The organism is Ralstonia sp. ASV6 (assembly GCF_016429285.1).
Lineage (GTDB): Bacteria > Pseudomonadota > Gammaproteobacteria > Burkholderiales > Burkholderiaceae > Ralstonia > Ralstonia flaminis.
The window spans coordinates 1-97,180 of sequence record NZ_JAELUI010000001.1; the positions used below are offsets into that span (position 1 = coordinate 1).

Annotated in this window: 74 protein-coding genes and 2 pseudogenes; 27 read left to right on the forward strand and 49 right to left on the reverse strand. The window is 60.9% G+C overall.

All coding sequences use genetic code 11. The features are described from left to right. Positions 1 to 94 precede the first annotated feature (94 nt). Together JHD73_RS00005 and JHD73_RS00010 are read left to right on the forward strand one after the other, a co-directional pair. Positions 95 to 778 carry an amino acid ABC transporter permease gene (locus JHD73_RS00005; protein WP_199026562.1) on the forward strand — a complete coding sequence of 228 codons (684 nt, stop codon included), beginning with the start codon at positions 95 to 97 and terminating at the stop codon, positions 776 to 778. Continuing rightward, positions 765 to 1,619: an amino acid ABC transporter ATP-binding protein gene (locus JHD73_RS00010; RefSeq protein ID WP_199026563.1), complete on the forward strand. Its 855-nt coding sequence runs from the start codon at positions 765 to 767 to the stop codon at positions 1,617 to 1,619. Before JHD73_RS00005 ends, JHD73_RS00010 begins: the two co-directional genes overlap by 14 nt. A gap of 11 nt (positions 1,620 to 1,630) precedes the next feature. Here the strand turns inward: JHD73_RS00010 and metC are convergent, their stop codons facing one another. Together metC and JHD73_RS00020 are read right to left on the reverse strand one after the other, a co-directional pair. After that, on the reverse strand, positions 1,631 to 2,854 hold the full coding sequence (metC, locus tag JHD73_RS00015; protein WP_199026564.1) for a cystathionine beta-lyase: 1,224 nt from the start codon (positions 2,852 to 2,854) through the stop codon (positions 1,631 to 1,633). Then, positions 2,851 to 4,470, reverse strand: a complete 1,620-nt coding sequence (locus JHD73_RS00020; protein WP_199026565.1) for a rhodanese-like domain-containing protein — start codon at positions 4,468 to 4,470, stop codon at positions 2,851 to 2,853. Before JHD73_RS00020 ends, metC begins: the two co-directional genes overlap by 4 nt. 164 nt (positions 4,471 to 4,634) lie before the next feature. On the opposite strand from JHD73_RS00020, the gene JHD73_RS00025 reads away from it, so the two are divergent. Next, positions 4,635 to 5,240 carry a cysteine dioxygenase family protein gene (locus tag JHD73_RS00025; RefSeq protein WP_199026566.1) on the forward strand — a complete coding sequence of 202 codons (606 nt, stop codon included), beginning with the start codon at positions 4,635 to 4,637 and terminating at the stop codon, positions 5,238 to 5,240. 7 nt (positions 5,241 to 5,247) lie between these two features. Here JHD73_RS00025 and JHD73_RS00030 read toward each other — a convergent pair whose 3' ends face one another. After that, a complete protein-coding gene (locus JHD73_RS00030; protein WP_199026567.1) occupies positions 5,248 to 6,201 on the reverse strand; it encodes a LysR family transcriptional regulator in 954 nt (317 codons plus the stop codon). Between the two features lie 98 nt (positions 6,202 to 6,299). On the opposite strand from JHD73_RS00030, the gene pcaD reads away from it, so the two are divergent. Next, positions 6,300 to 7,115: a 3-oxoadipate enol-lactonase gene (gene pcaD, locus JHD73_RS00035; RefSeq protein WP_199026568.1), complete on the forward strand. Its 816-nt coding sequence runs from the start codon at positions 6,300 to 6,302 to the stop codon at positions 7,113 to 7,115. Between the two features lie 70 nt (positions 7,116 to 7,185). Continuing rightward, the gene (locus tag JHD73_RS00040) at positions 7,186 to 7,806 is read left to right on the forward strand and encodes a TetR/AcrR family transcriptional regulator (protein ID WP_199026569.1); all 621 of its coding nucleotides are present in this window, start codon (positions 7,186 to 7,188) and stop codon (positions 7,804 to 7,806) included. 3 nt (positions 7,807 to 7,809) lie between these two features. On the opposite strand, the gene paaE is transcribed toward JHD73_RS00040, so the two are convergent. The 9 genes from paaE to JHD73_RS00085 form a co-directional block, all read right to left on the reverse strand. Next, positions 7,810 to 8,910: a 1,2-phenylacetyl-CoA epoxidase subunit PaaE gene (paaE, locus tag JHD73_RS00045; RefSeq protein WP_199026570.1), complete on the reverse strand. Its 1,101-nt coding sequence runs from the start codon at positions 8,908 to 8,910 to the stop codon at positions 7,810 to 7,812. A gap of 14 nt (positions 8,911 to 8,924) precedes the next feature. Next, the gene (gene paaD, locus JHD73_RS00050; RefSeq protein ID WP_199026571.1) at positions 8,925 to 9,464 is read right to left on the reverse strand and encodes a 1,2-phenylacetyl-CoA epoxidase subunit PaaD; all 540 of its coding nucleotides are present in this window, start codon (positions 9,462 to 9,464) and stop codon (positions 8,925 to 8,927) included. Next, positions 9,458 to 10,258, reverse strand: coding sequence for a 1,2-phenylacetyl-CoA epoxidase subunit PaaC (gene paaC, locus JHD73_RS00055; protein WP_199026572.1), 801 nt, complete (start codon positions 10,256 to 10,258; stop codon positions 9,458 to 9,460). Before paaC ends, paaD begins: the two co-directional genes overlap by 7 nt. A 9-nt stretch (positions 10,259 to 10,267) precedes the next feature. Beyond that, on the reverse strand, positions 10,268 to 10,567 hold the full coding sequence (gene paaB / locus JHD73_RS00060; RefSeq protein ID WP_199026573.1) for a 1,2-phenylacetyl-CoA epoxidase subunit PaaB: 300 nt from the start codon (positions 10,565 to 10,567) through the stop codon (positions 10,268 to 10,270). An 11-nt stretch (positions 10,568 to 10,578) separates the two neighbouring features. Continuing rightward, positions 10,579 to 11,610 (reverse strand): 1,2-phenylacetyl-CoA epoxidase subunit PaaA, encoded by a 1,032-nt coding sequence (paaA, locus tag JHD73_RS00065; RefSeq protein WP_199026574.1) that lies wholly within the window; start codon positions 11,608 to 11,610, stop codon positions 10,579 to 10,581. A 144-nt stretch (positions 11,611 to 11,754) separates the two neighbouring features. Next, positions 11,755 to 13,203 (reverse strand): DHA2 family efflux MFS transporter permease subunit, encoded by a 1,449-nt coding sequence (locus JHD73_RS00070; protein ID WP_199026575.1) that lies wholly within the window; start codon positions 13,201 to 13,203, stop codon positions 11,755 to 11,757. 32 nt (positions 13,204 to 13,235) lie between these two features. Next, positions 13,236 to 13,763 (reverse strand): SRPBCC family protein, encoded by a 528-nt coding sequence (locus JHD73_RS00075; protein ID WP_199026576.1) that lies wholly within the window; start codon positions 13,761 to 13,763, stop codon positions 13,236 to 13,238. 232 nt (positions 13,764 to 13,995) lie between these two features. After that, positions 13,996 to 14,427 (reverse strand): VOC family protein, encoded by a 432-nt coding sequence (locus JHD73_RS00080; RefSeq protein ID WP_199026577.1) that lies wholly within the window; start codon positions 14,425 to 14,427, stop codon positions 13,996 to 13,998. 79 nt (positions 14,428 to 14,506) lie between these two features. Continuing rightward, positions 14,507 to 14,938 carry an SgcJ/EcaC family oxidoreductase gene (locus tag JHD73_RS00085; protein WP_199026578.1) on the reverse strand — a complete coding sequence of 144 codons (432 nt, stop codon included), beginning with the start codon at positions 14,936 to 14,938 and terminating at the stop codon, positions 14,507 to 14,509. Between the two features lie 130 nt (positions 14,939 to 15,068). Here JHD73_RS00085 and JHD73_RS00090 point away from each other — a divergent pair, with 130 nt between their 5' ends. From JHD73_RS00090 to JHD73_RS00105, 4 genes are all read left to right on the forward strand, one after another. Beyond that, entirely contained in the window at positions 15,069 to 15,713 is a 645-nt protein-coding gene (locus JHD73_RS00090) for a TetR/AcrR family transcriptional regulator (protein ID WP_199026579.1), read from the forward strand. A 173-nt stretch (positions 15,714 to 15,886) separates the two neighbouring features. Beyond that, positions 15,887 to 16,717 (forward strand): hypothetical protein, encoded by an 831-nt coding sequence (locus JHD73_RS00095; RefSeq protein ID WP_199026580.1) that lies wholly within the window; start codon positions 15,887 to 15,889, stop codon positions 16,715 to 16,717. Positions 16,718 to 16,722: 5 nt separating this feature from the next. Beyond that, positions 16,723 to 18,120 (forward strand): LLM class flavin-dependent oxidoreductase, encoded by a 1,398-nt coding sequence (locus JHD73_RS00100; RefSeq protein WP_199026581.1) that lies wholly within the window; start codon positions 16,723 to 16,725, stop codon positions 18,118 to 18,120. Between the two features lie 144 nt (positions 18,121 to 18,264). Beyond that, positions 18,265 to 18,783, forward strand: a complete 519-nt coding sequence (locus JHD73_RS00105) for a hypothetical protein (RefSeq protein WP_199026582.1) — start codon at positions 18,265 to 18,267, stop codon at positions 18,781 to 18,783. A 59-nt stretch (positions 18,784 to 18,842) separates the two neighbouring features. On the opposite strand, the gene JHD73_RS00110 is transcribed toward JHD73_RS00105, so the two are convergent. Both JHD73_RS00110 and JHD73_RS00115 read right to left on the reverse strand, forming a co-directional pair. Beyond that, on the reverse strand, positions 18,843 to 19,787 hold the full coding sequence (locus JHD73_RS00110; RefSeq protein WP_199026583.1) for a chemotaxis protein: 945 nt from the start codon (positions 19,785 to 19,787) through the stop codon (positions 18,843 to 18,845). 114 nt (positions 19,788 to 19,901) lie between these two features. Beyond that, positions 19,902 to 20,807, reverse strand: coding sequence for a LysR family transcriptional regulator (locus tag JHD73_RS00115; RefSeq protein WP_199026584.1), 906 nt, complete (start codon positions 20,805 to 20,807; stop codon positions 19,902 to 19,904). Positions 20,808 to 20,919: 112 nt separating this feature from the next. Here JHD73_RS00115 and JHD73_RS00120 point away from each other — a divergent pair, with 112 nt between their 5' ends. Both JHD73_RS00120 and JHD73_RS00125 read left to right on the forward strand, forming a co-directional pair. Beyond that, a complete protein-coding gene (locus tag JHD73_RS00120; RefSeq protein ID WP_199026585.1) occupies positions 20,920 to 22,101 on the forward strand; it encodes an MFS transporter in 1,182 nt (393 codons plus the stop codon). Positions 22,102 to 22,128: 27 nt separating this feature from the next. After that, positions 22,129 to 23,190 (forward strand): SDR family oxidoreductase, encoded by a 1,062-nt coding sequence (locus JHD73_RS00125; protein ID WP_199026586.1) that lies wholly within the window; start codon positions 22,129 to 22,131, stop codon positions 23,188 to 23,190. 381 nt (positions 23,191 to 23,571) lie between these two features. Here JHD73_RS00125 and JHD73_RS29010 read toward each other — a convergent pair whose 3' ends face one another. The 4 genes and pseudogenes from JHD73_RS29010 to JHD73_RS00140 all read right to left on the reverse strand — a co-directional run bounded on the left by JHD73_RS29010 (position 23,572) and on the right by JHD73_RS00140 (position 28,616). Beyond that, positions 23,572 to 24,300 carry a hypothetical protein gene (locus JHD73_RS29010; RefSeq protein ID WP_233176719.1) on the reverse strand — a complete coding sequence of 243 codons (729 nt, stop codon included), beginning with the start codon at positions 24,298 to 24,300 and terminating at the stop codon, positions 23,572 to 23,574. A gap of 123 nt (positions 24,301 to 24,423) precedes the next feature. Continuing rightward, positions 24,424 to 24,867: pseudogene (locus tag JHD73_RS29015) on the reverse strand (TniQ family protein); the annotation flags it as partial. Beyond that, complete coding sequence (locus JHD73_RS00135) at positions 24,864 to 25,904, reverse strand: AAA family ATPase (RefSeq protein WP_199026588.1); 1,041 nt, start codon at positions 25,902 to 25,904, stop codon at positions 24,864 to 24,866. The pseudogene JHD73_RS29015 and the gene JHD73_RS00135, both read right to left, overlap by 4 nt. A 9-nt stretch (positions 25,905 to 25,913) precedes the next feature. Next, on the reverse strand, positions 25,914 to 28,616 hold the full coding sequence (locus JHD73_RS00140; RefSeq protein WP_199026589.1) for a DDE-type integrase/transposase/recombinase: 2,703 nt from the start codon (positions 28,614 to 28,616) through the stop codon (positions 25,914 to 25,916). A 146-nt stretch (positions 28,617 to 28,762) separates the two neighbouring features. On the opposite strand from JHD73_RS00140, the gene JHD73_RS00145 reads away from it, so the two are divergent. The 5 genes from JHD73_RS00145 (at position 28,763) to JHD73_RS00165 (ending at position 34,621) form a co-directional block, all read left to right on the forward strand. Continuing rightward, entirely contained in the window at positions 28,763 to 29,059 is a 297-nt protein-coding gene (locus tag JHD73_RS00145; RefSeq protein WP_199026590.1) for a DUF6471 domain-containing protein, read from the forward strand. A gap of 1,204 nt (positions 29,060 to 30,263) precedes the next feature. Beyond that, on the forward strand, positions 30,264 to 31,286 hold the full coding sequence (locus tag JHD73_RS00150) for a CBASS cGAMP-activated phospholipase (RefSeq protein WP_199026591.1): 1,023 nt from the start codon (positions 30,264 to 30,266) through the stop codon (positions 31,284 to 31,286). Continuing rightward, the gene (locus JHD73_RS00155) at positions 31,286 to 32,458 is read left to right on the forward strand and encodes a cyclic GMP-AMP synthase DncV-like nucleotidyltransferase (protein ID WP_199026592.1); all 1,173 of its coding nucleotides are present in this window, start codon (positions 31,286 to 31,288) and stop codon (positions 32,456 to 32,458) included. Before JHD73_RS00150 ends, JHD73_RS00155 begins: the two co-directional genes overlap by 1 nt. Positions 32,459 to 32,462: 4 nt before the next feature. Continuing rightward, positions 32,463 to 34,142, forward strand: a complete 1,680-nt coding sequence (locus tag JHD73_RS00160; protein ID WP_199026593.1) for a ThiF family adenylyltransferase — start codon at positions 32,463 to 32,465, stop codon at positions 34,140 to 34,142. Continuing rightward, entirely contained in the window at positions 34,127 to 34,621 is a 495-nt protein-coding gene (locus JHD73_RS00165) for a Mov34/MPN/PAD-1 family protein (RefSeq protein WP_199026594.1), read from the forward strand. Before JHD73_RS00160 ends, JHD73_RS00165 begins: the two co-directional genes overlap by 16 nt. Positions 34,622 to 35,172: 551 nt before the next feature. Here JHD73_RS00165 and JHD73_RS00170 read toward each other — a convergent pair. From JHD73_RS00170 to JHD73_RS00195, 6 genes are all read right to left on the reverse strand, one after another. Continuing rightward, a complete protein-coding gene (locus JHD73_RS00170; protein WP_199026595.1) occupies positions 35,173 to 36,132 on the reverse strand; it encodes a hypothetical protein in 960 nt (319 codons plus the stop codon). Between the two features lie 85 nt (positions 36,133 to 36,217). After that, positions 36,218 to 37,912: a ShlB/FhaC/HecB family hemolysin secretion/activation protein gene (locus JHD73_RS00175; protein WP_199026596.1), complete on the reverse strand. Its 1,695-nt coding sequence runs from the start codon at positions 37,910 to 37,912 to the stop codon at positions 36,218 to 36,220. Between the two features lie 26 nt (positions 37,913 to 37,938). Then, positions 37,939 to 38,433 (reverse strand): hypothetical protein, encoded by a 495-nt coding sequence (locus JHD73_RS00180; RefSeq protein WP_368735486.1) that lies wholly within the window; start codon positions 38,431 to 38,433, stop codon positions 37,939 to 37,941. 319 nt (positions 38,434 to 38,752) lie between these two features. Further along, a complete protein-coding gene (locus JHD73_RS00185; RefSeq protein WP_199026597.1) occupies positions 38,753 to 39,082 on the reverse strand; it encodes a hypothetical protein in 330 nt (109 codons plus the stop codon). Between the two features lie 356 nt (positions 39,083 to 39,438). Then, on the reverse strand, positions 39,439 to 49,599 hold the full coding sequence (locus JHD73_RS00190) for a hemagglutinin repeat-containing protein (protein ID WP_233176710.1): 10,161 nt from the start codon (positions 49,597 to 49,599) through the stop codon (positions 39,439 to 39,441). 778 nt (positions 49,600 to 50,377) lie between these two features. Next, positions 50,378 to 50,698, reverse strand: a complete 321-nt coding sequence (locus JHD73_RS00195) for a hypothetical protein (protein ID WP_199026598.1) — start codon at positions 50,696 to 50,698, stop codon at positions 50,378 to 50,380. A 24-nt stretch (positions 50,699 to 50,722) separates the two neighbouring features. Between JHD73_RS00195 and JHD73_RS00200 the strand changes: the two genes are divergently transcribed. The 5 genes from JHD73_RS00200 to JHD73_RS00220 all read left to right on the forward strand — a co-directional run bounded on the left by JHD73_RS00200 (position 50,723) and on the right by JHD73_RS00220 (position 55,585). Further along, positions 50,723 to 51,925, forward strand: a complete 1,203-nt coding sequence (locus JHD73_RS00200) for a peptidoglycan-binding protein (protein ID WP_199026599.1) — start codon at positions 50,723 to 50,725, stop codon at positions 51,923 to 51,925. 57 nt (positions 51,926 to 51,982) lie between these two features. Next, the gene (locus tag JHD73_RS00205) at positions 51,983 to 52,585 is read left to right on the forward strand and encodes a YkgJ family cysteine cluster protein (RefSeq protein WP_199026600.1); all 603 of its coding nucleotides are present in this window, start codon (positions 51,983 to 51,985) and stop codon (positions 52,583 to 52,585) included. A gap of 194 nt (positions 52,586 to 52,779) precedes the next feature. Then, positions 52,780 to 53,196, forward strand: coding sequence for a hypothetical protein (locus tag JHD73_RS00210; protein ID WP_199026601.1), 417 nt, complete (start codon positions 52,780 to 52,782; stop codon positions 53,194 to 53,196). A gap of 113 nt (positions 53,197 to 53,309) precedes the next feature. Continuing rightward, complete coding sequence (locus JHD73_RS00215; protein WP_199026602.1) at positions 53,310 to 54,704, forward strand: J domain-containing protein; 1,395 nt, start codon at positions 53,310 to 53,312, stop codon at positions 54,702 to 54,704. Then, a complete protein-coding gene (locus JHD73_RS00220; protein ID WP_199026603.1) occupies positions 54,701 to 55,585 on the forward strand; it encodes a hypothetical protein in 885 nt (294 codons plus the stop codon). The genes JHD73_RS00215 and JHD73_RS00220 overlap by 4 nt, the downstream gene beginning before the upstream one ends. Positions 55,586 to 55,613: 28 nt before the next feature. On the opposite strand, the gene JHD73_RS00225 is transcribed toward JHD73_RS00220, so the two are convergent. The 8 genes and pseudogenes from JHD73_RS00225 to JHD73_RS00255 form a co-directional block, all read right to left on the reverse strand. Further along, positions 55,614 to 57,545 carry a helix-hairpin-helix domain-containing protein gene (locus JHD73_RS00225; protein ID WP_199026604.1) on the reverse strand — a complete coding sequence of 644 codons (1,932 nt, stop codon included), beginning with the start codon at positions 57,543 to 57,545 and terminating at the stop codon, positions 55,614 to 55,616. After that, positions 57,545 to 58,393 (reverse strand): PP2C family serine/threonine-protein phosphatase, encoded by an 849-nt coding sequence (locus JHD73_RS00230; protein WP_233176711.1) that lies wholly within the window; start codon positions 58,391 to 58,393, stop codon positions 57,545 to 57,547. The genes JHD73_RS00225 and JHD73_RS00230 overlap by 1 nt, the downstream gene beginning before the upstream one ends. After that, on the reverse strand, positions 58,303 to 58,977 hold the full coding sequence (locus JHD73_RS00235) for a VWA domain-containing protein (RefSeq protein ID WP_199026606.1): 675 nt from the start codon (positions 58,975 to 58,977) through the stop codon (positions 58,303 to 58,305). Before JHD73_RS00235 ends, JHD73_RS00230 begins: the two co-directional genes overlap by 91 nt. Before the next feature lie 283 nt (positions 58,978 to 59,260). Beyond that, positions 59,261 to 60,316: a GNAT family N-acetyltransferase gene (locus JHD73_RS00240; RefSeq protein ID WP_199026607.1), complete on the reverse strand. Its 1,056-nt coding sequence runs from the start codon at positions 60,314 to 60,316 to the stop codon at positions 59,261 to 59,263. Positions 60,317 to 60,369: 53 nt separating this feature from the next. Beyond that, the gene (locus JHD73_RS00245) at positions 60,370 to 60,609 is read right to left on the reverse strand and encodes a hypothetical protein (RefSeq protein ID WP_199026608.1); all 240 of its coding nucleotides are present in this window, start codon (positions 60,607 to 60,609) and stop codon (positions 60,370 to 60,372) included. A 525-nt stretch (positions 60,610 to 61,134) separates the two neighbouring features. After that, a complete protein-coding gene (locus tag JHD73_RS00250) occupies positions 61,135 to 61,971 on the reverse strand; it encodes a hypothetical protein (protein ID WP_233176712.1) in 837 nt (278 codons plus the stop codon). A gap of 120 nt (positions 61,972 to 62,091) precedes the next feature. Next, a pseudogene (locus tag JHD73_RS29695) lies at positions 62,092 to 62,238 on the reverse strand (DUF4236 domain-containing protein); the annotation flags it as partial. A 135-nt stretch (positions 62,239 to 62,373) separates the two neighbouring features. Next, positions 62,374 to 63,891 (reverse strand): sensor domain-containing diguanylate cyclase, encoded by a 1,518-nt coding sequence (locus JHD73_RS00255; protein WP_199026610.1) that lies wholly within the window; start codon positions 63,889 to 63,891, stop codon positions 62,374 to 62,376. A gap of 252 nt (positions 63,892 to 64,143) precedes the next feature. Between JHD73_RS00255 and JHD73_RS00260 the strand changes: the two genes are divergently transcribed. Then, the gene (locus tag JHD73_RS00260; protein ID WP_199026611.1) at positions 64,144 to 64,431 is read left to right on the forward strand and encodes an H-NS family nucleoid-associated regulatory protein; all 288 of its coding nucleotides are present in this window, start codon (positions 64,144 to 64,146) and stop codon (positions 64,429 to 64,431) included. A gap of 345 nt (positions 64,432 to 64,776) precedes the next feature. After that, positions 64,777 to 65,145: a hypothetical protein gene (locus tag JHD73_RS00265; RefSeq protein ID WP_199026612.1), complete on the forward strand. Its 369-nt coding sequence runs from the start codon at positions 64,777 to 64,779 to the stop codon at positions 65,143 to 65,145. Between the two features lie 370 nt (positions 65,146 to 65,515). Here JHD73_RS00265 and JHD73_RS00270 read toward each other — a convergent pair whose 3' ends face one another. The 7 genes from JHD73_RS00270 to JHD73_RS00300 all read right to left on the reverse strand — a co-directional run bounded on the left by JHD73_RS00270 (position 65,516) and on the right by JHD73_RS00300 (position 80,813). Then, the gene (locus JHD73_RS00270) at positions 65,516 to 66,019 is read right to left on the reverse strand and encodes a dual specificity protein phosphatase family protein (protein ID WP_199026613.1); all 504 of its coding nucleotides are present in this window, start codon (positions 66,017 to 66,019) and stop codon (positions 65,516 to 65,518) included. Between the two features lie 429 nt (positions 66,020 to 66,448). After that, positions 66,449 to 68,143, reverse strand: a complete 1,695-nt coding sequence (locus JHD73_RS00275) for a ShlB/FhaC/HecB family hemolysin secretion/activation protein (RefSeq protein ID WP_199026614.1) — start codon at positions 68,141 to 68,143, stop codon at positions 66,449 to 66,451. A gap of 27 nt (positions 68,144 to 68,170) precedes the next feature. Further along, a complete protein-coding gene (locus tag JHD73_RS00280) occupies positions 68,171 to 68,665 on the reverse strand; it encodes a hypothetical protein (RefSeq protein WP_199026615.1) in 495 nt (164 codons plus the stop codon). A 319-nt stretch (positions 68,666 to 68,984) separates the two neighbouring features. Continuing rightward, positions 68,985 to 69,281 carry a hypothetical protein gene (locus JHD73_RS00285; protein WP_199026616.1) on the reverse strand — a complete coding sequence of 99 codons (297 nt, stop codon included), beginning with the start codon at positions 69,279 to 69,281 and terminating at the stop codon, positions 68,985 to 68,987. 291 nt (positions 69,282 to 69,572) lie between these two features. Further along, positions 69,573 to 69,731 carry a hypothetical protein gene (locus tag JHD73_RS00290; RefSeq protein WP_199026617.1) on the reverse strand — a complete coding sequence of 53 codons (159 nt, stop codon included), beginning with the start codon at positions 69,729 to 69,731 and terminating at the stop codon, positions 69,573 to 69,575. Between the two features lie 227 nt (positions 69,732 to 69,958). Then, the gene (locus tag JHD73_RS00295) at positions 69,959 to 70,591 is read right to left on the reverse strand and encodes a hypothetical protein (protein WP_199026618.1); all 633 of its coding nucleotides are present in this window, start codon (positions 70,589 to 70,591) and stop codon (positions 69,959 to 69,961) included. A gap of 1 nt (position 70,592) precedes the next feature. Then, positions 70,593 to 80,813 (reverse strand): hemagglutinin repeat-containing protein, encoded by a 10,221-nt coding sequence (locus tag JHD73_RS00300; protein WP_199026619.1) that lies wholly within the window; start codon positions 80,811 to 80,813, stop codon positions 70,593 to 70,595. 372 nt (positions 80,814 to 81,185) lie between these two features. Here JHD73_RS00300 and JHD73_RS00305 point away from each other — a divergent pair, with 372 nt between their 5' ends. Beyond that, positions 81,186 to 82,922, forward strand: coding sequence for a DUF4236 domain-containing protein (locus JHD73_RS00305; protein WP_233176713.1), 1,737 nt, complete (start codon positions 81,186 to 81,188; stop codon positions 82,920 to 82,922). 326 nt (positions 82,923 to 83,248) lie between these two features. After that, a complete protein-coding gene (locus JHD73_RS00310) occupies positions 83,249 to 84,595 on the forward strand; it encodes a diguanylate cyclase (protein WP_199026620.1) in 1,347 nt (448 codons plus the stop codon). A 59-nt stretch (positions 84,596 to 84,654) separates the two neighbouring features. On the opposite strand, the gene JHD73_RS00315 is transcribed toward JHD73_RS00310, so the two are convergent. Genes JHD73_RS00315 through JHD73_RS00330 form a run of 4 tightly spaced genes read right to left on the reverse strand, consistent with a single transcriptional unit; the run spans position 84,655 to position 89,039 of the window. Further along, positions 84,655 to 85,266, reverse strand: coding sequence for a DUF2894 domain-containing protein (locus tag JHD73_RS00315; protein WP_199026633.1), 612 nt, complete (start codon positions 85,264 to 85,266; stop codon positions 84,655 to 84,657). Between the two features lie 16 nt (positions 85,267 to 85,282). Next, positions 85,283 to 85,933: an OmpA family protein gene (locus JHD73_RS00320; protein WP_199026621.1), complete on the reverse strand. Its 651-nt coding sequence runs from the start codon at positions 85,931 to 85,933 to the stop codon at positions 85,283 to 85,285. Continuing rightward, complete coding sequence (locus tag JHD73_RS00325; protein WP_199026622.1) at positions 85,930 to 88,272, reverse strand: DUF802 domain-containing protein; 2,343 nt, start codon at positions 88,270 to 88,272, stop codon at positions 85,930 to 85,932. Before JHD73_RS00325 ends, JHD73_RS00320 begins: the two co-directional genes overlap by 4 nt. A 17-nt stretch (positions 88,273 to 88,289) precedes the next feature. Then, a complete protein-coding gene (locus JHD73_RS00330) occupies positions 88,290 to 89,039 on the reverse strand; it encodes a DUF3348 domain-containing protein (protein ID WP_199026623.1) in 750 nt (249 codons plus the stop codon). A gap of 196 nt (positions 89,040 to 89,235) precedes the next feature. Between JHD73_RS00330 and JHD73_RS00335 the strand changes: the two genes are divergently transcribed. Next, on the forward strand, positions 89,236 to 90,369 hold the full coding sequence (locus JHD73_RS00335) for a class I SAM-dependent methyltransferase (protein WP_199026624.1): 1,134 nt from the start codon (positions 89,236 to 89,238) through the stop codon (positions 90,367 to 90,369). A gap of 1 nt (position 90,370) precedes the next feature. Here JHD73_RS00335 and JHD73_RS00340 read toward each other — a convergent pair whose 3' ends face one another. Beyond that, positions 90,371 to 91,645 carry a TIGR03862 family flavoprotein gene (locus JHD73_RS00340; protein WP_199026625.1) on the reverse strand — a complete coding sequence of 425 codons (1,275 nt, stop codon included), beginning with the start codon at positions 91,643 to 91,645 and terminating at the stop codon, positions 90,371 to 90,373. A 217-nt stretch (positions 91,646 to 91,862) separates the two neighbouring features. On the opposite strand from JHD73_RS00340, the gene JHD73_RS00345 reads away from it, so the two are divergent. Beyond that, positions 91,863 to 92,699 (forward strand): SAM-dependent methyltransferase, encoded by an 837-nt coding sequence (locus JHD73_RS00345; protein WP_199026626.1) that lies wholly within the window; start codon positions 91,863 to 91,865, stop codon positions 92,697 to 92,699. Positions 92,700 to 92,801: 102 nt separating this feature from the next. On the opposite strand, the gene JHD73_RS29595 is transcribed toward JHD73_RS00345, so the two are convergent. From JHD73_RS29595 to JHD73_RS00370, 5 genes are all read right to left on the reverse strand, one after another. Further along, positions 92,802 to 93,770, reverse strand: coding sequence for a fimbrial protein (locus JHD73_RS29595; protein ID WP_199026627.1), 969 nt, complete (start codon positions 93,768 to 93,770; stop codon positions 92,802 to 92,804). Between the two features lie 35 nt (positions 93,771 to 93,805). After that, positions 93,806 to 94,276 carry a fimbrial protein gene (locus JHD73_RS00355; RefSeq protein WP_199026628.1) on the reverse strand — a complete coding sequence of 157 codons (471 nt, stop codon included), beginning with the start codon at positions 94,274 to 94,276 and terminating at the stop codon, positions 93,806 to 93,808. A gap of 598 nt (positions 94,277 to 94,874) precedes the next feature. Then, positions 94,875 to 95,426, reverse strand: coding sequence for a fimbrial protein (locus tag JHD73_RS00360; RefSeq protein ID WP_199026629.1), 552 nt, complete (start codon positions 95,424 to 95,426; stop codon positions 94,875 to 94,877). A gap of 85 nt (positions 95,427 to 95,511) precedes the next feature. Continuing rightward, positions 95,512 to 96,261, reverse strand: coding sequence for a molecular chaperone (locus JHD73_RS00365; RefSeq protein ID WP_199026630.1), 750 nt, complete (start codon positions 96,259 to 96,261; stop codon positions 95,512 to 95,514). Between the two features lie 325 nt (positions 96,262 to 96,586). Then, positions 96,587 to 96,862, reverse strand: coding sequence for a hypothetical protein (locus JHD73_RS00370; RefSeq protein WP_199026631.1), 276 nt, complete (start codon positions 96,860 to 96,862; stop codon positions 96,587 to 96,589). Positions 96,863 to 97,180: the final 318 nt, after the last annotated feature.

The following is a 97,180-nucleotide window of genomic DNA, read 5'->3' on the forward strand; positions in this document are numbered from 1 at the left end:
TATGCCGTGCACGCAGCCGGCGTGTGGATCGAACGTCGGCTGCGCATGCCGGGCTATGGGGCCACGAGCCCTGCTATTGCAGGAGGGCCCGCCCATGCCTGAAACCCTTCTTGCGACGCTGTTGCACTGGTCGCCGGCGCTGCTGCGGGGGTTGGCCATCAATATCGGCATCAGCCTGCTTGCCGTTGGGCTGGGCACGCTGATTGGGCTGGCCGTCGGTGCGTTGCATCTATCACCGGCACGCTGGGTGCAACGGCTTGCCGGCAGCTACGTCGTCGCCTTCCGCAATGCGCCTTGGCTTGTGCTCGTATACGGCATTGCTTACGCCGTGCCGTTCGAGATTGTCGTGCGCGGCCATGTGTTTCCGTTTCCTGATTGGTTCAAGGTCACGCTGGCGCTGGCACTGCCGGCAAGTGCACACGTGGCGGAGATCTTCCGAGGGGCGGTGCTGTCGATTCCCTCCACGCAGTGGGAAGCAGCGGCATCGCTCGCCTTCACGCGCCGCGACATCCTTTGGCGCATTGTTCTGCCGCAGTGCCTGCGCCGCATGCTGCCCTCGTGGATGAACCTGTACGCGGTCATCACCATGGGCACCGCGATGGCCTCGCTGGTGGGCGTGCATGACCTGCTCGACACCGCGCAGATCGCCAGCAACACCGTCAACCGCACGCCGTTCACGGTGCTCACCTACTTCACCGTGCTGGCCCTGTTCTTCGTCTATTGCTACCCGATTTCGCGCCTGACCCGGCGCCTGGAGCGCGCCCATGTCCTCGCCTGATCTGCTGCCCCTTGATGAGCCTGCCGCCAGTGCCGCACTCGTTGCGTTGCGCGATGTGCATCTGACCTTTGGCACCACACCTGTATTGCGCGGCATCGACCTCGACGTGCATCGTGGCCAGGCCGTGTCGATCATCGGGCCTTCCGGCTCAGGCAAGTCGACGCTCCTGCGTTGCATCAGCGGGCTGCTGCAGCCGCAACGCGGCAGTGTGACGGTGGACGGCATCCGCGTCGACCAGCTCGCCACCGAGGCCGACACCATCGCCCTGCGCAAGCGCATCGGCTTCGTGTTCCAGCAGTACAACCTGTTTCCGCACCTGAGCGTGCTGGACAACCTGACGGCTGCCCCCGTGCGCGTGCTCGGCCGAACCAAACAAGAGGCCGAAGCCGATGCACATGCCCTGCTCAAGAAGGTGGGCCTGGCCGACAAGGCACACGCCTATCCGGGCCAACTCTCGGGTGGCCAGCAGCAACGCGTGGCGATTGCCCGGGCGCTGGCAATGCGGCCCGAGCTGATCCTGTTTGACGAGGTGACCTCTGCACTGGACCCGGAAACCGTGGGCGAGGTGCTCAACGTGATCGGAGAACTGGTCGACGATGGGCTGACCTGCGTACTGGTAACGCACGAAATGGCCTTCGCACGCGCCATCAGCGATGCAGTGGTGTTTACCGAGCACGGCGTGGTGGTGGAACGCGGCCCTGCAGAGCAAGTGTTCTCGTCACCGGTGAGCGCGCGCACGCGGGCATTTCTGTCACGCGCGTTGTCGGGGCACACCGGAACGCGGCCACCGGCATATGCACCGTGGCACGCCGCCTTTGCAAGCGCGGCGTTCGCCGTCTGATCCCTTCCCGCTTATCCGCCAATGGCGTGCAGCTCTGCCACTCGGGCATGCTGCAGCGCCTGCTCCAGATCGGCAATCAGGTCATCGGCATCCTCCAGGCCAACGTGCAGGCGCAACACGGCGCCGCCGCGGTTCCATTGCGCATGGTCTGACAGACGCTCGGGCGCAACCACCGTGACAAGGCTTTCATAGCCACCCCACGAGGCGCCAATGGCGAAGAGCCGCAACGCGTCAGCAACGCGCTCCGCTGCGTACTGATCCGCATCCTTCAGCACGAAGGAAACCAGCCCGTTGGCGCCCGAGAAATCGCGTTTCCACAGCGCGTGACCGGGGTCGTCCGGCAATGCCGGATAGAACACCTGGCCAACGCCTGGCTGCGCTTGCAGCCATTGCGCGACACGTGTTGCGTTGCGCTGGTGCTGTGCCATCCGCACAGGTAGCGTGCGCACGCCGCGCAAGGCCAGGTAGGCATCATCCGCGCCAATGGTCAGGCCCAGCACGTCGTGAGCGGCGGCAATGCGGGTGGCCACGGCCTCAGTGCGCGCAATCACGGCACCCAGCATCACATCGGAATGCCCAGCCACGTACTTGGTGGCGGCCAGCACCGAAACATCGGCACCCGCCTCAAGCGGACGGAACAGAATGCCGGAGGCCCACGTGTTGTCCGTCGCCAGCACGATGTCGTGCCGCCGCGCTACACGGGCAATGGCCTCCAGATCGTAGATCTCGTACAGCAGCGACCCGGGCGACTCAGTAAAGATCAACCGCGTATGCGGTCGAATGGCCGCTTCGAGCCGCCCATCATTGGGCTCGACATACGACACCTCAATCCCCAATCGCTGCAGCAGCAGGGCATCCAGCCGGCGCACGGGCGCATAGATGCTGTCGGTCACGATCACGTGATCACCGGGCGAGAGCAACGCCAGAAACGTCAACGAGATGGCCGACAAGCCCGACGGCACAAGAAACGCCCGCACACCGCCCTCCAACGCCAGCAGCGCATCTTCCAGCGCGCGGTGCGTCTGCGAGCCATGGCGGCCGTAGCTGGCGATGTTCTCGCCTGCCTTGCGGCGGGCATGCACAGCGTGCAGAGCCGCCGTACTGGCATGACGCACGGTGCTGGTGCGTTCAACAGGCACATTGACGGGCGCGGTTCCGTCAACAAACGGCGGACTGCCCGCGTGGATGATGCGCGTGGCAAGCGCTTCAGGCACGTTGTGGGATGCTCGCGTCATTCGGCCACCACCTCCGCCGTTTCGCTGACGAGCGCGCTCGGGCTGACGAGCGCGAACAGCGCGCGCTCTTGCGCATCGAGTTGCGCCACCAGTCCGATCTCCCAGGCGAGATAGCCGCGCGCGGCGTCAAGGTTGCCGTCATGCCGGTCGTGCACGAAGAAGAGGTAGTCGATGCGCTCGGCGTCTGCCGGCAGTTCCGGCGTTGCTTCAAGCGGATACCCAACGGCATGCCACGCGACAACACCACCTTCGAGACGCCGTACGGAAGCCACACCCTGCTCCAACAGGTCCACCGCCGCAAGCGCGCTGACTGAAGCGTCATCGTCAACCAGCACAACCTGTGCGCCTCGCACGTCGTGTAACTGTCGCCGCGTGGCCCAGCGTGCGCCAGGAATATGCGCCGTGCGATAGGCCGCGCTGCTGCGCAGGTCGAACAACACGACCTCGCCATGCGCGAATGCGTTACGTAGCGTGCCCGCGTCGATACCCGCAGGTGGAGCGGGCTGCCACGGCGTGTCGCGTGTCGCCAGCAAGGCGACATTCGCTTCGCTCACACCGCCTTCCAGCACTGCGGCATCGTGCCCCAGCTGGTGCAACCAACTGGCGATCACGGGGGCGCGGATGCCGTCATCGTCGAAGACGATCAACCACGCGCCGCGCACGCCGACATACTGGTCAGTCGCCTGCAGCAACTGGCCGCCCGGCGCATGCACGGCACCGGGCAGGCTGCCGCGCGCAAAGGCGTCAGCGGTGCGCACATCGAGCAGGAAGACCGTACGCACTCCACGCTGGCGCTCGGCTTGGACCGCCGCCGCGGTGACTGTCGACACGGCAAAGCGGTGAGACAGACCCTCCACGGCATCCTTCGCGCGCCGGCGTGCCGGCACGTCGATCGTGTCTGGGTAGCAGCGGTCGGCGCCATGCTCCAACGTCAGGCCGTGCAACTGCCAGCCTTGCGTACCGTTTTCCAGCGCGTAGATCGGATTGGGCAGGCCCAGATTGCGCAGCGTCTGCGCACCGATGATGCTGCGTGTACGCCCCGCGCAATTGACGACAACCGGTGTGTCGTCATTCGGCACAAGCGCATGCACGCGCAGTGCCAGCTCACCGTTCGGGCAAGCAATGGCGCCGGGAATGGTCATGCGGCGGTACTCGCTGACGGTGCGCCCATCGAGCAGCACGTGGCGCTTGTGTTCGCGCTGCCAGGCGGCCAGTTCACCCGCCGTGATATGCGGTGTTTGATAAGCCAACTCGGCCAGTTCACCAAACGTCTTGGATGGCACGTTGATGCCTTTGAACAGCGCGAACCCGGCGGCCTGCCAGGCGGCATTGCCGCCTTCCAGCACATGCACGCGCTCGTAGCCGAGATCGAGCAGGCGCCGGCCAGCCAGCGCGGAAAGCGCTCCACCATCGGCATCCGTCACCACCAGCCTGACATTGCGCCGGGGCACAAGACGCACGGCATCGATCTCCAGCCGGCTGTACGGCGCGGGGGTTGCCAGAAAGAGATGCCCCTCGCCAAATTCACCGGCCTCGCGCACGTCTAGCAGTGCGATCTCTGCACCGTCGTGGAGCCACGCCTTCAACGTGACGGCATCAATGGAAGGAACAGACATGCGGGCCTCGCGCGTTAACGGAAAGGCCCATGGTAGGCACGCCGGCCCACGCCCGCGAACGAACCGATGCGTCTATACATATGCGGGATGCTGCGTTGGTGGTGCGTGCCCGGCGCCCTACACTGGGGCGTCTCTCCTCTGCCATTCATTGTTCCCAACGCGCCATGAGCCTCCCCCAGCAACGGGACCACGCGGTCCGTCAAACCCTCATCGCTATTCGTGCCATTGCTGCGCAGGATGGCATCACCTACGCGTCACTCGCCCGCATTGCTGATCGGCTGCAGGAACTGGCCGCGCAAGAGGCGCTGTTTCCCTTCGACGCCTTCCCGCCGCCCCCGGCAGACGACGCCGATGCCTCCAGCCGCTACCTGCTGCATGAAGAGGCCGACAAGACCTTCGCGCTGTACTTGAATTCGATCAACCCCGGCAAGATCACGCCGCCCCACAACCACACCACGTGGGCAGTCATCGTTGCACTGGAAGGCGAAGAGTTGAACCGCGTGTACCTCCGCACGGATGATGGCCGCGACCCGGAGCGGGCCACGCTCGCCCTGTCGCGCGAGGTGGTCGTGCAACCCGGCACGCCCATCACGTTTCTTGCGGATGACATCCACAGCATCCACGTGGTCGGCAACAAGCCCACGCGCCACTTCCACCTGTACGGCCGCGCGCTGGAAACGCTCACTGGCCGCGTCGGCTTTGACCTCGCCACGGGGCGCGTGCTGAACTACAATCGCAACTACATGAGCGCGACCAGGCAGGCCGCCTGACCGCGCGCTACGTCGTCTTGCGCGCAGCGCCTGCCGCGGCCTGGCGCGGCATCCGGCCCAGCACCGGCTTCAGTACCGGCGCCTGCAGGGCCAGAAAATCCCACAGCCGATTGGCGACGGGCCCGTGCGGCCGATCACGCCGGCGCGCCACCGCCAAGTCCTGGATCATGCCGGGGAAGTGCTTGCCGGCAATCGACAGCAGACGCCCCTCGCGCAATTCCGCCTCGATCATGAAGCGCGGCAGATGCCCCCACGCCATGCCGTGCACGATCAGTTCTTTCTTCATCAGCTGATCCGGCACGAAACACTGCGGGGCCCCCTCCACCACGTAGTGGGCCTGCGACGACGGCTGACGCGCCGAGTCATTGATCACGCATTGCATGAAGCGCTGCATCTGCTGCGGCGTGATGCCGGACGTTGGCTGAAAAGGCAAGAAGCCAGGCGCGACCACCGGCACCATTGCGATCTTGCCCAGGTCGATCCACTCCATGCGCACATCGCCTTTCGGCACACGGTGCACGATCAGATCGGCCTCGTCTTCCAGCAAGCGCTCCCAAGGGCCGGTCACGGCTTCGAACTGCAACTGCAGGCGCGTTTGCGGGCATTGGCCGAAGAACTGGCTGAGCAACGCCAACACCGGCTGCAACGGGCACAGATCGCCCAGCACTACGCGCAACTCGGCTTCCTCCCCCATGGCCAGTTGCCGGGCATGGGTGCGCAGTTCTTCGCTCTCCCGCAGCAACGACTGGACCTTGCGATGGAAGGACTGGCCCGCTTCCGTCAATCGCACCCGATAGCCACTGCGGTCCAGCAGGCTCAAGCCCAGTTGCTCCTCCAACTTGGCCACCGCGGCAAACACCGAGGGGTGCGAGCGGTGCAACCGGTCAGCCGCAGCCTGGAAGCTGCCCCCTGCCACAACCGCATCGAAGCACTGCAACTCGTGGAGCGTGAAGCTCGCCATTGTCGATTTAACCTACAAAGTTCTTTCAAACTTGATAGTATCCATGAAATAGTCCGGATTCTAGGATGACTCCACCTCAACACGTTCTGGAGCCCATCATGGAATCTCACAACACCCTCTCGTTCATCACCACCGGCGACGGCGTACGTCTGGCTTATCGCTTTGACGGTTCGACCGACAAGCCCGTCCTGTTGCTGTCCAACTCCATCGGCACCGACCTGCATATGTGGGACGTGACGGTGCCGCAGCTTGCCGAGCACTTCTACGTGCTGCGCTATGACGCGCGCGGTCACGGTGCGTCCGACGCGCCCACCGGGCTGTACTCGCTCGATCGACTTGGGCGCGATGTCGTGGAGCTGCTCGACGCGCTCGGCCTGCAGCGCGTGCACATGCTGGGGCTGTCGTTGGGGGGCATCGTTGCGCAATGGTTGGCCATCCACGTCCCGGAACGCATTGACCGCCTGGTACTGTCGAACACCGCTGCCCACATTGGCCCGACGCAGTACTTTGACAACGCCATTGCGGAGTTGCAGCGCGCCCCCGACATGCAGGAGACGGCCGAAACCTTCCTGCGCAACTGGTTCCCGGCACACATGCTGGAAGCGCATCACCCGGCGGTCGAACCGTTCCGCCGCGCTTTGCTGGCGACGCCCCGCGAGGGCATCATTGGCGGCTGGACTGCGGTGCGCGATTCTGACCTGCGCCGCACAATCGCGCTCATCCCGCATCCCACGCTGGTCATTGCGGGCCAGCACGATACGGTGACATCTGCACGCCACGGAGAGGAGATCGCCGCTGCCATTCCGGGCGCACAGCTGCGCATGCTGGACACCGTGCACCTCGCCAACGTGGAGGCGCCAGACGCGTTTATCGAACTGGTGCTGGATTTCCTGGCCGTGCACGAGCCGGCCTAACGCATCACCATGCCGCAACCCGCCCGGTTGCGGTTAACATGGCGGCCATCCAACCGATGTGCCGCCAGACATGTCCCGCGTCAAGAACGAAGACGAATTCGAACTGCGCCGCGAAAGCGTGCTCGACACCGCCGCTGAAGCCTTTGCGGCCGACAGCTACCCGAGCGTGTCGATGAACCAGCTCGCCGCCGCCTGTGGTGGCTCGAAGTCGCGCCTGTATCACTACTATGAAGGCAAGGAAGCGATCCTCTTCGATCTGCTCGACCGCTACACCACGCGGCTGGCCGATCTGGTCGAACGCGCGGAAAGCGATGCGCTGCACGCCAAGCTGTCGGCACGCGCCACGCTGCACCTGCTGATCCGCACCTTCCTGGCGGAATACGCGACGTCGCGTACGCGGCACGTGGCGCTGCTCAACGACGTGAAGTACCTGTCGCCCGAACAGCGCGACATCGTGCTCGCGCGTGAGCGGAATGTGGTGGCGGCCGTGGGCCGGCAGCTCGGCGCAGCCTACCCGGACAAGGTGGACGAGGCCAACCGCACGCCCATCACGATGATGCTGTTCGGCATGATGAACTGGACGTTCACCTGGCTCAAACCCGATGGCCCACTATCGTATGAAGGCTATGCCGAGATGGTGATCGAGATGCTGGAGAACGGGCTCGGCGGCCCGAACGATAAGAAGGGCTGATGATCAACGTTCGTCGTAGCTGACGACAACACGCTGCGTGAGCGGCCGCGCCTGGCACGTCAGCACAAAGCCTTGCTGGATCTCCCAGTCTTCCAGCGTGAAGTTCTTCTCCATCTCCACGCGCCCTTCCAGCACCTTGGCACGACACGTGCAGCACACGCCGCCCTTGCACGCATAGGGCAAGCCCAGCCCAGCATTCAGCGCGCTGTCGAGCACCTTGGCGTCTCCCGCCATCGGCACCTCGTGCGACTTACCGTCGAGCACCACCGTCAACGCCACATCACCAGCCACAGCCGCGCGCTTGCGTGCTTTGGCCGATTCAGTCGACGCGTCGCCCACCGGCACGCCAAAGCGCTCCGCATGCACGCGCTCGCGCGGTACGCCGCACTCCAGTAGCGCAGCCTCTACCGCATCGATCATTGTGGATGGCCCACAGATGAAAGCGGCGTCGATATCGCCGGGTGGAATCAGTGCATCCAGAAAGGCATGCGTCTTCGCACCATCCAGCCGCCCGTTGAACAGCGCAATCTCCTGCGCCTGGCGCGACAGCACGTGATACAGCGCAAACCGATCGAGATAGCGGTCTTTCAGGTCTTCCAGCGCCTCGCCAAAGATGATGCTGTCGATGCTGCGATTGCCATAGACCAGCGTGAAGCGGCTGTGCGGCTCGGCCGCCAGCGTGGTCTTGATGAGCGAGAGGATGGGCGTGATGCCGCTGCCGGCGGCAAAGGCAACATAGTGGCGCGCGCTTTCCGCAGCGAGTGGAACGTAGAAGCGGCCGTCGGGTGGCAGCACGTCGAGCGCCTGCCCCACGCGAATGCGGTCGTGCAGATGGTTGGAGAACACACCCGCGTCCACACGCTTAACGGCCACGCGTAGCTCGCCATGCGCGTCGTAGTCCTGCACAGAGCAGCAGATGGAGTACGAGCGCCGCACGTCATCCTGCCCTTGCTCGGGCACCGGCATGCGCAGCGTCAGAAACTGGCCCTGCTTGAAGCGATACGCGTCGCGCAAGTCGTCCGGCACATCAAAGCGCACGGAAATCGTATCGGCCGTCTCGCCGCGCACTTCGGCAACACGCAGCGGGTGAAATTGCGGGGTCATGGCGATCGTTTCGTCTAGTAGGGCTTGAAGTAGTCAAACGGCTCGCGGCACGCGCGGCAACGGTACAGCGCCTTGCACGCGGTCGAACCGAAGGCGGAGATGAGCACCGTGTCTTGCGAGCCGCACTGCGGGCAAGCAATGTGCTCGCCCTCCCCCTGGCGCACAAGGCGGATCGGCCGTGCACCATCCACCGTCACCACGTGGGCTGGCGGCGCAACACCAAATTCACGCAGCTTGCGATGCCCTTCTGGCGTGATCCAGTCCGTCGTCCACGCTGGTGAGAGCACGGAGCGCACGCGATACGCACCCACATCCGCCGCCTGCAGAGCACGGCTTGCATCGTCAGCAATCTGGTCCATCGCCGGGCAACCCGAATAGGTGGGCGTGATCGTTGCCACCAAGGTCCCGTCGCCATCGATCTGCACGTCGCGCAGGATGCCCAGTTCGGCAATCGTGACGACGGGGATCTCCGGATCGTTCACGGCGTCCAGCGCAGCCCGAGCGCGCACAAGTCGCGTGGCCGCATCGGTGCCGGCAACGGGCTCGGTTACCACGATGCCCCCGGAAACTGACGCGCCAGCCCCTGCATTTCTGCCAGCAGATAGCCCATGTGCTCGGAATGCTCGCCTTGCTTGCCGGTGCTCACGTAGGGACCGGACTCGGGCAAAGTGAGCATGGCCTCTGCCAGCGCGTCGTTCACTGTTGCCTGCCATGCATCACGCAGATCGGCAACGCGCACGCCAATGCCGGCATCGGCCACGGCATCCTCCACGGCGTCTGCGGCGAAGAACTCGTTGGTGTAGGGCATCAACCAGTTGAGCGCAGCCTGAGCACGTGCATGCGATACCTCGGTGCCATCGCCAAAGCGCACCAGCCAATCACGCGTGTGTGCGAGGTGATAGCGCATCTCCTTGACCGACTTGGCGGCAATGGCAGCCAGTTCTGCATCCTTGGATACCGCCAGCGCCTCCCACAACGGCACCATCAACGCTGCGTACAGAAAGTGGCGAACGATGGTGACCGCGTAGTCGCGCGCCGCAGCAGATGTGGCAACCAGCGGCCCCCCATGTGGCAGTTCGAGCAGCGTGTAGTTGCGGAACGCCTGCTCACTGCGCCAGTAGGCATAGTCGTCTTCGCTGCGCGGCGTACCGGTCAGCTCGCCTTCGAGCTGGCCCGCATGCGTATAGAGCAGTCGCGCCTGGCCGATCAGATCAAGGCTCAGGTTGGACAGCGCAATGTCCTCTTCGAGCACCGGGCCGTGCCCCGTCCATTCAGCGTTGCGCTGGCCAAGAATGAGTGCGTTGTCGGCCAGACGCAGGATGTACTGCAGATGCGCGTTGGAAGTCATCGCCACGGCTCACATGTGATTGACTTCATCGGGCAGCCGATAGAACGTCGGGTGCCGGTAGATCTTGTCAGCCATCGGGTCGAACAGCATGGGCTTGTCGTCAGGCTCGCTGGCGGTGATGGCGGCCGAGGGCACGACCCAGATTGAGATGCCTTCCTGCCGGCGCGTGTAGACGTCGCGTGCCATCTGCAACGCCTGCTTGGCATCCACCGCGTGCAGGCTGCCGCAATGCTTGTGCTCCAGCCCCTGCTTGCTGCGGATGAACACTTCCCACAGCGGCCATTCGTGTTGATGCGTGGTTGGACTCATAGTGCAACTCCTCAGGCAGCTTGTTCGTTGGCGGCGGTACGCTCGGCCTGCTTGCACGCCTGCTTTTGCGCATAGGCGAGCGCGGCTTCACGCACCCATTCACCTTCTTCATGTGCACGCTTGCGGGTGGCGAGGCGCTCGCGGTTGCACGGGCCGTGGCCGTCGAGCACACGCTTGAACTCGGACCAATCCAGCGGCGAGAAATCGTAGTGACCACGCGCCTCATTCCACGTGAGCCCAGGGTCGGGCAGCGTCACGCCCAACACACGCGCCTGCTCGACCGTCGCATCAACGAAGCGCTGACGCAGATCATCATTGGAGATGCGCTTGATGCCCCAGGCCATGGTCTGCGCGCTGTTGGGCGACGCGGTATCCGGCGGCCCGAACATCATCAGTACCGGAAACCACCAACGGTTGACGGCGTCCTGCACCATGTCGCGTTGCGGCTGCGTGCCGCCCATCATGGTCAGCAGCGATTCGTAGCCCTGGCGCTGGTGGAACGACTCTTCCTTGCAGATGCGGATCATGGCGCGCGCATACGGGCCGTACGAGCAACGGCACAGCGGCACCTGGTTCATGATGGCGGCGCCGTCCACCAGCCAGCCGATCACGCCCACGTCTGCCCACGACAGCGTCGGGTAATTGAAGATGGAGGAGTACTTGGCACGCCCTTCGTGCAGCGCATCGATCATCTCGTCGCGCGTGCTGCCGAGCGTTTCTGCGGCAGAGTAGAGATAGAGGCCGTGGCCCGCCTCGTCCTGCACCTTGGCCAGGAGGATCGCCTTGCGCTTGAGCGACGGCGCACGGCTGATCCAGTTGCCCTCGGGCAACATGCCAACCACCTCTGAATGCGCATGCTGCGAAATCTGCCGCAATAGCGTCTTGCGATAGGGCGCGGGCATCCAGTCCTGCGGTTCGATCTTGTGGTCAGCACCGATGCGCGCGTCAAAACGCGCCTGCAGTTCGGCCTCGCCTTGCGGCACAGCTGCCAGCTCCTGTTCGGTGGGCAAGCCTCCGGGCTGGTCCAGGCTTTGGGTGTACATGCGATCCTCCGGCCGCTTTCGCGAGATGTGCACAGCGCGCCATCTGCGCCACGCTGGGGCTGGATCGATTATAAACCGTCCGACCGGTCGGTCAATAGAGAGCGGCGCCGCATGCCTCGATTGAGGCATGCGATGTGATTCAGATTAGATGGGCGCTGCGGAGGACGCCTGATCCTGCGTCTGCGCGTGCGCACGCGTCCGCACAAAGGCGCCGGCCAGCGCCGAGGCCAGCACAGCTGCAATGGCCCCCAGCAGGAAAGCCAGGTGATAGCCACCGTTGAGTGCAGTGGCCGTATCGGCACCGGCAGCCGCCAGGCTGTTGGTGCGCGCGGCCGCCAGGCTTGCGAGAATCGCCAGCCCCAACGCGCCGCCCATCATGAACGACGTGTTGACCACACCCGAGGCCAGGCCCGACTCATCCGGCGCGACATCGCTCATCGCCGCCAGCAGTACCGGGTTGAAGGCCACGCCTGCTCCCAGGCCCAACAGCACCATGCCCGGCAGGACGTCCAGCAGGAAGCTGCCGCCTGCCGGCGCACGCGCAAACAGCACCAGCCCAACGGCCGCCACCAGCAAGCCCAGCGACAGCGGCGCGCGAATGCCAAAGCGCATCACCAGCTTGGCCGACAACCCCAGCGAGAACACCGCCATGATGATGTTGGCCGGCAGGAAGGCCAGCCCCACCTGCATGGCGCTGTAGTCGAGCACGCGTTGCATGTACAACGCCGAGATAAAGAACCACGCGAACATCGCTGCCGCCCACAGCACGCCCACCACGTTGGCCGTGGCCACATTGCGCAGCGTGAACATGTGCAGCGGCATGAGCGGATGTGACACACGTGATTCGATAACGAGGAACGCAACCATCAATGCAACAGCGATGCCCAACTGGGCAAGCGTTTGCGCGGAAGTCCAACCGGCTTCATTCCCGTGCACGATGGCGTACACCGCCAGCATGAGTGATGCCGTCACGGAAATGGCACCTGCCACATCCAGCTTGGCGCGATCTGCCAGCGGTTTGCCAACAGGCAGCAGCGCCACGCATGCGGCATACACCGCCACACCAATCGGCAGATTGACCAGGAAGATCCAGTGCCAGCTCAGCGCGCTGGTCAGCAGGCCGCCCAGCAGCACGCCGATGCTGCCGCCGCCCGCGCACACGAAGCCGTAGATACCCATCGCGCGGGCGCGATCCGCCGGCGAGGTGAACAGGTTCATGATGAGCGACAGCGACACCGCCGACACCACAGCCCCACCCAGTCCCTGCACCGCGCGCGCCGTGATCAGCAGCCCCTGCGAATTCGCCAGCCCGCACGCCGCCGAAGCCAGCGTAAACAGCGTGAGGCCCAGCAGGAACAGCTTGCGATGCCCGAACAGATCGCCCAACCGCCCACCCAGCAGCAGGAAACCGCCAAAGGTCAGCATGTAAGCGTTGACCACCCACACCAGCGAAGTTTCGGTAAAGCCCAGATCCGCCCGGATGGACGGCAGTGCGACGTTCACGATGGTCGTGTCCAGCACGATCATCAGCACGCCCAGGCAGAGCACGATGAGGGCAAGCCAGCGCTTGCGTTCGTCAATGCCATGCGTCATGGAACCACTCCTTGAATGCGCCGCGGCTCCTATCAGGACTCCGCTGCCGATTTGAGATTGGCGAGACCGGTTTCGAAATCCTTACCGATCACCGTGTCCATACTGAAGAACAAGCCCATCACCTTGGAGATGAATGGGCTCGGGCCGTACATGGCCCAGGTCACATGGGTGAGATCGCCCGCAGGCTTCAGCGTGAATTCCGCTGTGTTGTGGGCTTCGAAGGGCTTCAGAAAATCCAGCTGGATCTGGATGCGCGCAGGCGACGCTGCATCGACAATCTCCATCCGCCCGGCGCCCACCTTGCTGGAGCCTTCCCACGCATAATTCGCGCCCTTGCCATTGTTCGGGCCACCATACGTTCGCTTCATCGCCGGGTCGAGCCTCTCCCACGGCGACCAGGCAGTCCAGTGGTGAAAATCGTCGATCAGGGCAAACACCTTTTCGGGCGGCGCCTTGATGTCGACTTCGCGCTGCACGCGAAAACTGTCCGGGCGCGTGGCGGCAAAGCCAAGCACGGCAACAATGGCAACGACGATGACGATCGCAATGATCTTCAGCATGAAGACGTTCTCCAGAGATGAGGGCAGCAGGTGAATGGACGCCTTCGCGCAGGTCATGCGAAGGGCCGCGGCCAGGACAGCCGGTCACCCAGGGGTGGTTTCGTTGATATTGGTAAGGCCCCGGTGAAAGCGCAGTCTAGCACCGGACATTCGCCAGATGCCAAGGCAGTCTTCCTGCGGCTTTTTCGGAGCGGCCACCGCTGGGTAGCCGCTGCGCTGCACTCGGTTCCGCTTACATCGGCTTGGGTGCAATCACCATCCACGTGATGCCAAAACGATCGACCACCATGCCAAATGCGTTGGCAAAGAAGGTTTCCGACATCGGCATCGATACCTGGCCGCCCTCGCCCAGCGCCTTGAACGTACGCTCTGCCTCGGCCTTGTCTGCCACGCTTACCGACAGCCCGAAGCCCTTGAAATCGGTCTTGCCCGAAGCCATGCCATCAGACGCCAGCACCTGCGTCTCACCTACGCGGAAGGCTGCGTGCATCACCTTGTCGAGCGGAGGTGCCATGCCGCCGCATTGCTCGGCAGTGGGCTGCGCATCCTTGGGCGCATCCTTGTAGTGCATCACCACGTCAACCTTGGCGCCGAGCGTCTTCTTGTAGAACTCGAGCGCTTCCTCACAACGACCTTCGAAGAACAGATACGGTTGAATTTGCATCACAACTCCTTGGGTAGGGACTCTGGGGTGGGACGATCCGGCTGCGCATCGCATCGCGCAGCCTGGGTAACACGCTCAATCAATTGCACGCCGGCTCGGGCACTGGCATTGGTACCGAGGCGTGCTCGTGCACGACTTGCCAGCGACCATCGATCTTGCGGAAACACACCGTGGCGCGCGTTTGCGCATCGTGCTTGGCACCGTCGCGATAGCGCGCGCGCAAGCGGTTCACGCTGAAGCAATAGGCCAAGTCGCCACTCACCTCAAGGTGCTGCTCGACAAACTGGAAATCGGCCTGCCCTTCCAGCGCATCGAACCAGCCCTGCCAGTTGCGACGGTAGGCATCGGCACCTTTTACAAACAGCGGCGGCATGACATCAAACACCACCACATCGGGCGCGTAGTAACGCATCACAGCGTCCACGTCCTTGGCGCGCACGGCGGCGGCCCACGCCTCGATCAGCGCGCGCACCTGCGCTTCATCATTTGCGGTGTCTGTTGCAGTTGTCATGTCGGCCTCCAATGAAGAAAAAAGCGCCTTGGAATCTACAGCAACAGCGTCTAGTGTTGATTTGTGAACACTGTCCACAAACGATAGCAGACATAATGAACAGTGTCCACATAAAGCTTGCGGAGATTGCATGACCCAGGAACCACCCCGCCCGCCTGCGCGATCGACTTATCGCCACGGCGATTTGCGGCGCGCACTGCTCGACGCCGGCATTGAGTTGGCGCGTGCCGGCGGCCCGGATGCCATCGTGCTGCGCGAGGCAACGCGGCGCGCCGGTGTGGCGCCAAACGCGGCGTATCGGCACTTTGCAGGGCGGCAAGACTTGCTGCAGGGCGTGCGCGCGGCCGCGCTGGCGGCACTGGCGCGCGCAATGGAGGCAGAGTTGGACGCAATCGACCCAACCTGGCCGGAAGATGCGCGGGCCCGCGCCTCCTTGCGCGCCATCGGCGTGGGCTACCTGCGCTTTGCGCAAATGGAGACCGGCCTGTTCCGCACCGCATTTGCGGTGCCCGATGCAGTGGAGAACGACGCCGATCCGGACAAGGCCGGCAATAGCGGGCTGAACCCGTTCCAGTTGCTGGGCCTGGCACTCGATCGCATGACCGCCGCTGGCGTGCTCCCGGCTGAGCGCCGCCCGGGCGCCGAATACCTCGCATGGTCTGCAGTGCATGGGCTTGCGCTACTCATCATCGACGGCCCGCTGCGCGGCCGCCCGCCCGAACAGACAGGCGCCATCGCGCTACGCGTGGTCGAGATGGTGGAGCATGGCCTGTAGCCGCCTCAGTTGAACAAAGCCGCACGATCTGCGCGCAGGTTCTGACGACATGCGCAACGCTTCGTTCGTCTGCGCCACCTTCAATGCAACGATGACAGCCTTGCCGCGCGCGCCCACCCGGCGATTGCGCACACCGATCAACCGGAGCCAACCTCCGCGAGCAGGATGTCAACGTGACCCAAGCCAACCTCGAAACGGCCCCCGCGCGCTATGGCGCGGCCCTGGAAAAAGACCTCTTTGACCGCGTCGCCGCCAACCACACGCCGCACCTGCCGCCCTCGCGCACAGAACCACCGCGCGATGCGCAAACCCCGGAAGAATGGGCAGGCGTAATCGACTACGCGGTGTGGAACGCCGCGCATGATCTATTCATCGTGCAACTGGCAAGCGCCGGGCTGGACCGGTTGTTTCGGGATGAGCCCGACTTCCAGCTCGCGCTCTCACGACAGATCGGCGACGACGGCTTTCACGCCGTGGCCTCGCGCGAGCGCATCCGCGTGCTGTCAGGGCACGACCAGATCGAGCGCATTGCGCAAGACGTGCGACACCACTGGGACATCCTCGGCGACTACCCACTGACCAGCCAGGCCGCCTTCCTGGCGTGGGAATTCCACTATGAACATCACATCCTTGCGCGCTTGCAAGTCAACCGGCGCACCTCGCGCGTGCTCGATCTCGCCAACCGTGACTTTGCCGAGAACCGCATCATGCCGGACGAAGAGGTGCACCGCATCCTCATCACAGAGTGGTGGCATAACAAGCTCAATGCCGCATCGGATGGGCAACGCGAACAGCTCGTCGGTGAAGTGCTGGAAGCCGATGACAAGCTGCAAGTGCTGCTGGGCGATTACCTGCGCGAATCGTGGGCGCTGAACGAACGCGCGGCCGGCATCGACACGCGCAACTACGTTTCGCTCTACGACGCGTGGCGGCGCGAGATCCTTGGCGTGCTGCTGCAGCGTCCCGCTGATGCGCTGCCCACCCTCACCAGCCTGGGCGCCTAAGCACGATGGCCAAGAAATCGATCCTGCTCAACGCGTTCAACATGAACTGCGTAGGCCACATCAACCACGGCTTGTGGACGCACCCGCGCGACAACTCTGCCGACTACCGCAAGCTCAGTTACTGGACCAATCTTGCCAAGCTGCTGGAGCGTGGCCTGTTCGACGGCTTGTTCATTGCCGACATCGTGGGCGTGTACGACGTCTACCAACAATCGGCCGACCTCACGCTGCGCGAGTCGATCCAGTTGCCTGTGAACGATCCGTTGATGCTCGTCTCGGCCATGGCGGGCGTGACGGAGCATCTCGGTTTCGGCCTGACCGTCAACCTGACGTATGAAGCGCCGTACCTGTTTGCGCGGCGCTTCTCCACGCTCGACCACCTGACCGAAGGGCGTGTCGGCTGGAACATCGTCACCGGCTATCTGGACAGCGCTGCCCGCGCCATGGGCCTGCGCGAGCAGATCGCTCACGACGCGCGCTACGACCGCGCCGATGAATTTCTCGACGTGGTCTACCAGCTCTGGGAAGGCAGTTGGGAAGACGACGCGGTACTGCGCGACCGTGCAGCGCGTGTGTTTGCACAACCCGACAAGGTGCATTGCATCCACCACCACGGCCGCTATTACAACGTGGAGGGCTATCACCTGAGCGAGCCCTCTCCACAACGCACGCCGGTGCTGTTTCAGGCGGGGTCTTCCGCACGTGGGCAGATCTTCGCGGGGCAGCATGCAGAGTGCGTGTTCCTGTCTGGACAGAGCCTCTCGGCCACGCGTGACCAAGTGGCGCAGTTGCGCCAGGCTGCCGTGCAGGCTGGGCGCCGTGCCGACGACGTCAAGGTCTTCATGGGCATCACCGTGGTGGTCGACAAGACTGAAGCGCTCGCACGTGAAAAGCTGGCCGAATACCAGCGCTACGCCAGCGCGGAAGCCGGCCTTGCGCATTTCTCCGCAGGGTCCGGGGTCGACTACTCGACCTATGCGCTGGACGACCCGCTGCGCGCGGTGCAAACAAACGCAATCGAATCTTCCATCCGTCGCGCAACCGGCGGCGACACACAATTCACCGTGCGCCGTCTGCTTGATCAACTGGCCCTGGGCGGCCGCTACACAACCATTGTCGGAGACCCGCAGCAGGTAGCCGACGCCCTGCAGCGCTGGATGGATGAGACCGACATCGATGGCTTCAACCTGGCGCGCACCGTCACGCCGGAAAGTTATGCCGACTTCATTGATCTGGTGGTACCGGAGCTGCAGAACCGAGGCGTCTACAAGACCGCCTACGCGCCGGGCACACTGCGCGGCAAGCTGTTCGGCCATGACCGCCTCCCGCCAGCCCACCCGGGCGCCAAGCGGCGATGGCGGCCGGCCGCTGCAACCACGGAGCCTTTGGTGAACGATGCATAGTGCATCGCAGTATCCCTTTGCCACCACAACCCTTGAGTGATCCTGCCGCCGCCTTGGAAAGGCACGCCAGAACCCATGGAATAACCGCCATGCCTAAGGTGTTTACTATTCGGATACGGCCCGCGTAGACACCGGAGGATGGCCATGCAGACTCAACTCACCAAATGGATCGGAATTGGCGCGACCGCAGTTGCGCTTTGCGCCTGTGCGTCGCTGGAGCCGGTGCAGACCGCGCAGAAGATGATCGGCCAACCGGAAAGCGCCGTGCGCACGGCCTTCGGCACACCCACCGAAACCTATCAGCTCGCGGGTGGCACGCAACGCTGGATCTATTCGAAGCAGCCCATGGGGCACGAGGTCTATGCAGCGGATTTCGACAGCGGCGGCAAACTCACCGGGTTTCGCCAGATGCTGACCGAAAAGGAAATCTATGAAGCGCGCCCGGGTGTGTGGACCAAGCACGATGTGGCCGAGCGCTTCGGCATGCCGCGCGAGCCGACGCAATACTACCCGCTCATGAAGCGCGAGGCGTGGTCATACCGGATGTACGTTGCCGGGTATCAGCAGGCACACTTCAACGCACTCTTTGACGACAACGGTGTGCTGGACCGCACGATGATTGTCGTCGACCCGCTCGGCGGCGACCACCAGAGCCGCAAGTAGTGCACACGATACTTCCGGCGGCGCATTGCACGCCGCCGGAGTTGGCGAGCGGCTAACGATCAGCCCAGCGCCGAAGCAATCGCCTGCGCCAGTTCGTTGGCTTCGAACTTGGCCACGTAGCCATTGGCACCGACGCGGCGCACGTGGTCCTCATTGGCTGAGCCGGACAGCGACGAATGGATCACCACCGGAATCGACTGGAATGCCGGCTCGGTCTTGATCTTGCGCGTAAGCGTGAAGCCATCCATCTCGGGCATTTCCAGATCGGTCAGCACGAGTGCGATCTTGTCTCGCACGGTCTTGCCTTCACGGGCCGCGTCACGTGCGATGTTCTGCAGCGTATCCCACGCTTCCTGGCCGCTCTTGGTCATCACGTACGGTGCGCCCATCGCCTCCAGCCCGTTGGCGATCAGCGAGCGCGCCAGGCCGGAATCGTCCGCCACCAGCAGCTTGGCACCCGGCGGCAGCTTGATCGGACGCTCATCGTTGTCCGGTGCCAGATCGGCACGGCGGGTCGGGAACACGTCGACCAGGATCTGCTCGACGTCGATCACTTGCGCCAAGCGCGAGTTGTCGGCATTGCCGTCCAGGCGCGCAAGGCTGGTGATGTTGCTGCTGCCCACGCTGGCCTCGGCCGGGAAGATCTGGCTCCACTCAAGGCGGACGATCTCGTCCACCTCTTCCACCGCAAAGCCCTGCGTGGAACGCGCGTATTCCGTAATCAGCAGGATGTTGGCATTGCCGTTCTTGGTGCCGATCACGCTGGCCAGGTCGATCACCGGGATGATCTGGCCGCGCACGTTCACCGCACCCAGGATGTGGGCACCGGCATCCGCCACGTGCGTGACAGGCGGCATGACCATGATCTCGCGCACCTTGAACACGTTGATGCCGAACATCTCGCGCTGGTTGGAGCGCGCGGATTCGCCCAGGCGGAACAGCAACAGTTCAAAGCGGTTGTTGTTCGTCAGATTGGTCCGTTCATCGACTTCCAGTTGAGACATCGTCTTCCCCCGTTCAAGCACACGTTATGTGGCGGTAAACGGCACGCCGCTGACCAACTTGAAGGGATTTACGAATGTGAACGCCACGCCCTTCCAGCGTGGGGGCACTGCCGCCTAGGCAACCTTCACATGCGCGACCAGAAAGTCCAGAAACGCCCGCACACGCGCCGGCAAATGCGCGCCCTGACCGACATAAACCGCGTGAATATCTTCGGTTTCGCCAGGGTTGTACTCCTCTAGTACCGGCACGAGGCGCCCGGCATCAAGATCCGCCCGCACCTGAAACTCGGCCAGTCGCGCCAAACCAAGACCGGCCACGGCCACAGCGCGCAGGGCCTCGCCGTCGCTGATCTGCGTGTTGCCCTGCGGCATGACCTCGGTGCGGCGCCCCCGTTTCGTGAAAGGCCAGCCGTTGACCGCGCGCACGTAGCTGAACGCCAGGCAGTTGTGCTCGGCCAGGTCGGCCGGCGTGCGCGGCGTACCCATGCGCGCCAGGTAGTCAGGAGAGGCCACGACCATCAGCCGCGTCTGCCCCAGCTTGCGCGCGACCAGGCGGGAGCTCTTCAGTGGCCCGCTGCGCAGTGCAACATCGGTGCGGTCTTCCAGCAGATCGACCACCCGATCCGTCAGCGCAATGTCGAGCGACACCTGCGGATGGCACGCCAGAAATGCCGGCACGATCGGCAGCAGCAGATGCGTGCCCACCGGCACATTGGAGTTGACACGCAAACGGCCCGACGGCTGCGCACCGGATGAAGCCTCGCGCTCTGCCTCGTCCAGATCCGCCAGCACCGCCACGCTGCGTTCATAGAATGCCGCGCCTTCCGGCGTGAGCTGGAAGCGCCGCGTTGAGCGATTCACCAATCGTGCACCAAGCCGTGCCTCCAACCGCGCCACCAGCTTGCTCACCGCCGACGGCGTCATCCGACACGCCCGCGCCGCCGCCGAAAACCCGCCCTGCTCCACCACCCGCACGAAGACTTCCATCTCGCCAAAGCGATTGACATCAAGCCGCGACATTGTGATTTCAATTCATAGATGTTGTGCTTCCAGGCAGTCTATCGCACAAGACTCAGCATCGACATACTTGCCCGAATTCCGCCACTGAAGCCAGCTTTGAGGACATAGGACCATGCCTGTCGCTTTACTCGCCCTGACCGCCGGTGCATTCGGCATCGGCGTGACTGAATTCGTTTTGATGGGGTTGCTGCTGGAGGCCAGCGCAGACCTGCACGTCAGCGTCGCACAGGCCGGCTTGCTGATTTCCGGCTACGCGTTCGGTGTCGTACTGGGTGCTCCGGTACTGACAGCGCTCACGGCGCGCTGGCCACGCAAGGCCGTGCTGCTGGGGCTGATGGTCATCTTCACGGTGGGCAACGCGGCTTGTGCGCTGGCGCCCAACTACGCCCTGCTGATGACCGCCCGCGTGCTGACCGCATTTGCACACGGTACGTTCTTCGGTGTCGGCTCGGTGGTCGCCACCGGTCTGGTGCCGCCCAACCGCCGCGCCTCTGCCATCGCCATCATGTTCACGGGGCTGACGGTGGCGTCCATCCTTGGCGTGCCGCTGGGCACGTGGCTCGGCCAGGCGTATGGCTGGCGCGCCGCGTTCTGGGCCATCGTGGCCGTTGGTGTGGTGGCGCTGGCCGTCATCGCCCGCTTCGTACCGAACGAACCCGCCCCGCAGGATGCCGGCGACTGGCGCCAGGACATGCGTGTGCTGATGCGCGGCCCCGTGCTGCTCGGGCTGTTGACCACGGTGCTCGGCTATGCCGGTGTGTTTGCGGTGTTCACCTACATCGCCCCGCTCATGATCGAGGTAACGGGCTATACCAGCGCGGCCGTCTCGCCGGTGATGCTCGTGTTTGGCGGCGGGCTCATCGCCGGCAACCTGGTGGGCGGTCGGCTGGCAGACCGCCACCTGCGCGGCACGCTCATCGGCACCCTCGTTGCCCTGGCCGTGACGCTCGCGCTGATGACGTTTGCCGTGCACGACAAGGTGTGGGCCGTGGTGTTCGTGGCGCTACTGGGCGCCGTGGCCTTCTCCACCGTACCGCCGCTGCAGATGTGGGTGCTGGAGAAGGCGCAAGGTGCCGGCCAGAGCATTGCGTCGAGCTTCAACATCGCGGCGTTCAACCTGGGGAATGCGCTCGGTGCGTGGGTTGGCGGCGTGGTCATCTCACATGGCCCGGGGCTGACCGCCCTGCCTTGGGTCGCCGCCCTGGCCCCCGTCGGTGCGCTGCTCCTCATCGCCATCGGCCTGCGCCTGCATGGCACTGAAGATGCCACAACGCAGCGCCCGCAAACCGTCTGATCAAACATCGCACCACCGCACACCATCATGACTGCACACCACAAAGTCGCGCTCGTCGTCGGCGCCCAAGGCGTGATCGGCCGCAACCTGATCGACCACCTTGCCACGCTGAACGACTGGCACATCGTCGGCCTGTCGCGACGCGGCGGTGAGTCGACCGAGCGTGTGCACCACATCGCCGTCGACCTGCTCGATGCGGCCGGCGCCCGCACCAAGCTCGGTGCGCTCAGCAACGTCACACACATTTTCTACGCCGCCTACCAGGACCGCCCGACCTGGGCCGAACTCGTGCCGCCCAACCTCACCATGCTGACCAACGTGGTCGACGCCATGGAAGCCACGGCGCCACACCTCGCGCACATCAGCCTGATGCAGGGCTACAAGGTCTACGGCGGCCACCTGGGGCCCTTCAAGACCCCGGCACGCGAAACCGATGCGCACTTCATGCCGCCCGAATTCATGTTCGACCAGCAGACCTTTCTGGAAGCACGCCAGCATAGCAAGGTGTGGACATGGTCGGCCATCCGCCCAGCGGTGGTCGGCGGCTTTGCGCTGGGCAACCCGATGAACCTGGCCGTGGCCATTGCCATGTACGCGTCGATATCGAAAGAGCTGGGCCTGCCCCTGCGCTTTCCCGGCAAACCCGGCGCGTACGACCACCTGCTTGAGATGACTGATGCCGGCTTGCTCGCCCGCGCCACCGTGTGGGCCGCGACCGCGCCGCGCTGTGCCAATCAGGCCTTCAACATCAACAACGGTGATCTGTTCCGCTGGAGCGAAATGTGGCCCAAGATCGCGCGCTATTTTGATCTGGAAGTCGCCCCGCCGCTGCACCTATCGCTCGACACCGTCATGGCCGACAAGGAACCGCTGTGGCAAAGCATAATCGCGAGGCATGGGTTGACTGACACGCCGTATTGCGACGTGTCTTCGTGGCGCTTTGCCGACTTCGTGTTCTCGTGGGACTACGACATGTTTGGCGACGGCTCCAAGGCACGCCGTTTCGGCTTTCATGAATACGTGGAGACGGAAGCGATGTTCATGCGCATCTTCGACGACTTGCGGCGGCGCAAGATCATTCCGGGCTAGAGCGTCCGGATGCCTCGGCCGCCCCGATCGACTGACCGATTGGGCTAGGGAAATGTCCCGACTCGGGTTTCCTCAGGAAGGGTCGATATAGTAAGGGCGGGACGGTAGCTCATGGGTCGAGCAGCGACGGTTTACCGACGCAGGCAGGCAGGTTCAAGTCCTGTACGTCCCACCACTTCTTCGACAATGCCGCGCTTCTAGCGGAGTGTGCCGTTAAGCATAAAGTGGCCATCTGGACAGGTTATTGTTGTTTACCCGTTGGGACACGTTATGTTTTATCGAAAACCGGTGTTAGCCTGAGCGGTTTTTCCCGCTCGCGGCAGGAACAGCAGACGCAAAAAAGCCGACCAAGTGGTCGGCTTTTTCTTTGGTTCGAGATGGTCAGCCCGCCTCGTTACGCTCTCTCGCGCCCTGAATGAGGCTAATAACGTTGCGCACTTTCCCGATGACCTCTGGGGGGACCCGCTCTCTCACCTCTCGGAGATTGATTGCCTTGCCTTGACCGGCGATGTCCTGGCAGGCAACCTCGATGGCCTCACATGCATTCGCAACACTTTGCTCTCCGCGGCGCCGCATATATTGCCGCCAGCGCTCGGCCAGGATGCGAGCCTCCTTGTTCGCGCTCTGATAGAGTAAGCGCACGTCGACATCTAGGCATCGCGCTGCCTCAGCCACGCTCACGGGAACCAACAACTTCCCCATGGCCGTCAGTTCTGCGCGTATCTGCGCCCAGTCCAGTTCTCTTCGAGCTGCCCGCTCCCCTGGGCGTGGAAACAGGAAGGTCAATTGGTGAACTTCAGTTGTGGGCGACCAGTTAGCCAAGTCACCAGCCAACAATTTGGCAAGCGATAGTCCGGTCTGCGAAGCAATACGAAGATGGGCGGGCAAAGCAGGAATGCCGCCATCTTTCAGCCAATGGTGCACCGTGCCCTTGCTCAGTCCGATTCGCCGCGCAAACGCAGCGCTCTTGCCATGGTCCAGTCGAGCAACCAGTTCGCGCAGACCTTCATGTAGAGATTCCCGAGCCGGCACAGCCTGAAGCGTTGCTTGTGCCGCGAGCATGTCGCCGACTTGGGACGCTTTCCAGGTCTCCTCCGGGGTGGCGGGCATGGGATGTTCAACATCACCAAGAAACGCTCCACAATGCGCACACCATCCGGGTACGACATAGGCAAACCTATGCCGCGCATCTGTCCGTCCACAGTCAGGACAAACGTGGACCAACTGCGCTCGGTGTCGCGGGCACGCTGTCACGCAGCCAATGTCCCACGCCAACCGCAGATACGGCGAGCGACCTGCAGCTTGGTCCTCAGCGAAACATTGCGGGCACCAACGCGCCGACATGGTCGTCAAGCTCTGTTGAGCAACAACATCGGCCCATGGAAGCAGCGTCAGCTGGTCCAGTTGTTCAACACTTGTCAGTGCCGAGAGCGCACCCGACCAATTCCTCGCTGCTTCACCATTGCCATTAAGGTGGAGGCGCTTCCAGTTGTAGTTGTCACAGAGCTCCCAACCGACAGTCTTTGCAATCTTGCGCGATAGTTCCGTCACTGACACCGCGTGCGACACGGCAAGCCGGCAGAGATAGCTCAACAGGCTTTCAACGCCGGGGGTCCCCACACCGTTGGGCGCAAGCGCGTGCAAGACCGAGCGTGGATTCGACAACTGTGTGCTCACGCGGCGCTCCTGCTGTGACCTGCACCAGAACGCTGCGGTTTAAACATAACCCGCGTGAGGCTCGGACCGATAGCGGTCTCGCCATCGATGATTTCCTCGAGGATGCGCGTGCGCTGAGCCTCATTGAGGAGTGCCCGCTTCAGGGCGTCGATAGTCCAGGCTCCGCCTGCTTCTGCAAGTCTGGCCGCTCGGGTCAACACGCTGCTTAACGTCCCCACACATCCGAGCGTGTTCTCATGGAGTTCCTTGGTGTAGCCAGTCAATTGCCCCCCCCAAAGGTGCGGCAGCGCCTTCTCGAACGAGCGAACACAGGCTTCAAAGGAACGAACGTCTTCCCCTCGGTCACTTCGATAGCGCTCGAAATGCAGCACATGGGTGCGCCGAGCGAGCTGCCCCGACAGGGACACCAGCTGGTACAGGTCATACGAGCCGACCATGACCATCTGGGTGCCACACTGATTGACCAGCGACTTCAGTGTGTCCAGTTGAATCTCGAGCTTGTTGTTACTGCGCGTCTGGCGAATGATGTGGGCCGCCTCGTCAATGACGACAAACTGCACCTGCCGCTCACGCAGTCCCCGTTCGACCGCTGTACGCAGCGCTGCGAGACTGTTGCCACTTGCACCCCGAGGACGCACCATCCTTCCGGATTGGGCGTCAACGCCATATGCGACCTTCGGCGAGTCGAGGTCATCACCGAGCTGCGCAAGGATGCGCTGATAGAACAGTCGCCATGAAAAATCGTGCTCGCCCGATGCGGGGGCTTCAACATAAATTGCGGGAACCACACCGGCGTTCGATTCCATCTCGACGCGAGTCCGGTCCAATGTCTCATGGACCATATGCTTCGCCAAAGTTGTTTTACCTGCCCCCGTAGGCCCACATACCAGCAGGATGCTGTCCTGGCTGCCCGGATAAATCAGCGTATCAAGCTCAGCCATCACCTCCATGACACGAGTATGTTTGATACGCTTGGCCAGCAATACGCTGGAGGAAGACTGAACTGGCGACAGTGCAGAAGAGTTCTGTTGCGACATAGGGTTGTCTCAAAAATCATCAAAATCGAAAGGGTCGTCCAACCCTGTCGCCTCATGCAGGGGCGTGGACGGATTTGTCGTTGTTGAACTCGGCTCTGCCGGCACGTCGGCAGCACTAGATATTTCCTCAGTGAGGCTAAGTCGGGGCGACAGCGGCACAGGCGTGACGCTCGCCAGCTGTAAGCTGTCGTAGAGCGATTTGTTCTCGGCCTGGCGCTCCAACTCCATGGCCGTAGCGCCCTCGGGCGTGAAAACTTGGAGAAACTCGCGCAGGCGTTGACGAGCCTGCGGGTCTGCTTCTTTTGTTTTTGTCCGACGGAGAAATTCTTGGGACACCAGCTTCTGCTCAACTTCCGTCAGCTGACCCAAGCCAAGTAGTGCCCGGCAAACTGCTTGATGCCACTGGTCATTAACCCAGACGTATACCGAAGAGGCATCCCAGGGGTCGTACCGTACGGGGAAGGTCCCACCCGCTACGCTCGATGAGCGAAACACTTCGCTCCAGTAGAACCGGTCGCCCACTTTGACCCCGCGCTGTCGGTTAACGTCGCGCGTACCCTTACGGTCCACTGGCGGGCAAGTTGCAATCAAAAAATCCCGGTTGAACAGGATGTACGTTTGCTCACGTTCACCGCTTTCACGCAAACCACGTTGAAAGGCCTCCCTTGGCGATTCATCAAGCGCCGGATGTTGCTCTTGGTCGTAATACTCGGTAGCCCAATACCGAATACCGTAATAAAGCTGTTGAAGATTCCACTCGGCGAGTTTGTCCGGCAGATGTGAACCAGTGACCGAACGTACATTCTTGGTCGCCTTCGTGTTCCCAGCCAAGTTGTGGATGTACTCGGTATGCACCCGCCCAAACAGGCGCTCAAGGACAGTGCCGTGCCGGGGCTGACCGGCGGGGCGGAAACGCAATTTCGTGCCTCGTCCCTTGAGAAAAGATACGAACGCCGACGCGCGAAAATCAGTACCGTTGTCGACGACGATGAACTGCGGCAATCGATGGTATCGGCGAACCAAGTCCCGAATGACCATCATGACCGAGACGTATGACGGCGAGTCGAAGGTTAGATAGAACGCGACAATGCGCCGGGACCATGCGTCGACGGCAAAGGTCAACCAGGGGCGCCCGAGTGGTTTGCCGGTCCGGCTGGAGATAACTTCAATATCGAGCTGGGTGTGGTCGATGTGAACGTACTGGAGTGGCCGATGACCGTGCACCAGCGTGTCGTAGTGCAGGACGGGCACGAAAGTGTCCTGCTGGTAGGCGATACGCTTGCCATACCGCGTCCGAACATCTTGATTGGTCTCCGTTGCCTTTATGTGCCTTATCAACGTTGGATACGAAACGGGTTGCACCCCTTCCTTCTCGCATGCAGTTTCTAGGAACTTGTAGCAGGCCTTGTAGTTGATGGCTTTATTGTTCCGCCAATGCTCCTCGATGACCCGGTCTACCAGGGTCATCTGCATTTCACTGATTCGAGCCGTACGGTTGCCTCGGTTGGCAATCCGCCGAACTAACGCCAGGACCTCGTGTTCTCCATTAGCCTCGGCGATGCGCTGGCGTGCTGCCCAACGCCGCAAGGTCCGAGAAGAAATGACTGTCTCAGGCGGCGGAGACTCAAGCATCTCTTGCCGCCGCGATGCAATCTCCAGCTCTTCCGACGAATGGGAACTCCAGTCTTCTGGCTCGGCGTGGCTACCAGAAGTGACAGTGATTTGGTTCTTCTCGTACGCAGCTATTAGCCACTCGCGGGCAAGGGTGGTGGTCGAGCCATTCCGCTCGTTGCACACAACAGTCTCTTCCCCCACCAAGACTATTGTGAGTTCCCTTCCATCGAACTCGAACTTGGTCCCCTTCGCGATGTCGAGCACGAAGCGCCCGAGCGCTGGAACGCGATTCACAGAGGCATGGGCCAACATGAAATCGCGCAGGACCTCATCTCGATAGAGATGAAACAACCGCTTCTCTGTCAGCGTTTCGCGGTCGAGGTCGGTGACGACCAGGTTGTCGGCAATGGCCTTGTTGAGATGGTCCGCCTTGAGTTCGTAGGGTGCTGCGAGCAACTGCGAAAACGATAGGTAGCCATGCTCCTTCAGCGCCTCGCTGATTACTGCCAATGTGTCATACGGGCATAGCTCGGCTGCTGGCTGAAAATAGTCCTCCAGATAGAGCAGGTTCTCCACGCGGCGGCGGGATATAGCCGCGTCGCTGCAGATTCGGTAGTGAATGCCGAGCTCGGCCAGTTGCTCTTCGATTTGTGGCGAGCGCCACAGGCCATCGCGCTCCTTAACGTAACGGTATGGATACCGTTCGGCCAAACGCTCGAGCTTGGTCTCGGACTTCCATTCTTCAAGCGTGAAGCCATCTTCCCTGATGGTCAGGAAATCAGGGATATGCCGGTGCGAGTGGATTTCCCCTGTCGCGGCATCGATGAATTCGAACCGCCTTTCGCACGGTTGCGGGTAGTACTCGAGAACACGGTCGTCGTACTCCATGCCAATCGCGGCGGGAAACTCAATGTGGCGGCTTTCGGTGGCGATTTCGCGCCCCATCTTGCGGCTGCTCAACACAGTGATGACATTACCGCCGCGGGACTGTACCGCTCGCACAGGAGCCTGGATTCGCGCATCCAGAACGAGTTGGCGGCCGGCTGGTGGAGTGCCGTGCCGGTCGAAGAGTTGGGTTAGTTGGGCCTTGTCCAGCATCACAACCTGAGAATCAATTGCTGATAAAGACGTGTAGGGACGCCGGACAGGCATAATTGGCGAATCGGTCGTATAAGACCGATTTTTGCTTGTAGGCGTACGGACGCCCCAAAAGACGGCGCGCCGGAGAAGGCTGGAGGACGGGGATGCGAAGTGCGCAGCGCGATGAACAGGCGCCAGAGGAAGCGCCCTACGCTCGATGGGAGGGGCAAGCCAAAATGCTGCTTCTGGATGGAATGAGGCAGCGCAAGCTGGGCTACAAGGAGTTGGCCCGACGGCTGGAACGGTATGGCATCAATGAGTCGGCCGACCAAATCAACCGCAAAGTGAACCGGAAACGGTTCTCGGCAGCATTTCTGCTCGCGTGCTTGGCAGCGATGGACGTGGATTCCGTCCCCATTTCCGGCCTGCCCCAACAGACCGACCAAAACTGGCCTCGTTAGCGCCCGGTTTGCGTCGCACTCGACTGGTCGCATCGCGTCCACCCACTACGTACCCTCTCATAAAAAGGGACTTCGCCGGTCTGCGGTGCAGAGGCGGTGGATAGAACGGGGCCTGGTTGGCATTGCGCCGAAAACCAACCTAGCAAATGAAGGCCGACCATTCAAGCATTGATTTTCCGGGCAGCGAAAGGAGCCGGAGCCTGAAGACAGCCATGTCTGCAGCGGAAATTTGCGCGCAGTCGCCGGTGGTGCTTTCGTAACCAGCGCACCCCTCCGCCCAGACTTCACTCGCGCATCGAGATGCGTATATCGTCGAAAACTGTGTTCGCCGACTGCGGAATCTGGGAGGCTGCAGCGGGTCGTGTGTTGCACACTCGTCCTGGTTGCCCGGGCTCTCGGTCGGGAACAATGGTTCGAGACCATCGCACCAGTCCCGACCATCACCCCCCTCATGCTGACCAGCACTGCTGCGCCACATCAGCGAGCTAACAAGCCACAAGTCAAAAAAATCGGAGTGCGGTCGTCTAAGTATTCGTTTACGGCGAGCCGCTGCTAGCGAAACCAAAAGACCATAAATCTGGGGTGCACCGGCGGCTAGGTCGCTGCATACAGCAATATCGCTGATAAAAATATTGAACTTTTCGAGTGAAACGACGCGCTGGCGTGCAAGTGCCCATTGGGGCTACGGTAAGTGTCGTACGGTCGAGATACCACGCAATGCCAAAGTCCAATACCCAGATGGCGTTGGTATGCGAGTGCAGCAGCCGGTTTACTCGGTGAAATCATCCCGGACACCAATTCCTTATGTGACACCGTTGAGGTCAACATGACAGTCACCCGGCCCTCCTGCTGGTGGTGTGCCGCCATTTAATGGCGCTTACCAGTTGCAATTGCACTTGTGGGAAGGCAGAGATTCCGCAATTTTCGCCAGCCATACGAAACTCACCCCGCACAGCCAAGTCGCCCGGCACGCTAATGCTGAATTAGCGTAGCTCTGCCGCTTTATCAAACGTTAATGTGATTTACACTGCACTTATTACTACATATAGTGCCTTGACCTGTTCCAACACGGCGCCTATAGTGGGCCTTAGCACTCTTGGCCACGGAGTGCTAACTCTGTACAACGGTCTTCCACCGCAGTATGGTGCCGGCCATCAGAAAAAGAAGTAGCTGGCTAGATTCGCTAGTTGCCTTGGGGAAGTGGATGACTACAGAAAAATCGCGGTTTCAAATCCTTGCCTTGTCTGGCGGTGGTTATCGCGGGCTGTTTACGGCTCGCATATTGGCGGAAATCGAGCGGCAAATTGATGCACCCATCGGTTCGCGCTTTGATTTAGTTACCGGTACATCCATCGGTGGCATCCTGGCCTTGGCGGTCGCGCTTGAAATCCCGGCCCGGACGATGGTTGAGCTCTTTGAAAAACATGGGGAAGCCATTTTCCGTAGGCGGTTCTCCATTCGCGGGTTCTTCCGTTCTCAGTACAGCAGCCAGACACTTTTTCAACACCTGTCCAGTGAGGACGTTTTTGGTCAGCGGCTGATTGGCGAGTGTTTGCATCCGGTCATCGTGCCGTCCATCAACTACACGCGCGGGCTGCCGGTAGTTTTCAAGACACCGCATCACGAAGACTTTAAGACGGACCATCGCCATCGCATAGTCGATGTAGCTATGGCGACCAGCGCAGCACCGATTGTGTTTCCCCGCTACGTGTTCAACGACTGCCAGTACGTGGATGGTGGGCTGTTTGCCAATGCGCCAGGGCAACTGGGCGTCCATGAGGCGTACAAGTTCTTTGGCGTGTCGCGGTCAGAGGGTGATGTCCGGGTGCTCTCCATCGGCACGATGTCATCCAAGTTCACGGTCAATCCCAAACGGAACCGCTCCGGCGGAACGCTTGATTGGGGTGGTTGGTGGCCGATAAACGCGCCGAAACGACTTTTCGGCCTGAGCATTTCTGCCCAGGAAGCGTTGGCCGACCACATGCTCCGGCATCAATTCCCAGGAGGTAAATACGTACACGTCGACGACGTCCTGACGGATGAGCGTGCTCAGGCGGTTGCCCTAGACAAAGCAGATGCCGCAGCCAGGGAGGTTCTCCTTGGGTCCGCGGCCGAAGCGGCGAAGGACTTCGTCGGTAGTGCTGCGTTCAACGAATTTATGGAGTACACGGCGGCTGCGCCGGTCTATCACTATGGCCCTCGCGCCAACTCTCGAAAGGTCGCGTAATGCTGAAACTAAATCGCCTGCTCCACTCGTCCGTCAAGAACGGAACATTTGCTGACAACATCGCCGTCTCCTCCAGACAACGGGAGTTCCTCGTCGCGTGCAGGAACAAGATTCGCGACCATTTGCGCCCGGGTATCGAGAAAGTCTCGATGACAGTGCTTGGCATGGACCGGCAGGTCACGCCACGTTTCCGTACTCAGGGCTCTTGGGCTTACGGGACCTGCGTGCATCCGTGTACATTGCCGCCGCAGGAGATTGATTGGGACTTCGGCGTCTACCTGCCCATCACGGTTTGGCAGGATAACGGGCCGCCCATCCACATGGCTAAGGCGTACTTCGCACTGGTGGAGCAATTGCTGAGGGGACTCTGCAAAAGCGAAGGCTGGACGTTGGACACATCTAAGGACACCTGCATACGTGTCAATGTCGCAGCATGGGCGCATATCGATGTGCCCCTCTACGCGGCCTCCGAAGAAGAGTTCAAGAAGGTGAACGAGGTAGCACTGAAAGCAGCCTTGCGAAAGTCGATGGCAATGGATTCGGCGGACTTTGCCGAAAATACTGCGTTTGGCGACTTGGTCGGCCAGTCCTGGGACGAGATGGAGGATATTGTCCTGGCGACTCGGTCTGGCGAATGGAAGGCTTCGGACCCGAATGATGTTGCCAAGTGGTTTAAGGACCGGGTGGAAGAGCATGGGGAACAATTGCAGCGGGTGTGCCGGTTCCTGAAGGCCTGGCGAGACTATCGATGGACAGAAAAAGGTCCGACTTCTGTTTCCATCATGATTGCCGTGGCCCGCGATTTCGCACCGGTTTTCGGCCGCGACGACCTAGCGCTCGAGCATGCTGCGCGCTTGCTCGCGGAAGCTCTTCTCACTGACATTCGAGAACCTGGCATCGACAATGGGACTGACGATTTCAATCGGCTAAACCCGAAAGAACGTCTTGAGGCATCTGCGCTCGCAAGGACATTGGCAAACTCGCTGCGAGAAGCACGTGAGCATAGTCTTGCGCAAGCACAGCGTGCCATCACGATTCTGCAAGGTCAGTTGGGCGACCGCTTGCCGAATCAGCCCGACTGGATTGATGTGGATTCGTCGGCGACCGACATTCGCCACGTCCCAGCAGCAACGGTACCTCCGCCTGTGGTTCGAGCAACGAACGCAGGCTGAGCGGATGACGCAAAGCGGGTACGGTCGCGCCCTGCGCGTGTTGACGCAATACGGCCTGAAACCAGTGAAGGCTCGCGCGGGCGCGCGGGCGTTTGAGGGAGACCTGCAAACGAACGCGGGACGAGTGCCAATTCGGTTCGAAATTGAGGACTGGAATTTCCTCCAGTACCCCCGCATCACTCTACTTAAGCGGCCTGCCGGCGCACCGCAATTACTCGAACATGTCGACGCACTGGGTGGTTTGTGCTACCTCGCCCCGGGCTCTGTTGTCCTCGATAGATTTCAGCCTGAGGGGGCAGTTCATCAATGCCTGGTCGCCGCTATTAATGTACTAAATCGCATCGCCCAGGGCCAATCTCGGGAACCGGATATTGCCGACGAGTTTGTCGCGTACTGGACCGTCGGGCAGACGCCGGCCGCTTACCCTGTTCTTGTCGACGAACTCGAACCCGAGGCAAAGTTCGCAACGCACTTCCTGCTGGACCAGACCGGTGAGGACCGTCGGGCTCTCATTGCCCAGGACATCTTCGCGGCGAAGCGGATTGCTACAGGCATCGATGCTAAAAAGCTGGCCAAAGGCTCCTTTGCGTGCTTTCTGTTCAACAGTAAAAGGTGGCCCGGCGCACCTGCCGACGGTTTGCCGAGGAACATCAAGCAGTTCTTCGCTTGGGTCAAGTTATGGGATGGCGAGTTGGCCAAAGCGATTCAGCGTCGCCTCAGTTCCGACAAGACATACTTGACTCACGAAGGGTGCGTCCTCGCCATAGCAACGCCAGCGGGCCGTTTTGGCGTAGCGTTCTCGTTGGACAAGATGCGTCGCATGGGCTATGCCAAAGCGCCGAAACGCTACTGCAACTATCTGCACAATGAGGGTGGGAACACGGCCGTCTTACGACTGCAATTGGACGATATTGGGCCGACTTATATCCATTCAAGAAACCTGGAATTTCCCAGTCTGTCCGGAAAACGGCTGACGCTCATAGGATGCGGAGCAATTGGAGGGTATCTGGCACATGCTTTGGTTCGACTGGGCGCAGGCACCGGAAAAAATGGTTTGTTACGGCTAGTCGACGTCGGGCAACTCGAACCGGACAATCTTGGTCGCCACGCCCTCGGGTTCCCGTCCTTGTACCAGAACAAAGCGGTTGCACTTCGAGACGAATTGATACGGCAGTTTCCGTATCTGCAGGTCGAGGCGCAGACCGACACACCAAGGTTGAACGACCAATTCTTCGCGACGGACCTCATCATTGAAGCCACCGGCGAAGAAGCGTTAAGCAGTCTTGTAAACGCATCGCACCTAGAGCACCGGCTAAGCCCCGTTCTATATGTATGGGTAAAGGGCAACGGTGAATGCGTGCAGGCGCTCTGGTCTGACTCTTCGAAATTCGGATGTTTTCAGTGCCTGCGCCATGGGATTGGGCCTAACTATCGTCAAGACCGGTTTCCGGTACTGGAGAGCTCGCCTCGGACTCGATTCCGAGGCTGCAGCTCATTTACACCGTACGCGGTGTCAGCCCCGATGTCTGCGGCCGCCCTTGCGGCCGATATGGTCAGCGACTGGCTGAAGAGTGCCATCAGTCCGAGATTCCGTACGCGATACCTGGAAACGGCAAACGCCTTACGGGTGAAAAATCAAGATGTCGCCCCGATGACTGGATGTCCAGCATGCCAAAACCCCTGATTCTTGGGCACCCGTTCCAGGAAGACGCGCGAATCCTGGTTGAGTCATCGGTCCTGGCAACGCTGATGCAATTTCGGCAAACAAGCGTTGTGACACCTGAGTCCGGAGGCATTCTGCTCGGCTATCGCCGGGGCATGCATATTCATGTGTCGACGATGACAACGCCGCTGCCAGGTGACACCCAAAACCGCTACGGCTTCCAACGTCAGGCTGAGCAGCATCAAAAAGTTGCCAATGAGCAGTGGAAGGCGGAGCGCGAGACGATGGATTACGTCGGCGAATGGCATACCCATCCGGAGACCAAACCTACACCGTCATCGATTGACTCGAGGGAGTGGCGAAAAATTTGCCAGGCAAAAAGCGAACCCATGGTGTTTTTAATTGTGGGCACTCACAATGTCCTTTGGGTCGGAGTAGGCCGAGGCAGCGCGTTGCGTGGAGCGCCTAGTCAGGTCACCTTCGAACTTGAAGGGGAATAGACTTGCTTCGCCCCCTCAATACGTTAGCTGTTCGCGCTATACGGTACGAAACCAACTCCCTCGACCGTAATGCGACCTACAATTCTCCACGTTCCCCTTGCGCGCCTCCTAACGAGTGACGCGATGCCGCTGACGCGTGAGAGCGTTATCGACCTCGTTCGTGATATTCCAGAAGAAACAACTCGCGAAGTTCACATCGTGGTGACCATCGACCATGAACATGATGGACTACCCATTGAAGTGGCGACCATTGAGCTGAGGTCCGAGCTTGACGGCAACTGGTGCCTACAGTATGTATCGCACCCAACGCAAAGTTGCGGGCTTACAGCATCAATTGCGCCGCGCACGGACGACCTTGTCGCGTATGCACGTATGCATCGCCTATCACGGCTGCCCTCCACACTAAGTCCACTATGCGCACAAGACTTGGAGGACGAAGGCGTGGGTCCGCTGGCCATGCTAGACCTAAGGTGCGGGAATCATGCCCCTGTCGTCCCCTCAAAGTCCGACCTTGGCCAACTGGTGGCATTGGCGAGCCTCAAACCATCGCTTTAACGCTGATGTTGGTCAGTCCAATAAAGGTGGTCCAACGAGTCGACGACAAGCTCGAACTTCTCACACAGGAGTAGCGGCCGGCCGTAGGCATACCACTTGAGTTCTTGACCTGCTGCGGCAAGGCGCTCCAACTCCTCCAGCGCTCGCGAATGGCTGGTTGGGGCGTCAGGCATTAGCGTCCTCGCAAGCTTGACTTCGAATTCAGCGCTGTCGGCTTTGTTCTGTAGCTGTTTCGGCCAAGAATCCTTGTCCTTGATAATCAAGTAGTCACCTTCGGCTCGAACCGCACCTGAGCCGTAGTACACGCGCTCCACACGCCAGGGTTGGAGCTTGCTCCCTTGGAAAGCATTTCCGTACGTAACCTTGTGGCCGTAGAGCGACAAATCATAGGCATTGAGAGTCTCGCGAAAACTCTTGTTGTACTCGGCACTTCCTTTTTCGAGGCCGGCTGCGACAGCCTTGTCATATGCGTATTTCATTGCGCGCTTATAGGCATCGATGATGGCCCCAAGCTGAGAGGTGGTGTAGCAGCTCGGAATGGTGTCGTCTGCAGCAATCAGCCTACGGCGTCGAGCCACCTCAACCGCATCAGGGGGAGGGCCAAGCCCATCATCACCAGGCTTACGCACAATTGACGCTTTCCGCCGTTTCACCAAAGCTTCAGGCAGGTCGAGCTCTCCCTCGACCCTTCGCCTTGGCGCTTTGGATGCTCCGCTCACGCCACCATCCGTTCCCGCACCGACTTCGCCGTTGCAGCCATTGCGGTGGGTGGTTTCATTCGGCAGCTTGAAATGCGGGGCCTTCACGCATTCTGTAGTGATGCACCGGTCCTCGTAGCGGACTTCGCAGAACGGACAGCAATACGGGCCGTATGAGTCCCCCGTATCCCTAAAGAGGGACTTGAACTCTGAGGCAGTGCGCACCTCTCCGTACTTGTTCATGCCAAGCGAACTCAAACTGACCTCCTTCTACTTATTGCCATAGACACAATCTTTCCCAAATTTCCCGTCCCGTCCCGCCAAATAGGTGCGGGTCCGTCGATTAGAACTCCACGCCAACCTGAGCCATCACCGCTGGCTGCTGGCTTCGGAGTGCCGCCGGCTTATACAGTGGCCAGCCGAACGACACGTCGTAGTTGAACGCCAGCATAGGCCCCGACGGCACGCGTCCACGCACACCAACCACGGCGCCCACCAGCTTGTCACCAAGCAGGAACTCCGCACTGGGGCCATGCACCTTGCCCATGTCGACGCCGGCATAGATGGCTTGGCCTGCCACTCGCCAAGCCAGCTCGTTCCGCCAGAACCAGCCATCCTCAGCCGCCAGCGTCAGTTGACCATCGAAACCGCGCACGGTGTAGCGGTTGCCGATAGTGAAGTAGTCGCTTGGCAGCACGCGTGTGCGAGCGTGCTGGATAGACCAGTTGCTCGTGTACTCGAACACCTGGCTGGCCAGCTTGAAGGGCCAGTAAAGGCTCGCGTTGGCCGTCTCAACTTGTGAACGCCCGCCGTAGCCAGGGTCACCGACGACCACGCCCGGCACGTTGGAATGGTCGGGCAGTGTTTCTCGCCACGCAACGCCGCCGTCGAGCACCACCGGGCCAAGATAGTGGCGATGCGACATCGAGGCTTCATAGCCCACGACATCGCGACGCTGGACAGCAATTTCAGTGTCGTCCAGATAGTTGCGGTTGATTTTGCGGAAGAGCTTGAACTGCGCGCCGGTACGTGATGTCGCGTCACGGTACAGCACACCGCTGATGCCGGCATTCACCTCGGAGCTATTGCCGCTGTAGACGATGGGCTCTTCGAACCCCGCCACCGTTTGGTTGTAGCGCGAGCGATTGGCACCGACGAAGAGCGTGGCATAGCCGACCGGTACGCTCCAGTTGATGGAGTAGGAGCGCGTGCCCGCAGCGGTCGAGCCTCGGTCCGTATTGGAAGATGCGGAAATCGACAACTGGTCGTAGAGGTGCAGCGGCGAGTCGATGACCAGCGAACCGCTCATCTGGTACTTGCCGGTCGACTTCAGGCCCGTGTTGTCCGCTGACAGCGACGCGTGCCAGCGCTTGTCGGTACCCGGCTTGAGCACGATGTCCGACTCGCCGACGCGCTCACCAGGAACGATGTCGAAACTCGTCTGTGACTGGCCCGGCAGGCGACGAATGCTTTCCAGAGCCTGGTCCAAATCGCGCTGGTTCAACAGGTCTCCAGGGCCGGCAAGCAACACCATTCGTGCCCAGCCGATGTTGTCATCCGAAGCATTGCGGACAGCCCCGATGCGCCCCGGCAGCACTTTGAGCAGCAACGTGCCGCTGGCCAAGTTCTGCTTCGGAATAAGCACCCGCGAGGTGACGTAGCCACGCTCAATCAGGGCGTTGTTCGCCTGCAGTTCGATAGCCTCCAGCCCCTGCTTGCCAACACACTGGCCGTTGACGGGCTTGAGCAGGTCCGGCAGCCACGAGAAGACGTTGTCCTCCAGCACGATGCCCTGAATTTGGAAGCATGGTGTCTCCTTCGGCAGCGCAGACAGAGAGATTGCCTGTGCGGGTGCGGGTGGCGTAAAGACATCTGGGCGAGCGTTGGCACGCTCACGCGCTTGCTCGGCCTGCTGCTCTTGCAAGCGCTGGACTTCGGGGCCAGGGCCCGTAATGGGTGCAGGTGCGACTTGCGCGAGTGCGAGCGAACTAAGCGTGCCGACGTAGAGCGCGGCCGCGCGGGAAACAGCAGACAACATGATTTGGAATTGTTGGAGGGTACGGCTCAGTTAGTGCGACTGGAGATGGGTTGCTGCGTCGGGAAGCACTTTTCCTTGTTGAACTTCTCGACCTCTTGCGTAATCGGCTCCCCAGCCGCGTCGCTCATTTCGACTTTGCAGCCGCCAGGCGCACGCACGAAACGCAGCGTGACCTCGGCGCGGTCGAATGTGTAGACGTTCGGCACAAAACAATGCCACCACGTGGCGCCGTTTTCCCCTTGGTCGTAGATGTCAATCCGGACCGGCTCGCCGCGTGGCACCGCAAAGTTCGCGGCCTCCCGGTACGGCATCATGCCGTTTGGCTGCCATCCGATACGCTTGTCCGCTGGTTCACAGTTGCCCGGTTTCTCTGCAATCAGCATGTGCGCCGTGGAACTGTAGTCATTCTGGAATGTGACACGCGTGGTTTGTTCCGTCGGCAGTGTCGGCGCTTCGTACTTGCCAAAGATGAACCATCCACAGCCGGAAAGCATCGTGGTCGTGACGAGTACGGCGCCCACGACCGCAACTCTTGTGCTGCGTGGGCCGTGTAGGTTACTCCCAACCTGATTTTCCGCTCCGTGCCCCACTGCGGACGGTGCGTTAGACAGCGAAAACTTCACCTTCCAACCCCTCTCTTATCTTTTTGGTCTTCGCGATTTCTCACGAAGGACAGGACACTTAGGTATGCGGCGATGGCCATCGACCAGAACAAGCAGGCATAGGCCAACACCACAAACTGTTTGGTAGTTACAGCAAAACCCAAGGCTCGAAAGAACACCAATCCGGCCAGTAGCAGCCAAGGAAAGACGACTGCTTTGAGGACCAACCAACCAGCTCTCATTCCGGGCTGTCTTTCTTATGTTGGTACTGACGGCGAAGCAGCCGGACTGCGTGAATAACTTCCAGTGCCAGCCAAACCGCCCCAACGAGCGTCATGACAACGACGACACCGTGATGCTTTGCCTCACCCGGAACGACGCTATCGCTGTGGAGCACGTTCGCGTTGAGCCACAGCATCCAATCGCGAAGCCAGTAGGTGGCACCCATGATGGCCAAGCCGCAGGTCAAGCGAGAAGCAATGCCTTTCCAGCCTGGATGCTCCACTGCACGGTCAAGGGATGCGAATAGGTTCACTGAGATTCTCGTTTGCGCTTCTGCGTCTTCCATTGAAGAAACCCGAACCAAAGGGCAAATGCTAGTGACTGAAATCCACATACAAAGGCCAAGTAGATGACATGACGCTCCACCAGAGGAACACCAACTAAGTGGAGAAGAACTCCTCCGGCGAATAGCATCCATGGAGCGAGCACTGCGCTGCCCAGGTCAACCATTTTTCGCCCGTTCATCTTATTGGTGCCCCGTCGTCACAAAAGCTCTCCGCGGCTCAGCTGAACAAAAATTTTTTAGCTAGAAGTCCAAGAAACACTAACCAGAAGGCTGTGACCAAGACTATGTAAACCGTCCTGGACCGCTTGCCCATCTTTGCCCATGTTTCATCATCTGGGCCGCCTGGTGCTGCCATTTCAATTTCCTCCTGGTTTGAGAATTGGCGTGGAGTGACTGAACGGCGAGATGCCAAAGGAGAGCTTGCCTGGTAAAGCTGCTCCCAATTCGAGCGCCGTACTTCCTCCGTACGCGTGCGTCACAGCCATGTAAAGATTCACGTCCCACGGTGTGGGAACAGAAAGGTATGCTTGATTTCCGTCGCCGTATAGGAATGAGTTTGTGGAGGCCGCATCCCGACTTCCGAAAATCCATCCGACCGTACCCGCAAGGCCAGGCCTAAAAGACACCCCACGCGGGTCACTCTGGGCAACGCCGCCAGCAAGATAAGTTGTTCCATCATGCAAATTGACAAGGACACTGCCAGTTGCGGAAAGCGAGCCAGAGCCTACCGTTGCATAGTCCGGCGCCATCGGACTGGGTCCATTATTCGCTAGACCAGCGGCGCACTCTGCCGTAATGCAGCCATTCGGGGCCGGCGTGAACGGATTGATATTCGTTGACGTGGTACTTGCGCCAGACGGGGCACTGCTCCAACTGTACGGAGAACTTCCTCCGCCAGTGTTTGCGATAATGTAGGCCTTCAAACCATCGGACGGTTGGGCAATCGCATTTGTGTTCTGAACAAACGTCTTGCCGTCCGAGGTCTGCATGTAAGCGCCATCGTAGTATCCATTTGGATTCTTGCTAACATCGACAACAACGTTTGACCCAGCGTTCTCGCCCAGCGCTTTGTTGTTTGCCAAACGCAAAGCATCTGCCATCTGCTGCTCGGTGTAGACGCCGCCACTCTGGTCGGCAAGCTTCTTCGCTAGAGTCTGCTCTTTCGCTTTACTGTCCTCATGCAGTTGCCGGTTGAAACGGTCGACATTGGATGCAGAGAACGCACCGGCGTTGCCTCCAACCGCTCCACCAACGGCCGTGGCCAGAGCGTTGGATACGATATTGCCCAGAGCTTGGTCGACGGCATTGTTCCCCGTTGGATGAGCCCCTTCAATTGCGCCCGCCAACTCGTTGAGCTTGCCTCCGGCCAGTGAAGCGAGGCCGGCCCCCGCCCCGGAGGCCAACGCATTGCCACCGCCAATGCCGCCCACAATAGCGGCGCCGGCAGCCTGCATGCCAGCCCGCGCCCAGCCACCTTCCTTCCACGCATCTACGCCAGCCGTATCGCCTGCCGCTTCTGCAGCCGCCCTCTTGGCGTCCGCGTACGACCCGATGTCTCGTGCGATAGCCGCACCTGCCGCCTGTGCGGCTGCCATCGTGTCTGCTTGGTTGTTCAGTAGATTTTGCAGGTCCGGCGCCTTGCTAACCGTACCGTTCGCGGCGGTTGTGTCGCGGCTCAGGCTCGCGACATCCTGCTTTTGCTTGTCTTGGTTGGTAATAGTGATGGTGCCTTGCGAGACCGCACTGCGGGTTGTGGCGTTCTCGCTGCCGCTATCGTTCTGGCTTAGCATTGGAGCGCCACCTGCCACGCTCCGCCCCCCGGCGTTGTTGTAGGTGCTACCGCCGTTACCCATGGAGCCGCCCAGGCTGAAGCCGCTGCTACTCGCGTTGTAGTCAGAATGGTTCTGAACGTCCGAGAACGTAAGCGTGCCCGTGGTCAGTTGGTTCTTGTCTGGTGTCGCGGTACTGGCGATGACCGCGCCCTTGAGGTCCGTGTTGCCCTTGACGTTGATGTCAAAACCGCCGGCACCGGCCTGGATGCCAGACTGCTCGTTCACACCCGCATAGTTGCCGCTAGCGTTGCCGTTGCTGTGGCTAAAGCTGGCGCTTCCGCCGCCTTGGCTGATACTGAAACCACCACCCGAGCTCTCCTGGTGGGCAGTGCTACGGCTGGAGTCCTGTGTGCTAGCGAGATTCAGGTTGCCACCAATATCCGCGAGAACCTTGTTGGCGTTCACGTTGGCGCCAACGATATTGGTATCGCCGCCGCTTACGATAGTCACGGTGTCGCTGGCATTGATGTGCGAATTGTTCTGCGTCTGCGCATCCGAATTTGCATCGCCGTGCGCCTTCGACATCGAAGCCGACACGCCGAAGCCACCAGTGCCGTACGAAACGCCAATGCTCGCACTCTTGGATTCGTTCGTACTACGCGTGCTATCTGTATCCGTGCTGCCCTTCAGGTTGACCTGATTGTTGGCTTGCAACATCACGTTCTTCGCGTTGATGTCAGAACCAACGATGTTGATGTTCCCGCTACCGGGTGTACCGTCGCCCGTTGCCACAAACGCCGTCGTGCCGCCCGCCTTGATGCTGCTGCCGTTGTTCTGCGTACTGTCCTCTGTGAACGTCGTCTTGCTCGACGAGGAGCCCCAGCTCAGTTCAACCTTGGCTTCCGGTTTCTTGCCATCAGCCAGTGCACCAGCCGCACCCTTCGCTGCCCCAAAGACATCGCCCAGACCGTCAACCGCAGCAATCGCGTGCAATGTAGAGGCGCGGCTGCTCTGGCTGTTACCGGAAGCCTCGGCCTGCTGTTGAACGTTCTGGATGGCGTCAATGACCGGCGACTTGATTGCCAGTGTGAAGCCAGAGCTCTTGATTTCGTGTGTCTCGTCGTGGTGACGGTCGGTAGTCGCCGCGTCAATGGTTACGTTTTGGCCAATGCCCGTGACGTTCTGTGCCGCCACGACATCAGAGCCCGTGATGTGCAGGTCTTTGCCCGCCTGCATGTGAACGCTGCCATCCGTGCTGCCCACTAAGCTGCCTTGCGACCCTCGCACCGTATCGTTGGTCGTGTCGGTCGTTTGGTTGGTGCCATACGAGATGCCGGCGCCAGCACTACCCAGGCCGCTCTTCTTGACGTCCTTGAAGTGCGACTCGCTGGTGGCCGTATCCGCAGTCGTGATGGTCAGGTTGTTACCGGCTGCCAGATTCACGTCTCCTGTGCCAGCGATGGTCGCTGCCTTCGCCGTCAGGTCACGACCGGCAGCCACGGTCACCGTGTCGCCAGACAGTGTGGTGCCCACAGCGTTGGTCTGACCCGCCGAATCAATGGTGTGCGTGGTGTTGGACGACAGGAAGCCAGTTTCCTTCTGATAGTGCTCGTCACGAACGTCCTGGTGGCTCTGGCCTGCATTGAGGTTCACATCACGCCCCGCCGCCACCTGGATGCCGCCCGTCGTGGCGTTGGCGTACGCGGCCGTAGCGTTCACATCCTGACCCGCACCGATGGCAAGGTTGCCACCCGTCTGAATTTGCGTCCCCGCATCGGCATACGACGAGCGGTCTGAGCGATTCTTGTCACTCCAGACGACGTGCTCTTCATTCGACTGTCGCACCGCAGTCAGGTTGACATCGCGGTTGGCTGTGATAGTGGCATTGCCCGCGGTGTTGATGGCGACGGCCGCCAGATTGGCATCACGGCCAGCCTGGATGGACAGCGCACCGGCATCAATGCTCGCCACCTGGTTGATGTTCGTACCGGTGGTCGTGAGGTTCTTCGTCTGAACCGTCGTGCTGGTCAGGTTCACATCACGGCCGGCAGAAAGTAGCGCCTGGCCAGCCTGGATATGTCCGCCGAGGTTGTTGATGTCTTGCGTGGCTTGCGCCAGCAGCGTGCTGCCCGCCAACGTGCCGGTGTTGACGATGTTGTCGGCGGTGACCACCGTCACGTTGCGGCTGGCAATGGTGCCGCTATTCGTCGCGTCACCCTTGGCGTTGAAGCTGACGTTGTTGCCCGCCATCAACGTGCCGCCACCGGTGATGTCGGTGTCCTTGGCGCGCAGGTAGACCTGCGGCACCAGCACGTCCTGCTTGCTGCCATCTGCCAGCGTCACGGTCTGCTTGACCATCCAGACGATGTCGCTGGTGAGCTGCGCCATCTGCGCTTCGGTCAGCGCTGTGCCAACGTTCAAGCCAAACGCCTTGCCTGCAGCCGTACCGTTGGCCAGCAGCGCCTTGTACTCGTCTTCGTTGCTGGTGTAGTCGCCAACAAAGCGCTGCCCCGTGGCCCGGATGATTTGCTGCTGAATCAGTTGCTGCTCATAGAAGCCATCGCCAATGCGCTTGAGCGTGGCACCTGGGTCATTGCGGAACTGCGACAACATCGTGTCGCTCGACGTCCACTGCCGGAAGTTGGTGAAGCGCGGGTCGGTTTCCACCAGCACGCTGCTGCCCGGGTCGCTGATGATGCGGTAGAGGGCATTGTTCGGCAGCGTCAGGTTCGGCACCACGGTGCGGATGACAACGTTGCCGGGCAACGTCACGGAAGTCGTCGCAGCACTGATGGAGCCGCCAGCAGGTGTGGCAACCGACGATGTCTGGATATGCAGGACGCCGCTGTTTGGCACCGTCACCGACGCACCACCAGGCTGCACCGTGTCGACACCAATGGTCTTATAGTCGGCAACGGCCGCGCCGCTGCCATTACCCAGGCCCGCCTTGGTCGACACCGCAACGGATTTAACCGTGGGCTGGCTGTTCGGACCGGAGCCGTTGGTGGGGCTCACATCCAGTTGGTAGTTGGTCTGGATGGTCTGCCCTTGCCATGGGCTCAGGTTGTACTGGCGGTGGTCGGACGAGAATGCACCACCTCCGCCGACATAGGTGTATTGCGCGGTTCCGCTCGTCGTGACGGTTTGCGTACCCTGCATCCCAACGTTGACCGGCCGCGTGCCAATCACGTTACTACCAGTCAGGTCGCCGCCCGCCACCATCTGGCTGGCCACGTTGTTCACCACGCCGGCATTCAACGTCATGTTGCCACCGGACGTAATCATTCCAGGGTCGCTTTGCGTGACCACCGTGCGGGTAATCTGCTGCGTGCCGTCGTAGATGGTGAAGCTTTCGACCTGGCGATTGCGAAGGTCGGTGTTGAACGCCGTGATGGCGTTGTTCAGCACCTGGTATTGCGCAACGGCGGCATCGTGCCGCTGCTGCCACGCGGTCAGGTCTGCTTGATACTGCGCGTACTGCTGATAGGTGCTCGGGTCTGGCTGCGTGCCAATCTCCTGCGGCGGCGCGATGCCAAATACACCCCAGATGGCGTCCGTGGTCTTGTAGAGGAACTGCTCCGGATAGCTCGACACCGTGCAGGAATCCGCGCTGCAGGGCATCTCCGGCACATAGGCCACGGTGGGCTGACGCCCGTCGTTGGTGTAGTTGAACGGGGGCCCGAAGCGGTTGAACGGATATTGCGTGGACGGCAGCACCATGACGCCCAGACGCGAGTCGCCCAGCCACTGCCAATCCGTCCCAGGCGCGCTGGTGCCCGGGCCCGTCTGCATAAACATGACTGTGGTCGGGTCGATGTCCTGCGTCGAACCATTCAGGCGATACGACACGACGTGGGTACCCGGCGACGTCTGGTTTGTCGTCGCAAAGTGATTGTTCTGGTTGTTGATTTGCGCGGCCGCAATCGTCAGGTTGCCGTCGGCGTTGATGGTGGCCGAACCGTTGACGACATTCTGGGCTGAGCCAGTCGCGTGATTGCTGGCATCGAGCGCACCGCCAACACGCATGTTGCCAATCGCATAGATAAGCGCATGTTCCTGGTTGTTGAGCGTCTGCACACCCAGGTCCATGTCGCCACGGCTGGCGATGACGCCCGCCACGCCACTGCCGTTGACGGTGTTCGTCAGCGTGTTGGCAGAAATCGCGACCGAGTCCCCATACAAGCGGCCCGTATTGACGACGTTGTTCGCACGCACGACGGTCACACCACCGTCGATAAGGCCGTCGTTGGACAGCGTGCCCTGCGCAGTCAGCGTGTTCGATACGGTGCCAATCAGCTGGCCGCTCTGCGTGTTGATGATGTTGTTGGCCGACACCGCGAGGTTGCGGCCTGCGGACATCGTGCCCGTGTTGGTGACGTTACCCGTGGTCGTCACGGAGACGTCCTGCCCAGCCGCAAGCGTGCCGCTGTTGTTGTAGTCCGACTGCAGGTTCAGAGAGACGCTGCCTTGCGACTGCACGGTACCGTCACCGCTCATCTGACCCGCCGTCACGCCCACGCTCTTGGTGCCGTTCAGGTTGCCCTGGGTGTTCGTCAACGCAGCGGTCGCCTTGGCACCCACTGTCCCCGCCGACTGAATCGAGCCCTGCGTGTTGTTGATGGATGGCGCGGTGAGCTGTGTGTTCAGGTCCGAACGGATGGCACCGGCTGTGTTGTCAAGCGACGTTGCGGCGGTCAGTGCCACATTCGCGCCTTCCATCCCCGTGGTGGCCGTATTGGTGTCCTTGTTGAGCAGGTTGGCGCCGGATACTGTCAGCGTGCCGCCGGCGTGCATCAGGCCGGCCGAGTTGTCGACCGTCGTGCCGTTCACCGTCACGTCGCTGTTGGAAGCGACCTGGCCACCGGCATTGGTAAGCGTGCCGGTATTGACCGTCAGCACACCGTTGGAAACCAGTTTGCCTTGGTCGTTGGCCAGAGTCTGGCTCTGCACGTCCAGCGTGGTGTTCGACGAAATCGTGCCTTGCTGATTCGTCAGCGTGTTGGCGTTGACCGAGACGGCGTTGCCAATCACTGCGCCTTTGGTATCGGCCAGCGATTGGCTATGCGTCGTCAGGGTCGTACCCGCCTGCATCACGCCGCCGTTGGCGTTCGTGAGTGCACCCGCCGTTGCATCGAGCGCGGCGGTAGCGGCGATAGCGCCACCGGTGTTGTCCAGCACCCCAGTGCCGGTGTTGACGGTCACATTGCGACCGGACACCGTGCCGGCTTGGTTACCCAGGCTCGCTGCCTGAAGCTGAATGCCTTGCGTGGCAAGGAGCTTGCCGCCAGCGTTGGCGACGTTGCCTGTGCTCGTGAGTGTCAGCCCACCTTGACCGGAGCCGAGGATGCCACCGGCGGTGTTATCCAGACTCGCCACCGTCGCGTGCACATCACCAGTCGCGGCCAGCGTGCCACCCTGGTTGGTGACCGCGCCGGCGGTCAGTTGCAGCGTGTTCGCTGCAGAAACCTTGCCTGCCGAGTTGTCGAGTGCACCCGTACCGGTGTTGAGGGTGACGTTCTGGCCAGAGACCGTACCAGCCTGGTTGCCCATGCTGGCTGCCGCGAGCGTGGCGTCTTGGGCCGCGAGCAGCTTGCCGCCCGCGTTCCCGATGTTGCCCGTGCTGGTCACGTTCAGGGCACCGCCACTGGAGCCCAGAACGCCGGAGGTGTTATCCAGGCTCGCCACATTTGCGGTGATATTGCCTGCACCGGCCAGCGTGCCCAACTGGTTCACCAAGCTGCCGGCGGTCACATTGGCTACGCCGGAGGCGGACACCGTACCGCTGGTGTTATCGACGGTTCCCGTGCCGGTGTTGACCGTGAGATTGCGTGCGGAGATGGTGCCGCCTTGGTTGCCCAGGGCCGCCGCGTTGAGGGTCGCATCCTGGCCCGCAATGAGCTTGCCGTTGGCGCTGGCGATGTTGCCGGTGCTGTTGATGACGAGGTTGTTGGCGCTGGAGCCGAGTGCGCCACCGGTGTTGTCCAGGCTCGCCACCGTGGCCGTCATGTCCCCGGCAGAAGCAAGCGTACCGCCACGGTTGACGAGGCTGCCTGCCGTCAGGTCTGCCGTTCCGGAGGCGGAGACTTGCCCATTGGTGTTGTCGACCGTGCCGGCCCCTGTGTTCACCAAGAGGTTGCGCGCTGAGATGGCACCACCTTGGTTGCTCAAGCTCGCGGCGTTGAATGTCGCGTCCTGAGCGGCAATCAGCTTGCCGTTCGTGCTCGTGATGGCGCCGCTGCTGTCGACCTTCAGATTGCCGGTGCTGGAGCCCAGCACGCCCGACGTGTTATCCAGGCTCGCGACGGTGGCGTGGACGTTGCCATTGGCGGCGAGCGTGCCACCCTGGTTGACCAGGCTACCCGCTTGAACGTTGGCCGCGCCCGATGCCGACACCGTGCCATTGGTGTTATCGACAGTCCCGGTTCCAGCGTTGAGCGACAGATTGCGGCCGGAAACGGTGCCCGCCTGGTTGCCAATCGCCGCCGCATTCAAGGTGACATCCTGCGCGGCGACGAGCTTGCCGCCGCTCGCGTTGGCAATCGAACCCGTGCTATTGACGGTCAGGTTGCCAGTGTTGGAGCCCAGCGCACCACCGGTGTTGTCCACGCTGGCGACCGTCGTGGTCACATCTCCGGTAGCGGCGAGTGTGCCGCCACGGTTGACGAGGTTGCCAGCCTGGACGTTGGCCGTACCCGAGGCAGCCATCGAGCCGCCCGTGTTGTCTACGGCGCCCGTACCCGTGTTGAGCGAAAGATTACGCGCCGAAACCGCACCGGCCTGATTGCCAAGGCTCGTGCCCGCAAGCGTCACATCCTGCGCAGCGACCAACTTGCCGCCTGCGTTCGTGATGGCGCCGCTGCTGTTGACGTTCAAGGTACCGCTGCTGGAGCCAAGCACGCCCGAGGTGTTGTCCAGGCTGGCCACGTGGGTAGAAACGTTTCCGGCTGCAGCAAGCGTGCCACCCTGGTTGACGAGGCTACCGGCCGTGACGTTTGCGGCGCCCGCGGCGGAAACCGTACCGCCAGTGTTATCGACTGCGCCAGTTCCAGTGTTCAGGGAGAGATTCTGGGCCGACACCGTGCCGCCCTGGTTGCCCAAGCTGCCGCCGGTAATGGAGACGTCTTGTGCTGCGACCAACTTGCCCTTGGCATTGGTGATGTCACCGGTGCTGTTGACGGTGAGGCTGCCGCTATTCGAGCCGAGTGCACCAGAGGTGTTGTCAAGCGAACCGGTGGTGATGTTCGTACTGCCGGTTGAAGCCAGCAAACCACTCTGGTTGACGACGCGCTGCGCACCAACCTGCAGCGTGCTATTCGACGAGAGGCTGCCCGCTGTGTTGTCCAGCGTGCCGGCGGCCTGGACGGTTACGCTGCCGCCCGAAATGGTCGCGCTACGCGTGGAAACATCGCCCGTAGCGGACAGCGAGACCGAGCCTTGCGTCGCGACGTTGCCGTTGCTCGCATCAATGCTCGCGCCGGTCACGCCGATGCTTCGGCCTGCCAGCAGATTGCCGCTATTGCGCACAGTACCCGTTGCGTTCAATGCCACGGCGCCCGGCTGCGTGACATTGCCGCTCGTATCGACGCCCGCACCAATCGTGCCGCTATTGGCGATTTGCAGCCCGGTGATGGTTGCATTGCCACCGGCAACCAAGGTGCCACTGTTGCTCGTGCTACCGGACACCGTCACGTTGCCGGGGCTCGTGACAACGCCTTGGTTGTTGATGTTGGGTGCCGAGATGCTGGCATCCGCCGCACTCTGTACACGCCCCGTCGGCGTGATGGTCACATCGCCGTTGGCAGCCAAGCTCAGGCTGCCGGTGAGTGCAGCCAGGTTGCCGCCAATGTTGACGCCCAGCCCTTGCTCGGTACCAATCAGTCGCGTGGCACCACCACCGTACATGCTGCCCAGTTGGCCGACGTCGATGGCGACTTGCGGTGCCGGGCCGACGCCTGCAATCGCCGTGGGCGTGAGGCTGCCGTAATCAACGTTGTTGGCACCCGCCACCGCATTGAGACGCTCAGCCCACACCTGACCGTTGATAGCCATCGCACGGGACAACAGGTCGAGCTGCGCACCGCGTGCATCGAGCCCCGCGCCATTGACGGTGATTTGCCCCTGCTGGACCGAGATGCTGGAGATGTTGCCCAACGCATCGAAGTTCGGCGTGCCAGTCGTCAACGTGACACGAGGCGCCTGGATGAACGAACAGCCCGCACAGGTGATACCCGCTGGGTTCGCCACGATAAGGCTGGCTTGGTTGCCTGCGATTTCCGTGGGGCCTGCCAGCACCGACGGATTGCCACTGGTGACCTGGTTCAGGATGACGCGCGCGGCGCTATTGCCCAGGAACGGGTTGCCCTGTACCCAGCCGGCGATTTGCGTCTGGGAGTTCTGGCCGCTGTTGTTGAGCACAACGCCGGCCTGGCCAACGTTGTAGTTCGTGAACGAGTTGGCGCTGACGCCAGCTGCTGACGGCGCATTGATGTTGACGACCGGCGTGCCGTTCGCGGCAACCCCGACTACTGGATGCGGACCGGGAGCACCGCGGTCCGGCGTCAGTGATTGTGCGTTCAGACCCGGCGCTGCCAGTGCGGCCACGGCGGTCAGCGTCAGCGCGGAGGCCCGGCGGCTGGCTCGGCTGCCGGAGTTGCGCCCCTTGCCTGTGCTCCTCGCCGATTCCTCAACTGCAACCAGCATGCCGCGTGCGGCATTGAAGACGGTTCGGTAGCACTTCGCGTTCATGACAGTCCGGCGATGTAATTTTTACGAAGGCCGGATTTTAAGCAGCAACCTCTTCACAATGTGTTGTAACGGCCCACATTTTCAATATTTGATAATCGAACTTCTTTAATCAGAATTCAGGATTTTCTAATTCTCAAAAATACCCTCCTAGCGGGGTAATTCGAACGAATGGAAGTCCGCCGGTTGCCACGTCAGGGGTGCAATTTGTTGGCGCCCCCCTCGAAAGCGGGGTGTCGCGCGGACTTGCGAGAACCCTATAACGTCTCCCTCAAATAATCGCCCGCGTGGACGATAAATCATTTGCTTGCGACAACTCGCGAATATCGAATCCCCATCGGGATGTCGCCCGCTCAACCAAGAAGAGCGGCCTAGACTGCGCCGATAACCGAATGCGCGACCAGTGTTGAATAGCCTGGCCGAGAAATAGAACTACACCAAACACCTCGTCTCAATGTCCTCCGTTTTGCGCACCGCAGTTGGAAAGAAGCTGTTTGACTCACTGGGCGAACTGCTCGTTGGCAATCATCTTGAGCAGAGGGAACTCACGGTTTCCGAAGAGCGCCACGAGCGCTATATGGCCACTTGCTTGGTGACTTGGTGCTTCGACCATGAGCTCACAGAAAACACCGTGGCCGGCAACGCAGCCCTTGCGGACCGACACTTTGGCTACAACACGTCAGCGTTGAACACTCACGTGTCGGGGCTCTGCCGTGAAGCCCATAACAATCGGGACCTACGCGGCCGATTCATGCAGCGCATCGATACGGATGAGGCCGATTCACTGGAGCACTCCCATCACAACCAACTGGTCCATGACTTCGGTGCCTTTACGGTGCACCGAGGTTGTCAGCCGTGTGGTGGTGACGGCCGCGTTCGCTGCTCTGGATGCGGAGGCAACGGCAAACGGCGCTGTGGAAGTTGCGGTGGGGGTGGTACGCACACGCGCATGGTTACCCACACCCGCTGGAATGGTCGGCACAACCAGACGTACACGCAGTCGGTGCAGGAGACGTGCGGTGGATGTGGCGGCTTTGGCAAAGTCGTGTGCACGAGTTGCGGTGGGTCCGGTAAGCAACGTTGCACCGCCTGTGACGGACACGGCCGCTTTACTGATACAACGCATGTGAAGGCCATCGCCAAGCCGGCGTGGCATGTGCCCGCGCTTTCCGGTCTCTCCGGGGCAGCATTGACACACGCCCTGCGCCGATATGGTCCTCAGCATGCTCGTCGGCTTGTCGCGCTCGAACTGGCTGAAACGGGCTACAACGATGAGGACAACTGGGTTGTGCACTACGTTGGCGAGGCCGAGGTCGTTGAGCTTGATGTCAAGGTGAAAGCGACGCCATACACGGTCGCAAGCGTTGGCTCTCAAGTAACGCCGATTGTTACGCCCCCCATTTTCGACCAGTTGCTGGCGACAGAGCTGGCGCATGCCGTCAGTGCCCAAGGCACGAAGCGCCTTTCGGTGCGGCAGGCACGGCGGCTGTTCGGTGAGTATTGCGCTGTCCCCGTGCTGGATGCAGGGCTCAGGGCGATTGCGAAGCTGCCGAAAGACCAGCTCGGCGACAGCCATACCGCACTTCGGAATGTTGCCCGAGGGTTCATTTCTGTGGATGCAGCCGCCACGATTGGCAACTCCGTCCGCAAAGTTCTGGACAAGGTTTCTCCGGCGAACTCCAAGGGAGCTTGGGGTTTAGTCGTGTCTGCGCCCATTCTGCTCGGTTTTGCTTTCGCTGCCGACAGCTTCTACATGCGAACCACCCTGAGTGCCGGCAGCGTTGTGGGCGGCATTGTGCTGGGCGCTACCGCTGCGGTTCTTGGAACGCTCATCGTCTCGCCCGCCGCATGGGCACTCAGTGCGAGTGTGAGCGCTGTTGCCCGCAGACGTGTTCCCAAGTCCTACCGCCAGCGCGGTCGAAACTGGGCGCCGCTAAAAGCGGCGTGCCTGGCCGGAGCCGTAGCAGGCCTGCTCGGCGCAGGCTATGGGGTTCTTGGCACATACCAATGGGTGCCTCGCGTTCGTGATGCGGCAGCACCGGCAGCGAGCTGGCTTGTCCACCATGCGCAACCCAGTTCACCACTTCATATTTTCGGTACCTACTGGCTTCCTCCCGTGGTGGCGGCAATGCCGGTTATTCGGCAAACGGAAGCAGAGATGTATCGCGACGTACAGCGGTTGCTCATTGCGCGCGGCTACCTAAAGGGGCAGGCAGATGGCAACCCTGGCCCGCGGACACAGGCAGCCATCACCAGGTATCGAGAGCGACAACGCATTTATGGGCCAATGTCGACCGAACAGCTCTTGATGCATCTTCGCACTCACTGAGCACCGTACCGTGTTCATGAAAAGGCGGAGCAATAACCACTGAGGGGGCAGGAACCTATGACTAAGAAGGATGCTATCGGGTCGACCAATGCGGAGCAGGCGTACGCCGAGGCGCTGCAACAGCAAGACCTGTTCATGGCCAGCGTTTCTCCAGAATTGCTTCAAGAGGAGGACGCGATTGCACGGACGGTCGGCTTGATGAACAGCGGGGCTCGTTCCAAACTGCGCAAGGTGTACGCCTTAGTCGACAAGCTTGTCGACGCGGCTGGTCCATTCGTAGCTTGTGAACGTGGTTGCAGTGCCTGTTGCCATATCAACATCAGCATCACAGAGACGGAGGCACAGATTATCGAAGCACAAACGGGCCGACGATACACACGACTGCCAGCGCCGGTTCGACATCCTGAGGGGAAGTTCACAGGAGCGCCCTGTCCATTCCTGGCAGATGGCGCTTGTTCAATATATTCAGTCCGCCCTTTTGTGTGCCGGCACCATTTGTCCTTCAATCTGGACGCGTATTGGTGTGCGCCTGAGAGAGCGCACTTGGCAAACATGCCAATGGTTTCCTTCGGCGCCGCGAAAGAGGCTTACCGCGAAGTCACTCGGCTACACACAAGCGGGGTGTATGGCGACATCCGAGATTTCTTTCCGGCGGTTTGAGGTAATTCGCAGCAGGCGCTTGCGTCGCAGCGTTTAGGATGCTTCGCACGATTTGCTCTTGAAACGGCAACCCCTAAGCACGTCGCGCAGCGTCAGGCGACAAGATTGCGACCAGCATGACACTCCCGACCTCTAGCGCATGGATGCACATGCCTCAGACTGAAGTGCAATGACAGCCCTCATACGGAGCTCATATGTTCTCATTCAGCATGTTCAAAAGCCTGGACAAAATGGCCTTTGTTTTGTTGATTCCACTTTGCGCCATCGCCATGATGATTGACCATCCGTTGTCCAGCTTCCATCAGCCGAACTCCATGTCGAATTGGCTCGGCTGGTTTCTTTTGATGTGTTTGTCCGCTGCAATCCTGGTCTACATCGTTGATAGCTGCATTGTGTACGTGGACGTTCGCATCTTCGAAGACCAAGCAATGCTTTTTGCGGGATTGCTCTTCCTGGCTTTCTCGCTGTACGGTGTTTCCAACTTCTACCACCAGTTGCCGCCATCGCCTTTCGGAGCGGCTTGGCATTTGACGGCTGGGTGCTACGGCTTCACCCTTCTTAGGCGGAATGCTCCGACAACGCCTTCGAGCGATAAGGGAAAGACACCCTAACTGGCACCGGGGCGAAAGCAACTGCTCGCCCCCGCCGTGGCTCGAGCCGGTAGGGCTTCCGCGGAGAACAAAAACAACATTGCCACGACATGAAGGCATGAGGAAAAAGGCGCATGACGGACAACTACTACGGCGTGTTGGGCGTACGGGAAAACGCGTCAGCTGCCGAAATCAAGTCTGCTTACCGCCAAGCTGCTGCACAAGTGCATCCAGTGCATGACAACAGCGCCTCTTACCAGTTCTCAAAGCTGGCACAGGCCTACGCTGTCCTCGGCAATGACACCGCTCGCAACGCATACGATTTGCGCAGACGTTCGACTGGGCCCAGCCGCTACCAGAGCGCTCCAGCGAACAACATTGACCCAGAGGACACCTTCGCACGAAGCATGGTCGAGTGGGCAGTAGAGTTGCGGGGACAAGGCAGCACCGCCGCGCAGGTTCACAGCAGACTCGTATCGCATCGGTGCCCTGCGTCGATAGCGGATGCGGTTGCCGGATTGTTCGATACCAGTACGCACGGAGCTCATAGTCAGGCACCGGCTGGTGCAGGCCCGATAGGCTTTAACTTTAGCAATCTGCCGGTCATTGTTGGCATTGTGGGAATCTTGGGGTTGCTAGCCTTTTTCGCAGCGCGAGAGCCCAGCAAACCGCGCGACGAGTCCATTGTGGTGCCAAGCAAGAATGCTCCGGTCGTGGCCACAAGCACACCAGCGGCAGAGCCCAGACCCTTTGGCTTCCTGACGGGGGCCAAAGCCCTCAAAGATTTGGATGCAGCTACAGGCGCGGCAACACGTGCTGCCGCTTCTTTTCGCTTTCCCAAGGGGAATAGCTTGCCCGCCGTGGATAGTGGCCTCTTTAAGAGCACCGTGGCGGCCAAGATACCAATCCCTTATGGCTCGCGCACCCTGTACCTGCTACAGGCCGTCCCAATCCAGAACGAGCAGTACGACTGTCACGCATGTGCAGTGGCTGTGTCGGCGCTAATCACGTCTCACTCGAAGACAGGCGAAGAAGTCCTCGCGGGACCAATCCAAGACCTTGGAATGATGGGCTCGTGGGGTACCTACGACCTATCCAGCATCGTGCTTGTCGAAGTAGGAAAGAAGCGGCCTGGCTTGGTCTTTCGCCACTCTTGGGCTGGCCAAGGCGAGTACGGTAGTGCGGTCGAAATCTTCGGCATTGAAGGAAAAGGGCTTCGCCGGTTGGGCCAATTTGACACGGGCGCCGATTCGACAGGAGCGTTTTTCTGCCAGGAAAAGAAAGCGGCATGCGAGAAGTATGACGTGAAGGTGCGGTTCGTCCGAGGAGGTAGCACCTATTTTCCGGTGGAGTTGACCACGGTGGGCATCAAGCGCGGTCCCGATGGCATCGCTTTGCCGACCAGTGAAACCAGAGTCATGAAATTCAACGGCAAGGCGTACGTGCAGGAGGGCTCGGACCCGGACCCCGCTCAGTCCGCGAGTGATGCCGCTGTTCCGGCTCAGAGTGCTCCGGGAGGGGCGCCATGAGGACCTTCGTACGCGTGCTTTGCTGCATGACTATAGCGTTCGCGTTTTGGTCGAATGCAGCATCCGCACAAACCGACCACAATCTTGCGACCTGCCTCTCGGGCAAGTATCCCTCGCTATGCAGGCACGAACAGCTTAGTCCCGAACAACTGGATGCTGCGCGCCGCGCGGAGCTGATACAGAACTACGCCAAATGCCTTGATGGGCGCTATCCCGCTCTTTGCCGGCATGAGGACCTAACCGCCGACCAGGCCGCGGCCGTCGACGAGGCGGAACGACGTGCAAACTATGCTACCTGCATTCAGGGAAAGTATCTGGCACTTTGCGACCACCGTCGGCTCACACCAATGCAACGTATCGAAGTTGACCGGGCGGAACGTGAAGAAAACTTACGCGTGTGCTTGCAAGGCCGGTACATCGCACTATGCAGGCATCAAGATTTGACCCCGGACCAAGCGAACGCGGTTAGGGAGGCGGAGCACCAGGAAAATCGACGCGTTTGTGCGAGCTCATACGGCCAGTTCACCTGCCGTAAGGATTGGTTGGCACAGGATGCGCAGCAGGCTGCGAACGCGGCCGCCGCGCTACGGGCCGCTCAACCGACTGCCGAGTCAACTCAGTTAGCGCCACAGCAACACACTACGCCACCATTGGCGGCAGTAGCCAAGTCTCCGAAAGCACCGCGGTGTGCATCATTCTGGGTTGGCGCTGTGGACCGGCAGGGAAACTACATCTACCTATCGGATTACACCAAGCTGGTACCCGTTCAAGTCGCGGACAAACCAAAGTTGGCCACCTGGCAGCGCGGGCAGGATGTTGAACTGTGTGATGGCACGCTGACCAACAAAGGGACGGCCCAGAGCGTCACCGTCTCCGAGTGATGGCACTGCGTTACGCCGGCCGTCCGCCCTACGCGATAGCGCGATAATCCGCTTCGGCTTGAGCTACCTGCAAGTTTGCGTTGCTCACTACCTCACGCATTAGATTGCGCTCTTGCTCAATGCGCAGTCGCTCGCGTTTGAGCAGTTCAGGCCCAGCGGTAAGTTGGGATTCGAGTTGCCGCTTGAGCTGAGTGTAGCGTTGTTGCAGCCGTCCCAAGTCTGCTGGGTCAATGCCCCTGCTTGGGTCAAATACGAAGCGGCTCTCAATGCGTTTGCGCCAATTCATCAGTTCGCCCGTCAACCGCTCACCGAACCCTTTGATGGCACGCACTTGGTGGTACGACACATCCGCCGCTGTTTCGATGCCGAAAGACGCCAAGGTCGACTTGCGCGTCGGTCCAACCCCCGGGATGTCGTAGTCCGAGATAAAAAATTGCTCCAGGAACCGGCGGAGTTGCAGTTCACGCGCATTTTTCTGTAGTTGGACCTTGTCCGCGGCAAATTTGTTGGAAAGCTCCTCATACTCCTGCCGCGCTTTCCTAAGCAGGTCTATCTTGTCTTGAAACGCCTTGTCGGTCGCAATCTCCGCCCACTGAGCCCATGCCGCTGTCGCAACTTGTTTTGCTGTTTTCAGCGTGTCCTTTCTTCGACTGAGCTCTGGACCAACATTGCTCTTCCAAAGGAAGAGCCAGCCGCATAAGAACAAGGAAAGGAAGGCCATCGATGGGCTGACCGCCACGCAGCCTACGAAGATGAGTACCGCGACAACGCGGCGAATGATTTGCCACGTACGTGCCTCTCGCACTTCGGGCGGCAGAGGCTTTGGCACTAGCCCGGTTGGTGCAACGACGGCCGGGGTTGGCGCAGTGCCAGGTGTTTGCACCGCCAGGATGGCGGCCCAAACGCGACTAAGGTCGAATGTCGACGCATTGGCTCCCGGCGTGGTGATAAGGCCTACGAAGAAGATGATGTTGGCGCGCTGTTCGATTTCGCACCACGGGCAACCAGAGTGGCCGCCGTAATACTTGTGGGCGCTATCCGCGGTACAAGCGCGAAGCTGGGATTTCACGCCGTCTAGGGCTGCCACCCAGTTGGCGGCAGTGGGTCGCCCGGATTTCGCACCGACCTCCGTGAATGCTTGCTCGAACATTGCCGCCATCTCGGGTGGCAGTATTTCCGGTCCGACAGTGTTAGGGGGAGGTAACAACCCACGGCTACCGGCAGGCGCTGTAAACGCATACCGGAACTCCTGAATGGCGCGCTCCTGTGGCATATCCCCACTGCCTGTGTAGCGACCGGAGTACGGATGTCGCCCCATGAGCAGAAGGTGGAATACCAACAACGCTAAGCCAAAGTTGTCGTGATTGGCCGTGCGGAGCACGTCTCGGAAGCTGGACCGTCCCTGCAACTCCGGCGCTGTAAAGTTTGGCACGCCGACCTCGCACAGGAATGGCGAGTTACCGTTCGGAATTTGGAAGGAGTCGCAGTCGATAAGGCGTGCAAGAGAGTTACGGCCTACGAACACCGAGTTCGGGTTGATGTCGCCGATAACACAACCTGAACCATGGACAGTCGTGAATGCCGCTGCAACGTTGCGCGCGGTGTGCACAAGGAAGGCCCAGTCAGCGTTGGGAAACCGTTGCTTGCGATGACCTGGTCCGTAGAGGTGGTGTAGCGGCTCCGCAAACTGAGCCTTCGGCATAAGGAAGCCGCGAATAGGGCCACCCGCTTTAGGGTGCAAGGTCTGCAGCGGCCACGCAGCGACCGCCTTGAGCTTGTCGTCGACGCGGGCCACCATGGTCCGTAGCTTCGCCTGCTTGTCCTGGGATAGCGCCTCGTGATAGACCTTGGCGACGATTTCTGTGCCAATCCCAGGCACTTCGAATACCGTGCCTTCGCCGCCCCGGCCCAACTCTTTTCCCAACGCGATGCGCTGGCCTTGCCCGTCAAATAGCTCCATCAGACAGTCCTACGGGTGGCCAATATCAAAGTCTTGTCATCGTCCGTTCGCTCATTGACCTGGGGGCTGTTGAGGAACTGCCCGAGCTGTGTGCTAAGGCCCTCACACTCGCTCGACTGCGTGCGGCGGAGCACGCTAAACATTGGTTCGAAGAATGGTTGATGCGGGAGTTTCGTTTCAAAGGCCAAAGCTAAACGCTGCAGCCCATCGCTAAACAAGGCAATCTCTTCAACGTCCACGTGCGCACTTGCGATAGTAAGGTTCTCCAACGCATCGTCATCCGTCACGAAGTGGGTCATGTTTGCGTAGGGGCCTGCGTCTGGCCAGAAGACGACTCCTTGGACGGCGGGGCTCGTGACAACGATGGCGCCGTCGCCCACTTGAAAGAACAATGCGCTACCCTGGCCAACAATGGCACCAAGCAGTGTGCACGCGTAATCACGAGCCGTCGCGCCCACTGCGTCTGCCGCCTTTTGGACAGCTGCCTGCACACCGGCCACCCAGTCGCCGACATCAGAGTCACACACGCCTACACCGCGCGCAACGGTTGCCTCAATGCAGGCCATCGCGGTAGTGCAAGCAAGGTCAGAGCCCTGCTCAGCGTACCGTGCGCTGCCGGCACCGTCCGATACTAGGCACACCAAGTACTCGGCACCATCGGGAGCCTTCAGGCTGTCGACAAAGCACGTGTCTTGGCAGGGGTGGCCGCCAGCCAGATGAGAGGTGCCGATTGCACTGGCGTTGATGACTCGCCAAGTCACACCACCTCCCAGCCAGTGCGGGCTGGAAGCGTGACCGCGGTTCCCACCGTGGACTGCGATACGGACTTCATCGAGTTCGAAAGCCATTGGAATAGCTCTCGGAATTTGAGTCCGTTGAGTTTGAGCGGCTCTCGAACGGAAATCTGTTTCAGCACGTCCATGTTCGCACCATCGACCGCTACGGCGAAGAATGCGAACGACTTCGATGCCTCTCCTTCACGGACAAGTGCTGCAGCGGATTGCCATTCATCTGTCGGGCCGCCATCGGTGATAAGAAACACCCAGGGACGATAGAACGAGATGCCGTTTGCTCGATACTCGTCCTTCCGTTGACGCAGCAGCTCAAGGCCCTGTCGGATGGCCGAGCCCATGGGCGTGTCTCCCGTGGCCTCCAGATGAGGCGGGATGAAGTTCGGCGCGGTCTGGAAAGTATTGCGGACTTGGGTCGGACCAAAAGTCACGACTGCAATTTCCACGCGCTTCATTGCCAGTGAATCTGCGGCCAACTCGTCTTTGAAAGCAACAACTCCAGCATTCAGTTCCGTAATGGCGGAGCCGGCCATGGAGGCGGACGTATCAAGCAGCAGCAGGCATGGACAACGCGGTTCCGGATTATCAGCGAAGCTATCAGTGCCGAATGGCACCTGTAAAGCAAACTCGTTCTCGGACATTGCACTCCCCTCCTGACATATTGGACTGCCATCATAGCCAGTGCAGCGGTGTCGGGAAAGATGCTCGAATTGGTACCCCTACGATAGGAGTAAGTCCTGGCCCCGTAACCGTCAACAGACATCCGGAAAGTAATACTTCCAGCAAAGCAAGTCGCGGAGAATTGCGCTGTCGAAGCCGAGCTTGTGGGGCAGAGAATGGCTCCCTACCGGGAGCCATTTTTTCGGGCGCGGAGCGATAAAACGCAACGAGCCCTACTGAAGATACGCTTTGTGAGCGCGCAGGTCAGACGCGGTAGTGCCCCATATCGCCGACGAGGCGATTAGTCATGAGGAAGTATTTTTCTGGTTTGTCTTTCGTGCCGATAGTGATGGAGCGCGACGAGTTGTACTCAGCGAATCCGCGTTTCTTGTACCAATTGACCTTGTCCTCGATTGCCCAGAGGGAGATGTTCTCGCAGCCCCTGAGTTTCGCGTAGTTCTCGACGTGGTTATAGAGAGCCGTGCCGACGCCGGGTTCCGAGCGCGATTGGCAACTGACGATATGGTGAATCCAGAGCGTCTCGTCTTCAATGTGATACGCGACAAAACCAACGGGGACGGAATTCCACTCGAGCACCATGATGTGTTTGGCGCGCGTGGTTGCGTCGAAGTAGCGGTCTTCGCTCTTATAACGGGCAATGCTCGTTGCCGACTCGCCGACGTTGAACTCGGGGTCACCCTCAAGCGGCGGACGAAGGACAAGAGCCGGGGACCCACTACCAGGGCCAGAGCCCTGGGTCGAGTAGTGTGACAACGCGGTGTTTGGCGTAATCCCGTCGCGTACCAGCATTACGTACTCGCCGCCCTCATAGAGGCACCCGTACCAGGTGGGGATGAAAGCTGAGTCTGCGTTGACGGCGACCGCGTAGGTCCACACGCGTGCGGAAAATTTGCGGAGGTGGGCGTATACGGACGTCAGCGTATGGCCGCTTCGGCAAACGCCGTCGATAACGAGGAAGGCAACGCTGCGGGATAGTTGGCCGTTGTCAGCCGGGGGCCATACTTCATCAAGGGTGTACTGCACGCCTTCATCGATGACAGCGATGATTTGCCCGCTCTTCTGTTCGTCCTTTTGAACGGAGACGAACATGATGTGCTGGTTATTGAAATCTGAGATGGGCGTGGCCTTCAATTGCTTGATTAGGCGCTGCGCCATCTGAGTGCCCGACTCCCCCACGCCGACCACGAACAGCGTCTCGATGGGCACCTTGGCGTCACTCAGGACTGCTTTCTCCAGCTGGTTACGCAGGTCAGCCAAGAACGAGTCGACGCGCTGGTCCTCGATGAATATCTTTTTCATGTTCAAAAAAAAAGCTGGGTAGCAAAGCTACCCAGCTGTTTGTGCGTGCGGAGTTATCGCGGCAGCGTCGTAACCAGCTCTTCGCCGATTTCGGTTACGGCGCAGGCGCGGCAAAGCTTCTCAGTTGTGCCTTCGTCCGTTTCGCGAAAGCGCACACCGGTAATCGATTCTTGCAACGGAATCCCGCACTCAGCGCACTTCGGCTTAAGCGCACGAACTCCGGCCAGAAGGCCATCAAAGTTCACGCCGCCAGCCGCATTTTGGAACTTGATATTTTCCGCGACGTTTGCCATGTCAACCTCCGATGGGCAGTAATTTGAAGAAACCCGCTATTGATGCATAGATGTGCGGCCGCTGTCAATAGTAGCGGACGGGCTACATGCTGTGCAGAGGCGAGACACAGCGCCATCCTGTTGCTAGGTTGCGACACGGCAACGGGGCCTGCAAGTGAGTATAGCTCAAGGCGCATGGGATGTTGTGGAGCCGAGAGCCGCGCGTGTCTGGGAGAACATTCATCGGCATAGGGCCGCTTAGCATCTTGCCGGAATCTCGAAGCGGCTCGCCGGTGTCCATGCTCGACTTTTGAGTTCTCAAGCCTTCCCGGCGTACGGAGGCAAGGCTCATGCGCGACTGAGACGAAGAACTGGAGCCGGAGGAATGCGCACGTCTCTACCGAGATGGACTCGGGCCTGCATGTACGTGTGCGTGTGTCAACGCGACCCACCTGGCTGCCCACTCAAGCCGACAAGTAGGCACAGGTATAGTACGCTAGGGCAATCACGATGATGCAGGCGGCGACCGTCAGCAGGTAGCGACGGCTATGGACTGCTGCTGTGCCGAGCCATCGCCCGGATGGCGCTTGCGATTCCATATGCAGCACCGATACGGCTAACCTGAAAGAGTTCGTTCAGGCCCGAAGCACTTGAGAAGTGAATCTTTTCGTACTCGACAACAGGAATTTCCGTGTTGTTCTTGAACCGGCGGTCTGGGCCCCCGTTCTTGTTCACGTACTTCCATGTGGTGTCCACAACGCGGCTATCGCGGGGAACGCCTTCTTCTTCAATGAAGCGGCTTACTGCTGTTTCCACACGCAGCTCTGAATAATTGATTGCGCCGACCCTTTGGCCGTCGAAGACCAAAACTCGGTCTGGGTAAAAGTAGAGTTGCAAGTGCTTCCCCTCTAACGACGGGACAGGAATATTCGTCTTAATGAAGCTGGCGCCATGTTCGGTAGTGGTCAAGGCACTTCTGGAAACGACTTGACCTGCCCCGGCATGGTACTTCCGATTGAGGACATCACCCTTCGAATTTATTCGCCACTTTCTACTCGCCTGGAATACGGGCTCGAAGGCCCTTGTCAGTGCCTCGTACGCCGAGCGAGCTGGCTCCTCTAGGTCATAGAAGAAGACGATAGTCTTGCTCACCTTATTGAAATAGAGCACGGCACCGACGACCATAACCAGTAGGATGGCCAGCAACGCCAAGGCGACACCTTGTACGCCGTTACTCATCGCCATGAAGAACAGGATGACGGAGGCAAGTGCGACGACCGTCCAATAGTTTGGAATGCGTCTTTTTCGTTCGATTTGGGCAAGGACGTCAGCGGAGGTCGTGTCTACCAATTGCTGCACGGCAGCGCTCTGAATTTCCTCCATTGGGCCCACGGTTCCCGCATTGGCTTCGTGCTGTGGGTGGGAATGATTTGGTACGTAGGACGGCTGAGCCCGCGCGGGTGTTCTGCTACCGCCTTTTGGGAAGGTCGTTCTGTAGTACAGCCCGCCGCCGCCCATATGAATGTAGTTGCCGCGTGGCCCAGTTCCGACCCTGAGGCCTTTTACACCGGCTGATACGCCGACCCCTGATTTCGAAAAGTTGAATCGGAGCGGACCCACTCTGACGCTTTGGCGAATGTAAAACCCCATGACTTCCCCCTAGGGCGGACGACCAGTTATCAAGTTGCTCCTAATAATCGAATACGACTGCACTGTGTGCAATAGGGCACCACAGGTCAACTACCGCCACCATTTGTCTCAGAGTGGTGCCGTGTGGACACCCAGCTACGTCTCAGTTCGCAAATGTAAGTTCTGCGGCATGACCATATCGCGGCCAGCAGCCTTGGCCTCATACAACCGCTGGTCGGCTTTGTGGACCAACTGCTCCTCGGCGGTGCCCAAGCTCGTATCGTTGTCATAGGCAGCCACGCCAATGCTTACGGTCAGGTGCCCGCTCGGGGTGCCAATGTGAAGCTGGTTGGCTGCGACGACCGCCTGCCGAATCTTCTCCGCTATGCGGACGCCTCCTGCAAGGTCCGTATTCGGCAGCAGCACACAGAACTCCTCCCCACCGTAGCGGCCGGCGAAGTCCCCAGGACGGCGGATGCTCTCTGCGATGCAGCGCGCAACAACGCATAGCGCTGCATCGCCGGCAATGTGCCCATAGTGGTCGTTGAAAGCCTTGAAGTTGTCGACGTCTGCCATCAAGACCGCAAGCCCTTGCTTGTTGCGCTTTGCACGTCGCAATTCCACGTCAAGGGCGGCATCCAGGGCCCGGCGTGTGCCGAGACCAGTCAGACTATCGGTGTCTGCTAGCAATTGGAGTTGCTGCTCCATCTCAAGCCGTCGGTGGAACTGCGTTGCAAGCGCAAACGTCATCCAGACGAAGACCAAAGTGAGAGCACCCATGACACCGCCAATGGCCCAGGACCGCCGTCTCCATTCTGCGTAGATGTCATCTGTTGCCAGCCCCAACACGACTATCAGTTGGTACTTCCCAATATGCTTGAAGCTGTAAAGGCGCTCCGTGCCGTCTAATGCGGCAGTGCCCAGATAGCTGCCCCCATCGGCCTGGAGGAGCGGCTTGAAGGATGCTGCGCTTGCAATGTTACGTCCGACGTCTTCGCTATGATAGGGGCGCCGCATGAGAACCGTTCCATCGGTTCGCAGCAGCGTGATGGAATCACGCTCGCCCATAGACAGTCCATCAAATAAGCGGTGGAAATAATTGAGCCGCATTGTCCCCACAACAATGCCTGCGAACTGTCCTTGTGCATCATCCAGACGTTGACTGAGTCCAATGGACAGGTCTGCGCCGGTGGTGCGCGGCGAGAAAGGCTGGCTGATATACACGCCCATGTAGGGCGCCTCCTGCTGGTGAATCCGGAAATAGTCCCGGTCAGCGAGATTGACCTTTCTGGGCGGCACCGACCGGGAATCGATAACGATGTCGCCTGCTGCGTCGGTCACCAGCAACGAACCCATATCCTTCGCATTGCTCGACCTGTCGAAGAGAACTTGCTGCTGGACTTTGGGTGGCAGCCGGAGCACGTCAGGGTCCTTCACACCGTCGACGACCGCCTCCATCGAGAGTTCGTAAATCTCCAGATTGCGCTCGATGTCACGCTGCAGAATCAAGGCGAGATTGTCAGCCGTGTCGCGGGCACGCTCCAGGGCGTCGACCCGCATTTCGTACAGCGCAAACGTCACGACGCCAACTACGGTCATTGCGGCCGCCACGCATGCGATGATGAATAGGACCGGACGTGCGAGAAAAGCGCTCGCGAGCTTCGCCAAGGCCATAGGGAATCCTTTTCTGACACCCACATTTTTTGATAGTCGCGTACCGTAGCCCATCTTCTGGATTTTCGTATCGCGCTCTTGTGTGGAATTTTAACGATTTGCGCGACGTCTCTTATCGAAAGATGGTTGGGCCGGAGCAGCCCATAACTTCAGTAGGGACGCGAGCCACGTGCCCGAAACATTGCGACGGCCATCATTCTTGCCCGCGTTATTCCGCTATCCTTCGCATTCCACACCACCCAGAGGAAAACCATGGCGACATACAAAGACCTGCTCGCTCAGAAAGCCAAGTTGGAAGAGCAACTCGAGGCCGCCCGTGCGGCAGAAGTTGAAACGGCTATAGCGCAGGTGTGTCAAATCGTGCTCGAGTACGGTTTGACAGCAGAAGACCTCGGGCTCGCAACCAAGGCAAAGAAGCGCAAGGGAGGAACCGTTCCGCCGAAGTACATTGACCCGAAGACCGGAGCAACTTGGACAGGTCGAGGTCGAGCGCCAGCATGGATTGCCGGCAAGAACTTTGACCGGTTCCTGATTAAATAAAGATTGCCCGTAGAACGCAACGCAGTTCTGACACCGAAAAGCCGCTGTATGTGCGCAGCGGCTTTTCTACGACTCACGCATAAGGCCGAAACTCGTCTCAATAACTTCATGCGAGGCAGGTTCGCCTGACAGCCACTAGCATCATGTCCAGCGTTCTAGGCAGTTGTCACTGCAGGCATTCAGACAGGCGCGCACGCGAGATGCGGAGCTGCCCTGGTCGCGTCGTTCCTATGCTTATTTGCCCGACGTCCCGTCTAGCTTCTGCGACGCGCAAGGACAGTTTAGAGCAACGAGCTTCTCTTCTATCGCGGCTAGCTGACTGTCGAAACCGCGCTGCCTTCCTCGATGCCTAATAGGCGAGGTCAGGAGGAACAGGCCAAGGGCTACGCCAGCGCAGCAGAAAAAGAGGGCTCGGTTACCTATCTTTTCCCCAAGTCCGAATTTCCAAACCAGCTCAAGCGGCGCACCAGCAAAGAAAAGCATGATGAGGCCGGCTGCAAATCCGAACCAATCGTTCCTTTTGCTTATGCGTTTGTGCATACGGAGCTCAACCTCCGCCGCCCGCAACTGAAGACAGACGTTATTGTTGGGGTTTTGCGGGTCGTTGTACTTATGAAAATCGTCGAAAACGTCCATTTTCGGTCCGCTAGGGTGCAATACCGATTTAGCGGCAGTTCGATGGAAATCTTTAGTACGAAAAGCTTCAAACAGTAGAGCTTGCTGCGCGTTCGCTCAACGTTGCGCTTGTGTACTGTTGCGCCCGACCTATCTATTGGGTCAGCGAAGTCAGGCTAACGGCGCGCCCCCCACGCGGAAGCTGGCCATTGTCCTGTTACGTGCCCCGCCTCGCACGGCACTTTTCGAGCTCTTGTGAGAGTGTCTCAATCTCAGACTCCATGCTGGCCGCCCGCTTGAGCAACTGAGCCACTCGGTGCCAATATTCGTAACCAAGGTCGCCATCGGCCAGCCCGAGTTCATGCAACTTGCGAAGGGCAATTTCTAGGTCGACTTGATTTTCAGAGGCCATCATGCTCTCCCGTATGCGCGTGCCGCTGTTTCGACAAAACAGTAGCGTTGATACACATCAGCGGCGCACATTCTTCCACTCATGGTGTCCTCGGACATCGCCCGTCAGCATGCGAATGATGGAAGGGTTAGCCTGCGTGAGATGCTGGAGCTCTACGTGGTACCCGTAAAGCTTGTGTAGTGCTAACGTGATAGCGGCCGAGCGCGAGTATCCGCCTTCGCAGTGCACAACGACGGACGATATTTCGTCCGGCAGTGCCTCTACAAACCCGCGAATGGCAGAACCTTGCTCAGCGGTGAACGCGTGTGGAAGCTTTTCTTTCGCTCGCGCAGATAGGTCTGGCTTTAGGAAATCGACGTCAGCGAAGCGCAACCGCAGCATGTGAGCGAAGCCGCTGATATTGGCCGGAGGACGCTCGGGCGCTGTAACAGAGATGATTGCAATCGACGGCAATGCAGGCAACCTCTCGGCATCTGCCCGCGATAGCGCGAACACTTGCCGTATGCCGTCAGCCGGCGGCCTGTACAACCGGCCAACAATATCGTGCAATCGCTGAGGCATTTTTCCTCTCCGCAGTATGCGGACATCGCCGCGCTGACGCAGGGTACTGGGTCGGATACCTTGCGCGTCGCCCCGCCTCCCACAGGAGATTGGCCGATGGCGCTGTTGGAAATCCAGGACACAATTCGGCCCCGCCCCGACGCAACCCGTCCATACGCCCCCATGCTAGAGCAATGCGCGGTGGTCAGGCGACCGAAAATAGTATGCCGTTGCGCGAGGAGATTTTCTTTTGGACACGTTATGCTTTATTCCGCGCCGATAGGACAACTTATGCTTTATCTCGCTATCCGCACGTGGAAAGAAATCCCGGTGTTGTGGCCAGCTTATGGTTTATTTTCCGGCCACGAATCGCGTAACGGCACACGGAGAGACGAAACCTCTTCCAGAGTCCTCAAGACAGCTTGGTATTGGGAGGCATAGGCAGGCCGACTAGAACTCCACGCCCACCTGCGCCATGACCGCCGGTTGCTGACTCCGGAAGCCCGCCGGCTTGTACAGCGGCCAGCCGAACGACACGTCGTAGTTGAACGCCATGTAAGGCCCGGACGGCACGCGTCCACGCACCCCGACCACGGCTCCCACCAACTTGTCGCCAAGCAGGAATTCAGCGCTGGGGCCGTGCACCTTGCCCATATCGACACCGACATAGACGGCTTGACCCGCTACACGCCAAGCCAGTTCGTTACGCCAGAACCACCCATCCTCAGCCGCAAGCGTCAATTGGCCGTCGAAACCGCGCACGGTATAGCGGTTGCCGATGGTGAAGTAATCGCTGGGTAGCACGCGCGTGCGAGCGTGCTGGATAGACCAGTTGCTCGTGTACTCGAACACCTGGCTGGCCACTCTGAACGGCCAATACAGGCTCGCGTTGGCGGTCTCAACTTGTGAGCGCCCGCCATAGCCAGGGTCACCGACCACCACGCCCGGCACATTCGAGTGGTCAGGCAGCGTCTCTCGCCACGCGAAGCCACCATCAAGCACAACCGGCCCGAGGTAGTGGCGATGCGACATCGAGGCCTCGTAGCCCACCACGTCGCGACGCTGGACAGCAATCTCAGTGTCTTCCAGGTAGTTTCGGTTGATTTTGCGGAAGACCTTGAACTGTGCGCCGGTGCGCGACGTCGCGTCGCGGTGCAGCACACCGCTGATGCCGGCATTCACCTCTGAGCTATTGCCGCTGTAGACGATGGGCTCTTCGAACCCCGCCACCGTTTGGTTGTAGCGCGAGCGATTGGCACCGACGAAGAGCGTGGCATAGCCAATCGGCACGCTCCAGTTGATGGAGTAGGAGCGCGTGCCCGCAGCTGTCGAGCCTCGGTCCGTATTGGAAGACGCGGAAATCGACAACTGGTCGTAGAGATGCAGCGGCGAGTCGATGACCAGCGAACCGCTCATCTGATACTTGCCGGTCGACTTCAGGCCCGTGTTGTCCGCCGACAGCGACGCGTGCCAGCGCTTATCCGTGCCCGGCTTGAGCACGATGTCTGATTCGCCGACGCGCTCACCAGGAACGATGTCGAAGCTCGTCTGCGACTGGCCCGGCAGGCGACGGATGCTCTCTAGCGCTTGGTCCAAATCACGCTGGTTCAGCAAGTCTCCTGGACCAGCGAGCAACACCATGTGTGCCCAACCGATGTTGTCGTCCGAAGCATTGCGAATAGCCCCAATGCGCCCCGGCAGCACTTTGAGCAGCAACGTACCGCTGGCCAAGTTCTGCTTCGGGATAAGCACCCGCGAGGTGACATAGCCGCGCTCAATCAGGGCATTGTTTGCCTGCAGCTCAATAGCCTCCAACCCCTGCTTGCCAACACATTGGCCGTTGACGGGCTTGAGCAGGTCCGGCAACCACGAGAAGACGTTGTCCTCCAGCACGATGCCCTCAATCTGGAAACATGGCGTCTCCTTCGGCAGCGCTGATAGGGAGATAGCCTGTGCTGGTGCCGGTGGCGTGAAAACGTCTGGGCGTGCATTGGCACGCTCACGCGCTTGCTCGGCCTGCTGCTCTTGCAAGCGCTGGACTTCGGGACCAGGGCCGGTGATGGGTGCAGGCGCGACTTGCGCGAGTGCGAGCGAGCTAAGCGTGCCGACGTAGAGCGCGGCCGCGCGGGAAACGACAGACAACATGATTTGGAATTGTTAGAGGGTTACGGCTCAGTTAGTGCGGCTGGAGATGGGCTGCTGCGTGGGGAAGCACTTTTCCTTGTCGAACTTCTCGACTTTCTGCGTAATCGGTTCCCCGCCAGCATCGCTCATCTCAACCTTGCAACCACCAGGTGCGCGCACGAAACGCAGCGTGACCTCAGCGCGGTCAAAGGTGTAGACGTTCGGCACAAAACAATGCCACCACGTGGCGCCGTTTTCCCCTTGGTCGTAGATGTCAATGCGGACCGGCTCGCCGCGTGGCACCGCAAAGGTCGCAGCCTCCCGGTACGGCATCATTCCATTTGGCTGCCATCCGATACGTTTGTCAGCTGATTCACAGTTGCCCGGCGTCTCTGCAATCAGCAAGTGCGCCGTGGAACTGTAGTCGTTCTGGAATGTGACACGCGTGGTTTGTTCCGTCGGCAGTGCAGGCGCTTCGTACTTGCCAAAGATGAACCAACCACAGCCGGAAAGCGTCGTGGTCGCGACGAGTACGGCACCCACGACCGCAATTCTTGCGCTGCGTGGGCCGTGTAGGTTGTTCCCAACCTGATTTTCCGCTCCGTGCCCCACTGCGGACGGTGCGTTAGACAGCGAAAACTTCACCTTCCAACCCCTCTCTTATCTTTTTGGTCTTCACGGCTTCTCACGAAGGACAGGACACTTAGATATGCGGCGATGACCATTGACCAGAACAGGCAGAAATAGGCCAACGCCACAAAGTGTTTGGTAGTTAGAGCAAATCCCAAGGCGCGAAAGAAAGCCAATCCAGCCAATAGCAGCCAAGGAGAGAGAACCGCTTTGATGAGCAACCAACCGGCTCTCATTCCGGGCTGCCTTTCTTATGTTGGTACTGACGGCGAAGCAGCCGGACTGCGTGAATAAGTTCCAGTGCCAGCCAAATCGCCCCAACGAGTGTCATGACAACGACAACACCGTGATGCTTTGCCTCACTCGGAACGACGCTATCGCTGTGGAGCACGTTCGCGTTGAGCCACAGCATCCAATCACGAAGCCAATAGGTGGCACCCATGACGACCAAACAGCAGGTCAAGCGAAAAGCAATGCCTTTCCAGCCTGGATGCTCTACTGCTCGGTCAAGGCATGCGAATGGGTTCACTTAGATTCTCGTTTGCGCTTCTGCGTCTTCCATTGAAGGAACCCGAACCAAAGCGCAAACGCCAGCGACTGGAATGTGCACACCAGGGCCAAGTAGGCAAAGTGTCGCTCGGTCAGAGGGACTCCAACCAACCGAAAGGCTCCTCCTCCGATGAACAACACCCAGGGAGCGAGCACCACGCTGCTAAGGTCAACCACTTTTCGCCAATTCACCTTGTTGGTGTCTCAACGTTGCAAGAGAGCTCTGCGCGGCTCAACTGAGCATCAGTCATTCGCCTCCATGCCACGCCGCCTACTGCCAGCCAAAAACATTCTTCAAAATCACATAGGCGATGAAAATCATGCCAATTGCAAAACATGTCCACCAGATGATTTTTTGCTTTTTCGTTTGAGGAGAAGAACCAATTGATGCCCCCATGATATGCCAAGAAACCCCTTTGTCTTCACTCAATATGTGCGCCGTTTAAAGATATTATCAGATGGAAAAAGTGAGATATTTTCTACAAATTCTCCCTCAAAAAAACCTGGCCTTGATTAGAAATAATCCAATAACAGCCAAGCCAAATAAAACGCACACTCGATAAATCCATCTTTGCAGCTTGGATAGTTTCTCGTACTCGTCTGGCCTAAACGATGGTCCTGCCATAGCTACCTCAATGAGCCAGCTTCCTTTGCCGGCTACTTAACCAGCCTCGCGATAAATTCATTGGTGGACGACGAAACTCTCCGATCACCGAGAGAAATTTCGATACCTGACTTGTCGTAGGAGACGGAAGTCCCAACCGGCAATGCAAGGAATGCCACCACCTCGGAGCGGCCAACTGCGATCTCGAATAGCGAACAATGCTTTCCGCCCGCTGGCTCAGGGTCCTTAAATAGCCATCCAGAATCCGTGGCAACGTCGACAAGCTCCCGCTCCATGTAGAACTTGTCGCTGCTAAAGAAATCTGCCGACACAACACCGGACTGATTCAGCGCAGGAAACACGGGATCAACGCCCAGTTGAGCACAGGTTTCTCGCTGAAGCATCAAGTGACGGATAGTTGTACTGGCTCCTCGCGTCCAATTGATCGGTACGGAATCGAACCTTGGCTCCCACACCTCCAGATCGCCGCGTGAGTCCTGGCACAGCTTCACCATCATCCAGCCTATCTGCACCAGTTGGTTGTCGCTGAAAACAACTCCGGCAGCGACTTCCCCTTCAAAATAAGACAGAATCCAGTCGAACCCTATCCCCAAGTCCGAGGCAACTGCGACGACGATGTTGGGGTGGTTGTATCGCTGGCGTAGGTTGGTTCGGTATTCGATCATCTCAACGACTTCCCCTCAGGGAGTTTATGCGGTTCGTGATATAGCTTCTGATCGTTTCAGCTTGGCGAGCGCTATCTTGGATATACCCGGGGTCAAGCGGTTGCCCCTTGTATGTCTGCCAATCACCGGGCATCTGCGCTCCCTTGGACGAGTTGAAACTGGTCGGAAGCCCTTGCGTGTTTACCGGGTCGTTCAGAATTGCACTTTGCTGTGCGGGCGTCAACTGATCGAACCCCGGCTGGTCCTTGATCCATTTCTGCGGAACGATGTGATCTGCTGCCAATCGTTCATCTGTTCGCACTACCTTTCCGGTAAGTGGGTCGACGTAGGAGCCGCTGGCATTGGCGTTCTCTCGCATCGACGAATTTGGCGAAGTAACTTTGGTGCTTTGTCCGCCTGACGAGGTGTCAGAAGCCTTGTCACCCACCTGACTTGCGCTATCGCCGCCGCCAGACGCCGCGATCGCATTCCTCGGCACATACCCCGGCGCCCCAACGCCAATTTGCGGCACCGCGCCTGATGTGCCCCCCCCTGCAAGCGCGGGCGACGCACCAGGGGCCTGCGGCCCACCGCCTTCGATAGCAACAATCGCTCCCAGTCCGTTTGCGATTCCTCGCAGGAGCAGCTCTTTGTTCGACGGCGAGTTCTTACTGCCACCGTCGTTGATTGCTTGCAGATCGTTGGGATCGGTCTTCTTGCTGCCGGGTGGTGGCGGAAGAATCCCGCTCAAGGCGTAGTTCACCGAACCCAACGGGTCTGTCACGGTGTTCACAACAGCATCTATCAACCGCTGCATGACCGTACCGTTGCCGCCTTGGCAATTGCCGGTCCCGCAATCTCTATCACGGTTGTATAGGTCGACGTTTGAGCCCGCAACGGCTCCGGAATTTCCGCCAACCAGCGCCCCCGCAGTACCAGCCAATGCATTAGCCACCACGTTGCCCAGCAGGCGGTCGGCATCTGCGTTCCCCGTTGTTCCTTGGAACGCGTTGCTGACACTATTGAGGTTGCCCGCAAGCGTGGCAGATGCTCCTGCGCCTGCGGCGCCACCTAAAGCGTTCCCTCCTCCGAGGCCCGCAAGCACACCGCCAGCAACAGTGTGAAGAGCAACGCGGTTCCACCCACCTTCATCCCAGTTCTTGGCCTCTTGCAAATACTGCGCCGCCAACTCCGGATTGTTGTCGGCGGCGGCTTGCTTCGCCGCATCCTTTGCGGCATCTCGCTTCTGGTCTGCATACTGACCAATGCGAGTTGCCACGGCCTCACCGGCCGCCTGCGCTGCGGCCATCATGTCGGCCTGATTGTTTAGTAGGTTCTGCAGGTCAGGCGTCTTGCCAACCTTGCCATTCGTGCTGGTTGTGTCACGGCTCAGGCTAGCTAGGTCTTGCTTCTGGCTAGCCTGGTCAGTAATCGTGATGGTGCCCTGCGAGACGGCGCTGCGTGTGGTCGCACTCTCACTGCCACTGTCGTTTTGGCTAAGCATCGGCGTCAAGCCACCGCTGTTCTTCACCGATTCGTTACCAGTGGTCTTGTAGTTATTTCCACCATTGCCCAGGGACCCACCAAGGCTGAAGCCGCTGCTGGACGCGCTGTAGTCCGAGTGGTTCTGAATGTCCGAGAAGGTGAGCGTGCCCGTGGTCAGTTGGTTCTTGTCAGGCGTGGCCGTACTGGCGATGTACGCGCCCTTGAGGTCCGTGTTGCCCTTGACGTTGATGTCAAAGCCGCCTGCACCGGCCTGGATACCCGATTGCTCGTTCACGCCAGCATAGTTGCCATTCGCGTTGCCATTGCTATGGCTAAAGCTACCGCTGACGCCTCCCATGCTTGCGCTGAATCCGCCGCCAGAGCTTTCCTGGTGAGCTGTGCTGCGGCTGGAGTCTTGGGTGCTCGCAACGTTGAGATTCCCGCCGATGTTAGCAAGAACCTTATCGGCGTTCACGTTGGCGCCGACGATGTTGGTATCGCCGCCGCTCACGATAGTCACGGTGTCGCTGGCATTGATGTGCGTGTTGTTTTGCGTCTGCGCATCCGAGTTCGCATCGCCATGCGCCTTCGACATCGAGGCTGACACGCCAAATCCGCCCGAACCGTATGACACACCAACGCTCGCACTCTTGGATTCGTTGGTGCTGCGCGTGCTGTCCGTGTCCGTACTGCCCGTCAGGTTGACCTGATTCTTGGCTTGCAGCAGCACATTCTTCGCGTTGACATCGGAACCAACGATATTGATGTTGCCGCTGCCCGGTGTGCCATCCCCCGTTGCCACGAATGCAGTCGTACCACCGGCCTTGATGCTGCTGCCATTGTTCTGGGTGCTGTCTTCCTTGAACGTCGTCTTGCTCGACGACGAGCCCCAGCTCAACTCGACCTTGGCTTCAATCTCTCCCTTGGGGTCCTTCAGCGCACTGTCCAATCCCTTGACTGCGCCAAAGGCATCCATCGCACCGCTCGCAGCCGCAATCCCATGCAAGGCCGCTGCCCGCTTGTCCTGGCTATTGCCCGCTGCCTCACCTTGCTGCTGAACGTTCTGCAGAGCATCCAGCACAGGCGACTTCACCGCCAGCGTGAAGCCCGAGCTCTTGATTTCATGCGTCTCGTCGTGATGACGGTCAGTAGTTGCAGCGTCGATGGTCACGTTCTGACCGATACCCGTCACGTTCTGGCCAGCGACCACGTCCGAGCCAGTGATATGCAGATTACGGCCCGCCTGCATGTTCACGCTGCCGTCGGTGCTGCCAATGAGGCTACCTTGCGACCCACGAACGGTATCGTTGGTCGTGTCGGTCGTCTGGTTAGTGCCATACGAGATGCCTGCGCCCGCACTGCCCAGACCACTCTTCTTCACGTCCTTAAAGTGAGACTCGCTGGTGGCGGTATCCGCCGTCGTGATGGTCAGGTCGCGACCTGCCGACAGGTTTACGTCGCCTGTACCCGCAACGGTCGCGGCCTTGGCCGTTATGTCACGGCCTGCAGCCACGGTCACCGTATCGCCAGACAGTGTGGTGCCCACAGCGTTGGTCTGACCCGCCGAATCAATGGTGTGCGTGGTCTTAGACGAAAGGAAGCCAGTTTCCTTCTGATAGTGCTCGTCACGAACGTCTTGATGGCTCTGGCCCGCGTTGAGGTTCACGTCACGCCCCGCGGCCACCTGGATACCGCCCGTCGTGGCGTTGGCGTACGCGGCAGTGGCGTTCACATCTTGACCCGCACCGATGGCGACGTTCCCACCAGCCTGGATTTGCGTGCCGGCATCGGAATACGACGAGCGGTCCGAACGGTTCTTATCCCCCCAGACGATGTGCTCTTCATTCGACTGCCGCACCGCAGTCAGGTTGACATCGCGGTTGGCCGTGATGGTGGCGTTACCCGCCGTGTTGATGGCAACGGCCGCCAGATTGGCATCACGACCGGCCTGGATGGACAGTGCACCCGCATCGATGCTCGCCACCTGGTTGATGTTCGTACCCGTGGTCGTGAGGTTCTTCGTTTGAACCGTCGTGCTGGTCAGGTTCACATCGCGCCCGGCCGCCAGCAGCACCTGGTCACCCTGGATATGGCCACCGAGGTTGTTGATGTCTTGTTTGGCCTGAGCCAGCAGCGTGCTACCCGCCAGCGTGCCGGTGTTGACGATGTTGTCTGCGGTCACCACCGTCACGTTGCGGCTGGCGATGGTGCCGCTGTTCGTGGCGTCGCCCTTGGCATTGAAGCTGACGTTGTTCCCCGCCATCAGCGTGCCGCCACCCGTGATGTCGGTGTCCTTGGCGCGCAGGTAGACCTGCGGCACCAGCACGTCCTGCTTGCTGCCGTCGGCCAGCGTCACCGTTTGCTTGACCATCCACACGATGTCGCTGGTGAGCTGCGCCATCTGGGCTTCGGTCAGTGCCGTGCCAACGTTCAAGCCAAAGGCCTTGCCTGCGGCAACACCGTTGGCCAGCAGTGCCTTGTACTCGTCTTCATTGCTGGTGTAGTCGCCAATGAAGCGCTGGCCTGTGGCCCGGATGATTTGCTGCTGAATCAGTTGCTGCTCGTAGAAACCATCACCGATGCGCTTGAGCGTGGCACCCGGGTCGTTGCGGAACTGCACCAGCATGGCGTCGCTCGACGTCCACTGGCGGAAGTTCGTGAAGCGCGGGTCGGTTTCCACCAGCACGCTACTACCCGGGTCGCTGATGATGCGATAGAGCGCGTTGTTGGGCAGTGTGAGGTTCGGCACCACGGTGCGGATGACCACGTTGCCGGGCAGCGTCACGGACGTCGTCGCGGCACTGACGGAGCCGCCAGCAGGTGTGGCAATGGACGCAGTCTGGATGTGCATGACTCCGCTGTTGGGCACCGTCACCGATGCACCACCAGGCTGCACCGTGTCGCCGCCAATCGCCTTATAGTCCGCAACGGCCGCGCCGCTGCCATTACCCAGGCCCGCCTTGGTCGACACCGCAACGGATTTAACCGTGGGCTGGCTGTTCGGACCGGAGCCGTTGGTGGGGCTCACATCCAGCTGGTAGTTGGTCTGGATGGTCTGCCCTTGCCATGGGCTCTGGTTGTACTGGCGGTGGTCGGACGAGAATGCGCCGCCTCCGCCGACATAGGTGTATTGAGCGGTTCCGCTCGTCGTGACGGTTTGCGTACCCTGCATCCCAACGTTGACCGGCCGCGTGCCAATCACGTTACTACCAGTCAGGTCGCCGCCCGCCACCATCTGGCTGGCCACGTTGTTCACCACGCTGGCGTTCAACGTCATGTTGCCACCGGACGTAATCATTCCAGGGTCGCTTTGCGTGACCACCGTGCGGGTAATCTGCTGCGTGCCGTCGTAGATGGTGAAGCTTTCGACCTGGCGATTGCGGAGGTCGGTGTTGAACGCCGTGATGGCGTTGTTCAGCACCTGGTATTGCGCAACGGCGGCGTCATGTCGCTGCTGCCACGCGGTTAGGTCCGCTTGATACTGCGCGTACTGCTGATAGGTGCTCGGGTCTGGCTGTGTGCCAATTTCCTGCGGCGGCGCGATGCCAAATACACCCCAGATGGCGTCCGTGGTCTTGTAGAGGAACTGCTCCGGATAGCTCGACACCGTGCAGGAATCAGCGCTGCAGGGCATCTCCGGCACATAGGCCACGGTGGGCTGACGCCCGTCGTTGGTGTAGTTGAACGGGGGCCCGAAGCGGTTGAACGGATATTGCGTGGACGGCAACACCATGACGCCCAGACGCGAGTCGCCCAGCCACTGCCAATCCGTCCCAGGCGCGCTGGTACCCGGGCCCGTCTGCATAAACATGACTGTGGTCGGGTCGATGTCCTGCGTCGACCCATTCAGCCGATACGACACGACGTGGGTACCCGGCGACGTCTGGTTTGTCGTCGCAAAGTGATTGTTCTGGTTGTTGATTTGCGCGGCCGCAATCGTCAGGTTGCCGTCGGCGTTGATGGTCGCCGAGCCATTGGTCACGTTCTGAGCCGAACCAGTCGCGTGGTTGCTCGCGTCGAGCGCCCCGCCAACACGCATGTTGCCAATCGCATAGATAAGCGCATGTTCCTGGTTGTTGAGCGTCTGCACGCCCAGGTCCATGTCGCCACGGCTGGCGATGACACCCGCCACGCCACTACCGTTGACGGTGTTCGTCAGCGTGTTGGCAGCAATCGAGACCGAATCCCCATACAGGCGCCCTGTGTTGACGACGTTGTTCGCTCTTACGACGGTCGCGCCACCGTCGATGAGGCCGTCGTTGGACAGCGTGCCCTGGGCGGTCAGCGTGTTCGATACCGTGCCAATCAGTTGGCCGCTTTGCGTGTTGGTGATGTTGTTGGCCGACACCGCCAGGTTGCGGCCGGCGGACATCGTGCCCGAGTTGGTGACATTACCCGTCGTCGTCACGGAAACGTCTTGCCCGGCAGCCAGCGTGCCGCTGTTGTTGTAGTCCGACTGCAGGTTCAGAGACACACTGCCTTGCGACTGCACCGTACCGTCACCGCTCATCTGGCCGGCCGTCACGCCCACGCTCTTGGTGCCGTTCAGGTTGCCCTGGGTGTTCGTCAGCGCGGCGCTCGCCTTGGCACCCACCGACCCCGCTGACTGAATCGAGCCCTGCGTGTTGTTGATGGATGGCGCTGTGAGTTGCGTGTTCAGGTCCGAGCGGATGACGCCAGCTGTGTTGTCGAGCGACGTGGTGGCGGTGAGCACCACATTCGCGCCTTCCATCCCGGCCGTGGCCGTATTGGTGTTCTTGTTGAGCAGGTTGGCACCGGACACCGTCAGCGTGCCGCCGGCGTGCATCATGCCGGCGGAATTGTCGACCGTCGTGCCATTGACCGTCACATCGCTGTTGGAGGCCACCTGGCCACCCGCGTTGGTGAGCGTGCCTGTATTGATGGTCAGCACACCGTTGGAAACCAGCTTGCCTTGGTCATTGGTCAAGGTCTGGCTTTGCGCGCCGAGCGTAGTGTTCGATGAAATGGTGCCTTGCTGGTTCGTCAGCGTATTGGCGTTGACCGAGACCGCGTTGCCAATCACCGCGCCTTTGGTATTGGCCAGCGATTGGCTATGGGTCGTCAGCGTCGTGCCCGCCTGCATCACGCCACCGTTGGCATTGGTGATGGCACCCGCTGTTGCATCGAGCGCGGCTGCGGCTGCGACGGCGCCACCAGTGTTGTCCAGTGCGCCCGTGCCTGTGTTGACGGTCACGTTTCGACCCGAGACCGTGCCGGCCTGGTTAGCAAGGCTTGCGGCTTGAAGCTGAATGTCTTGCGTGGCAAGAAGCTTGCCGCCGGCATTGGCGACGTTACCGGTGCTGGTGAGTGTCAGGCCGCCTTGGCCGGAGCCGAGGATGCCACCAGCGGTGTTGTCCAGGCTCGCCACCGTGGCGTGCACTTCGCCAGTCGCGGCCAGCGTACCGCCCTGGTTGGTGACCGCGCCGGCGGTCAGTTGCAACGCGTTCGCGGCGGAAACCTTGCCTGCCGTGTTGTCGAGTGCGCCCGTGCCGGTGTTAAGGGTCACGTTCTGACCCGAGACCGTACCAGCCTGGTTGCCCATGCTGGCTGCCGCGAGCGTGGTGTCTTGGGCCGCGAGCAGCTTGCCGCCCGCGTTGCCGATGTTGCCGCTGCTGGTGATGCTCAGGGCGCCAGCGCTGGAACCCAGCACGCCGGAGGTGTTATCCAGGCTCGCCACATTGGCGGTGACATTGCCTGCGCCGGCCAGCGTGCCCTGCTGATTCACCAAGCTGCCCGCTTTCACATTGGCCGTGCCTGACGCTGACACCGTACCTCCGGTGTTATCGACCGCTCCCGTGCCGGTGTTGACAGTGAGATTACGTGCGGAGATGGTGCCGCCTTGGTTACCCACGGCTGCGGCGTTGAGGGTCGCATCCTGCCCCGCGATGAGCTTGCCGTTGGCGCTGGCGATGTTGCCCGCGCTGTTGATGACGAGGTTGTTGGCGCTCGATCCGAGCGCGCCGCCCGTGTTGTCCACACTCGCCACGGTGGCCGTCATGTCCCCGGCAGAAGCCAGCGTACCGCCCCGGTTGACGAGGTCGCCGGCTGTCAGGTCTGCCGTTCCGGAGGCGGAGACTTGACCATTGGTGTTGTCGACCGTACCGGCGCCGGCGTTCACCGACAGGTTGCGCGCCGAGATGGCGCCACCTTGGTTACTCAGGCTCACGGCATTGAATGTCGCGTCCTGTGCGGCAATCAGCTTGCCGTTCGTGCTTGTGATGGCACCGCTGCTGTCGACCTTCAGGTTACCGGTGCTCGAGCCCAACACGCCCGACGTGTTGTCCAGGCTCGCGACAGTGGCGTGCACGTTGCCGTTGGCGGCGAGTGTGCCGCCCTGGTTGACCAGGCTCCCCGCTTGAACGTTGGCTACGCCCGATGCCGACACCGTGCCATTGGTGTTGTCGACAGTCCCGGTTCCGGCGTTCAGCGACAGATTGCGGCCAGAGACGGTACCCGCCTGATTGCCAATCGCTGCGGCATTCAGCGTGACATCCTGCGCAGCGACCAGCTTGCCGCCGCTCGCATTGGCAATCGAACCCGTGCTGTTGACGGTCAGGTTGCCGGTATTGGAGCCCAATGCACCGCCGGTGTTATCGACGCTGGCGACCGTAGCGGTCACATCCCCAGCAGCGGCGAGTGTGCCGCCACGGTTGACGAGGTTGCCAGCCTGGATGTCGGCAGTGCCCGATGCGGCCATCGAGCCGCCCGTGTTGTCTACGGCACCCGCGCCCGTGTTGAGCGCCAGATTGCGCGCTGAAACCGCACCGGCCTGATTGCCAAGGCTCGTGCCCGCGAGGGCCACATCCTGCGCGGCGACCAACTTGCCGCCTGCGTTCGTGATGACGCCAGTGCTGTTGACATTCAACGCACCGCTGCTGGAGCCGAGAACACCCGAGGTATTGTTCAGGCTTGCTACGTTTGCAGTGACATTCCCCGCTGCGGCAAGCGTGCCGCCTTGGTTGACGAGGCTGCCAGCCGTGACGTTTGCCGTGCCCGTAGCGGAAACCGTACCGCTGGTGTTGTCGACCGAGCCAGTTCCGGTGTTCAGGGAGAGATTCTGGGCCGACACCGTGCCGCGCTGGTTGCCCAGGCTGCCGCCAGTGATGGAGACATCTTGTGCGGCGACCAGCTTGCCCTTGGTATTGGTGATGTCACCGGCGCTATTGATGGTGAGGCTGCCGCCATTGGAGCCCAATGCACCGGAGGTGTTGTCGAGCGAACCAGTGGTGATGCTCGTGTTACCGGTTGAAGCCAGCAGGCCACTCTGGTTGACGACGCGCTGAGCACCAACCTGCAGCGTGGTGTTCGACGACAGGCTGCCCGCTGTGTTGTCCAGCGTGCCGCCCGCCTGGACGGTCACGCTGCCCCCGGAGATGGTCGCGCTGCGCGTGGCCACATCGCCCGTGGCGGACAGCGAGACCGTGCCTTGCGTCGCAACGTTGCCGTTGCTTGCGTCAATGCTCGCCCCGCTCACGCCAATGCTCTGACCCGCCAGCAGATTGCCGCTGTTGCGCACTGCGCCCGTTGCGTTCAGTACCACGGTGCCCGGCTGCGTGACGTTGCCGCTCGTATCGACGCCCGCGCCAATGGTGCCGCTGTTGGCAATTTGCGGCCCCGTGATGGTTGCGTTGCCGCCCGCAACCAAGGTGCCCGTGTTGGTCGTGCTACCGAACACCGTCACGTTGCCAGGGCTGGTGATGACACCCTGGTTGCTCACGTTCGGTGCCGAGATGCTGGCATCCGCCGCGCTCTGCACACGCCCCGTCGGCGTGATGGTGACGTCGCCGTTGGCGGCCAGGTTCAGGCTACCGGTGAGCGCAGCGAGGTTGCCGCCGATGTTGACGCCCAGCCCTTGCTCCGTGCCAATCAGCCGCGTGGCACCACCGCCGTACATGCTGCCCAGTTGGCCGACGTCGATGGCGACCTGCGGTGCCGGGCCGACGCCTGCGATCGCCGTCGGCGTGACGCTACCGTAGTCGACATTGTTGGCGCCCGCCACGGCGTTGATGCGCGCCGCCCACACCTGACCATTGATGGCCATGGCCCGCGACAGCAGGTCGAGCTGCGCCCCGCGTGCATCGAGGCCCGCACCATTGACGGTAATTTGCCCTTGCTGGACCGAGATGCTCGAGATGTTGCCCAGCGCATCGAAGTTCGGCGTACCGGTGGTCAGCGTGACGCGAGGTGCCTGGACGAATGAGCAGCCCGCACAGGTGATGCCCGCCGGATTGGCGACGATAAGGCTGGCTTGGTTGCCCGCGATTTCCGTGGGGCCGGCCAGCGTCGACGGATTGCCACTGGTGACCTGGTTCAGGATAACGCGCGCAGCGCTATTGCCCAGGAACGGGTTGCCCTGCACCCAGCCGGCGATTTGCGTCTGCGAATTCTGCCCGCTGTTGTTGAGCACAACGCCAGCCTGGCCAACGTTGTAGTTCGTAAACGCGTTGGAGCTGACGCCACCGGCTGAGGGGGCGTTGATGTTCACGACAGGCGTGCCGTTCGCAGCCACACCAACGACGGGGTGCGGTCCAGGAACACTGCGGTCCGGCGTCAGGGATTGCGAATGGAGTCCCGGTGACGCCAGCGCTGCGGCAGCCGTCAATGTCAGGGCGGAGGCCCGACGGCTCGCTCGGCTTCCTGAGCTCCGCCCCTTGCCTGTGCTCCTCGCCGATTCCTCAACTGCGACCAACATGCCGCGTGCGGCATTGAAGACGGTTCGGTAGCACTTCGCATTCATGGCAAATCCGGGCTTGTAACTTTTACGAAAGGCCGGATTTTAGGTGCGAATTACAAAAAAATGTGTTGTAGCGTCCCACACTTTGCTTTATTCGAGGATTATCTAGCTTTAATCAGAATTAAGTTCAATTTACTTCAATTCAGACCCCAAACTAAGGGGGTAATTCTTTTGAACGAATTGACGCTTGAACGGAAATGCTCAGCGCCAAAGAGCGCGCTTCAGCTAATGCTCCTCGCGCCCCCGCCTTCCACCCACTGACGCCCCCCTTTTGTAGGGGGTAAGGACGCATATCGGTGTCGGACAGCTACGCTATGCTCGCTGAACACCAGAACAAAGAGACTAGGCGCGACCTCCGCAAACAAGCGGATGCATATGGTGGGCGACCGAACTCTAAAAGAGGGGCGAGATAATGGGCTGGAGCTTTGGAAAAAGCGTCAAGATAGCACCGGAATTCGTGTGAATTTCAGCAAGAGCGGAGTCAGCACTTCAATCGGCGTAAAAGGACTGACCTATAACACTCGGGGGCGCGTTACCGCGAGCATCCCTGGCACGGGGATTCGCTTTACACAGCAGCTCCATTCACAAAGGACGCCCCACCCCATTGGTTCCGTAGTAGCTGGCAGTCGTCGCATCGACTCAGCCAACACAGAGCGCCTGTCGAAACGGGAGCAGGCCACTCTGGAGTTCGTGTCGATGGTTCAAAACAGGACATCCGCCGCGTTGGTCCGATATTTCATCTCGCACGGCGTGCATGTCGTGGCCGACGATCTCAGCGAGGCTGTAACCCTGGAGGAACACCAACCCTTTCTCGAAACACTCTCGCGAGAGTTTGAGGCCACCACAAGAGCCATCAGGCTGGCGCTCGACATCGGCTCGATTTCGCTCGCGGAGAAAGAGAAGGCTATGCCCGCCGTGTACGAAATAGAACGCAAGTGCGCTGAGCATCAAGGCGCATTTGGCGACCTAGGAACGGCATCGACCACACTCCTGAGTACCGTTCGCAGTTGGCCGAAACCGCCGGCATTGATGGCGCCGCTTCTAGTGGGACTGGTTGGGTGTTTCATCCTCGCGTACAGCGTGCCCGCTGGGCTGCTTCTTGTGGCTGCGGCGCTCGCTTATGGCGGCTACAACGCTGTGACGTTCACGCGAAGGAAAGAAGCCATTGCGGCAGCGATCGACAATGCCAACCAATGGTTTGACGCCTTGCTTAAGGTTGAAGTCACGCCGCGACCACAGCTCAAGGTCGGAAAAGACTTTGTGCCACTAAAGGCCCTTGGCGCTGCAGTGGCGATACTGGTCGCCAGTGTCTACGCTCTCATCGTGCCGTCACACCAATCCAACAATCAGAATGGAGCCCCCGTCCAGGCGGCGGCATCGACAGATGCACCAACGGTGGCAACCACCCCTGCACCCACGGCTGGTTGGGCAGATGCAGCGTTCAGTTGGCTTGTAGGTCAGTATCCGTCTGCTGTCGTCAATGACCGCCGCTTCCGGGCGGCCTTCAAGGGCATCGCGCGCGGAGACTGGGCAAAAATCACAGAGCGTCTGGCGGTGACCGATGCCGCCGGCATCCAATCAAAGGACGGATACCTGGTTGGGACTGGCTGCATGGCTCACGCTTGCAATTCGGAACGAGCGGCATTTGCTATCAGCGAGGCGACGGGCAAGGGAGATTTCGTCCTCATCGAGACGCCGGGCGCATCCAGCGACGCCGTCGTGAAGACGTATCAATGGCCCGGGCTGCCGATTGAGAAAACTCCGCTGATGGACTGGGCGCGCCAGAGTGGAGTGAACATCGGCACCCAGGCCACCGTACCATCTGCATCTTCCTTGCAGACGAGCTTTGACTGCACAAAGGCTCGCTCAGATGCAGAGCACATCGTCTGCAGCGACCCAGAACTGGCCGCGGCTGACGTGCAGCTTGCGGCCATCTACGCCAGAGCCAAGGCTGCTGCCACAGACCCCACTGCTTTCAAGGAGCGGACACGGGCCCAGTGGAACTATCGGGAACGGCAATGTCACGACCGCGAATGCGTGGCCCGCTGGTACGCGGACCAGCGCGTGGTTCTCTCTGAGATTGCGAACACGGGTGATGCCGCCACGCAGTGAGGCTCAGCTAGCCCGATTTCACGAATCATCGCAGAGAGTGTTCATGAACACACCAGCACCCGATGCAACCCGCCTTGTTCACAAGGCCGCAGCACCGCAAGGCATATCACTCCTCTCGCGAAATATCGCTTAGGCAGTGAACACGCATCAACAGGCCAATCGCGAATCCCATCCCGGAAAGCCGTTCAAAGCTTGCCTGATCAGCAAACAGAACAGCGATGGTCCATACAACAAAACACCCCCATACACTTTTGAACGACTTTCCGCTGCGCCCGGAACCATGGAGAATCGCGCACTGATTCCTCTTCTCCACCCTGCGGTTCGGCATGACAGACAACAATCCCTCGGAGACCGCGCGGCACGCTCTCAGGCTGCTGGCCTCACGCAGGTTGGCCCCCACGCCAGACAACTTTGCCGCGGTTTACTACGAAATTGCAGGCAGCCAGCCAAATGGGGACGCACAGAACGCAGAACGGATGGCGCTGGTGCGGGAGTTGCGCGAGCAGCTTGCGCGCACGGTTGAGCACTGCCTGCCTGCGCTGGGCGAAGACGACGTCGCGATCGGCCCGGTTGCCTGGGCACTGATCAAGACCTGCCGCTCAGAAACGGAAAACCTCACGCACCTGAACGCCAAGCTGGCGGCGTTCAACCATCGGCTATCGCTGGTGGCAGAAGACCAGAACGAGATTCGCAAATCGCTGCTGGGCCTGCTGCAGCTTGTCTTTGAAAACATCGGCCAGTTGTCATTGGACGACCGCTGGCTGCGCGGCCAGATTGACGCCCTGCTGAAAGCCAGCGAAGCGCCGGTGAGCCTGCGACGGCTTGACGACGTGCGGCGGCGCCTCAAAGAGGTGATCCACAAACAAGGCGTGTTGAAGGCAAAGTCAGTCGAAGCCCAGGAAGACATGAAACGGCTCCTGGCCTCTTTCATGGAGCGGCTGTCCACGGCTGCCGAAACGTCCGGCGAGCATCACCAGCTGATGGAAGCGTGCGCCAAGAAGATCGAGTCGGCCGAGACCCTCTCCGAGATTGCCCCCGCCATTCAGGACGCACTGGCCGCCACGCGCTGGATGTCGCAGCAGGCTGCCCACAATCGTGACGAGCTTTCAGCAATGAAGAAGAAGGCCGATGATGCCGCGGCCGAAGTCGCGAGTCTTCGCAAGGCGCTCGATATGGCGTCGGCCTCGGCGCGTCATGATCTGCTCACGGGGGCACTCAACCGCAAGGGCCTGGAAGAAGCATTGGAGCGCGAGGTCGCCCGCGCCGCCCATCAAAACTCGACGCTCTCCATCGCCTTCCTGGACATCGACGATTTCAAATCCATCAACGATGCCCACGGACACAGCTTCGGGGACGATGCCCTGTCACATCTGGCCCAGGTAGCACGCGAATCCATACGCCCCCAGGACGCACTCGCGCGTTTTGGCGGCGAAGAGTTCGTGATCCTGATGCCCGACACCTGCCTGGAAGATGGCGTGCAAGCCATCACCCGGCTGCAACGCACCCTCACCCAGCGCTTCTTTGCCGCCGGTGATACCCGGCTCTTCATCACGTTCTCTGCCGGTGTGGCCGAGCTCGGCAAGGATGAAGCCCCCATGGCGGCGATCCAGCGTGCGGACCGCGGCATGTATCAAGCCAAGCGCGCTGGGAAGAACAAGGTCGTCAGTGCATGACGCATTGTTGCCGTTGACCAAAACCAGAGGGCGCCAACTCTCATGCCGTACGTCAATGGCTAACGCGACTTGCTCCGCGCACTCTTTCCACCCACACCACGCCCAACCTCCTGACCGGCACCAGCCCCCTCCCCGCCCATCCGCTCCAGCCACGACAGCGCATCCACATACGCCAGGAACTGCCGCAGATACTCCGGCGATACCTCGCGCATCAGCAACAGCGACCGGTGCACAAGGCTGCTCGAATTGAGCGGCCCGGCGTTGGTCGGCACTTGATCAAGCGACTGGCGCAACTGTTTCTCTGCACTGACGCGTGACCAGGTTTCCCGCACGTCTTCGAGAATCTTCAGGTCAGTAAAGGCGCGGGGATGACGCGCCAGACCGCTGGCCGCAGCGCCACCAGCATCGGCGCGCGCATGGCTGGCGATGCTATCGAGCAAATCGCCCAACGCACTACGGGCAGGCACGCCGGAACCACCACCCGCCTCAGGCACGGGCAGCGCTCGATCGACGTCATCCGCATAGGCTGCGATCAAGTTGCCCAGTCGTTCCTCCAGGAGGCGCCGCGCCTCGCCCGTTTGCTTGGCCGCACGGCGATGCAGCGCTTCAATGAAGTGAAAGCGCACGCGATCGAAGCGATCGGCACCACTTGCGCGCCAGTCGTCGAGCATCCCCTGCGTGGACGAATCAGTTGGGCTCACGACGGCCACCGTTGGAAGCAGACTGCCTCGGCACAGGCGCAATCTCCACACGCCGGTTCTTCGCGCGGCCCACATCATCCGCATTGGAACTCACGGGCTGCTGCGAGCCAAACGCTGCCGCAAACACGCTCGACGCAGGGATGCCTTCGTCGATCAACGCGCGCGTCACCGTCAACGCACGCTTGGCAGACAACTCCCAGTTATCGGCAAACTGGCGATTGCCTGCCCGCACCTGCTGGTCATCGGAGAACCCGCTCACCATCAAAATCTCATCGCGGGACGTGAGATACGCCGCCAGCGGGCCCGCCAGACTCTTCATTAGCGTGCGGCCCTCGGGCTGCAACTGATCGGAATTGAGCGCAAACAGCACACTGCCGTTGATGCCGATCCGCCCGTTGACCAGCGTCACGCGCCCCGCCGCCAGCGGGCCGGCCAGTGCCTGCTCCAGCGTCTTACGGCGCTGTGCCTCCGCCTCGCGCTGCTTGACCTCGTTCTCCAGCTTGGACGACAGCTCCAGCTGCACGCCAATCACGCCCACCAGAATCAGCACGAAGGCGCCAAGCACCACCGACATCAAGTCGCCAAACGCGGCCCAGACCGGCGCGGATTCCAGGCCGCCGTCAATCTCGTCGTTCATGCCGCTTCGGTTCCGGCAAGGGCACGCTGGTCGCCAGCATGGCCGCTTGAATGGCCACCTGCATGGCCACCCAAGCGCTGCAGGTCTTCAAGGATCTGCTTTTGCGACAGCATGCTCAGATCAATCACCTCCCGCGCCTGTGCCACGTAGTAGGCAAGCTGTTCATCGCTGCGCGTGAGCGACTTGTCCAGCGCGGCTTCGATCCGCTGCAGGTGCGCCACCAGTTTGTCATTCGACTCACCGAACAGGTGCACCGCCGCGCCAAACGCCTCGCCCAGGCTGGCCACCTCAACGGCACTGCCGGTCACCTGCGCGGCCACTGCGCCCAGCTTGCCGGTCTCGGCCTCAACCCGATCGGTGAAGCGCACACCAACCCGCTCAAGCAGATCCGCCGAACTGGCAACCAGCGCATCCACCGCGGTTCGCTGTTCGGTAGACGCGTGGTTCACAGCGTCGAGCAGCGTCTCCAGCGTGCCCAGCAAGCGCGTGCGCTCTTCCAGCATTGCCGTGTCGCGGACCATGCTGTCCGACAGCTTCTGGCGCAGTTCGGCAACCACTTCGGCTGCCGCCTTGGGCGCCTCCGAGGCAGCCTGCACCAGTCGAGCAATCTCGGCGATCGTGTCGTTAGCGTGGGCCTGTGTTTGCGAAGAGATGTCGCGCGCGGTCTGTGCCAGCGCATCGCAAATTGCCTGTTGGCGGCGTGCCGTGTCGGCACCCGCCTTCTCCCACTCCTGGCTCAGCTTGGCGCCCATTGCACCCAGCGCCTCGGTCCAGGCCGCCAGACGTTGCTGGTCGCGGGCTTCCAACGCGGTTTGCAACGCCACATGCGATTGGCGTGACGTGTCCTGCAGCGAGGCGACTTCACGGGCCGTTGCCGCCAGCGCATCGCAGATGTCCTGCTGACGGCTCGCCGTGTTGGCGCCCGTCTTCTCCCACTCCTGACTTAGCTTGGCGCCCATTGCGCCCAGCGCCTCGGTCCAGGCTGCCAGACGTTGCTGGTCGCGTGCTTCCAGCGCAGTCTGCAATGCCACATGCGATTGGCGTGATGCATCCTGCAACGACACGGCATGTTGCTCGAACGTCGCCGCAGCCGCCTCCAGGGCACGCTGGTTCCGATCCGCCAGTTCCACGTGAGTGTGCTCCTGGCGCGAAAGTGCATCGCTCCAGGCGCCGGACAGGCTGCCCACCGTCGCATCCAGGCGCTCGGCAACGCCGTCGAGCAGACGGGTCGAGCGTTGCTCAAAGGTTTCGGCAAACCGGTCCAGCGAGGTACCGACGTTCCCCACCAGCGCAGCGCTTGCGCGTTGATGCTCCGACAACGCGGTGTTCCAGATGCCCGCGACCGTCTCGGCCGTTGCCTCAAAGCGCGTCGACAGGCCGTCCAGTTGGCGCTGCACGGCTTGCGTTACCGTCTCATGCAGCGCGGCGGATTCACGCGCAAGCCCCGCCATCGTCGTGTCGACCACCGGTTGCAGCGCTGCGCCGGCAACGCGTGCACTTTCAGCGGCACTGTCCTGCAACGACTGCCCGACAGAGGACGCCAGTTGACGGTAGGCCAGTTCCGTCTTGTCGAGAAACGCTTGCTGGCTGGCGATCTGGCGTTCGCTGCTGGCGGCGCTCTGTTGCTCCAGCGCAGCCATCATTGCCTGCAGCCGGTCCACCAGGGCGGGCATGGCGTCCGATTGCCGCTGCAGCAGCTTGAACGTCTCTTCGCGTTGATGCGCGTGGGAATAGATGCGCAGTGTCGTGGCGATCTGGGTGTCGAGCGCCTGAACCGCCTGCAGCCGCTCACGCCGGCACAGCGCGGACAGCAACCCCAGCATGGCGGATGTGGCCACCCCGGCAATCGACGTACCGAACGAGAACCCCAGGCCCTTGACCGGTGCGGCCAGCGACGCGCGAATCGCCTGCAGGTCGGTGGCGCTCTCCAGCGCGGCGCCCGTGCCCTTGAGCGTCATCACCATGCCGAGCAACGTCCCCAGCATGCCTAGCAAGACAAGCAGACCCACCAGATACGGCGTCAGCGCAGGCCCAGGCAGCGCAACGCGCTCGCCTTCCACGCGCAGGCGCACCGCGTTGCGCAGGCTCGGGGGCAGTTGTTCCAGCCAGGCCCCCAGCTTGGGCGGCTGTTCAGACAGCCCGGCCACGGCTTGCGTGAGCGTGCCCGTGGCCTGCTGATAGCGGCGCAACTCCAGCGCACCCGCCACGTAGGCGGCGCCAATCACGATGGTGACGACCAGCGCGAGCGGGTTCACGCCCACGACATAGCCTGCCGCAATCCACCCCAGGGCCACCAGCCCGACAAAGAAGACGATGAGATTCAGGTGATTTCTGGACATGGTGTCCTGTTGAACGCTTAGCGGGTACGAAGGGCGGCAAGCAACCCGTCGACCGGTTGAAAACGAACATCCAGCTCTGCAAGCAGCACGCTCTGCATATCCTTGCGGAACGCATGCAACCATGCGCGGGATGGGGATGTGGGTTGAGTGGTTCGGGCAGCGCTCTCCGGCGGCGCATCTGCCTGCGGCTGCCCAGCCGTGCGCAAGCGCTCGAAGTACGCCCCAAGCATCGTCGGGATGGCACCCAATAGCGTGCGTTCCCGTGCGCCAAGGGCCTGCTCCATGCTGGCGTCCAGCACGGCAAGCCGGGCCAGATCGGGCGTCTTCGCGGCCAGCACGCGTCGCACGCGGCCACGCAACTCGCCAATCTCCATCTCCATGGTCTGCTGCATCAAGAGGTAACGCTGCCGAATATCCGCGTAGTCGACCGGCGCGGCCGGCATGGCGGGTTGAATGGGCGCGCGCCCACCCCCGCCCGGCCTGGCATCAGGCGCACAAGCGGTGGCGATGGACTTTGCCAATGCGGCGCGGACACGGCTGCACATGGTCTCGGCGTCCATGCCAACGGGCCGCACACCCGGGGTGATGGCCGGCGGACTGGTGGCAAGCGCGGTCGAGAGCGTGATGGCATCCGTCCAACTGAGCCATTGGCTCAATCGGTCTGAAAGCGGCTGCCCGGATTCGGAAACGTCGACATCCGTCAGGCGAGCAAGTAAGCGGATCAGCGCAGGGCCGCTGAGCGCCCTGCGTTGCTGGGCGTGCGCCATGCTACGAGTGCCAAAAAAAGGCTGGAGTTTACACTGCCCGCCAGCCCAGACCGCCTTCTGCGAGCGGATCAAGGATCACTTTCATGGAAAGAATCACGGTGCGGTCGACAGCATTCGCCCGCATTGTGCGTTTGCACCGCCAGCGGTATCGTGTCGCCCACAACCGCGCCTTACCCCGCCTTCTACCCATTCCGCTGTGACCAATCACCCCACCCTCACCTGGACAGACGCCGAAACTGGCGCCGACCACACCGCCCTGTGGCGCTCCGAAGCCGGCAACCCGCCACCCAAGCGCGTGGTCATTGCGGACGACCGCATCACCGCAGACGCCGCCTACCGCCTGGCCTGCGAAGGCACCGCACTGCTCTGGCGCGGCGACTTCCAGAACGCGCGCCAACTGCTGCAGGCCATGTCGCGCCGCACCGATCGCAAACCGCGCAAGGAGGCCACCTCGCCCATCGATGCGTTCAACCTCCATCGCCAGGCGCAATCGCAGCGCGCCCGCACGCTCGGCATGCTGCTGATCCCGCTCGATGCCGATTACACGATTCCGCTGCGCCGTGCGCCTGACATGCGCGAAGCCTGCATGGAAGCGTATGGCGCGGGTGAGGCGGCGTCGGTCGTCTCGCTGCGGGAGCTGCTCGGCCTGATCGGCGCGCACGAATGGCGCAAGAAAGGGGTGGAAATTCCCGCGCTGGATGGCAAACGCATTCACCCGCACTACGGCGTGTTCTCACCCGTGCGTGGGGAGTACATCGATCTGGTCGCGCAGGCGCCGTTGCCGTCGAAAGCGCTGGCGTTTGACATCGGCACGGGCACGGGTGTGCTGGCTGCGGTGCTGGCAAAGCGCGGCGTCAAGCGCATCATCGGCACCGATCAAGACCCGCGTGCGCTGGCTTGTGCACGAGACAACCTGACCCGCCTCGGGCTGCAAACCCAGGTGGACGTTGTTGAAACCGATCTCTTTCCCGAAGGGCGCGCGCCGCTCGTCGTGTGCAACCCGCCGTGGCTGCCGGCGCGGCCCAGTTCGCCGATCGAGCGGGCCGTCTACGACCCGGACAGCGCCATGTTGCGCGGCTTTCTCAATGGTCTTGCCGCACACCTTGAGCCCGGTGGCGAGGGCTGGCTGATCCTGTCGGACTTTGCAGAGCACCTCGGCCTGCGCACGCGTGAGGCTCTGCTGGCCATGATCGACGCGGCGGGCCTGCAAGTCGTCGGCCGCCAAGACATCAAGCCCAAGCACCCGAAAGCCTCGGATGAGAACGACCCGCTCTACAAGGCGCGCGTGGCCGAGGTGACCTCGTTGTGGCGCCTGAAGGCGCGCCAGTAACCTAGCGCGTGGCCAGATAGTCGAGCACGCCCTGCCCGGCGGCGGCGCCCGTTGCAAAGCACGCCGTCAACAGATAGCCGCCCGTCGGCGCCTCCCAATCGAGCATCTCGCCCGCGCAGAACACGCCGGGCAGGCGCGCGATCATCAGGTTGGCATCCAACGCCTCAAACGCCACGCCGCCCGCGCTGCTGATCGCCTCGTCGATCGGCCGGGTGCGCGTGAGCCGCAGCGGCAGCGCCTTGATGGCAGCGGCCAACTGTGCAAGATCAGCAAACGCCGCCTTCGACAGGCACTCACGCAGCAGCCCAAGCTTCACACCCGTGATGTTCAGCTTGCTCTGCAGATGGCTCGACATTGAACGCGCGCCGCGTGGCCGCATCAGCTCATCGCGCACACGCTGCGCACTCCACCCGGGCGCCAGGTCAAGCCAGATCGTCGTTTCACCGGCGGCGGCAAGCGCATCGCGAATCGGCGCGGACAACGCATAGACAAGGCTGCCTTCCACCCCCGTCTGCGTGACCATGAACTCGCCCTGGCGGAATTGCAGCGCACCGTCGTCGCCAGACGGCAAACCAATGCCGACCGACTTGACCGGCTGCCCCGCAAAGCGCTCCTGAAAATACGGGCTCCAGTCCGCATCAAACCCGCAATTGGCGGGCTTGAGCGGCAGCACCTGCACACCGCGTGCCTCCAGATGCGGTACCCAGGCGCCATCGGAGCCCAGGCGCGGCCAGCTACCACCGCCCATGGCAAACACGACGGCGTCGGCTTGTACAACACGCTCGCTATCAGGCGTGTCAAAACGCAGCGTTTGCGCATGATCCGATGCCGACGGTGCACCCCACCCCACCCAGCGGTGCCGCATGTGCAACTGCACACCCGCCTGACGCAACCGGTGCAGCCATGCACGCAGCAACGGCGCGGCCTTCATCTCGGTCGGAAACACCCGGCCCGAGCTACCGACAAACGTGTCGATGCCCAATCCATGAATCCACGCGCGCAGCGCATCGGGGTTGAGGCGGTCAATGATCGGCGCAAGCTGTTCGCGACGCGCGCGATAGCGCCCCAGAAACGCATCCAGCGGCTCCGAATGCGTGATGTTCATCCCGCCAATGCCCGCCAGCAGAAACTTGCGCCCGGCCGAGGGCATGGCATCAAACACCGCCACGCGCACGCCTTGGCTGGACAACACTTCAGCCGCCATCAGCCCGGCGGGGCCAGCGCCGATCACGGCAACAAGGGGGGCACTCAAGGGGGCATTCAGCGGTTCAGACATGCGATGGCGGGCGGTGGCGCGCGTGACGCGCGTGACAAACAGGCGGGGGCGCTATTGTCACATCCCCGCTTGGCGCGGGCAAACAAAGCGGCGCATGGCGCGCATGCGGGTGCACGCCCCGTCGCCCGGCCCGCTTTTCGGTAAACTCACGGCTTCGCTCCCGTTTTTCTCTCGGCACCGTGCACCCGCGTGCAGATGCTGCCAAGCTGTCCTGACGATGTCCAACAAGACCCACGAAATCCGCCCCAACCAGTCGATCGAGCTGCTCAAGGAACTGCACATCCTGACGCGCGACGGCAAGATGAATCAGGACAGCCGCCGCAAGCTCAAGCAGGTCTACCACCTGTTCCAGTTTATCGAGCCGCTGCTGGCCGACGTACAGCAGGCCAAGGGACATGTCTCGCTGGTCGATCACGGCGCAGGCAAGTCGTACCTGGGCTTCATCCTGTACGACCTGTTCTGCAAGGAACAACCCGGCGATGGCACCTCGCACATCTACGGCATTGAAACGCGTGAAGAGCTGGTCACCAAGTCGACCGAGCTTGCCGCGCGGCTGGGCTTCAAGGGGATGTCGTTCCTGAACCTGTCGGTGGCGGAATCGATTACATCCGATCGCCTGCCGGCCACCATCGACGTGGTGACCGCACTGCACGCGTGCAACACCGCCACGGACGATGCGATCCGCTTCGCGCTCGAAAAGCACGCGCAGTACATCGTGCTGGTGCCGTGCTGCCAGGCAGAGGTGGCCGGGGTGCTGCGCAAGAACAAGGGCAAGTCGCTTGGCAATGCGCTGACAGAAATCTGGCGCCACCCGCTGCACACGCGCGAGTTCGGCAGCCAGGTCACCAACGTGCTGCGCTGCCTGCAGCTTGAAGCCCACGGCTATCAGGTGAGCGTGACGGAGCTGGTTGGCTGGGAGCACTCGATGAAGAACGAGCTGATCATCGCGCAATACAAAGACCTGCCGCGCCGGCGCCCAACCGAGCGGCTGCACGAGGTGATCAGCACGCTGGGGCTGGAAGAACTGCACGAGCGGTTTTTTGCGCCCGCTTGATAGCGAAAAAAAACCGCGCACTTGCGCGGCTCCCAACATGCAGAAAGGGCTTGAACCGTCGTTGGTTCAAGCCCTTTCGTCTTTGATGTGGCCTAAGCCGCCTCAGTCGTAGTCGAACCGCAGTGTCGGGCTCGCGTTTGCACGGCCCGCCGTTACGGTTCCTGTGCGGTAGTAGCGCGCTGCAATGGGCACATTCAACGTGGCGCCAGCAGCAGCGCTCACGACCGTCGGGGTCGCAGAATTGACGACCAGCGGGTTGCCGCCATACAGCACCTCCACGCCAATGCCCTGGGCAACACCGGCACCCCCTGCTCCCGTCAGGGCCACCGCCGTATTGGGGCCACCGGCGGCTTGCGTACCTTGCAGCGTCATTCTCACGCGGGGCGAACCCGTACAAGTCAACGCAATGTTTTGCGTCCCACTGGCGGTGGATCGAGAGCCGACGTTCGAAAATGAACCACCCGAGACATTGCCCAGCGGAATCGTGATGCTTGTATTGTTGACGGTGCATGTTGGCGCCGCAATGCTCGAGACACGAGCGTATACGTTGTAGCCAACCGTGCCATTACTCACGAATCTTGCCTGCCCGACGAGAACAAGCCCCCCCCGCCAATCAGTGCCATTGCTGTTCAGCTTGACCAACTCAGCTGAAAGGGTACTGGAGCCGAGCGTATAACCGACTGTCCCACTCGAGCTCATCGTTGCAATCGTCAAGGCAGAATCGTTGCCAAGCACGGTGTTGCCCGATCGGAGTACCAAGCCGTAGCGAGAGTTAGCCCCTGCCGTCAGCGTAATCGAGCCATCACTTCCACCCCGCGCCCCTGTGGGCACATAGAGGACCAGCCTGTCGGAGCCCCCTGAACCAGAACACCTGGCGGTCCACGGGGTACCCGTTGCGACAACTGTGGTTCTCCCAAGAGAACCCACCCCTTTGTCGATGATGTTTCCCATCTCAGCAGTGGCTACGTAGTTTCCGCCAGTGCAGTTAACTTGCGCATAGGCGCTTTGTGAAAAATGAAACGCAGCAATGGCCATGAGGCCGTACTTCATTCTCTTGATCAACATCGCCATATACCTTCTTCCCCGTTTCTTGTGGCCGAGCCGCCTCAGTTGTAGTCGAACCGCAGTGTTGGGCTCGCGTTTGCACGGCCAGCCGTTACGGTTCCTGTGCGGTAGTAGCGCGCTGCAATGGGCACATTCAACGTGGCGCCAGCAGCAGCGCTCACAACCGTCGGGGTCGCAGAATTGACGACCAGCGGGTTGCCGCCATACAGGATCTGCACGCCAATGCCCTGGGCAACACCGGCACCGCCCGCGCCCGTCAGGGCCACCGTGGTATTGGGGCCGCCAGCGGCTTGCGTACCTTGCAAGGTCATTCTGACGCGGGGCGAATACGAGCAAGACAACGCAATATTTTGCGCTGCGCTGGTGGTGGAGAACGAACCCACGCCGCCGAATGAGCTGCCCGCGACATTGCCCAGCGGAATGTTGACGCTCCCGGTGTTGACGGTGCAAGTGGGTGTCTGCCGGGTAAAGCCATTCACGCAGGCCCCAATGCCAGCCAAGTAATTGCTCATACCGTCGCTTGCCACCAAATTACCAATGGGAGTTAGCTGCGAACAGAACCCATTATTAAGACTGGTAGTAGCGCTTGTTTTGATCAATTGCGCGGTGATGCCGGAAGGTGCCTGGTCATAGTTGCCTGCGGCCGAATACGTTCTATAGACAACCTCGCTACGCAGCGGAGTCCCGTTATATAGTATTCGTACCGACGCACCATTAATGTTATAGCTCGGCACATCTACATTACTGGCCGGCCGAAGATTCGACGAACCGTTTGCACGTGTGCCATTAACAAGCGTACAGGACAAGGTAGACGGATAAGTTCCTGAATCAACAACGGTGGCTGTTGCCAAGACGCCGCCAATTGGAATATTCGGATTATCTACAACATTATTGAATGTCGCTACCCAAGATCCGACTCGCCCAATGAAGCTCCACGGTTGGCATACGGTATAGCTTGCCATCGCATTACCTGACGCGCAAAAGAAAGCCACGACCCCAAACAACCAAGTGGATAGCCTGAGCCCGCTATTTCCCTTAAAAAATATTGGCCGTTTCATATCAACCTCAACTCAATCAAATAATGCTGTGGTGGCAGCCGCCTGCCCGCGCTTAGTTAATGGTGAACGTCAACGTGGCCGTTGCATTGGCCGCACCGGCCGTCGGGGCGTTTGTGGTGGCGAAATACCGCGCCCCAACACGCACCGTGACAGTGGCGCCAGTGGGGATCGTGACGGCCGTGCCACGCGTCAACAGCGTTGTAGGTGTGCCAGTCGTGGCGGTGCTGTACAAAAGCTGCACGCCCACGCCAGTTGCAATGCCTGTACCACTACCCGTGAGGGCCAGCACGCTCGTGTTTGTCGTGCCGCTGTGTTGCGTGCCGGTCATCGTCATCTTGATGCCAGGGCTTGAGGTGCAGGTGAGCGTAATGTTCTGCATCCCGGCGGTCGGAGAGAACGCTCCAATCGATCCGAGCGTGCTGGCCGCAACGTTGCCGAGGGGAATCGTGAGCGACGCGCCCCCTGTCACCCGGCACTCACCGGTGATATTGCCCGTCACATTAACGGTGGACGTTTGAGCCAAGGCTTCGGTAGCACCACCGGCAATCAGCAGCAGGGCAGCCAGCGCATGGGGCAGGCAACGCTTGTGGTTCGCGATCTTCATGAAGACTCTGTGAGTAGAAGGTTCGGCAATGGCGCCGGTTACGGTTAAGAACTGCGCAGTGCATGCGCATCTGCAGAAAATCGGGTTACGGCACAAGCGGCGCCTCCTGCGCGCTTGATCCGCCGGCGTCGTCAATCACGTCAAAGCTGGCCCGGACGTCGCCACTGGGGCGGCTCGTCAGTTGGAGCGGTGCGAGTGAAAACGTGGCCGTGGCGCCCGGTGCCACCATGCCGCCGTCGTCATTGCGCTTGAGAACGCCGTCAACTTTCAGCCCAACATCCGCAAAGTTGACGTAGTACGGCGTGGGGTTGGTCACCTCCAGGGCAAAGCCCTGGCCGCCCTCGCCCGTCACCCATTTCCAACTGAGTTGCTTGAATGCATCGTTGGGATTGCCCTGCAAGCCCAACGGCCGAAAGATCAGCTTGATGCGTGTGCGCGTTGCAAACTGAACCTGATTGACGCTTGCCCCATTGGCCGCTTTGGGCGGCACCTCCAGCACGTTGAACCAGAACATCGTCTCTTGGTTGTCGGGCAGCGGGTCACCGGTGTAGGTCAACCGCACAGCGTGGCCGCTGTTGGGCTCCATGCGAAACATGGGCGGCCGGATAAAGAACGGCGCCTTGATGGCATCGGGGGTTTCCAGCGGGTCTCCGGTGTCCACCCACACCTGCGCCAGCACGGGCTGCTTGCCCTGGTTAGCCAAGGAGACCGTCACCTCCTTCTGGTCGGCGGGATAGATCACGCGCGTTGCGCCAATCACCACACTGGCTTGCACTGCACTGGCGCCGCACCCCATCACCAACAGGCACGCGGCCATGAAACGGCGGACAGACATACGTCACCTCATGGTTGGAATGTGGATCAACGTGGCCTGGCCCGCCCGCACGTTTGCGACACACATGCGTGCAATCTCTTGCGGCAGGGGGAATTTCTGCGGGCGCTCAACCGCGCTGGCGGCGGAGCCAATGGACAGACCGGAAACGACAGGCCTGATTCTGGAGACTGGCGGGCGAAAGCGTTATAAGACTGCTCCTAAATTTGAGGACGCAGTCGTGCGCGTTTGACTGAGAGCGCGGCATTGCGCCCGCTCTTGGTGGCATCCCCGCCCGTCTCGGGGAACCGTCTTGCTATCGTTATTGGCGTTACTGGCGCTATTGGCGTTATTGGCGCTCGCCAGCCTGCTCTACGGCGGTCAGCACTTCCCACGTTTCAGGGTTGACCTGACACCCTTCCAGCACCATCGACACGAATGCGCCAATGCCATCCAAGAACCCGGCCCGATATTCCGGTGGATGCGCACTGGCGTGGGCCAGCGCCCAGCGCAGCGTGTCGGGGCGGAATTGGCGGTGAATGCGCAGATCTGCCTGCGTGCGGCAGAGGTAGTCTCGCGCAGCCAGTGCGCCGGTCAGGTAGATGCGACGTTGGCTGGGAGTCATTGCGCACCTCCTGACCGGCAGGAATGGGGGCGGTGTTTGGGTGGGGATGGGTAGGACGCGGGACGAGGCCCACGTTGGATGCTTGGCATAGCGCCTCCTTGGGTGATTGGAGGCCCGCCGCTCATTTCCACGTGAGGGTGGCGGGCCCGACAGCGGAGGTGGAAACTGACACCCAAGGAAGCCAGCCAGCCGGGAGTGTCAGGATTTCCGTGTTCAAGGCTGGGGTTGAGAATCACACGGACGGTCGAACGAATCGATCTGCATAGAGGATAGCGAATTGGTTCATAGCGTCCTTCCAAGCGAGACCGGGGCGGTTCC

Bases quoted from the DNA above. Each gene is read 5' to 3' on its own strand.
- JHD73_RS00005 (WP_199026562.1), top strand. From the start codon at position 95: ATGCCTGAAACCCTTCTTGCGACGCTGTTGCACTGGTCGCCGGCGCTG.
- JHD73_RS00010 (WP_199026563.1), top strand. From the start codon at position 765: ATGTCCTCGCCTGATCTGCTGCCCCTTGATGAGCCTGCCGCCAGTGCC.
- metC (WP_199026564.1), bottom strand. From the start codon at position 2,854: ATGACGCGAGCATCCCACAACGTGCCTGAAGCGCTTGCCACGCGCATC.
- JHD73_RS00020 (WP_199026565.1), bottom strand. From the start codon at position 4,470: ATGTCTGTTCCTTCCATTGATGCCGTCACGTTGAAGGCGTGGCTCCAC.
- JHD73_RS00025 (WP_199026566.1), top strand. From the start codon at position 4,635: ATGAGCCTCCCCCAGCAACGGGACCACGCGGTCCGTCAAACCCTCATC.
- JHD73_RS00030 (WP_199026567.1), bottom strand. From the start codon at position 6,201: ATGGCGAGCTTCACGCTCCACGAGTTGCAGTGCTTCGATGCGGTTGTG.
- pcaD (WP_199026568.1), top strand. From the start codon at position 6,300: ATGGAATCTCACAACACCCTCTCGTTCATCACCACCGGCGACGGCGTA.
- JHD73_RS00040 (WP_199026569.1), top strand. From the start codon at position 7,186: ATGTCCCGCGTCAAGAACGAAGACGAATTCGAACTGCGCCGCGAAAGC.
- paaE (WP_199026570.1), bottom strand. From the start codon at position 8,910: ATGACCCCGCAATTTCACCCGCTGCGTGTTGCCGAAGTGCGCGGCGAG.
- paaC (WP_199026572.1), bottom strand. From the start codon at position 10,258: ATGACTTCCAACGCGCATCTGCAGTACATCCTGCGTCTGGCCGACAAC.
- paaB (WP_199026573.1), bottom strand. From the start codon at position 10,567: ATGAGTCCAACCACGCATCAACACGAATGGCCGCTGTGGGAAGTGTTC.
- paaA (WP_199026574.1), bottom strand. From the start codon at position 11,610: ATGTACACCCAAAGCCTGGACCAGCCCGGAGGCTTGCCCACCGAACAG.
- JHD73_RS00070 (WP_199026575.1), bottom strand. From the start codon at position 13,203: ATGACGCATGGCATTGACGAACGCAAGCGCTGGCTTGCCCTCATCGTG.
- JHD73_RS00075 (WP_199026576.1), bottom strand. From the start codon at position 13,763: ATGCTGAAGATCATTGCGATCGTCATCGTCGTTGCCATTGTTGCCGTG.
- JHD73_RS00080 (WP_199026577.1), bottom strand. From the start codon at position 14,427: ATGCAAATTCAACCGTATCTGTTCTTCGAAGGTCGTTGTGAGGAAGCG.
- JHD73_RS00085 (WP_199026578.1), bottom strand. From the start codon at position 14,938: ATGACAACTGCAACAGACACCGCAAATGATGAAGCGCAGGTGCGCGCG.
- JHD73_RS00090 (WP_199026579.1), top strand. From the start codon at position 15,069: ATGACCCAGGAACCACCCCGCCCGCCTGCGCGATCGACTTATCGCCAC.
- JHD73_RS00100 (WP_199026581.1), top strand. From the start codon at position 16,723: ATGGCCAAGAAATCGATCCTGCTCAACGCGTTCAACATGAACTGCGTA.
- JHD73_RS00105 (WP_199026582.1), top strand. From the start codon at position 18,265: ATGCAGACTCAACTCACCAAATGGATCGGAATTGGCGCGACCGCAGTT.
- JHD73_RS00110 (WP_199026583.1), bottom strand. From the start codon at position 19,787: ATGTCTCAACTGGAAGTCGATGAACGGACCAATCTGACGAACAACAAC.
- JHD73_RS00115 (WP_199026584.1), bottom strand. From the start codon at position 20,807: ATGTCGCGGCTTGATGTCAATCGCTTTGGCGAGATGGAAGTCTTCGTG.
- JHD73_RS00120 (WP_199026585.1), top strand. From the start codon at position 20,920: ATGCCTGTCGCTTTACTCGCCCTGACCGCCGGTGCATTCGGCATCGGC.
- JHD73_RS00125 (WP_199026586.1), top strand. From the start codon at position 22,129: ATGACTGCACACCACAAAGTCGCGCTCGTCGTCGGCGCCCAAGGCGTG.
- JHD73_RS29010 (WP_233176719.1), bottom strand. From the start codon at position 24,300: ATGCCCGCCACCCCGGAGGAGACCTGGAAAGCGTCCCAAGTCGGCGAC.
- JHD73_RS00135 (WP_199026588.1), bottom strand. From the start codon at position 25,904: ATGTCGCAACAGAACTCTTCTGCACTGTCGCCAGTTCAGTCTTCCTCC.
- JHD73_RS00140 (WP_199026589.1), bottom strand. From the start codon at position 28,616: ATGCTGGACAAGGCCCAACTAACCCAACTCTTCGACCGGCACGGCACT.
- JHD73_RS00145 (WP_199026590.1), top strand. From the start codon at position 28,763: ATGCGAAGTGCGCAGCGCGATGAACAGGCGCCAGAGGAAGCGCCCTAC.
- JHD73_RS00150 (WP_199026591.1), top strand. From the start codon at position 30,264: ATGACTACAGAAAAATCGCGGTTTCAAATCCTTGCCTTGTCTGGCGGT.
- JHD73_RS00155 (WP_199026592.1), top strand. From the start codon at position 31,286: ATGCTGAAACTAAATCGCCTGCTCCACTCGTCCGTCAAGAACGGAACA.
- JHD73_RS00160 (WP_199026593.1), top strand. From the start codon at position 32,463: ATGACGCAAAGCGGGTACGGTCGCGCCCTGCGCGTGTTGACGCAATAC.
- JHD73_RS00165 (WP_199026594.1), top strand. From the start codon at position 34,127: ATGCCAAAACCCCTGATTCTTGGGCACCCGTTCCAGGAAGACGCGCGA.
- JHD73_RS00175 (WP_199026596.1), bottom strand. From the start codon at position 37,912: ATGTTGTCTGCTGTTTCCCGCGCGGCCGCGCTCTACGTCGGCACGCTT.
- JHD73_RS00185 (WP_199026597.1), bottom strand. From the start codon at position 39,082: ATGGAAGACGCAGAAGCGCAAACGAGAATCTCAGTGAACCTATTCGCA.
- JHD73_RS00190 (WP_233176710.1), bottom strand. From the start codon at position 49,599: ATGAACGCGAAGTGCTACCGAACCGTCTTCAATGCCGCACGCGGCATG.
- JHD73_RS00205 (WP_199026600.1), top strand. From the start codon at position 51,983: ATGACTAAGAAGGATGCTATCGGGTCGACCAATGCGGAGCAGGCGTAC.
- JHD73_RS00210 (WP_199026601.1), top strand. From the start codon at position 52,780: ATGTTCTCATTCAGCATGTTCAAAAGCCTGGACAAAATGGCCTTTGTT.
- JHD73_RS00215 (WP_199026602.1), top strand. From the start codon at position 53,310: ATGACGGACAACTACTACGGCGTGTTGGGCGTACGGGAAAACGCGTCA.
- JHD73_RS00220 (WP_199026603.1), top strand. From the start codon at position 54,701: ATGAGGACCTTCGTACGCGTGCTTTGCTGCATGACTATAGCGTTCGCG.
- JHD73_RS00225 (WP_199026604.1), bottom strand. From the start codon at position 57,545: ATGGAGCTATTTGACGGGCAAGGCCAGCGCATCGCGTTGGGAAAAGAG.
- JHD73_RS00230 (WP_233176711.1), bottom strand. From the start codon at position 58,393: ATGGCTTTCGAACTCGATGAAGTCCGTATCGCAGTCCACGGTGGGAAC.
- JHD73_RS00235 (WP_199026606.1), bottom strand. From the start codon at position 58,977: ATGTCCGAGAACGAGTTTGCTTTACAGGTGCCATTCGGCACTGATAGC.
- JHD73_RS00240 (WP_199026607.1), bottom strand. From the start codon at position 60,316: ATGAAAAAGATATTCATCGAGGACCAGCGCGTCGACTCGTTCTTGGCT.
- JHD73_RS00245 (WP_199026608.1), bottom strand. From the start codon at position 60,609: ATGGCAAACGTCGCGGAAAATATCAAGTTCCAAAATGCGGCTGGCGGC.
- JHD73_RS00250 (WP_233176712.1), bottom strand. From the start codon at position 61,971: ATGGAGGAAATTCAGAGCGCTGCCGTGCAGCAATTGGTAGACACGACC.
- JHD73_RS00255 (WP_199026610.1), bottom strand. From the start codon at position 63,891: ATGGCCTTGGCGAAGCTCGCGAGCGCTTTTCTCGCACGTCCGGTCCTA.
- JHD73_RS00260 (WP_199026611.1), top strand. From the start codon at position 64,144: ATGGCGACATACAAAGACCTGCTCGCTCAGAAAGCCAAGTTGGAAGAG.
- JHD73_RS00265 (WP_199026612.1), top strand. From the start codon at position 64,777: ATGCCTAATAGGCGAGGTCAGGAGGAACAGGCCAAGGGCTACGCCAGC.
- JHD73_RS00270 (WP_199026613.1), bottom strand. From the start codon at position 66,019: ATGCCTCAGCGATTGCACGATATTGTTGGCCGGTTGTACAGGCCGCCG.
- JHD73_RS00275 (WP_199026614.1), bottom strand. From the start codon at position 68,143: ATGTTGTCTGTCGTTTCCCGCGCGGCCGCGCTCTACGTCGGCACGCTT.
- JHD73_RS00295 (WP_199026618.1), bottom strand. From the start codon at position 70,591: ATGATCGAATACCGAACCAACCTACGCCAGCGATACAACCACCCCAAC.
- JHD73_RS00300 (WP_199026619.1), bottom strand. From the start codon at position 80,813: ATGAATGCGAAGTGCTACCGAACCGTCTTCAATGCCGCACGCGGCATG.
- JHD73_RS00305 (WP_233176713.1), top strand. From the start codon at position 81,186: ATGGTGGGCGACCGAACTCTAAAAGAGGGGCGAGATAATGGGCTGGAG.
- JHD73_RS00310 (WP_199026620.1), top strand. From the start codon at position 83,249: ATGACAGACAACAATCCCTCGGAGACCGCGCGGCACGCTCTCAGGCTG.
- JHD73_RS00315 (WP_199026633.1), bottom strand. From the start codon at position 85,266: ATGCTCGACGACTGGCGCGCAAGTGGTGCCGATCGCTTCGATCGCGTG.
- JHD73_RS00320 (WP_199026621.1), bottom strand. From the start codon at position 85,933: ATGAACGACGAGATTGACGGCGGCCTGGAATCCGCGCCGGTCTGGGCC.
- JHD73_RS00325 (WP_199026622.1), bottom strand. From the start codon at position 88,272: ATGTCCAGAAATCACCTGAATCTCATCGTCTTCTTTGTCGGGCTGGTG.
- JHD73_RS00330 (WP_199026623.1), bottom strand. From the start codon at position 89,039: ATGGCGCACGCCCAGCAACGCAGGGCGCTCAGCGGCCCTGCGCTGATC.
- JHD73_RS00340 (WP_199026625.1), bottom strand. From the start codon at position 91,645: ATGTCTGAACCGCTGAATGCCCCCTTGAGTGCCCCCCTTGTTGCCGTG.
- JHD73_RS00345 (WP_199026626.1), top strand. From the start codon at position 91,863: ATGTCCAACAAGACCCACGAAATCCGCCCCAACCAGTCGATCGAGCTG.
- JHD73_RS29595 (WP_199026627.1), bottom strand. From the start codon at position 93,770: ATGGCGATGTTGATCAAGAGAATGAAGTACGGCCTCATGGCCATTGCT.
- JHD73_RS00355 (WP_199026628.1), bottom strand. From the start codon at position 94,276: ATGAGCAATTACTTGGCTGGCATTGGGGCCTGCGTGAATGGCTTTACC.
- JHD73_RS00360 (WP_199026629.1), bottom strand. From the start codon at position 95,426: ATGAAGATCGCGAACCACAAGCGTTGCCTGCCCCATGCGCTGGCTGCC.
- JHD73_RS00365 (WP_199026630.1), bottom strand. From the start codon at position 96,261: ATGTCTGTCCGCCGTTTCATGGCCGCGTGCCTGTTGGTGATGGGGTGC.
- JHD73_RS00370 (WP_199026631.1), bottom strand. From the start codon at position 96,862: ATGACTCCCAGCCAACGTCGCATCTACCTGACCGGCGCACTGGCTGCG.